110 protein-coding genes (2 of these 110 only partly in view) are annotated in these 115,343 nt (G+C 43.6%); 79 read left to right on the top strand and 31 right to left on the bottom strand.

Annotated features, from left to right (window positions below; genetic code table 11):
• A protein-coding gene (locus tag NH399_RS10395; protein WP_253040003.1) for a slipin family protein crosses the window boundary here: on the top strand, positions 1–168 show its final stretch. Its footprint begins 1,416 nt before the window's first position; only the last 168 of its 1,584 coding nucleotides appear in the window; the start codon falls outside the window, past its left edge; the stop codon is at positions 166–168.
• A 67-nt stretch (positions 169–235) separates the two neighbouring features.
• Here the strand turns inward: NH399_RS10395 and NH399_RS10390 are convergent, their stop codons facing one another.
• Positions 236–505 carry a hypothetical protein gene (locus NH399_RS10390; RefSeq protein WP_253040001.1) on the bottom strand — a complete coding sequence of 90 codons (270 nt, stop codon included), beginning with the start codon at positions 503–505 and terminating at the stop codon, positions 236–238.
• Between the two features lie 26 nt (positions 506–531).
• Positions 532–984, bottom strand: coding sequence for a type III secretion system chaperone (locus NH399_RS10385; protein WP_253039999.1), 453 nt, complete (start codon positions 982–984; stop codon positions 532–534).
• A gap of 680 nt (positions 985–1,664) precedes the next feature.
• Between NH399_RS10385 and NH399_RS10380 the strand changes: the two genes are divergently transcribed.
• Entirely contained in the window at positions 1,665–2,747 is a 1,083-nt protein-coding gene (locus tag NH399_RS10380) for a serine hydrolase (protein ID WP_253039997.1), read from the top strand.
• Here NH399_RS10380 and NH399_RS10375 read toward each other — a convergent pair.
• The 5 genes from NH399_RS10375 to NH399_RS10355 all read right to left on the bottom strand — a co-directional run bounded on the left by NH399_RS10375 (position 2,737) and on the right by NH399_RS10355 (position 14,606).
• Entirely contained in the window at positions 2,737–4,266 is a 1,530-nt protein-coding gene (locus NH399_RS10375; RefSeq protein WP_253039995.1) for a winged helix-turn-helix domain-containing protein, read from the bottom strand. The genes NH399_RS10380 and NH399_RS10375 overlap by 11 nt on opposite strands.
• A gap of 201 nt (positions 4,267–4,467) precedes the next feature.
• Positions 4,468–7,134: a DUF2339 domain-containing protein gene (locus NH399_RS10370; protein ID WP_253039994.1), complete on the bottom strand. Its 2,667-nt coding sequence runs from the start codon at positions 7,132–7,134 to the stop codon at positions 4,468–4,470.
• 109 nt (positions 7,135–7,243) lie between these two features.
• Positions 7,244–7,981: an SGNH/GDSL hydrolase family protein gene (locus NH399_RS10365; RefSeq protein ID WP_253039992.1), complete on the bottom strand. Its 738-nt coding sequence runs from the start codon at positions 7,979–7,981 to the stop codon at positions 7,244–7,246.
• 135 nt (positions 7,982–8,116) lie between these two features.
• Positions 8,117–10,972 (bottom strand): hypothetical protein, encoded by a 2,856-nt coding sequence (locus NH399_RS10360; protein WP_253039990.1) that lies wholly within the window; start codon positions 10,970–10,972, stop codon positions 8,117–8,119.
• A gap of 88 nt (positions 10,973–11,060) precedes the next feature.
• A complete protein-coding gene (locus tag NH399_RS10355) occupies positions 11,061–14,606 on the bottom strand; it encodes a hydantoinase B/oxoprolinase family protein (RefSeq protein ID WP_253039988.1) in 3,546 nt (1,181 codons plus the stop codon).
• Between the two features lie 123 nt (positions 14,607–14,729).
• Between NH399_RS10355 and NH399_RS10350 the strand changes: the two genes are divergently transcribed.
• The 4 genes from NH399_RS10350 to NH399_RS10335 all read left to right on the top strand — a co-directional run bounded on the left by NH399_RS10350 (position 14,730) and on the right by NH399_RS10335 (position 18,252).
• Positions 14,730–16,034, top strand: coding sequence for an amidohydrolase (locus NH399_RS10350; protein WP_253039987.1), 1,305 nt, complete (start codon positions 14,730–14,732; stop codon positions 16,032–16,034).
• A gap of 101 nt (positions 16,035–16,135) precedes the next feature.
• Positions 16,136–16,705, top strand: coding sequence for a TIGR02444 family protein (locus tag NH399_RS10345; protein ID WP_253039985.1), 570 nt, complete (start codon positions 16,136–16,138; stop codon positions 16,703–16,705).
• A 93-nt stretch (positions 16,706–16,798) separates the two neighbouring features.
• Positions 16,799–17,218, top strand: coding sequence for a Zn(2+)-responsive transcriptional regulator (gene zntR / locus NH399_RS10340; protein WP_253039983.1), 420 nt, complete (start codon positions 16,799–16,801; stop codon positions 17,216–17,218).
• Positions 17,209–18,252, top strand: a complete 1,044-nt coding sequence (locus NH399_RS10335) for an SO_0444 family Cu/Zn efflux transporter (RefSeq protein ID WP_253039981.1) — start codon at positions 17,209–17,211, stop codon at positions 18,250–18,252. Before zntR ends, NH399_RS10335 begins: the two co-directional genes overlap by 10 nt.
• 50 nt (positions 18,253–18,302) lie before the next feature.
• Here NH399_RS10335 and NH399_RS10330 read toward each other — a convergent pair whose 3' ends face one another.
• Complete coding sequence (locus tag NH399_RS10330; RefSeq protein ID WP_253039979.1) at positions 18,303–18,875, bottom strand: hypothetical protein; 573 nt, start codon at positions 18,873–18,875, stop codon at positions 18,303–18,305.
• A 246-nt stretch (positions 18,876–19,121) separates the two neighbouring features.
• Between NH399_RS10330 and NH399_RS10325 the strand changes: the two genes are divergently transcribed.
• On the top strand, positions 19,122–19,514 hold the full coding sequence (locus NH399_RS10325; protein ID WP_253039977.1) for a DUF4878 domain-containing protein: 393 nt from the start codon (positions 19,122–19,124) through the stop codon (positions 19,512–19,514).
• A gap of 33 nt (positions 19,515–19,547) precedes the next feature.
• Here NH399_RS10325 and NH399_RS10320 read toward each other — a convergent pair whose 3' ends face one another.
• The gene (locus NH399_RS10320; protein ID WP_253039975.1) at positions 19,548–20,021 is read right to left on the bottom strand and encodes a hypothetical protein; all 474 of its coding nucleotides are present in this window, start codon (positions 20,019–20,021) and stop codon (positions 19,548–19,550) included.
• A 509-nt stretch (positions 20,022–20,530) separates the two neighbouring features.
• Here NH399_RS10320 and typA point away from each other — a divergent pair.
• The 5 genes from typA to NH399_RS10295 all read left to right on the top strand — a co-directional run bounded on the left by typA (position 20,531) and on the right by NH399_RS10295 (position 25,424).
• Positions 20,531–22,357 (top strand): translational GTPase TypA, encoded by a 1,827-nt coding sequence (gene typA / locus NH399_RS10315; RefSeq protein WP_253039973.1) that lies wholly within the window; start codon positions 20,531–20,533, stop codon positions 22,355–22,357.
• A 149-nt stretch (positions 22,358–22,506) separates the two neighbouring features.
• The gene (locus tag NH399_RS10310) at positions 22,507–22,824 is read left to right on the top strand and encodes a hypothetical protein (RefSeq protein ID WP_253039971.1); all 318 of its coding nucleotides are present in this window, start codon (positions 22,507–22,509) and stop codon (positions 22,822–22,824) included.
• A gap of 224 nt (positions 22,825–23,048) precedes the next feature.
• Positions 23,049–24,029 (top strand): prolyl aminopeptidase, encoded by a 981-nt coding sequence (gene pip, locus NH399_RS10305; protein ID WP_253039969.1) that lies wholly within the window; start codon positions 23,049–23,051, stop codon positions 24,027–24,029.
• Positions 24,001–24,438: a D-aminoacyl-tRNA deacylase gene (gene dtd, locus NH399_RS10300; protein WP_253039967.1), complete on the top strand. Its 438-nt coding sequence runs from the start codon at positions 24,001–24,003 to the stop codon at positions 24,436–24,438. The genes pip and dtd overlap by 29 nt, the downstream gene beginning before the upstream one ends.
• A 128-nt stretch (positions 24,439–24,566) precedes the next feature.
• Positions 24,567–25,424, top strand: a complete 858-nt coding sequence (locus NH399_RS10295) for a DUF805 domain-containing protein (protein WP_253039965.1) — start codon at positions 24,567–24,569, stop codon at positions 25,422–25,424.
• A gap of 50 nt (positions 25,425–25,474) precedes the next feature.
• Here the strand turns inward: NH399_RS10295 and NH399_RS10290 are convergent, their stop codons facing one another.
• From NH399_RS10290 to NH399_RS10275, 4 genes are all read right to left on the bottom strand, one after another.
• On the bottom strand, positions 25,475–25,993 hold the full coding sequence (locus tag NH399_RS10290) for an SRPBCC family protein (RefSeq protein WP_253039963.1): 519 nt from the start codon (positions 25,991–25,993) through the stop codon (positions 25,475–25,477).
• On the bottom strand, positions 25,993–27,876 hold the full coding sequence (locus NH399_RS10285; protein WP_253039961.1) for an MFS transporter: 1,884 nt from the start codon (positions 27,874–27,876) through the stop codon (positions 25,993–25,995). The genes NH399_RS10290 and NH399_RS10285 overlap by 1 nt, the downstream gene beginning before the upstream one ends.
• A gap of 30 nt (positions 27,877–27,906) precedes the next feature.
• The gene (locus NH399_RS10280; protein ID WP_253039959.1) at positions 27,907–28,704 is read right to left on the bottom strand and encodes a TatD family hydrolase; all 798 of its coding nucleotides are present in this window, start codon (positions 28,702–28,704) and stop codon (positions 27,907–27,909) included.
• A 188-nt stretch (positions 28,705–28,892) separates the two neighbouring features.
• Positions 28,893–29,885, bottom strand: coding sequence for a hypothetical protein (locus tag NH399_RS10275; RefSeq protein WP_253039957.1), 993 nt, complete (start codon positions 29,883–29,885; stop codon positions 28,893–28,895).
• A gap of 139 nt (positions 29,886–30,024) precedes the next feature.
• Here NH399_RS10275 and rpe point away from each other — a divergent pair, with 139 nt between their 5' ends.
• Genes rpe through NH399_RS10260 form a run of 3 tightly spaced genes read left to right on the top strand, consistent with a single transcriptional unit; the run spans position 30,025 to position 31,993 of the window.
• Complete coding sequence (gene rpe / locus NH399_RS10270; RefSeq protein WP_253039955.1) at positions 30,025–30,705, top strand: ribulose-phosphate 3-epimerase; 681 nt, start codon at positions 30,025–30,027, stop codon at positions 30,703–30,705.
• Between the two features lie 3 nt (positions 30,706–30,708).
• Positions 30,709–31,392: a phosphoglycolate phosphatase gene (locus NH399_RS10265; RefSeq protein ID WP_253039953.1), complete on the top strand. Its 684-nt coding sequence runs from the start codon at positions 30,709–30,711 to the stop codon at positions 31,390–31,392.
• Positions 31,393–31,411: 19 nt separating this feature from the next.
• Complete coding sequence (locus NH399_RS10260) at positions 31,412–31,993, top strand: aminodeoxychorismate/anthranilate synthase component II (protein WP_253039951.1); 582 nt, start codon at positions 31,412–31,414, stop codon at positions 31,991–31,993.
• A gap of 18 nt (positions 31,994–32,011) precedes the next feature.
• Here the strand turns inward: NH399_RS10260 and crp are convergent, their stop codons facing one another.
• Positions 32,012–32,647, bottom strand: a complete 636-nt coding sequence (crp, locus tag NH399_RS10255; RefSeq protein ID WP_253039949.1) for a cAMP-activated global transcriptional regulator CRP — start codon at positions 32,645–32,647, stop codon at positions 32,012–32,014.
• 137 nt (positions 32,648–32,784) lie between these two features.
• Between crp and NH399_RS10250 the strand changes: the two genes are divergently transcribed.
• Both NH399_RS10250 and NH399_RS10245 read left to right on the top strand, forming a co-directional pair.
• The gene (locus NH399_RS10250; RefSeq protein ID WP_253039940.1) at positions 32,785–33,177 is read left to right on the top strand and encodes an OsmC family protein; all 393 of its coding nucleotides are present in this window, start codon (positions 32,785–32,787) and stop codon (positions 33,175–33,177) included.
• Positions 33,178–33,480: 303 nt separating this feature from the next.
• Complete coding sequence (locus NH399_RS10245) at positions 33,481–33,645, top strand: hypothetical protein (protein ID WP_253039938.1); 165 nt, start codon at positions 33,481–33,483, stop codon at positions 33,643–33,645.
• Here NH399_RS10245 and coq7 read toward each other — a convergent pair.
• Positions 33,642–34,283 (bottom strand): 2-polyprenyl-3-methyl-6-methoxy-1,4-benzoquinone monooxygenase, encoded by a 642-nt coding sequence (gene coq7, locus NH399_RS10240; protein WP_253039936.1) that lies wholly within the window; start codon positions 34,281–34,283, stop codon positions 33,642–33,644. The genes NH399_RS10245 and coq7 overlap by 4 nt on opposite strands.
• Before the next feature lie 160 nt (positions 34,284–34,443).
• On the opposite strand from coq7, the gene NH399_RS10235 reads away from it, so the two are divergent.
• From NH399_RS10235 to NH399_RS10140, 20 genes are all read left to right on the top strand, one after another.
• A complete protein-coding gene (locus NH399_RS10235; RefSeq protein ID WP_253039934.1) occupies positions 34,444–35,931 on the top strand; it encodes an AAA family ATPase in 1,488 nt (495 codons plus the stop codon).
• Between the two features lie 19 nt (positions 35,932–35,950).
• Positions 35,951–36,547: a glutathione S-transferase family protein gene (locus NH399_RS10230; RefSeq protein ID WP_253039932.1), complete on the top strand. Its 597-nt coding sequence runs from the start codon at positions 35,951–35,953 to the stop codon at positions 36,545–36,547.
• Between the two features lie 347 nt (positions 36,548–36,894).
• Positions 36,895–37,578: an RDD family protein gene (locus NH399_RS10225; protein ID WP_253039930.1), complete on the top strand. Its 684-nt coding sequence runs from the start codon at positions 36,895–36,897 to the stop codon at positions 37,576–37,578.
• Positions 37,575–38,558, top strand: a complete 984-nt coding sequence (locus NH399_RS10220; RefSeq protein WP_253039929.1) for a stage II sporulation protein M — start codon at positions 37,575–37,577, stop codon at positions 38,556–38,558. The genes NH399_RS10225 and NH399_RS10220 overlap by 4 nt, the downstream gene beginning before the upstream one ends.
• Positions 38,548–40,116 carry a hypothetical protein gene (locus NH399_RS10215; RefSeq protein ID WP_253039927.1) on the top strand — a complete coding sequence of 523 codons (1,569 nt, stop codon included), beginning with the start codon at positions 38,548–38,550 and terminating at the stop codon, positions 40,114–40,116. The genes NH399_RS10220 and NH399_RS10215 overlap by 11 nt, the downstream gene beginning before the upstream one ends.
• The gene (locus tag NH399_RS10210; RefSeq protein ID WP_253039926.1) at positions 40,113–41,258 is read left to right on the top strand and encodes a DUF4350 domain-containing protein; all 1,146 of its coding nucleotides are present in this window, start codon (positions 40,113–40,115) and stop codon (positions 41,256–41,258) included. The genes NH399_RS10215 and NH399_RS10210 overlap by 4 nt, the downstream gene beginning before the upstream one ends.
• A complete protein-coding gene (locus NH399_RS10205; RefSeq protein ID WP_253039924.1) occupies positions 41,255–42,241 on the top strand; it encodes a MoxR family ATPase in 987 nt (328 codons plus the stop codon). The genes NH399_RS10210 and NH399_RS10205 overlap by 4 nt, the downstream gene beginning before the upstream one ends.
• A complete protein-coding gene (locus NH399_RS10200) occupies positions 42,238–43,581 on the top strand; it encodes a DUF58 domain-containing protein (protein WP_253039922.1) in 1,344 nt (447 codons plus the stop codon). The genes NH399_RS10205 and NH399_RS10200 overlap by 4 nt, the downstream gene beginning before the upstream one ends.
• 35 nt (positions 43,582–43,616) lie before the next feature.
• Positions 43,617–44,501 carry a 50S ribosomal protein L11 methyltransferase gene (prmA, locus tag NH399_RS10195; RefSeq protein WP_253039920.1) on the top strand — a complete coding sequence of 295 codons (885 nt, stop codon included), beginning with the start codon at positions 43,617–43,619 and terminating at the stop codon, positions 44,499–44,501.
• Between the two features lie 17 nt (positions 44,502–44,518).
• The gene (locus NH399_RS10190; RefSeq protein WP_253039918.1) at positions 44,519–46,105 is read left to right on the top strand and encodes a DUF3426 domain-containing protein; all 1,587 of its coding nucleotides are present in this window, start codon (positions 44,519–44,521) and stop codon (positions 46,103–46,105) included.
• Between the two features lie 128 nt (positions 46,106–46,233).
• The gene (gene dusB / locus NH399_RS10185) at positions 46,234–47,220 is read left to right on the top strand and encodes a tRNA dihydrouridine synthase DusB (protein ID WP_253039916.1); all 987 of its coding nucleotides are present in this window, start codon (positions 46,234–46,236) and stop codon (positions 47,218–47,220) included.
• Positions 47,221–47,234: 14 nt separating this feature from the next.
• The gene (gene fis / locus NH399_RS10180; protein ID WP_371876073.1) at positions 47,235–47,513 is read left to right on the top strand and encodes a DNA-binding transcriptional regulator Fis; all 279 of its coding nucleotides are present in this window, start codon (positions 47,235–47,237) and stop codon (positions 47,511–47,513) included.
• 84 nt (positions 47,514–47,597) lie between these two features.
• On the top strand, positions 47,598–49,169 hold the full coding sequence (gene purH, locus NH399_RS10175; RefSeq protein ID WP_253039913.1) for a bifunctional phosphoribosylaminoimidazolecarboxamide formyltransferase/IMP cyclohydrolase: 1,572 nt from the start codon (positions 47,598–47,600) through the stop codon (positions 49,167–49,169).
• Positions 49,170–49,307: 138 nt separating this feature from the next.
• On the top strand, positions 49,308–49,865 hold the full coding sequence (locus NH399_RS10170; protein ID WP_253039911.1) for a hypothetical protein: 558 nt from the start codon (positions 49,308–49,310) through the stop codon (positions 49,863–49,865).
• A gap of 305 nt (positions 49,866–50,170) precedes the next feature.
• Entirely contained in the window at positions 50,171–50,725 is a 555-nt protein-coding gene (locus NH399_RS10165) for an outer membrane protein (RefSeq protein WP_253039909.1), read from the top strand.
• 160 nt (positions 50,726–50,885) lie between these two features.
• Positions 50,886–52,166 (top strand): phosphoribosylamine--glycine ligase, encoded by a 1,281-nt coding sequence (purD, locus tag NH399_RS10160; RefSeq protein ID WP_253039907.1) that lies wholly within the window; start codon positions 50,886–50,888, stop codon positions 52,164–52,166.
• Between the two features lie 53 nt (positions 52,167–52,219).
• Complete coding sequence (locus NH399_RS10155; protein ID WP_253039905.1) at positions 52,220–54,532, top strand: YdbH domain-containing protein; 2,313 nt, start codon at positions 52,220–52,222, stop codon at positions 54,530–54,532.
• A gap of 280 nt (positions 54,533–54,812) precedes the next feature.
• Positions 54,813–55,010, top strand: a complete 198-nt coding sequence (locus NH399_RS10150) for a YnbE family lipoprotein (protein WP_253039903.1) — start codon at positions 54,813–54,815, stop codon at positions 55,008–55,010.
• Between the two features lie 11 nt (positions 55,011–55,021).
• Positions 55,022–55,363 (top strand): YdbL family protein, encoded by a 342-nt coding sequence (locus tag NH399_RS10145; RefSeq protein WP_253039901.1) that lies wholly within the window; start codon positions 55,022–55,024, stop codon positions 55,361–55,363.
• A gap of 256 nt (positions 55,364–55,619) precedes the next feature.
• A complete protein-coding gene (locus tag NH399_RS10140) occupies positions 55,620–57,440 on the top strand; it encodes a DUF885 family protein (protein WP_253039899.1) in 1,821 nt (606 codons plus the stop codon).
• 72 nt (positions 57,441–57,512) lie between these two features.
• Here NH399_RS10140 and accC read toward each other — a convergent pair whose 3' ends face one another.
• Genes accC through aroQ form a run of 3 tightly spaced genes read right to left on the bottom strand, consistent with a single transcriptional unit; the run spans position 57,513 to position 59,839 of the window.
• Complete coding sequence (gene accC, locus NH399_RS10135) at positions 57,513–58,862, bottom strand: acetyl-CoA carboxylase biotin carboxylase subunit (RefSeq protein ID WP_253039897.1); 1,350 nt, start codon at positions 58,860–58,862, stop codon at positions 57,513–57,515.
• A 33-nt stretch (positions 58,863–58,895) separates the two neighbouring features.
• The gene (gene accB, locus NH399_RS10130) at positions 58,896–59,351 is read right to left on the bottom strand and encodes an acetyl-CoA carboxylase biotin carboxyl carrier protein (RefSeq protein ID WP_253040075.1); all 456 of its coding nucleotides are present in this window, start codon (positions 59,349–59,351) and stop codon (positions 58,896–58,898) included.
• 44 nt (positions 59,352–59,395) lie between these two features.
• Complete coding sequence (gene aroQ / locus NH399_RS10125; protein WP_253039895.1) at positions 59,396–59,839, bottom strand: type II 3-dehydroquinate dehydratase; 444 nt, start codon at positions 59,837–59,839, stop codon at positions 59,396–59,398.
• Positions 59,840–60,313: 474 nt separating this feature from the next.
• Between aroQ and NH399_RS10120 the strand changes: the two genes are divergently transcribed.
• The 4 genes from NH399_RS10120 (at position 60,314) to NH399_RS10105 (ending at position 64,221) form a co-directional block, all read left to right on the top strand.
• Positions 60,314–60,949 carry a ParA family protein gene (locus NH399_RS10120; protein ID WP_305885093.1) on the top strand — a complete coding sequence of 212 codons (636 nt, stop codon included), beginning with the start codon at positions 60,314–60,316 and terminating at the stop codon, positions 60,947–60,949.
• A 42-nt stretch (positions 60,950–60,991) separates the two neighbouring features.
• Complete coding sequence (locus NH399_RS10115) at positions 60,992–62,092, top strand: M14 family zinc carboxypeptidase (protein WP_253039893.1); 1,101 nt, start codon at positions 60,992–60,994, stop codon at positions 62,090–62,092.
• 2 nt (positions 62,093–62,094) lie between these two features.
• On the top strand, positions 62,095–62,832 hold the full coding sequence (locus NH399_RS10110; RefSeq protein ID WP_253039891.1) for an alpha/beta fold hydrolase: 738 nt from the start codon (positions 62,095–62,097) through the stop codon (positions 62,830–62,832).
• A gap of 393 nt (positions 62,833–63,225) precedes the next feature.
• The gene (locus NH399_RS10105) at positions 63,226–64,221 is read left to right on the top strand and encodes a DMT family transporter (protein ID WP_253039889.1); all 996 of its coding nucleotides are present in this window, start codon (positions 63,226–63,228) and stop codon (positions 64,219–64,221) included.
• A 231-nt stretch (positions 64,222–64,452) separates the two neighbouring features.
• Here the strand turns inward: NH399_RS10105 and dsbD are convergent, their stop codons facing one another.
• The 3 genes from dsbD to NH399_RS10090 all read right to left on the bottom strand — a co-directional run bounded on the left by dsbD (position 64,453) and on the right by NH399_RS10090 (position 68,883).
• The gene (gene dsbD, locus NH399_RS10100; RefSeq protein WP_253039887.1) at positions 64,453–66,360 is read right to left on the bottom strand and encodes a protein-disulfide reductase DsbD; all 1,908 of its coding nucleotides are present in this window, start codon (positions 66,358–66,360) and stop codon (positions 64,453–64,455) included.
• Positions 66,350–66,685, bottom strand: coding sequence for a divalent-cation tolerance protein CutA (gene cutA / locus NH399_RS10095; RefSeq protein ID WP_253039885.1), 336 nt, complete (start codon positions 66,683–66,685; stop codon positions 66,350–66,352). Before cutA ends, dsbD begins: the two co-directional genes overlap by 11 nt.
• A gap of 170 nt (positions 66,686–66,855) precedes the next feature.
• On the bottom strand, positions 66,856–68,883 hold the full coding sequence (locus tag NH399_RS10090; protein ID WP_253039883.1) for a diguanylate cyclase domain-containing protein: 2,028 nt from the start codon (positions 68,881–68,883) through the stop codon (positions 66,856–66,858).
• 500 nt (positions 68,884–69,383) lie between these two features.
• Between NH399_RS10090 and NH399_RS10085 the strand changes: the two genes are divergently transcribed.
• From NH399_RS10085 to NH399_RS10060, 6 genes are all read left to right on the top strand, one after another.
• Positions 69,384–69,860: an FxsA family protein gene (locus NH399_RS10085; RefSeq protein WP_253039873.1), complete on the top strand. Its 477-nt coding sequence runs from the start codon at positions 69,384–69,386 to the stop codon at positions 69,858–69,860.
• Positions 69,861–70,000: 140 nt separating this feature from the next.
• A complete protein-coding gene (groES, locus tag NH399_RS10080) occupies positions 70,001–70,288 on the top strand; it encodes a co-chaperone GroES (protein ID WP_253039871.1) in 288 nt (95 codons plus the stop codon).
• A gap of 86 nt (positions 70,289–70,374) precedes the next feature.
• A complete protein-coding gene (gene groL / locus NH399_RS10075; protein ID WP_253039869.1) occupies positions 70,375–72,027 on the top strand; it encodes a chaperonin GroEL in 1,653 nt (550 codons plus the stop codon).
• Between the two features lie 505 nt (positions 72,028–72,532).
• On the top strand, positions 72,533–73,432 hold the full coding sequence (locus NH399_RS10070; protein ID WP_253039867.1) for an adenylate/guanylate cyclase domain-containing protein: 900 nt from the start codon (positions 72,533–72,535) through the stop codon (positions 73,430–73,432).
• A 118-nt stretch (positions 73,433–73,550) separates the two neighbouring features.
• Entirely contained in the window at positions 73,551–74,105 is a 555-nt protein-coding gene (locus NH399_RS10065; RefSeq protein WP_253039865.1) for a ParA family protein, read from the top strand.
• Between the two features lie 21 nt (positions 74,106–74,126).
• Complete coding sequence (locus NH399_RS10060; RefSeq protein ID WP_253039863.1) at positions 74,127–74,876, top strand: helix-turn-helix transcriptional regulator; 750 nt, start codon at positions 74,127–74,129, stop codon at positions 74,874–74,876.
• A 288-nt stretch (positions 74,877–75,164) separates the two neighbouring features.
• On the opposite strand, the gene NH399_RS10055 is transcribed toward NH399_RS10060, so the two are convergent.
• From NH399_RS10055 to NH399_RS10045, 3 genes are all read right to left on the bottom strand, one after another.
• On the bottom strand, positions 75,165–75,779 hold the full coding sequence (locus NH399_RS10055; protein ID WP_253039861.1) for a hypothetical protein: 615 nt from the start codon (positions 75,777–75,779) through the stop codon (positions 75,165–75,167).
• A 254-nt stretch (positions 75,780–76,033) separates the two neighbouring features.
• On the bottom strand, positions 76,034–77,143 hold the full coding sequence (locus tag NH399_RS10050; RefSeq protein WP_253039859.1) for a DUF3530 family protein: 1,110 nt from the start codon (positions 77,141–77,143) through the stop codon (positions 76,034–76,036).
• Between the two features lie 10 nt (positions 77,144–77,153).
• Positions 77,154–77,597: a YiiD C-terminal domain-containing protein gene (locus NH399_RS10045; protein WP_253039857.1), complete on the bottom strand. Its 444-nt coding sequence runs from the start codon at positions 77,595–77,597 to the stop codon at positions 77,154–77,156.
• A 442-nt stretch (positions 77,598–78,039) separates the two neighbouring features.
• Between NH399_RS10045 and NH399_RS10040 the strand changes: the two genes are divergently transcribed.
• From NH399_RS10040 to NH399_RS10015, 6 genes are all read left to right on the top strand, one after another.
• Entirely contained in the window at positions 78,040–78,612 is a 573-nt protein-coding gene (locus NH399_RS10040) for an RNA polymerase sigma factor (RefSeq protein ID WP_253039856.1), read from the top strand.
• Positions 78,609–79,247, top strand: coding sequence for a hypothetical protein (locus NH399_RS10035; RefSeq protein WP_253039854.1), 639 nt, complete (start codon positions 78,609–78,611; stop codon positions 79,245–79,247). The genes NH399_RS10040 and NH399_RS10035 overlap by 4 nt, the downstream gene beginning before the upstream one ends.
• Before the next feature lie 238 nt (positions 79,248–79,485).
• The gene (gene coxB / locus NH399_RS10030; protein WP_253039852.1) at positions 79,486–80,640 is read left to right on the top strand and encodes a cytochrome c oxidase subunit II; all 1,155 of its coding nucleotides are present in this window, start codon (positions 79,486–79,488) and stop codon (positions 80,638–80,640) included.
• 15 nt (positions 80,641–80,655) lie between these two features.
• Positions 80,656–82,212, top strand: a complete 1,557-nt coding sequence (ctaD, locus tag NH399_RS10025) for a cytochrome c oxidase subunit I (RefSeq protein ID WP_253039850.1) — start codon at positions 80,656–80,658, stop codon at positions 82,210–82,212.
• A 41-nt stretch (positions 82,213–82,253) separates the two neighbouring features.
• Complete coding sequence (locus tag NH399_RS10020) at positions 82,254–82,799, top strand: cytochrome c oxidase assembly protein (protein ID WP_253039848.1); 546 nt, start codon at positions 82,254–82,256, stop codon at positions 82,797–82,799.
• A gap of 26 nt (positions 82,800–82,825) precedes the next feature.
• The gene (locus tag NH399_RS10015) at positions 82,826–83,713 is read left to right on the top strand and encodes a cytochrome c oxidase subunit 3 (protein WP_253039846.1); all 888 of its coding nucleotides are present in this window, start codon (positions 82,826–82,828) and stop codon (positions 83,711–83,713) included.
• Between the two features lie 83 nt (positions 83,714–83,796).
• On the opposite strand, the gene NH399_RS10010 is transcribed toward NH399_RS10015, so the two are convergent.
• The gene (locus NH399_RS10010) at positions 83,797–84,039 is read right to left on the bottom strand and encodes a twin transmembrane helix small protein (protein WP_253039844.1); all 243 of its coding nucleotides are present in this window, start codon (positions 84,037–84,039) and stop codon (positions 83,797–83,799) included.
• Positions 84,040–84,089: 50 nt separating this feature from the next.
• On the opposite strand from NH399_RS10010, the gene NH399_RS10005 reads away from it, so the two are divergent.
• From NH399_RS10005 to NH399_RS09985, 5 genes are read left to right on the top strand one after another with little or no spacing between them, the layout of a single operon-like run.
• Positions 84,090–84,872 carry an SURF1 family protein gene (locus NH399_RS10005; protein WP_253039842.1) on the top strand — a complete coding sequence of 261 codons (783 nt, stop codon included), beginning with the start codon at positions 84,090–84,092 and terminating at the stop codon, positions 84,870–84,872.
• Complete coding sequence (locus NH399_RS10000) at positions 84,859–85,518, top strand: hypothetical protein (RefSeq protein ID WP_253039840.1); 660 nt, start codon at positions 84,859–84,861, stop codon at positions 85,516–85,518. Before NH399_RS10005 ends, NH399_RS10000 begins: the two co-directional genes overlap by 14 nt.
• Complete coding sequence (locus NH399_RS09995; protein WP_253039838.1) at positions 85,519–86,559, top strand: heme A synthase; 1,041 nt, start codon at positions 85,519–85,521, stop codon at positions 86,557–86,559.
• Positions 86,552–87,445 carry a heme o synthase gene (gene cyoE / locus NH399_RS09990; RefSeq protein ID WP_253039836.1) on the top strand — a complete coding sequence of 298 codons (894 nt, stop codon included), beginning with the start codon at positions 86,552–86,554 and terminating at the stop codon, positions 87,443–87,445. Before NH399_RS09995 ends, cyoE begins: the two co-directional genes overlap by 8 nt.
• Before the next feature lie 22 nt (positions 87,446–87,467).
• Positions 87,468–88,115, top strand: a complete 648-nt coding sequence (locus NH399_RS09985) for an SCO family protein (RefSeq protein ID WP_253039825.1) — start codon at positions 87,468–87,470, stop codon at positions 88,113–88,115.
• Between the two features lie 31 nt (positions 88,116–88,146).
• Here NH399_RS09985 and lpxL read toward each other — a convergent pair whose 3' ends face one another.
• Positions 88,147–89,349, bottom strand: a complete 1,203-nt coding sequence (lpxL, locus tag NH399_RS09980) for an LpxL/LpxP family Kdo(2)-lipid IV(A) lauroyl/palmitoleoyl acyltransferase (RefSeq protein WP_253039823.1) — start codon at positions 89,347–89,349, stop codon at positions 88,147–88,149.
• A 183-nt stretch (positions 89,350–89,532) separates the two neighbouring features.
• On the opposite strand from lpxL, the gene hldE reads away from it, so the two are divergent.
• From hldE to mnmH, 5 genes are read left to right on the top strand one after another with little or no spacing between them, the layout of a single operon-like run.
• Positions 89,533–90,954: a bifunctional D-glycero-beta-D-manno-heptose-7-phosphate kinase/D-glycero-beta-D-manno-heptose 1-phosphate adenylyltransferase HldE gene (gene hldE, locus NH399_RS09975; protein ID WP_253039821.1), complete on the top strand. Its 1,422-nt coding sequence runs from the start codon at positions 89,533–89,535 to the stop codon at positions 90,952–90,954.
• Between the two features lie 17 nt (positions 90,955–90,971).
• Positions 90,972–91,352, top strand: coding sequence for a DUF423 domain-containing protein (locus tag NH399_RS09970; RefSeq protein ID WP_253039819.1), 381 nt, complete (start codon positions 90,972–90,974; stop codon positions 91,350–91,352).
• 24 nt (positions 91,353–91,376) lie between these two features.
• On the top strand, positions 91,377–91,565 hold the full coding sequence (locus NH399_RS09965; RefSeq protein ID WP_253039817.1) for a hypothetical protein: 189 nt from the start codon (positions 91,377–91,379) through the stop codon (positions 91,563–91,565).
• A gap of 3 nt (positions 91,566–91,568) precedes the next feature.
• On the top strand, positions 91,569–92,597 hold the full coding sequence (gene selD / locus NH399_RS09960) for a selenide, water dikinase SelD (RefSeq protein WP_253039815.1): 1,029 nt from the start codon (positions 91,569–91,571) through the stop codon (positions 92,595–92,597).
• Positions 92,594–93,694 carry a tRNA 2-selenouridine(34) synthase MnmH gene (gene mnmH, locus NH399_RS09955; RefSeq protein ID WP_253039813.1) on the top strand — a complete coding sequence of 367 codons (1,101 nt, stop codon included), beginning with the start codon at positions 92,594–92,596 and terminating at the stop codon, positions 93,692–93,694. The genes selD and mnmH overlap by 4 nt, the downstream gene beginning before the upstream one ends.
• Position 93,695: 1 nt before the next feature.
• Here the strand turns inward: mnmH and NH399_RS09950 are convergent, their stop codons facing one another.
• Together NH399_RS09950 and NH399_RS09945 are read right to left on the bottom strand one after the other, a co-directional pair.
• Positions 93,696–93,890, bottom strand: a complete 195-nt coding sequence (locus NH399_RS09950; RefSeq protein ID WP_253039811.1) for a hypothetical protein — start codon at positions 93,888–93,890, stop codon at positions 93,696–93,698.
• Between the two features lie 289 nt (positions 93,891–94,179).
• A complete protein-coding gene (locus tag NH399_RS09945; RefSeq protein WP_253039809.1) occupies positions 94,180–94,764 on the bottom strand; it encodes a DoxX family protein in 585 nt (194 codons plus the stop codon).
• A gap of 253 nt (positions 94,765–95,017) precedes the next feature.
• On the opposite strand from NH399_RS09945, the gene NH399_RS09940 reads away from it, so the two are divergent.
• Positions 95,018–95,641 (top strand): sigma-70 family RNA polymerase sigma factor, encoded by a 624-nt coding sequence (locus NH399_RS09940; RefSeq protein ID WP_253039807.1) that lies wholly within the window; start codon positions 95,018–95,020, stop codon positions 95,639–95,641.
• The gene (locus NH399_RS09935) at positions 95,635–95,901 is read left to right on the top strand and encodes a zf-HC2 domain-containing protein (RefSeq protein WP_253039805.1); all 267 of its coding nucleotides are present in this window, start codon (positions 95,635–95,637) and stop codon (positions 95,899–95,901) included. Before NH399_RS09940 ends, NH399_RS09935 begins: the two co-directional genes overlap by 7 nt.
• Positions 95,902–95,914: 13 nt before the next feature.
• Here NH399_RS09935 and NH399_RS09930 read toward each other — a convergent pair whose 3' ends face one another.
• Positions 95,915–96,259, bottom strand: a complete 345-nt coding sequence (locus NH399_RS09930) for an outer membrane protein assembly factor BamE (RefSeq protein WP_253039804.1) — start codon at positions 96,257–96,259, stop codon at positions 95,915–95,917.
• A 109-nt stretch (positions 96,260–96,368) separates the two neighbouring features.
• Here NH399_RS09930 and fur point away from each other — a divergent pair, with 109 nt between their 5' ends.
• Positions 96,369–96,773 carry a ferric iron uptake transcriptional regulator gene (gene fur / locus NH399_RS09925; protein WP_256489449.1) on the top strand — a complete coding sequence of 135 codons (405 nt, stop codon included), beginning with the start codon at positions 96,369–96,371 and terminating at the stop codon, positions 96,771–96,773.
• A gap of 67 nt (positions 96,774–96,840) precedes the next feature.
• Here the strand turns inward: fur and recN are convergent, their stop codons facing one another.
• Entirely contained in the window at positions 96,841–98,499 is a 1,659-nt protein-coding gene (gene recN / locus NH399_RS09920; protein ID WP_253039803.1) for a DNA repair protein RecN, read from the bottom strand.
• A 74-nt stretch (positions 98,500–98,573) separates the two neighbouring features.
• Positions 98,574–99,461, bottom strand: a complete 888-nt coding sequence (locus NH399_RS09915) for an NAD(+) kinase (RefSeq protein ID WP_253039774.1) — start codon at positions 99,459–99,461, stop codon at positions 98,574–98,576.
• A 246-nt stretch (positions 99,462–99,707) separates the two neighbouring features.
• On the opposite strand from NH399_RS09915, the gene hrcA reads away from it, so the two are divergent.
• The 13 genes from hrcA to NH399_RS09850 form a co-directional block, all read left to right on the top strand.
• A complete protein-coding gene (gene hrcA, locus NH399_RS09910) occupies positions 99,708–100,745 on the top strand; it encodes a heat-inducible transcriptional repressor HrcA (RefSeq protein WP_253039772.1) in 1,038 nt (345 codons plus the stop codon).
• 67 nt (positions 100,746–100,812) lie between these two features.
• On the top strand, positions 100,813–101,400 hold the full coding sequence (gene grpE / locus NH399_RS09905; RefSeq protein ID WP_253039770.1) for a nucleotide exchange factor GrpE: 588 nt from the start codon (positions 100,813–100,815) through the stop codon (positions 101,398–101,400).
• A gap of 136 nt (positions 101,401–101,536) precedes the next feature.
• A complete protein-coding gene (gene dnaK / locus NH399_RS09900; RefSeq protein ID WP_253039768.1) occupies positions 101,537–103,492 on the top strand; it encodes a molecular chaperone DnaK in 1,956 nt (651 codons plus the stop codon).
• Between the two features lie 192 nt (positions 103,493–103,684).
• The gene (gene dnaJ, locus NH399_RS09895) at positions 103,685–104,824 is read left to right on the top strand and encodes a molecular chaperone DnaJ (RefSeq protein ID WP_253039757.1); all 1,140 of its coding nucleotides are present in this window, start codon (positions 103,685–103,687) and stop codon (positions 104,822–104,824) included.
• Positions 104,825–104,947: 123 nt separating this feature from the next.
• The gene (locus NH399_RS09890; RefSeq protein WP_253039755.1) at positions 104,948–105,748 is read left to right on the top strand and encodes a bifunctional 2-polyprenyl-6-hydroxyphenol methylase/3-demethylubiquinol 3-O-methyltransferase UbiG; all 801 of its coding nucleotides are present in this window, start codon (positions 104,948–104,950) and stop codon (positions 105,746–105,748) included.
• Positions 105,749–105,846: 98 nt separating this feature from the next.
• Positions 105,847–106,818 (top strand): hypothetical protein, encoded by a 972-nt coding sequence (locus NH399_RS09885; RefSeq protein ID WP_253039753.1) that lies wholly within the window; start codon positions 105,847–105,849, stop codon positions 106,816–106,818.
• A gap of 115 nt (positions 106,819–106,933) precedes the next feature.
• Positions 106,934–107,743, top strand: a complete 810-nt coding sequence (gene dapB, locus NH399_RS09880; protein WP_253039751.1) for a 4-hydroxy-tetrahydrodipicolinate reductase — start codon at positions 106,934–106,936, stop codon at positions 107,741–107,743.
• 675 nt (positions 107,744–108,418) lie between these two features.
• Positions 108,419–109,543, top strand: coding sequence for a glutamine-hydrolyzing carbamoyl-phosphate synthase small subunit (gene carA / locus NH399_RS09875; RefSeq protein WP_253039737.1), 1,125 nt, complete (start codon positions 108,419–108,421; stop codon positions 109,541–109,543).
• A gap of 86 nt (positions 109,544–109,629) precedes the next feature.
• Positions 109,630–112,848 carry a carbamoyl-phosphate synthase large subunit gene (carB, locus tag NH399_RS09870; RefSeq protein ID WP_253039727.1) on the top strand — a complete coding sequence of 1,073 codons (3,219 nt, stop codon included), beginning with the start codon at positions 109,630–109,632 and terminating at the stop codon, positions 112,846–112,848.
• Positions 112,848–113,324 carry a transcription elongation factor GreA gene (gene greA / locus NH399_RS09865; protein WP_253039717.1) on the top strand — a complete coding sequence of 159 codons (477 nt, stop codon included), beginning with the start codon at positions 112,848–112,850 and terminating at the stop codon, positions 113,322–113,324. The genes carB and greA overlap by 1 nt, the downstream gene beginning before the upstream one ends.
• A 53-nt stretch (positions 113,325–113,377) precedes the next feature.
• Positions 113,378–113,980 carry a rhomboid family intramembrane serine protease gene (locus NH399_RS09860; RefSeq protein ID WP_253039715.1) on the top strand — a complete coding sequence of 201 codons (603 nt, stop codon included), beginning with the start codon at positions 113,378–113,380 and terminating at the stop codon, positions 113,978–113,980.
• Positions 113,981–114,075: 95 nt separating this feature from the next.
• On the top strand, positions 114,076–114,867 hold the full coding sequence (locus tag NH399_RS09855) for a GNAT family N-acetyltransferase (RefSeq protein ID WP_253039704.1): 792 nt from the start codon (positions 114,076–114,078) through the stop codon (positions 114,865–114,867).
• Positions 114,867–115,343: the 5' portion of a hypothetical protein gene (locus NH399_RS09850; protein WP_253039702.1), read on the top strand. Its footprint extends 99 nt past the window's final position; only the first 477 of its 576 coding nucleotides appear in the window; it begins with the start codon at positions 114,867–114,869; the stop codon falls past the right edge of the window. The genes NH399_RS09855 and NH399_RS09850 overlap by 1 nt, the downstream gene beginning before the upstream one ends.

The raw sequence follows: 115,343 nt of genomic DNA, 5'->3' as shown, positions 1-115,343 counted from the left end.
TCGTTGCATAACACTGCAAAAGTGATGGAAGGCAATGCCACATTATTGCGGTTAAAAGAGCTAGAGGTGTTAGAGCGAGTCTCTGATCGCATCGATACGCTTACGGTTTACGGTGGCCTCGATGGCGTAATGCGAGAAATGGTGACGCTGCCGGGAGCATCAAAGTAGTAACATAGTAAAAGAACGAAACGTTACGTTTCGTTCTTTTTTTTACTTCGAAATCCACTGGCGAGTTTTAATCATTGCCTAAAGAGCTTTTAGAAGACTTTTTAAGTTCAGTAATAACAATACTTTTCAATTGTTTCATATCGTCAACAATAGGTAAGTCAGTGGTGGAGTTTAATATTTGAATAAAACTCTGCTTGGGGCTTTTAATAGTCATTGGTGAATCAAAATCTTTATTACGATCAGGTTGCCATTCGCTCTCTTGGTTTTTTTCGACCGAGTTGGGGTCTGACGTTGGTAACGTCGAAGGTGTGTTCACTTTGCTGATGTCGATTGGCATGAGGTTCTCCTTAGCTCTTCGGTCTACTAGATCCGAATGCCAAAAGTTGGCTCAGCCAAATCGATGGGTTCTTCGCAATCTTTTTCGATTTGCTCCAACCATCGTTTACTGATCCTTCTAGCATGAGAAATGAGTTCATAGAACTCTTTAACCGTCATACCTTGCAATGGCATCTTGGTACTAAAGGTTACCTGGTTTTCATCAGGCGTTAGTCCAAAGGCACCATGCCCGCTTTCTGTAAACGCAAAGTTCGCATCCAGCAGCTTTCTGTACAAGCTTGGTGATTCTTGCTCTGAATATTCGTTAAGATAAGAAATAACGACAACTTCGTCGGAATCCTCTCGATAACCAACATTCAACTCCATATCACCCATCTCTAATCCAAAGCCTGCATCGGGGCCAAAATCAATACTCGGCAGCTCCATGAGTTGAGTGAACTCATGAGCTAAGGCTTTGAATGCATCTAATTTTGTCATCATTAGGGCCTGTCGATCTTTGGTTGATGGTCCCTGCCATATCCCATTTTTTGTTCGGCAAGGCGGAACGAGCGCCGTGTAGTCATTCTACATAAGCGATGTTCTAACGCAGCAGAGCGAAAAATGGGATTGGCCCTGAGGGTTGTGGCTAAAATGACGTCACTCTTTGTTGCTCGTCGTTTATTTGGAATAACCAAACCACACTCCTTGCGCCGCGATTGATGTCATTTTAGTCACAACAGAGACTGTCAACAAAAGAGCGACAGGCCCTAGAGTTCCTGTATACAAAAGCGGTTCTTTACCTCCGAAGTTTTAGTAACCTCTTAAGGATAGAAGTTGTAAACAATTTAGGAGCTAAAGAAGTCAACCTGCGATTCATATCTACTATATGAGGTTTCTATCTTTTATTTCCACAGTTTTCATAAGAAATATGACTATTTTGAAGAAGAGTTGGCATTATTGGGAAGGTATATCGGAGCTAAAAGAGGAGGGATAAACCCGCATATTGGTAACAAGATGGTTTTGGTTGGAAATTAGGCTGATAAAAGTGATGAAGTTAACTCTATGATATTTAAGCTTTTATTTTTCCTTTAGGATAACTTTATGGGCTCTTCAGGTTCTCTGGTGTGTTTCTGTTTAGTTTTGAGCAAGGTAGTACAACGACAAATAAACAGGAGTATGTGATGTACCTAAGATATGCAATTTTTAGTTCTATTCTATTGATGAGTTTATGGGGCTCGGCCTTGGCTAGTAGCAAAGGCGAGTCCAAAAGTTGGGAGTTGCAACAACTAACGAACAAAGTTAAGCAAGGCGACTTTAAACAAATTACCAGCATTTTGGTTAACCATCAGGGAAGTCTGGTTTATGAGCAGTATTTTAATAAAGGACATATCGACTACATGAATGACCTGCGTTCGGCGACTAAATCTATCAATTCGCTTGCCGTGGGTATTGCTAAAGAAAAGGGCCATATAGACTCGGTATCTCAAACCATGGTTTCTTTCTTTGAAAATGAAAGGCAATGGAAGAATCCTTCTTCAATAAAAAATAAGATAACCATAGAAGACCTGTTAACCATGAGCTCTTTGTTAGAGTGCAATGATGAGAATCAATTTTCTCGAGGTCATGAAGAACGAATGTACATTTTTAATGACTGGGTTCAGTTTGTTCTCGATATTCCCATCAAAGGATTTGTTCCCTGGGAACCTAAGCCAGAGCAAAGTCGATATGGGCGCAGTTTTGCCTACTGTACTGCTGGTTCTTTTATGCTGGGAGCTATCGTTGAACGAGCCACAGGAAAGGGGATGGATGATTTTCTGGAAGAATATCTACATAAACCTATGGGCATTACCAAGGTCAAATGGAACTATTCTCCCCATGGCGTTGCATCTGGTGCAGGGGGTACACGTTACCGCAGTCGAGATTTTATCAAATTCGGCGAGCTCCTAATAAAAGGTGGTCAATGGGAAGGTCAAAAAATTGTTAGCAATAGTTGGATTGAGCAGTCGACAAAGCCTCGTGCAATCCCCAGAGAAGGCTATGAATACGGTTACCAGTGGTGGCGTATGAAGCATCACATTGACGGGCAGGAAGAGTGGAGTATTGCTGCGATGGGTAATGGTGGTAATTATCTGGTTATATTGCCTCAGCGAGAGCTGGTTATCCTGATCACTTCAGAAGCCTACAATACTCGCTATGGCCATAGTCAATCTCGTGAAATCATCAATGACTATGTATTAAAAGCTTTACCTTCTATCAAACGTTAGTATGACTTTGTGATAATTCAAACTTTTCTCTGGCTGTTGAACGCAACTGTCCAATGTGTTTTATCAGTTGATAAAATTCAGGGTGTTGTTTCAAAGGCTGGAGAAAAGGTGACATTAACAGATATTCGTTAGAACGATATCCAGAGGCAACGGCTTGTTGTAAGTATTTAAGTGCTTTGTCAGGCGCCTTTAGAATATGAACACTGATAATGGCTGCTTCGATGTAATTTATCGGCCAGGTATCACCCCATTGTTCTGCCTGCTTCAAGTCATCCAGTTTTGCCTGAGCTGCTGCTCTGGAAAGTGATTGAGAGTGAAGTTGATAAAGTGTGCGAGGATAGCTTTGGTTTGGGTTGATATCTGCTGCTTTCTTTAACCATTCTTCAGCGTCGTTTTGTCCTTTAGTAAGCCACACTATCTCTGAATAGTAGAGGTAAAGAGCATTCCTTTTTATTCCTCTGGTTAAAGCAATATCCAGATGTTTCTGGGCTTCATTTAAGCGCTGATGAGTATAAAGAAAACGTGGTAATGCCTCGTTGACAAAAACATTGTCGGGGAAGCGCTCGAACACGTCTCTATAAATCGCTTCGGCTTCACTGGTATATTGCAGCAGTTCTAACATCTGTGCTTTTTGTAGTAAAAGCATGGCATTGTCAGGTTTCTTTTGTAAGACTTTATTCGTTAAGTTCAGGCTTTCTCCCAAATAGCCTTTTACTCCTAATAAGTGGGCTAATTCAGTCTGTGTCTCTAGGTTATTCGGTTCCAGCCGCAATGACTCTTGGTAGTGTGAGAAGGCTTTTTCCAGATTTCCGAGGCAGTCCCAGGCAAACGCTAAAGAATTTAAAATATCAGGATTATTGGGGTGCTGCTCCAGGTAGTTATCAATTAACTTGAGGGCTTGTTCTGCTTTTGCGTAGGGTTGATTGTAACGACAAACGGATGTACTTAACGCTCGACTTAATCCGATGATGGCTTTTTCATCATTAGGTGAGTTGGCAAGTTGTTTAGAAAACAAATCGATGGCTCTGGTTACATTAGGTAGCTGGCCGATGGATAAATAATAGTAAGCTCGTTGAGTGAGTGATGCTTGTTTGTTTGATGGTGAAGGCTTGAAGATATAGTAACTGGCAACTACAGATAGTATGACGAGAGTAATAACTAGAAAACGTCTGACTGAGCTTTTAATCTTAAGAGGCGCTTTCTCTTCGGTAATGGGAGAAGGCGTTGCGATCAGACGATATCCTCTGCCACGCAATGACTCAATATATTGGGGGGACTTTGCATTATCACCAATAGCTTTTCGTAGCAAAGTGATTCTTTGTATTACAGTTTCGTCACTGACCTGTGAATTCGTCCAGACGTGATCGATTAACTCTTCAATGGTTAAGACTTTGCCTGGGTGTTTAATAAAACAATCCAGTAGCTCAAAGGACAGCTTAGGTAAGATGGTTATTTCACCATTCTTGATAACTGAAAATTGTTCGTAATCAACTTCCAGATCCGAGAGTCGAACGCGCACAGGTAATTCTCGTAAGTCAGTATTAATCGTATTTTACTGTGTACGCCAAAAATTGCTATGAGAATATCCCCGTCGCCTTTTAAGTTGCAGCGCTGCGCGCACTCACCCCAGTCACTTAGTGTATCTAAGCTCAGGGGAGTCGCTTGCTGCCCGCCTACCTGCACCTTGAAATGCTTTGGGTATATATTCGAAAGGCAAGCCCTACTGAGAGGGCTTGTCTTCGTTAACCTCTCCATTGGGTTGCTGTGGCGGAATGGGAACCAGATAACCTATAACCAGTAACAAAAATCCTACACCCATAAACGAAATAATTCGCTCTATGCTTTGCTGTCCTGATAGATCTTTGAGTAGCAGTTTCAGCACCACAATCCCTAGCAGACTTGATCCCACTAACCAAACCTGACGCTGTTGCCAACGTTTTGATAATAGCATGATAACCAGTGCGAGCAGTGTCCAGACTATCGAGAGGCTGGTTTGAACGAGGGCCGATCGATTAAAGGCGTAGAGTGAATAGCTGATATCTGCGTAAAAATGCAGGCTATGTAACAGTAAGCTATTAAGCCAGATAAAGCTGAAGACTCCGGCAATCCAGTAATGGCTTTGTGCAGGTAGCTTAAAATACTCAAGCGACGATTTTTTATACCAACGATAAAGCATATAAACGATAAGCCCTGTGGTTAAATCGATTGGGTTGAATAGGGGAATGTAAGGCAGTGGCAGAGGTTGGCTCGCCGATAGCAAGTTGTATACTAAAAACCAGCTGATCGATCCAATGGCAACAACAAGAGGTATTGTGTAGCGATAAACTTCTTTTGCTTCTTCAAAAAATATCGTTGCTTTCTCAATGGCAATGAATAGGGAGGTCGCAATGACTAACCCTATCATGGCTCCTGTCCAAGGTGATGCTACCTTTAGAGTATGCTCACCCAGCCAATAGGCTTCACTGCTTAAAATCAGCGTGATAAGCAAGTACAACGAAAAGTGATAGTAAGGCGTCGCTGAGTGATGGCGGTTTTTGAGCATCAACCAATAACTGCCTGCCCAGCTTAGAGGAATCAATAGTAGCCCCCAGCCGAATAACAGGTGCTCGTAATCGAGTAAAAAAATCAAATTTGCTAACATGATTAAGGCAGGTGTCGTTAATAAATTGAATGACAGTTCTGACCATTGCCTGAATTGTGCGAGATAATAGTAGAGGGCCGCGGGCAATCCAATAATCACCAGGCTGAAATGATACAGCTCCGGCGTTTCGAGCAATTGTCCTGCTGCAATGAGTGCGGTGATTAACCACCAAACATAAGCGCCTATGAAATATGGCGATATCAGTTGCTTTTGCCAAGATTCGCAATCGTGTCGTTCAAAAATTCTTGCTGTTGTTATCAGTGATAAGCTAACGATTAAAATAGAAAGATAAATTTGCCATTGTTGTACGTGCTCAAACTCGGGCAATAAAAATAAAACCCCACCTAGCTGAACCAGAATCCCAAGAGCGCATTGCCATTGGATTTTCTGGCGTAGTGATAACCAAATTAATCCTGCCCCTTCGATTGTCCACATGGCTGATGTGATTTGACTGTCGAACGCAAAAGGAATAGCCAATGTCAGACAGATTAAACCCAGTGCGCTAAAAGTTTGTGACAACAAAGGTTTTTGAGAGTCGAGTTTAGCGGTTATTTTATTGAGTACAAAGTAAAACACTCCGGCAATGAAGAAGCTTAAGCTGAGAGCGTATTCGTAGCTATCAACAAGCACTGCCTGAATCGATAGACTAATAATGGCATTACCGAAGGTGAGAGTGCCATCCACCAGATTGCCTTTGGTTGGTTGTTGGACCCGGTGATAAAAAATGGCAATGAGATTGAAGAGTACAAAAAAGGTAATTAAAAAGAGTTCTGTTGATAGTAGTAGTGAGGCTTCGTATCGGAATAACCCCCAGGCTGAACCAATAACAAAAGTAAAAATAAAAGCCAGAAGGTTTAAGCTTCGCCACGCTCGAAACAGTGCGGCTGCAAAAACCGTCAAGTTCAGTATCAAGTAGTAACTGAACAGAGCCACATGACTGCCTTCTCCCGTAGAAGTAATAAGAGGAGCAGCGTATCCCCCTAGCATACCCATGATCGCCATAGAGCGAGCATTTTGTTTGACTGCGAGTCCTATGCTGACAAAGCTGAATATCAATAGAAAAGGAAATGCCAGACTTGATGGCAACAGTTGATAAAACTTAAAGGCAGAGAACACGGTTAAATAGATAATGCCAACCCCGCCACCTTGCAGCAATAAGGCATAGTCTCGACGAGAGTGGCGTAGGCGCCAGCCGAAAGCAAATAAGACGATAGCTCCTAGTGCTAAAGCTGATAAGCGCAGTTCGATAGGCAGTAAATCGTGTTGTGCGGCATAGCGGATAATAAACGACGCGCCAATGAACAACAAAATAATGCCCACGCGAACAATAAGATTGCCAGTGGTAAAGTAATTGAAAATAGATTGACCTATTTTGCTGAGTAGCCCCGGTTCTCTTTTGGGCGATGGAGTAGGGGGGGCTGTCGTGGGAGTTGGAGGGCGTTGTTTTTGCTCCTGAGGCTCTGGCATCAATATATCATCGTCAATGGATAGTGTTTCTTCCTCATCGACATCAGTTTGAGGTCGTGGCTCTTCTTGTCTGAGTGGTGATTCTGAAGGGACGTTTGAATGCCGTTTATGAGTAGGCTCAATCAGTGTCGCAAGTTTGCTTTGAAGTGTTTTGATGACTTTGGATTGTTCACTGACTTTGCCCAGAAGGTAGCCAACGGCAGTATAAAGAGCAACAACACTCCCTTCTCCAGTGAGTAAACCCAGTAAAAATCCTGTGGCAGTCAAAAGCCATATCATAAGAAGCATCCATTGAGGTTTCGTATAGGCACTTTACCAGATGATGCTGCATTGTCATCATCTGGTGAGAAAAATAGAAAGGTATAAACTGTTGCGACTTGAGGTGGCTTTATTTGATCGGATTCAGTAATTCATCGGCCAGCTGTTGACTCCATTGCTGGCAAACCATGGGGGATGGATGATAACCATCATGGGCAAAGCTCTCGTCTGATAACAACGTTGGCACCGGAATGTAAATGCAGTTTTGTTGTGAGCAGATGCGTTCGCCAACACTGGCAAGTAAGGAAGCTCTTAGCCCAAGTACGCGATTAAGTGGCTTTGGGATCAAAGGGAATTTATCCATTGGCGGTACACCGCAAAGCGCAATGACTGCATTAGGCGAATGAGTTCTTAGATATTTGAACAAAGTTAACAGGTTTGCTTGCCATCGAGTCGCACTCACCATATTGGTAACATCATTCACGCCAGTGGAGATAAAAATAAAATCGAAAGGTTGCGCTGCAATCTCTGACAGAAGTTGTTCGATGATTTCACCGCTGTCAAAACCGCTGCGGCCAACGAGCTGCCATTCGATGGAGCTTTGAGATTTTTCGCTGAGTGAGGAGGCCAGGCTATAAGCGAGGGTGGTGCCTGTTGACTCGTGACCTACCCCTGCAATAACCGAGTCACCAAGAGCTAAAAAGCGTTGTTTGGGTTGAGACTCGCCAATAACGCCTTCTCTTGGACCTTCGGCCTCCGGAAAGCGTGCAGCAGTATGCTTAAGCCATAGACCTTGCGGGATTACCCAGGGGAAGGATAACCAGAAAGCGAGCGCTTGAAATTTTTCTTTATAAGTAATGGTGTGCATAACATTCGAGCCTTTTGAGGCATATTACTGCGCCCAGCTATTAAAGTCGAATATCTCGTAACGGTGAACTTGGTAGAGGTGACCAACCAAGTTCAACCGTTACTGCTCATGGGGCAATGAGCAACAATAAAATAACTACCATCGATAAAACAGGCTACCCCAAAGTCTTACTTTATCTTCTGTTATATCAGAGCTTATCTGGCTGATACCAAAATCCAGTTGGATATCATTGGCACCTGTTATGCCAATGTCCAGTCGGGTGCTTCTTCGTAGACCTATAATATCCAGTTCTTGCGATTGATCCATTTGATGATTTTGAAAGAACAGGTTTAGCTTGCCTATCATTTCCGGTAGTTCAATCAGATAGCTTTGGTAGTCATTACCTTGTTGTGCATAAAAAGGCAGTGATGGAGCAAACTGAGCATTGGGGTGATACTTGCTCTGCATTAAAGTAGACTCGAATCCGCCAAGAGATAACAATGGAGTACTGGCGTCTACATCCAGTCGTTTGGCCCATTGTCCTCCGACGCGCCAATCGATGCCCCAGTGTTTTCCTCCAAACAGTAACTCTCCATTGGTTCCGCGCCAATCAATGAGCCCCGTTTTGCCCTCTAACCAATCAAGCTTTGCATAGTGATACCATTGTGTGGATTGATGATTGTATTGCCACTGATGTTGCCACCCAAGGCGCCAATAGTCTTCATCTTGTTGATTAGTTTCTCCAGAGAATATGGCGCCAGATAATTGAAATTGACTGTTATTTTGAATAAAGCCTTTGCTAGCGGATAGCAGTACACCTTGACGGTCATAGATGGCATTAAGGGCCTGGTCTTCCTGTTCAAGAGTATTGATTTCATAGTCAAAAACATCAATGGCTAAAGTGATTGGCCAACCACTCCATTGAAGGTGTCCGCCCCAACCTTGTAATGCATTCTCTGTACTCTGACTCAGATTGACTTGCCATTCTAAACGATCCAGCATGTCTTCTGATTTGACACCCAGCTCTATGAGTTCAAATGCAGCCTGGTTAAATGAAGAACCTAAAACGAAGGTGGGTCTTTGTTTTCCTGTACCATAATTTTTAATGTCCGAACGGATTTTTTTACTGGGATCATAACTGGGCAAAACCGTTCGGCTTAATTGTGTTGGTAACTTAGGCTTTGCGGAGAGGGTGACCTGAGTGACTGGCTCCGACGATGTTAAAGCAAGGTGGTAGACATCGGGCCCATCACTGTACTCTTCAAGCAATAACAGCTCATTCTCTTTAAAAGGTGTTGGCCAGGATACTGAGTGTTGGCCGTTAGTCAGTTTTTGCAGTTTATTTTCTTTCAGCGATAGTTGATACACCGACAATTCACCCTGGATTCCCGCAACGTAGAACAGGCTGTTCCCTTTTTTGTCCCATTGTGGATAAGAAAGATATTGATAGTTGCTGGGTGCGGGAAGCGTTCGGCTATTATCGATTTGCCAGGAACCTGAAACTTTTTGAGCAAGCTTGAGTTGCCACAGTTGGTTGGGCTGCTTTTGTAGAAATGCTAGTTGTTGGCCATCTGGCGACACTCTGGGCATATCATAAAAAGTTCCAAAGATCTTGGTTGAAATAAGTGTTGATTGGCCGTTGTTAAGATCGAGTTCTACCAGTTGTGAATAACCATGACGATTGATTTCAGCAACCACGGAATTCTGTTGAGGGAGTAGCGAGAAACGTCGAACATTGGCATGATGGGTTAAACGCTTGATGCCCTGTGTTTTCATATTCCAAGAAAACAAGTCTCGGTGCATATTACCGTCGCTATCTCGTGTGAGCGATCCGTAGATAAGATTTTCGTTATCTATCCATTGAGGATCAAACAATGCCTGAGAGTTTAGCGGTTCAATAGTGAATTCTTTTTTGCGTTTAAACAGGTTCGGCTCTACTGATGGAATGTCTTTGGGATCGGCTTCTAATATTGCTTTTTGCTGCTTCTTGAATAACTCTTTTGCTTTTTTATTTTCATCGGTACTGTAAATATTAATAAAAACTTGGCTTTTTTTATTGCTTTCTACCAGCGCTATTCGCTTTGAGTCAGGACTGATTGTCAGTGCTGAAGCAGAATAGCTATTGTTAAGCCATTCGTTTGTTTGCTTAGGTTGATAGTGAGTGTCTCTGGATAATGTTTCGTGAGTCATCTCTGCGACAAAACGACGATAAAGTTTTTGTACCGAGACAGGATAAAGTCCATTGAATGCTTCTTCGAATGAACGGGATTTTACTGCGCGCCACCGAGTCCAAACATGGTTGAGTTTGTCTTCACCGTACTTTTTTTCTATCCATCGTAAAAAACGTGAGCCGATAAGATAGGCGTAAGCACCTACTCGGTAGGTACCTTCTGTTGCACTTAGCTGCGCATAGTTTGGCATGGCACCTTCTCTGGCAAGCTGGCGCACAAACGCTTCGGCTTTATCTGAATAAATCCTGCCCATGCCTGTCATTTGAGATTCTTTGAGCGTGGCGTATCCTTCGGCTACCCAGCGGTTTCCAGGAATAGTGACGGCATCGTATAGATCCCAGACTTTAGCCGCAGTGCGTCGATAATCATTGCGGCTCTTTTGTGCCAGATGAACTACATGGATATATTCATGCAGCACCAGCAACTGTTGCCAGTTTGGCATATATGAAATCATGGAGTCCGAAGTTGGTGGTGTGGCGTAGAGTCGAATAGTAGGTTTGTGGCTAAGAGGTATGGCTGAGCCATTGGCTAAGTTCAAGGGATCAAAAACCAGAACATCTATTTTTTCGTCAATGGTACGTGATTGATCCGTTTGAACATGTTGTCGAATATCTTCGAGTTGGTAAGCCGTGGTTTCGGCCCATTCTTGATAAGGAGGAGTAAAATAGACTCGAAAGTGCTGTGTTTCTAATGTTTTCCAATCTTGATTGGGTGTTGCCGCCGTGGCAAGCGAACAACATAACAGGCTAAAAGAAATTAGCAGTGAAACAATTTGGGGCATTCCCCTCTCCTCATGGTTATAACATCAACAATGGTGCGCAAGAGGCGCATTGTAGCGACTCAATCATGAATCAAAAATGAATGAGAGTTTATTGAGGTGAACCATAACCGCCACCTCCTGGTGTTTTGATTTCGATACGGTCGTTTTTTTCTACCGATACTTCGCTGGCTGACGCCACAGGCATTTCTTCACCGTTTTGTCGAATAATCTTGTTTTCTCCAGGATGACCAGACCCGCCGCCCATCATGCCAAATGGTTGATGTGTGCGATTATTAGAAAGTATTGATACCGTCATGGGCTCATTAAATCGAATGCGTCTTAGGATGCCATTACCGCCATTAAATTTTCCTTCCCCGCCACTGTTCTTCCGAACAGAAAACTCTTCTAAACAAACTGGGAAACGCTGCTCAAGAATTTCGGGGTCGGTCATGCGAGAATTGGTCATGTGCGTTTGCACGGCATCTGTTCCGTTGTGATTTTTTCCTGCTCCAGAACCACCGGCAATGGTTTCGTAATATTGATATTCCTGGTTGCCAAAGATCAGATTGTTCATAGTGCCTTGTGCTCCAGCTTGCAATCCTAATGCCCCCCAGATCGCATCGGTCAAACATTGCGAGGTTTCAACGTTTCCTGCCACCACAGCTGCTGGATACTCGGGGTTAAGTAGAGAGTTTTCGGGTACCACAAGCTTTAAAGGTTTAAGGCATCCTTCGTTCAAGGGGATGTCATCATCTATCAGGCTTCTTAATACGTACAAAGCCGCTGCTCGAGTAACCGACAAAGGCGCATTAAAATTGTTATCTTGTTGCGGGCTGGTACCCGTAAAGTCCATCGTAATGCTGTCATTTTCAATACGAATGGCAACACGAATTACCGCTCCGCAATCCATTGGATACTGAAAGTGGCCATCTTTTAATTGGCTAATGGCTTGTTTGATCATCTCGGCTGCATTGTCTTGCACGTATGTCATATAAGCAGACACCGTTTGATTGCCGAAGTACTCAACCGCTGATTTTATTTCGTTAATGCCACATTGGTTTGCAGCAATTTGAGCTTTTAAATCTGCCAGTGTTTGCTGGAAGTTTCTTACCGGAAATGGATGTCCTTTTAGCTGTTCTTCCAACGCTCGTTGCTGCAATTTGTGCTGCTTAACTAGATGAAAGTTTTCAATCAGTACACCTTCTTCATCAATGTGTTGACTATGAGCTGGCATGGAACCTGGTGTGGTTCCGCCAATGTCTGCATGATGACCACGAGAGGCAACCCAGTACTGGCATTGATTATCGACAAAGACTGGACTTATGACCGTAATGTCAGGCAAATGGGTGCCGCCATGATAGGGTGAGTTAAGCATCCACACATCTCCTTCATTCACTATTGAGTTGTGTTGGATCACATGACGCACGCTGCTGCTCATGGATCCTAAGTGAACTGGCATGTGAGGTGCATTCGCAATGAGGTTTCCTTGGCCATCAAATAGTGCGCAGGAAAAATCCAGACGCTCTTTGATGTTCACTGAGCGAGCGGTCTGCTTAAGTACCATGCCCATTTGTTCGGCAATGTGCATGAATCGATTGTTGAAAATTTCTAACCTTATGGGATCAAGTGTGGTGTCATTGGCGTCAGGTTTTGCTCGTGCATCCTCGCGGGTGAGTACCCAGTGTCCACCTGGTTTTTTTGTTGCTTGCCATCCGGGTTCTATAACGAGTGTTGTATTAGTATTGTAGCCGACAGCAGGCCCTTTGATTTGACTATGGCTCGGTAAGTTATCTAAAGCGTAAAAAGGCGTATCTACCCACTCATCGGTAAACCAGACTGAGTGAATATTGGGTGGCAAAGTTTCGGCTTGCAGTGTTTCGCTAGTGTCGAGTAATGGTTCTGGAAGAGTGCTTTGTATGTGGATTTGCTCGATAATCAATTTGCCATTGTGATCAACAAAACCAAATCGCTTTTGATGTTGTTGCAAAAAACTTTGCTCGATTTGATTCTGGTCACTCAAAGGCACCATGATTAAAGTATCGCTACCAGAATATTTTAAGCCGAGCTTAATCGTCGTTTGTGTGTTGCTGTGATGCTCGAGTTTGGCTGCATGTTGTTTTAAGACTGGCGTAATGTGTTCGCTGATCGTCCCAAGAGTTTGAGCAGATAAACCTTCGTTTAAGGGCAGTGTGGTTTCTACACCTTTGTACCCACATCCCATGCCGTATGCTGAAAGCAAACTGGATTGCGCATGCAGAAAAATTTGTTTTATGCCCAGCTCATCGGCAACGAGGCAGGCATGTTGTCCTCCTGCACCACCAAACGCATTAATAACAAAGTCAAAAAGCTCAATGCCTTTTTGTGTTGATATGGTGCGAATCGCATTGGCCATATTGTTAATGGCTATCTTCATAAAACCATTCGCTAGCTCATGAGTACTTAAGGTTTGTTGGGTGGCAGAGTTAACTTGTGTGGTCAGTTGTTCGAAAGCTCTGTGTGTTGCTTGCACATCCAGCGGTTGATCTCCTGAAGCACCAAAAACCTGAGGAAAATATTCCGCTCTTATCTTACCGCACAAGACATTAATATCGGTCACGGTCAGATGCCCTTTTTTGCGGTAACAAACGGGACCTGGATGCGCTCCTGCCGACTCTGGACCGACCCTTAAGCGTGCACCGTCGAACCAGAGTTTAGATCCTCCTCCAGCTGCGACAGTGTGAACAGATAACATGGGGGCACGAACATGAACACCGGCGATTTCATTATCTAAAGTTTTGTCGAGCTCATGAGTAAATAATGATACATCTGTTGATGTTCCACCCATATCAAAGCCAACAACTTTATCAAAGCCTGCTTGTTGTGCTGTTCTTGCCATAGCAACAATACCACCAGCGGGTCCTGACAGTATGGCGTTTTTTCCATCAAACTCGCTGGCGGTGGTAAGATCGCCACTGCTTTGCATAAAGAGCAATTGCTTGGCGCTTAATTGCTGCTCCAGCCTTTGGGTATACTGCTTCAAGATAGGAGAGAGGTAAGCATCGACGACAGTGGTTTCTGCTCGAGGCAACAATCGAGGAAGTGGGCTAATTTGATGAGAAAGAGATATTTGCGTAAAGCCCGCTGCTTTTGCCATTTGAGCCAAGGCTAACTCATGGGTTGGATTTTTTACACTATGCATCAAAGTAATAGCAACGGAGTCGTAGCCATCGTTAACATAACGTTTTAACGTGGGTGGCAAATGAGCGTTGTTGAGTGATATTTCGGGCTCACCTTCTGCCGACATTCGCTCTTCAATTTCTATAACGGCGGAATAGAGTGGCTTCGGCTTAATGATGTTCTGGTTGAAAAGATGCGAACGATGTTGACTGCGAATGGTTAAAAGATCACCTAGACCCTGTGTGATGAGCAAAAGTGTCTTGGCACCTTTTCGTTCGAGCAGAGCGTTGGTAGCTACCGTTGTGCCTATGCGAATATCGTCAATGGTATCTTGATGGTTGTGGAGGCGTTGAATGCCTTCAACAATGGCATCTTCATAATGTGCTGGATCTTCTGATAGAAGTTTCAGCGAATGCAGTCTGCTAGCGTGATCGACAGCAATGATATCGGTAAAGGTACCGCCTCGATCTACCCAAAAACGCCATGCTTTTTTGCTCATTATTCTATCGCCTGATCTCGTTTTTATTGCTAAAGAGTCTATGGGCATGATAAACAATGAAAATAAATTCACAAGCAGGGCAACGTCTTTGCTTGGCACTTCCAAACAAAAAAGATAATGATTATGAAAACTTTTTCTCTCTTTGCCCTTTTGGTGGTACTTACCTCATCTGCCGCGGCAGTTGAATCTCGTCCGTCTATTGAAGATGCAGCCGATAAGGTTGAATCCAAAGTTATTCAGTGGCGACGCCATATTCACGAGCATCCTGAATTGTCCAATCGTGAGTTTAAGACGGCAGAATTAGTCGCCAAACATTTAAAAGCTTTGGGGCTTGAAGTGACAACCAAAGTGGCTCATACCGGAGTCGTTGGGATTTTGAAAGGGAAAGGCGATGGACCCGTGGTGGCGTTAAGGGCTGACATGGATGCTTTACCTGTGACCGAAAGAGTGGACTTGCCTTTTGCGTCGAAAGTAAAAACGCAATACAACGATCAAGAAGTGGGGGTCATGCACGCTTGTGGCCATGACACTCATGTCGCCATGTTAATGGGGGTGGCTGAAGTTTTATCTAAGCACCGCGATGCATTTTCGGGAACCATCAAATTTATCTTTCAGCCTGCAGAAGAAGGTGCACCTAAAGGTGAAGAAGGTGGTGCTGAGTTAATGGTTCGTGAAGGAGTGTTGTCTAACCCTGACGTTGATGTGGTGTTTGGGTTGCATATCTCGTCGCGTATGAAAGTCGGTAGTATTGGTTATCGCAAAGGCGGTCTGATGGCCGCGGTAGATAATTTCAAAGTGACGATTCATGGTAAGCAAGTGCATGGCTCAACGCCTTGGAACGGTATCGATCCGATTGTGACGGCTGCGCAAATGATCAACAACATTCAAACCATTGTCAGTCGCCAGCTACCTCTAACTAAAAATGCGGCGGTTATTACCGTTGGTAGTATCCACGGTGGCGTTCGTTCTAACATCATTCCTGAACAGGTCGAAATGCTTGGCACCATTCGTACTCTCGATGAGGGCATGCGTCAGCAGCTGCATAAGAATCTTCGTGATGTGGTTAAACATTCCGCTGCCAGTATGGGAGCTAAGGCGACCCTAGAGCTGCCTTATACCACGGCGTATCCTGTGACTTACAATAATCCAGAACTGGTCACCAAGATGTTGCCATCACTTGAAGCGGTGTTGGGAGCAAGTAATGTCTTGGAGATGAATGCGATTACTGGCGCGGAAGACTTTTCATTTTATGCCGAAAAAGTACCCAGCTTTTTCTTCTTTCTGGGCGGACGTAAAGCCAGTATGAAACCCTCAGAAGCCCCGGCCCATCACACGCCAGACTTCTTTATTGACGAAAGTGGTATGAAAGCCGGAGTGAAGGTGATGTCGCAATTAGCTCTGGATTATTTAGCTATGCACCAAGAGTAGTGGAGCCGCACTTTGTCGATTTTTAAAAAAAGTTTTAACTACGAAGGCCGAAAATTAGATACATTAATGGGTATTGAGATGTTTGTGGGTAGACAGTAAGTATGGATGATGCGACAAAGCATAGCTTTGATAAGCAGGAGTTCTGGCAGTTTAGTTTTGATTTTTATCAAAGTGGGCAGGTGCAAGAGTCGTGTTTGGTGCTTCAAGAAGAGTACGGGTTCAATGTTAATCTGATTCTTTTTATCGTGTGGGTATCGCAAAAGAATCCGCAACTTATCAAGCCAGAGCAGATTGCACTCTTGGTAGAAGCTATAGAAGAGGCCGATGGCTGGGTGTCTGAATTTCGGCAGTACCGTCGTGAGCTATGGCGGCGGATCAGTCAAGCGTCAGAAAACAATGCCCAGGATATTAAGCAGGCCTTACTCGACGCAGAGCTGACTCTGGAGGCCAGAGTGCAACAGGAGTTGATTGACTTCGCCAATCAGCATTTTTCGAGCTGGCCTCATCGCGGGTTTGCCGGAGACCGAATTGAGCTGGACTTTATTGTATCCGAGAATCTGGATACCTATTTTCGTACCCGGTTCCCGGGTAAGCGTTCTTCTTTATGGCAGCTTCAACGTGGTTTAATTGAGCAGCTCATTCAGTTTTTGGCCCAATCACGTCGTCTTTAAGATATTTCTTCGCGATTAACTAATGGTTGACTCTGGAGGTCACTCCAGGGTTTATACTGGACAGTATCAGGTCATTTGGCATGAGTTGTCGTTATGTATCGTATTAAACAAGCGTCGGAATTAAGCGGCTTCAGCATTGATACCCTTAGATTTTATGATAAAGAATCTATTGCTCAGCCCAGTATGCGCAGTGCAAGTGGTTACCGTCTGTACACCGAAGACGATCTGTCTCGATTGCACTTTATTCGTCGAGCCAAAGCTTTGGGATTTTCGTTAAAGTCAGTGCAAGAGCTGTTAGAGCTGCGGCTAAACCGCGAAGCCAGAGTTTGCCAGGATGTCAAAACGGTTGCTGAACAAAAACTACTGGAGGTCAGAGAAAAAATGGCTCAATTACAGCAGTTTGAAAAAGCATTGGCCAGGTTGCATGATAGTTGTTGTGGTGGAGAAGAGTCGGCACGTGATTGCACTATTTTACAGGCATTAGAAAGTGTGGAGGATGAGCCATGTCGTTGAGTCAAAATCTGGTGTCTCTGTTTTTGGAATCGGCGCCCTGGCTGCTGTTGGGCTTTTTTATTGGCGGTTTGATGAAGGCCTTAATTCCCATGGATTGGATGAAGCGGCAATTGGGTGGCCATCGACGTATCAATACGGTTAAGGCTGCCTTGATTGGTGCACCATTGCCACTGTGTTCTTGTGGCGTGGTACCTGCTGCTCTGGGATTACGTCGTGCAGGCGCTTCAAAGAGTTCTACCGTGTCTTTTTTGGTGGCGACGCCTGAGACTGGAGCCGACTCTATTTTTCTCTCTTATGCCTTGCTAGGCCCCTTTATGGCTATCATTCGGCCTATTGCGGCTATATGCAGCGCGATTTCGGCCGGACTGCTGGTGCGTAGAGAAGAAGTGACAGAGCAACACCATTCATCGGCTGAACCTGTGAGCTGTTGTGCGGCTAAAGCACAGAAGGAACAAAAACAGTCGTTACCTGAGCGTGTAAAAGATGGGTTGGCCTATTCTTTTACCTCCATGCTGGCGGATATTGCTGTGTGGTTGATCGTTGGTATTGCGATTGCGGCATTAATCAAAACCTTTGTTCCTATGCAGTGGTTGGCAGAATGGGGAGGGGGGGTTGAAGCCATGCTGATCATGGCGATTATTGGCGTACCTATGTATATCTGTGCGTCGGCCTCGACACCTATTGCCGCCGGCTTTTTGGTGAGCGGTATTTCTCCTGGAGCGGTGTTGGTGTTTATGTTGGCCGGGCCTGCAACCAACATTGGAACTTTGGGAATTATTCGTAAAGAGTTAGGCACTCAATCTCTTATTGCATATTTAGTCGGAGTGCTGGGGATGGCCTTCCTGTTTGGCATACTGACTAACTGGATGGTTGATCAATGGTGGCCTTTGGGGCTTGAGGCACAACACTCTGTGATGCACCATGAGTTTTCTTGGCTGGATAAGTTTTGGGGCGTATTGTTGCTTAGTTTGATTGTGTTTGCTAAAGGCAAAGAGTGGTTTAGCAGTCGAGCTCAGATAAAAGCGACTCACTAGCCGCTTCGATCAATTCTGATGCTCTGCTCTTGCAGAGCGAAAGGCTTTTGTTATCCTCGCGGAATAGGAGGAGGAGGCAGATCTTCTTCTCCTGGCAATGACATGCCTCGTGGTTTAACAAAGCGATCATTTTTTTCGATGGCTTCAAATTTAAAGTCTGTCACGTTAAACAGCATGCCCCAAAAACGCTTATCGCCTCGACAAAGAACAACGGCATCATGTTGAGGGTCTACTTGCAGTTTATGTTCTGTAGGGAAAAAGTTGCCGTAGTAAAACGTCTTTCCTTCTTTTTTAAATCCTATGTATTGACGACCGTATTGTTCCAGCTTTCCTGGAGAAAATGCATCGCTTTGTTTTGAGAGTTTGTTGATCTCTTTGCTTAGCATTTTTTCCAGAGACTCAATTTGTTTGGCAGTTACACGCCAGTAAGACTCGGGTTTGTAGCTACTGCGCATACACTGATCAAGCAATTTCCAACCGTCGTCTTCAGACATTAGGTAGATTTTTTTTGCTACTCGATAGCCAAATTCATAATCTGGATTGGTCATGTCCAAAGCGTGGCCAGACGATTGAAGGAACAGGCCGAGTAGGAGGCCTGGAATAAATACTGTGAGTCTTTTCATTGTGAAAAATGTGCGCCCTTATTATGTACAGACAATCAAATGCTAGTGGCATATTTGTTATACAAGAATGAATTTATAAAACGGAAAATATCCAATAGCAGGGTTAACTGGGTCGCGTTATTGTTCATTTTTCATCGAATTTAGTCAAATATTGACGCTCATGTCACGAAAACGAGGGTTGTAGAGGCAGTTGTTGGCAGCTGTTCTATACTCTGCATTTAGGGGAAACAAAAAAGAAGTGTTTGAATGAGATCATTAATTGTTATTGTTTTTATCGTATTGCTGACCTCTTGCGGTGTTGATCTGTCCAGTCCCGAGGCAGTGGCTGTCGAATATGTGGAGGCTGTGTATACCGCAAATACTAAGCGCTTCAAGATGTTAGTTGAAAAAAAACATTTGGAGTCAACAGAAGACTATCGCCTGTTTGTGACCGGAAAATCAACGGCACGAAGTACAACTCGTGAGTTTCGAGGAGGACTGGACACTATTGACGCGATAAAGACATCGATTACTAAGGATAGAGCAACGGTGAGAGTCAGAGTTGTGTTCAAAAAAGGTAAACAAAAGCGCTTATCGATTCGCATGCATAATGTCGACGGTGACTGGTTTGTGGATCCTATGTCCTGGTCTAGCTGGTAAGTTACCCCAAGGCGTGAAGCCTCGGGGACAAGGTTATTTTTTGTCTTGCTTCAGTTCTTGCTTGTGTTTTTCGTAAATGTTGAGTCGTTCTTCTTCATAATCCCGCTTGGGGGTGCCTTTTTTAACCGTCGATTGAATCTTGTCGTAGGCGGGTGTTGAGTCTTTGATTTCAAGCGCTTTTAGTATGGCGCTCCAGCCTTTGGTTCGGTGGAGCTGAAACTGGCGTTGTACTATATCAATATTGACTTTCTTAACCTTAGCGATAGACAGTGCCAGATAAATATCGCCAGGACTCCATTCGCGTTCTAGATGCAACTCTTCGTATTGCTCTTCTTTAATATCAAAGTTCTTCTTAAGCTTTTTGACATATTTATCTTTATCGCGACGGGCTTCGTGATCAATATTAATTAAATTACGATCCAGCTTTTTGTTTCCTGTCAGATAAGGGTTTGCAAAGGTTGTGATAGAACACAAACCAGCCACAAGCAGCAGAAATAGTTTTTTCATAAGAGAACTCGTTGGTTGTACTTGAATAACCATAGAGTTGAAAAATTTATTGCATGTGTCAAGAAAGTTAGCCAAGCGGGTGCTTTTTTTGTGACGAACACTGACTTAGCGGAAGAAAATCCGCGAGAAAATGTAAGAGAAACGCAGGACTTCGTATTTAACTATCGAGTGACCGAATTAATGAAATGTCATCTTTGCGCTGTATGATCGAGGCAAAGTTATTGGCGAGTTTTCGAAAGCGTTGTTTTGCTTTTTAGATATTAATAATAAAAACAAGAGGTTATATTGGTTTTGAGATGTTTGCCAAAGGCATCTATAAGAATCTTTTGCCAGCAGATTTTTTGTTAGCGAGTTAGTATTGATTTGCTATCTTTAAAATAAACTTAGGAACTTTAAATAGTTCATTCTATAATTGCTCGCTTTTATACCAGAGCCCGCTTTCGGGGCGACTTAGAATATGTACATTTATGTGTACAAGTTCTGTTTTTATATAAGGTCATGCACATAAAATGTCATCAAATATCAGCAACTTAAGAAACATTGCGATCATCGCACACGTTGACCATGGTAAAACTACCCTGGTTGATAAGCTATTACAGCAGTCAGGCACCTTGTCTGAGCGCGCGGCGCCTCAAGAGCGGATCATGGACTCTAATGATCTGGAAAAAGAGCGTGGCATTACCATCTTGGCAAAAAATACGGCAATACGCTGGAATGACTACCGTATCAATATCGTTGATACACCTGGACACGCTGATTTTGGTGGTGAAGTAGAGCGTATTATGTCGATGGTTGACTCAGTATTGCTGCTGGTTGACGCGGTAGACGGCCCTATGCCACAAACTCGCTTTGTAACGCAAAAAGCCTTTGCTCAAGGTCTAAAACCCATTGTTGTGATTAACAAAATTGACCGCCCTGGCGCTCGTCCTGACTGGGTTATGGATCAGGTTTTTGACCTATTTGATCGCTTGGGTGCAACAGACGAGCAATTAGACTTCCCCGTTGTTTATGCTTCTGCATTGAATGGCTATGCTTCTGACGATCAGGACACTCGCGAAGGTGACATGACAGCCTTGTTTCAGGCTATCGTCGATATTGTTGAGCCGCCCAAAGTTGACCTTGATGGTCCGTTCCAGATGCAGGTTTCTCAGCTGGATTATTCTTCTTATGTTGGTGCTATTGCGGTTGGTCGTATTACTCGTGGTACGGTACGTACTAACATGCCTGTTACTATCATCAACGCAGAAGGCAAAACTCGTAACGGTAAAATTGGCCAGGTGCTCGGTTATCTTGGTTTAGAGCGTGACGAAGTTGAAAGCGCGACGGCAGGTGATATTGTTGCGATCACGGGTGTTGAAGCCCCTAAAATTTCTGACACTATTTGTGCTCCAGAGGCGGTGGAAGCTTTGCCTGCGCTGTCTGTTGATGAGCCAACTGTGACCATGACTTTCCAGGTAAATAACTCGCCATTTGCAGGTAAAGACGGTAAATTCCTGACTTCTCGTCAGATCCTTGAGCGTCTGGATCGAGAGCTTATCCACAATGTTGCTTTACGTGTTGAGCAAACTGATGATCCTGATAAGTTTAAGGTATCGGGTCGTGGTGAGCTGCACTTGTCTGTATTGATTGAAAACATGCGTCGTGAAGGATTTGAGTTAGCGGTATCACGTCCTGAAGTTATCATGCGCGAAATTGATGGTGAAATGCAGGAGCCCTACGAAAATCTAACCATTGATATCGAAGAAGATCATCAGGGCTCTGTCATGGAGAAGCTGGGTGAGCGTAAAGCCGAAATGACCAACATGGTACCGGATGGGAAAGGACGTGTTCGTCTGGACTTTATGATTCCTGCCCGTGGCTTGATTGGTTTCCAGACTGAGTTCATGACAGCTACTTCTGGTAGCGGACTTATTTATCACACCTTTGATCATTACGGTCCTGCGGTTCCTGGTGCTTTGGCACAACGCCATAATGGGGTTCTTATCAGTAATGGTGACGGAAAAGCCTTAGGCTATGCGCTGTTTTCTCTTCAGGATCGTGGTCGTTTGTTTATTGACCATGGTGTGGAAGTTTATGAGGGCATGGTTATCGGTATCCACTCACGTGATAACGACCTGACGGTTAACCCGCTAAAAGGTAAGCAGCTAACTAATGTTCGAGCGGCTGGTACCGATGAAAACCTGGTATTAACACCGCCTATCCGCTTTACTCTGGAGCAGGCACTGGAGTTCATCGATGATGATGAGCTGGTTGAAGTGACTCCAAACAACATCCGCGTACGTAAGAAGTTCTTGAAAGAGCACGAGCGTAAGCGTGCGGCACGTTCTAAAGATTAATTTCTAGCCGTCGATAGATATCTCTGGTCTAAACTTTAAGGAACCGATGTCCGTTTTTACGGTCTATCGGTTCTGATCACAAAGTGGTGGCCAGCGACTTAGCTGTGCTGTCGAGGCTTTGTACAGCTAACTCGATAGGGGATGTTGAATTGTCCATTAAAATCATTGCAAGTCTTGTCGTTATTACCTTTCTTACGTCATGTGCAGAAACCAGTGCTCTTGACGTTACCCGTGCTTTATTAGGTTATGTTGAGCCGCCGAAAGCGGAACCCGTATTGGAATCATTAAAAAAGGAATATCGTCGCTGCATGGCCGAGAATCCGGAGCGTCCCTGCGTGCAAATTGCCTACGATAACATTCGTGATGAGCATGAGTTGGATGAGCGTGCACTGCCCAAAGGGTATGTTCGTATTATTCAGGGCGAAGTCGAAAAAGAAAACACAGATGCTAAAGAGTCTGAGCAATAGACTTTTTGCAAAGCAAAAAAAACCCGGCTTTCGCCGGGGTGTGTCAAATTTAAAATTGCAGGTAGGAGATTGACGATATCTACTCTATCGTAACCGCCGATCTATCTCTGTAAGTCATATCCTATTTCAATGTAAGACATTTCCTATTCATGAATAGAGATTTTTTCGCTCTCTTGCCTGACTTCTAGCGCTAGCGTGCTAACATAAAGAAAAAACGGCGGTTTATGATGCAGGTTCTGTACCCAGAAATAAAACCCTATGCCGAGCATTTGCTGGATGTTGGCAATGGGCATCAAATCTATATCGAAGAAAGCGGTTCTCCCAAAGGACTGCCCGTTCTTTATGTGCATGGAGGCCCAGGAACAGGGTCGATTTCTTATCATCGACGTTTTTTTGATCCCGAAAAATTCCGCATTATCCTTTTTGACCAACGTGGGTGTGGTCGTTCTCTTGCCGACAATGAATTAGAAGCCAATACAACCGAACATTTACTGCATGATTTAGAGGCGATAAGAGAGCATCTTGAGGTTGACCGCTGGGTGATATTTGGTGGCGGCTGGGGCGGTACTCTGGCGTTGCTCTATGCGCAAAGCTTTAACATGCGAGTTCATGGGCTGATCATTCATAGTGTTTTTCTGGGGCGTGAGGCCGATGTCGACTGGATCTTTCGTACCGGGATTCCCCGTTTGGTACCTGATTATTGGGAAGAGTTTGTGCAATCTCTTCACTCCAAGGACCATGACAACGTTTTGGAAGTGTTTTCTGATCGGCTGGGAGGGACGGACGAATTAGCACGTATGTCTGCTGCTAAAAGTTGGGCGACCTGGTATGCCAAAAGCAGCTTGCTCCATCATAGCAATGTCTGGATTAAACGCTTCCATGATCCTCATGTGGCGATGACAACGGCCAAAATCCAGGCTCATTACTTCCGCCAAAATTGTTTTCTCGAAGACAACCGGGTTATCGAAAATGCCCACAAGTTATCAGGAATTCCTGGCATCATCGTTCATGGACGTTTTGACCTGCTCTGTCCCCTCGATTCGGCCTGGTTATTGCAACACCACTGGCCTGAAGCCGAACTTCATGTTATAAGAGATGCCTGTCATGCGAACTTGGATCCGGGTATAACCGATGCTCTGGTTCGCGCTTCTAAAGATATGCATTGGATTGTAACGCATGATTGGACTGATTCAGCGAGTGACTGATGCACGAGTTGAAGTGAGTGGACAAATAACAGGACAAATCGAAAAAGGAATTCTGGCACTCATTGGTGTTGAAAAAGGTGATTCTCAAGAGCAAGCTGAGCGACTTATTCAAAAGATGCTGGGGTATCGCATATTTGAAGACGAAGCAGGAAAGATGAATTTGAGCTTGAATAATATTCAAGGCGGATTGCTGCTCGTACCTCAATTTACTCTGCCTGCGGACACTCGCAAGGGTACTCGGCCCAGCTTTAGTAGTGCCGCTGCACCAGAACTAGGTAAAGCCCTTTTTCATCACGCACTGGATTATGCGAAAAATCAGTATGAAAGTGTTGAAGCTGGTGTATTTGGAGCCGATATGAAAGTCTCTTTATGTAACGATGGTCCTGTGACTTTCTGGCTGAAAGTATAGTTTTTAAACGCATAAGAAACTTGTAAATTTAACAAAATTATTTAACAGATATTGAATGCTCTTGATATCAACTTTGTGATAATTAAGAGTGATGACAATATCAAATTGCAAATGAGTTGGAGGGTGTTTTGCAAGCAGCAAAATATAATGTCATTTTGACTGGTGAACTGATTCAAGAACGAGAGGTCGTTGTACCTGCTTTGGCCGCTTTGTTTAAAAAGAGCGAAGAGCAAATCGAGAAGATTCTTGCAAAAGCACCTAAAACTATTAAGAAAGAAGTGGACAAAGCGACCGCTGAAAAATTTGAGCGAGCCATCACTCAACGAGGTGCAGGTGTGCGCCTGGAAGCCATTAACGAAGAGCCTGAGGTTGCTGCGCCAGCTTGGACCTTGGAACCTACTGACGAAGAAGAAGCCGCTACATCGAATGATGGACCAGCGAACTTCCAGGTTGAGGGTGGTGAAGAAAACGAAGGCCAAATGATGGGGCATAGTTTAGAGGTGACTCCTCCGCCTGAAGAGCCTGCAGGTAACGATGTCGAAGAAGACTTTTATGCTGCGCCCGAAAGCGATGTGGTTGATTACAGCACTGTGCAGTATGTCGAGATGTCTCCGAAAGATATTCTATTATCTTTCAACGGACGCATTAATCGTCGCACCTGGTGGATGTACGGTTTTATCTTGCCGATGGTTTTATCTTTCGTCTTTATGTTTTTGTTTTCGTTGGTGGTAGGTACATCTGGCAGTGGCGGTGCTGGTGGCGGCATTGGTGTTATTATCATGGGTATACTAACGCTGGTTCTCATGGTGCTCATGATCTATGTCGGCATTACCGTTAATGTGAAACGTTTGCATGATCAGGACAAATCAGGCTGGTGGTATTTGATTGCGTTTATTCCTCTTGGAGGCCTGGTGATCTTTATTATGAATGGCTTTTTGGCTGGAACAGAAGGTGGCAATCAGTTCGGTTTTCCACAGGCCAGTTAGGTTGACGGGGTGTCGAAGTAGATTCGACACCCTTTTTTATCTACTCTTATTTATTCGTGCTCATTAATAATAACAGCAAGTTTATCGTAATCTTTCTGAGAATGGCTTTGCATCGCTGAGGTCATAAAAACAAACATAGAGCGCCACAAGATATTCTTTCCACTGACTCGATTGTTTACATTAATTTCTGTTTTATTGCCTTGAGCAACGAAATCAATCGCAATATCTACTGTCATCATTTCATTGTCTAGAGTGAAAGCAAAGTGCTTGTTTGGTTCTACCTTAGTGACCACCTCTTTCATCTTCATGACTTCGCCATCTTGCTCTATCGTTACCCACCATTCGCTGCCTTCTGTTAAAGGCTCACCTTTGATGTTTTCAAAGCTCTTGAAGCCCGTTAGCCATTTTTCTGTGTTGTTGCTATCGGTAAAAATTTGATAGGCCTTTTGCGGTGATGCATTGACGGTGATTGAATTCGTATAGGTAACGTCTCCAGAAAACACTCCTATACTTAAAAACAAGAGAACTAGAGCCGTTATTGCCTGGATTATTCTAATTAATATTTTCATTATTCATTCTCTTCTTTGTTCAGTTTTGAGACTTCATCAAACAATCGCTCGGCAGTGACTTCTTCTGCTGCGATCTGTTCGCCTATGTTTAAAGCGACTTTGGAACGAAACCGTCTTGGAATATTGCTCATTGCTGGGCCATCTTTGCGGCTAAAGAAGCTTCCCCACAAACCATCAAGATACATAGGAATGACAGGTACCGGTGTGCGTTGAATGATTTTTTCTATGCCAGGTTTAAAAACATTCATATTGCCATCGTAGGTGATTTTTCCTTCGGGGAAAATGCAGACTACCTCGCCTTTATCCAATACTTCCGCAACTTTATCGAAGGCTTTTTCCATAAGCTCAGGATTCTCTCTTGCTGGTGCAATGGGAATGGCCTTTGCCGTTTTAAAAATAAAGCTTAGGATAGGCGTTTTAAAGATCCTGTGGTCCATGACAAAGCGTATAGGACGACGGCTGCCCGCAGCGAGAATTAAGGCATCCATAAAGCTGACGTGGTTGCACACTAATACACAAGCTCCTTTTTCTGGAATGTTCTCGATGTCTTTTATCTTTAAACGATAAAAGATACTGACAAAGACCCATATTAAGAAGCGCATTAAAAACTCAGGCACCAGAGTAAAGATATACAGGGCAACTAGTGCATTCAGAACTGCGGTGACTAAAATAATTTCTGGAATAGAAAAGCCAAGTGTTATCAGGGTAATGGCCATGATGCCAGACATCACCATAAATAAGGCATTCATAATGTTGTTGCCGGCGATGGTTCGTGAGATATGCAATGGATCACAACGAGTTTGTATGAGTGCATACAGAGGAACGATAAAGAAGCCACCAAAAACACCAATGAGAATGCTATCGATAAACACGCGCCAGTTATGTGCATGTTGGAAAAACTCTATAATGCCAAGGGTTGGGCTGGCGTCGGCTGTGGTGTTAGCAAAATAGAGATCCAGGGTAAATATCGTCAGACCAATGGCCCCGAAAGGAACCAGACCAATCTCTACTTTGCGTCCAGAAAGTCTTTCGCATAGCATGGAACCTAGACCGATACCTAACGAAAACGCGGCCAGTATTAATGTGGCGATTTCTGACTTTCCACCCAGCGTATATTTTGTGTAGTTAGGTATTTGAGCCATGATGGTTGCACCGAAAAACCAGAACCAGGATATGCCCGCAACAGACAGAAACACCACTCTGTTCTTTTTCATAAAAGAAAAGTTTCTGTAGGTTTCCTTAAAGGTATTAAAGTTTATTTTTAGGTCCGGATTTACTGCTGGTGCCTGAGGAATTTTCCGGCTGAACAGATAGCCTGTGACAGCAATAAGAATAACTACTGAAGAAACAACATAAGGGCCAACGTCTGAAACTTCGATAAGAATGCCACCGAGGATCATTCCGAGCAATATGGCCAGAAAAGTGCCCATTTCTACCAGGCCGTTGCCTCCCACTAATTCTTCCTTGCTTAGGTGTTGAGGTAAAATGCCATATTTTATCGGGCCGAATATGGCTGATTGAGTGCCCATTAAAAACAGTACGCCGATCAAAAATGGAGTGCTTTGAAGATAAAATCCGATGGCAGCCAAAGACATTATAGCTATTTCGAGCAGCTTCACTTTTCTGATGATGCCGGACTTTTCATACTTTTCTGCGAGCTGGCCGCATGTCGATGAAAATAAAAAGAAGGGCAGTATAAAAATGATGGCTGCCAGGTTTGTTAAAAGCCCTGATTCTTCTTGACTGTCTCCGGCGACAGCAAAGGTGAAAAATATAAACAGTGCCGTTTTGTAGATATTATCGTTTAATGCGCCCAAAGCCTGGGTAACAAAAAACGGCATAAAACGCTTTTGTTTAAACAACTCAAATTGACTTCCGCTCATTCTTAAATCCTCAGCAGTTTATTGGTCACACTACAGTGGCCAGTTAAAGCAGTCTATGCTGTTCTGTGTTGTGATTGATTGTAATTCTGATGGAGAAACTTGATAGTGGCTGGCTAGCTCTTTGCCTATATGTGGCACTACTGATGGCAGATTTCGTCCATTCTTAGGTTTGGGTTTTAGATTTCTTGGTGTCAGGTAAGGCGCATCGGTCTCAACCATTAAGCGATTAAGTGGAATATCATTGAGAGCATCCAGTAGATCGTGATTTCTTCTTTCGTCACATACCCATCCTGTCACACCGATATAAATATCTAACTCGATATAGCGTTTTACTTGTTCTCGAGTGCCTGTAAAGCAGTGAATAACCAATGTGGTCAATTGTTCTCGATATTTTTGCAGCAGCGAAAGCATGGCATCATGGGCACTTCGTTCATGCAGCAGCAAGGGTTTCTGGTATTTGATGGCCAATTGTATCTGACGCTCAAAGACTTCCAGTTGAACATCCGCAGGAGAAAAGTTGCGGTCAAAATCAAGCCCACACTCACCGACCGTTACAACTTCGGGCGAACGAATGAGTTCTTCCAATGCTACCCATGAGGCCGCTGTCATCTCTTTGGCATCATGCGGGTGGCACCCTGCTGTCGCTTTCAGATGATCGGGATATGCGTTTGCCAATTTGACGGCTTGCCGACTATGCTCCAGATTAGTGCCCGTTACTAGCATGCGTTTAACATCGGCCTCAACCGCCTGATTGATAACCTCTTCACGGTCTTTATCAAAACGTTTGTTGGTAAGATTTACGCAGATATCTGTCCAAGTTGTTTTCATGAAGCAATCCTAACTGATTTCTTTGGGTTGCCAAGTACAGCGCTTCTGGTAGCAATCCATAATACCTGACGTCTTATTGTTGGCGACTCATCATTGAGAGGCTTTTTGCGGATTATATACCCAAAGTATTTCGAAAGGCAGGGGCGGTAAACGAACGCCGACCTCATTTAAAATACGACGGGCATAAGCTAGTTACAGTATAAAGGAATTTCGGTATGGCTATCGGCTTGTTGATCCAGCCGTAGGCTTACGTATTGCTGGTTGCCAAGACGAGCAGGCCAGCTAAAAGCGCCATTGTTGGATTGAGCGTTAAAGCGTATTTCTTTTTGGCTGCTCTTATAATCGGTTGAACGTTCTAGTGCCTTAAGGATGAGTAGTTGTTGCTTATGGTTTTGCTGCTGCTCATCTCGATAGGATAGGCGCAGGTAAAGAGAGTGTGCACAATGGTTTTTAAAACTAAAACGAAGAATTGTATCGGAAGCTTCGACCAGGTTTTGTTTCGGATACCAGTTGCTAATGGCTAATTTATCACCAGGGGAGAGTGACGTTGAGGCTTTTATAGGGGTTGAGCGATTGCTCAACCATTGAGCATCAATGGGATAATTCATGATGGATTCTTCATCATAAGGATATTGCCATACTTGATTGTTGGTTAATCGAGCATTGATTTGGGCGCAATGTTGGCGCAGTTCCGTATCTGACGTAAAAAGAGAGTTTAGCCTTTGTGAGCAGCTCTCTGCCTGTAAACGCAGCCATTGCTCGCCATAAGGCCAGTCTGGATGACGAAACTCATGTTCAAGGCCAAGTGCATGACCGAATTCATGCAAGATAATGCGTTGTCTTTGTTTCATTGTCGTTGAAGGTAGCGCAAGGCTTGCCAGACGCATCGTTGGTTCGTCGCTTGTCAGGGCATCATGACGGCCAAGCTGGGTGCCGTCGTAACCTTTAAAAGAAATCCGGATATGACTGATGGAGGGCTTCTGATGATAGAAACGAAAAGAAATATTGGCGTACTGGCTCCATTCAACAGCATAACGCTCGACTAATGAACGCCAGACTTTATCACCATCCAGAAACCATACGTTGAGTTGACTTCCTGCTGGCCAGCGCTTATCTGGCGCTATCACAGCAGCCTGTGCAAATTGAATGATGAAGAGTGAGAAAATCGTTAAGTAACGCATGGGGATCGGGTTTGTTCTGGGAGAGGTTACTTTGACATATTCTGCTTGCTTTGACCACTTGGCAGAGGTGGAAACATTTTTGAGATAAAGCGGATTTTAAGTACAATATAGGCAGTTTAATTATTTCTGGACCAGATTCATGTCAAATTCTCCTGTTATTGCTCCTTCAATCTTGTCTGCTGATTTTGCTCGTTTGGGTGAAGAAGTGGATAACGTCATTCAGGCTGGCGCTGATTGGGTGCATTTCGACGTAATGGATAATCATTATGTTCCTAACCTGACCATTGGGCCGATGGTGTGTAAAGCGCTGCGAGACTATGGCATCAAGGCTCCTATTGATGTTCATCTGATGGTTGAGCCAGTGGATCGTATTATTCCTGATTTCGCTAAAGCTGGAGCCGACTACATCACGTTTCATCCTGAAGCGTCTAAGCATGTCGATAGAACCATTCAGGTGATTAAAGACCATGGCTGCAAAGCCGGGCTAGTTCTTAATCCTGCCACACCGACCCATTGCCTTGAGTATGTGCTCGAAAAGCTGGATATGGTGTTGCTGATGTCGGTAAACCCTGGCTTTGGTGGGCAATCTTTTATTCCATCAACACTGGATAAATTGCGTCAGGTAAGAGCTTTGATTGATAGCAGTGGCCTTGATATTCGATTGGAAATTGATGGCGGCGTTAAAGTGGATAACATTGCAGAGATTGCAGCGGCCGGTGCCGATACCTTTGTTGCTGGCTCAGCGATATTTAATGCTGAGGATTATGCTGAACGTATCACTCAAATGCGTGAGCAATTAGCGACTCAACAGCGAGCTTAGTGAGTGGAGCATCAACTCTTAATATTTGATCTGGATGGCACTCTGATTGAGAGCCTTCCAGATATCGCTCTGGCAACGGATAAGATGTTGATGGAGTTGGGCTATCAACCTGCTGGAGAGCAGCGGGTTGGCGAGTGGATTGGCAATGGTATGGCAAAACTTATTGAGAGAGCTTTATATTCTCAACTCGAACAAATACCGGAAGCCGATACACTCAAGCTGGCGATTGAAATTTTTCAACGACACTACCACCAATCGCTCGGTGAAGCCTCAAAACTTTATCCTGGAGTACAAGAGCATTTGGAACTGCTTAAGACTAAGTATCGTCTGGCTTTATGTACGAACAAGCCCAAAGTGTTTACTGAGTTGTTATTAAAGCAGTTTAAGTTGGAGCACTTGTTTGAATGGGTGGTTTGTGGCGATTCGTTAGCGCAAAAGAAACCCTCCCCTGAGCCTCTATTATGGATATGCGAACAAGCCGATATTTTGCCCAGTCATTCGCTGATGGTAGGAGATTCTCATAACGACACTAAAGCTGCTCACGCTGCCACTATGTCATGCGTTTGTTTTAGCTACGGCTATAATCACGGACGTCCTATTACCGATGAGTTTGATGGCCCTGTCTTTGATCATTTTGAGCAGCTTCACGATTGGCTACAGCTGAATTCTTCTATAGCTCATACCTAATACAGTTAGAAATTATTCCATGTTATTAATGCTCGATAATTTTGATTCCTTTACGTATAACCTTGTTCAGTATTTTCGTGAGTTGGGCGCTGACTTATGTGTAAAAAGGAACGATATTTCTTTATCGGAAATCAAACGATTAAAGCCGGAGAAAATTGTGGTTTCGCCTGGCCCTTGTTCGCCCAATGAGGCGGGTGTGTCACTTGAAGTGATTCGCCATTACGCTGGTGTGGTGCCGATTTTAGGTGTGTGTTTGGGTCATCAGGCCATTGCTCAAAGCTTTGGAGCAAAGGTTGTGAGAGCTAAGCAGGTAATGCATGGAAAGACATCAGGAATTTATCATAATAATGACGGCGTCTTTAAAGGGCTAGCGCCAGGATTTAAAGCCACACGTTATCATTCATTAACGGTTGATGAGCATACTTTGCCTGATTGTTTTGACATTACTGCATGGACACAAAGTCAAACAGGTCAGCGGGAATATATTATGGGAATACGACACAAACAGATGCCGTTAGAAGGAGTGCAGTTTCATCCAGAAGCTATTTTGACAGAGTTTGGTCATCAACTACTGCAGAACTTTCTGGATGGAACTCAATAGAGGCTCTTTAAGTGAATCTTAACGAGCCCCAAAAATGACCATGGTTTTGCCTTTTACAGAAATGTGTTGTTGTTCTTCAAGTACTTTTAGCACTCGACCAACCATTTCTCTCGAACATCCAACAATACGGCCTAATTCTTGACGAGTAATTTTAATTTGCATGCCATCTGGATGCGTCATTGCATCTGGCTCTTTGCAAAGTTCCAGTAAAGCCCGAGCAACTCGACCAGTAACATCCATAAAGGCTAAATCACCCACCTTGCGGCTGGTGTTTCTCAAACGGATAGCCATCTGTGCTGATAAGCGCATTAGGATGTCGGGATTTTCTTGAACCAGAGTTTGGAACTTGGAATAGCTGATTTCTGCTATTTCACTTTCTACTTTTGCTTTGACCCAGGCACTACGAATGTCCTGACCATCAAACAAACCCATTTCACCAAAAAAGTCACCCGCATTTAAGTAGGCTAAAACTAATTCTCTACCATCATTGTCTTCAATAACAACGGTGACTGATCCTTCCAAAATAAAATAGAGAGATTCAGATTTATCACCTTGGTAGATAATGGTGCTTTTTGATGGATAACGTCGACGATGACAATGAGAAATAAACCATTCCATCGTTGTATCTTTTGCTATAAACCTTGGCAATGACATGTGACTAATGCCTTTTCGTTAAAATAGTATATTGTCTTACATTTTAGAACACTTTAGCATAAAGTAATACGCCTGGTATAGGTGTAAAAAATTCAATAAGTTGTGAGACTTAGATCACTTAAATCAAGAGGTTTTTCGTGCAAGCTAAAGTAATTTGGGAAAGAGATTTAAATTTTCTGGCCGAGTGTGAAAGCGGCCAAACTACTCGCTTAAGTGGTAATGGAGAGCATCTGTCGCCAATGGAAGCTGTTTTATCGGCTGTGGGTGGATGTTCGTCAATTGATGTGGTCATGATTTTGCAAAAATCCCGACAAGAAATCACAGGATGCGAATGTAATTTGGAAGCTAAACGTGCTGAAAATGATCCTAAAGTTTTCACTAATATTCACGCTCATTATGTGATCTCTGGCAAAGATATTTCTGAACATCATGTTAAGAGAGCCTGTGGGCTGTCGTTAGAGAAGTATTGCTCCGTTGCACTGATGTTAACTGGTAATGTTGATATTACTCATTCGTACGAGATTGTTTAAAACCCCACTACGGCTGCTCCCCTATTTCATGTCTAAATGATAGGAGAGTAGCTCCTGCTCTAGATGACATTTTATGTCTTGACATTTTATGTCGGTCACACTAAACTATCTATCATCAAGCTTGATGCCCAGTTAAGAATCTTGGCAACGCGTTATTTTCTGTCTTTAGGAATCACGCAAAGCCGATTTTCACCGATTAGCTCATTGAAAAAAGAGCGAAATAGAATCAGACGCATTCGTACCTGAGCGCTGTATAGTGCGATAGCTATGAATGCTGATACGACAACAAAAGGGAGTCGGATAGTGGCATTTATTATCGTTTTGTTAGCAACATTATTTCTTGCGCCTAAATGGGGAGCTGCTTTGTTAGCTTTATCTGGCGCTGTTGCTCTGGCGCTGAGAGGGCGCAATCCGTGGCTACTCTCTTATCGTCGCGCCTCTGCAAGCATTAAACGACGGATTGTTTAAATATGGTAGACCGTTTTTGTCATGACTTTGGACATCGCTGACATGGCTGCTTTTATTGGCTGCGGCAAGGCGGCACCGCCTGCTTCAAGTGCAGCGGTAGCATGATGGGCTTCGTCTTCTTTCATGACTTCAAGAATCGCACGGGATTTATGATCGTGCTCTGGTAGCTGAGTTAGATGGCTTTCTAGATGTTTAACAACTTGGCGCTCTGTTTCAACGACAAATCCCAGGCTCCACTGATCACCGGCTAAACCTGCTACGGCACCGATGGTGAATGAGCTGGCATACCATAATGGGTTAAGCAGGCTGGTATGAGTGTTAAGTTCTGTTAGTCGGTCTTTGCACCAGTCCAGGTGATCATTTTCCTCTTTTGCAGAGAGCTCCATTTTTGCTCGAGTTTCTTCATTGCGGGCTGTGATGGCCTGTCCTTGATAAAGCGCTTGAGCGCAAACTTCTCCACAATGATTGATGCGCATTAAGCCTGCTACATGGCGTCTTTCTGCGTCATCTAGCTCTTTTTCATTGGTCACCTTGTGGCTGGGGTTAGAGCGAGGAGTTGTCTGGTAGCCGCCTGCCAGAGTCCTTAAGGCATTGTCGGCGCTAGTAAGCAATGTATCGAGCAAATTATAATGTCGCATAATTGATTCGGTTTTGGTTAAACTTAGATTATTATAAATAAAACCCATCCAGATAAACATACCGCTTTTGAAAGCTGCAGGCGTTAACTGCACATCGTTTGTATGGTAGATGAGTTAGATCGACTCAAAGGCGAGCGAAGCAGTCATTGGAAATTAAAGAATGAGTGGAAAGACAGAGTTAAACGACCTTAAATTACTGGTTCAATCAAGTATCCCAATTATTAATATAGAGACTCACGAAGAAAAACGAGCGATTGACCTGTTATCTAACATCGCGTTTTCCTTTAACAAGCCTTTGATGTCCTGGGATGTCGTTGATGGATTGTCGCGTGTTGATGTTAATCAACCATTGCATGCCCTTGAAGATACTCAGACCCCAGAAGATGTTTTACGGCATATCAAGACGGCGCGTAGACCTTCTATTTACGTTTTATGTGACTTTCATCCTTACCTTCAAGAAGCCCCGCAAATTATCCGTCTGATAAAAGAGATTTCACTCGACACAACCAATGGCCATACCTTGGTGTTTATTTCTCATGAGTTATCTTTGCCAGCAGAAATCAGCCGATTTGCATCCCAGTTTAGTATGGCATTACCGAACAAAGAACAGCTGGAGCAGCTTATTCGCAGTGAAGCCAAAATCTGGTCTCGCAAGCACAATAAGCGGGTGCGCACGGACTCGAATACCCTCGCTCGACTGATCAGTAACTTGCAGGGCTTAACTTACGCAGATGCTCGTCAGTTGATTCAAAACATCATTAGCGATGACGGGGCTATCACCGAAGATGAGCTGCCTGCTGTGAATAAGGCAAAGTTCGAGCTGTTAAATATGGATGGTGTGCTGAGTTTCGAATATGAAACGGCCAAGTTTGCTGAAGTTGGAGGCTTAAAAAACTTAAAGCAGTGGCTTAAGCAGCGAGAGGCTATTTTTCATCGCCGTGAAGAGTTTGAGCTCGATCCGCCAAAAGGACTCATGCTTGTTGGGGTGCAGGGTGGTGGTAAAAGTCTTGCGGCGAAAGCGGTTGCTGGTATGTGGGGAGTTGCCTTATTGCGTTTGGATTTTGGTTCACTGTACAACAAGTATCATGGTGAAACCGAAAAGAATTTACGTGAAGCGCTGACCATGGCGGAGCTAATGGCCCCATGTGTACTATGGTTTGATGAAATTGAAAAAGGAATATCAACCGAGAGCAATGATGGTGGCACATCACAAAGAGTTCTCGGTACCCTGTTAACCTGGATGGCGGAGAACGATAAACCCGTTTTTGTTGTTTCAACCGCAAACGATATCTCTAAACTTCCTCCTGAGTTAATGCGCAAAGGGCGACTGGATGAAATCTTCTTTGTTGATTTGCCTGATACTGATGCTCGCATGGAGATCTTTAAAATTCATTTAGAAAAACGAAAAATGAGCGCCAGTGATTTTTCTTTGCCTGCTTTGGCGCAGAAAACCGATGGCTTTACTGGCTCGGAGATCGAGCAGATAGTTGTTTCGGGGCTCTATTCTAGCTATGGCCAAAAAGTCACTTTGAGTGATAGTATTTTGCTACAGGAAATCGATAAAACTCGTCCTCTTTCTGTTGTTATGGCTGAGCAGTTTGCTCAATTGAAGCAATGGGCACAGGGACGTACTGTGATAGCTAACTAAGCACTTAATTGAGATGACAATGAAACTTTTTTATTCGACGGCTTCACCCTATGCCAGAGCTACTCGTATTATGCTGCGAGAAGCCAGCTTGGACTTTTCTAATATCGAGTACTCGAGTCATCCATTTGATAATGAGCCTGACTTTTTGCAAACTAATCCCTTAGGTAAGGTTCCTTGTTTGCTGTTAGAGTCAGGAGAAAGTCTTTATGACAGTGAGGTGATTTGTCAGTATCTTGACTCTGAACATAACGAAGGAAAGTTGTGGGCCCCTGTTAAGGATAACTGGCAGGCTCGAAAGACCTATTCTTTAGTGTCCGGCTTGCTGGATACCTCAGTTGCTCTGCAACAGGAGAAAATGAGAGCTGCAGAAGCTTTGGAGTCTCTTTTTTGGAAAGAGCGTTTTATTGCTGCTCTCGAACGCGGGGCGAAAGAATTATCCAGATTACTTCCACTTTATGGGGAGATGTGGAGCCTGTTGTCTATTAATAGCTTGTGTCTTTTGGATTATTTGAGCTTTAGACATCCTGAGCTTGACTGGAAGCAGCATTCGCCGCTGCTTGAACATTACAAGCTACACTCGATAAGAGACTCGTTTGAACAAACGGCACCTAAATAAAAAAAGCCCAGTTAAAAAACTGGGCAATATAGGGGTCGAAATATTAGTCAGTTCAACTAGTTTGAAAGCTATCAAATCAATTTGGTTTGCCGACGGATTGCTTTATTAAACAACCTGCATCGTTGGCAATCTTGACCTCGTGTCCTAAGCTTTCCATTGCACCTTACTTTGCTTACTCTGAGTGTCCAAGTTGTAATCATTCGAATTGCGAATCGGTTTGCATTTTTGTTTAATCTATCGCCAATGCCTTCCATCGTCCGTAATCTCAGATAATGAATATAGGCTTTTCATTGAATATGCAGTAAACTGCCCGAGTATCTGATGGATGAAGGAACTAAGGAATTAAGATGTTGGATACAAGCCACACGGTAGAGATACCTGAAGGTATTGAATTGAGCTTGCCAGTAGCCAGCCCTCTTGAGCGCATACTGGCTTATATGATTGATGCGGTTGTTCAGCTGGTCATTCTTATTATTATTGGTAATGTTTTTAGCCTATTTGGCAATTTTGGTGCGGGTATTTTTGCCGTTCTTTATTTTTTGCTTAATTGGTTCTATGCCGTTTTTTTTGAAATGTTTAATGATGGAGCAACACCAGGCAAAAAAGCCATGGGTATTCTGGTGGTTAATGACGATGGCACCCCTGTTTCTTGGGCGGCTTCAATCGTGCGTAACTTATTGAGGTTTGCAGATGCCTTTCCGGGTTTTCACCTGTTTGGGGTCACCTGCATGTTCTTGAACTCCAATTTTAAGCGCCTAGGCGACCTGGCGGCTGGAACCATTGTTATTCATCGTAAGAAAGAAGTTCAAGAAGTTGTGATAAAAGAAGTTAAGGCAGAGGCGCCTGATGTGTCACTGCTTTCTGATGAGCAGAGTGCGATACTCCATTTCGGTGAACGTATTGATACACTCAGCAAAGATCGCTGCAATGAGTTAACGGATATTCTAGCGCCCATGTTAAAAGCGGATTCATCAGAAAAGCGTATGAACAAAGTGCTTGCTATTGCCAATTGGCTTAGAGGTCGACGTTGAGACAAGAAGAATTTGAAAAGCAATACGAGCTGTGCTGGAAAAGAAGCGCTCTGATCATTGAGCTATACGATAAACGTTCAAAACAGGGAGCCTTGGACAATAAACTATTGGATGAATTTCCTGCTTTATATCGTAAGCTATGTCATTCCCTGGCCGTCGCCAAAGAGCGTCAATACAGCCCTTTTTTAGTTGAGCGCCTGGATCGATTGGCGTTGCGAGGACATCAAATCCTTTATCAACGTCGCTGGGGACTTGGCAAAAAAGTGTTGAACTTTGTCTTTCATGGTTTTGCTCGAAAAGTTCAAGACAATGCCAGACTCTTTTGGCTGACGAGCTTTATTTTTTATGGTCCGGCACTGATCATGTTTGCTCTCACAATCGTGAGTCCCGAGCTCATTTACAGTTTGCTGCCACCTTCTGAAGTCGCTTCTTTTGAGGCTATGTATGACCCGTCGTCGGGAGCTATCGGACGAGAGAGAGAATCCGATACCGATGTAAGAATGTTCGGACATTACATCCAGAACAATATTGGGATCGCTTTTCGTACCTTTGCGGCAGGGATCTTTTTTACACTAGGTTCTTTATTTTTTTTGATATTCAATGGTGTCTTTTTTGGCGCGATTTCAGCCCACATCACCAATATTGAATATACCTCTACATTTTTCCCTTTTGTTATTGGGCATGGTTCTGTTGAGCTAACTGCCATTGTTATTGCCGGAATGGCCGGTATTAAGCTCGGTTGGGCGCTCGTTGCTCCAGGTAATTTGACCCGTATGGATGCGCTAAAGTTAGCGGCTAAAGATGCGGTTACTTTGATGTATGGCGCTACCCTGTTTTTAATTCTGGCGGCCTTTATTGAAGCTTTCTGGTCGTCAAGTTCAACGCTGGCTATTTCTACAAAATATACCGTAGGCACATTCTTGTGGATTTTTGTGTACGTTTACTTGTTGTTTCCACGGAGAGCTCGTCATGAAGCTTGAGTCAATGACGGCAAAGGTAAGGCCTCGAAGTGGGTGGGAAGCCTTGGCTTTAGGGTTTCGCATGGCTCATCACCATTGGCGCTCGTTATGGGGCATTTGGTTTGCTGTGACTCTTATTCCTGTATTGCTGCCACTTATATTTTTCCCTGAATATGGCTTTTGGATTATTGTTGGTTTTTGGTGGTTAAAACCTTTGTGGGAGAGACCGCTTCTGCATTTTACCAGCCGGGCTTTGTTTGGAGAGTACCCCTCCATTAAAGATACTTTAAAGTCCTTACCTGGTTATTTTTTTGTGCAATGGTTTCCTACTCTTACGTATCGTCGTCTGGGCTTTACGCGATCGATGGATGCTGCGGTTATTCAATTAGAAGGTTTGAGCGGGCAAAGGCGCAGTCGCCGTATTCAAACTCTTCACATGCAGGCATCGGGTGCGGGCTCCTGGCTTACATTGCTGTTATTCTTTCTTCACTTCGTTGTGTATTTTAATCTTGTGTTAATGGTTATCTGGTTTGTTCCAGAGCACTATCTTGAGTGGTTATTGAAACAACTGGGAAATAAGCTAGCGTTAGAGTCTGATGGTATTTTTACTTTGGTACGAGAGCTGATTTGGACTGACACCGTTATGGCCGTTCAGGTTTCTCAGGTGTTGATACATTATTTAGTGATCAGTTTTATATCGCCATTTTATGTGACTGGAGGCTTCGCTTTATATATCAACCAAAGAACCATTCTTGAAGCCTGGGACATTGAGTTAACTTTTAAGCAACTAAGGCAGCGTATTGACGAAAAGGAAAAGAAGCGAAAGAAAAGTGCCTTGATCGCAAGCTGCTGTTTGGCTCTGGTGTTATCGGTTGGGATTGCGCCAGGTGATAGTTTGGCTGAAGAGCCAGAGGTAGAGAAAGTTTCGATCGAACATGAGCAAGCTAAACAAACCATTGAAGAAATTATTGAGAGTGAGGCTTTTAATAAAACGGTGACAAAGAAAAGGCACTTTTTTGACTTTGATGTAGAAGAAGACAAAGAAATTGCTGACCTGTCGGGATTCTCTGGATTCGGCAAGTCATTGGCCTTTATATTTGAAATACTGCTTTGGTGTGGCGCATTTGGTCTTATCGTATGGTTAATTGTGAAGTTCAGTGAAAGTAAGTATCTTTCTTCCAGTTTTAAAAGAGGGAAAAAGAAAAAAGCGAAGCCAGATGTCTTGTTTGGTCTGGAGATTAATGAGGAATCTCTGCCTGACTCTCCAGCCGATGAAGCATGGACACTTTGGCAGCAGGGCGAATGTCGTGCTGCTATGTCATTACTTTATCGTGCTACTTTATTCCAGTTGATCGAGTCTCACCATTGCGAGTTCGAAGATGGTTATACGGAGTTAGAGTGTGTGCGTATCGTAGACTCTGTTGTCGATAAAAACGTAGCTTCGTTTTTTAGTGAACTCACTCAATCATGGCGAGTATTTGCTTATGCTCATCAGCCGCCTGGGAATTCTTTGATGCAAAGTTTGTGTTTGCGTTGGAACGGTATGTTTCTGACGCCTGAACCTCAGGAGGCATCATGATTGATATTAAGTCAAAAAAAGTTCGCATGCCTGTGGTTGCTGTTGCTTTCTTTGTGCTTCTGTTTGGATTATATAAAACGTTTTATTGGCACTATATTCAAATCGAACACGTTGAGCATAATGAAGGTATGAGCCTGGAAGCGATAAAAAATCCTTTCTTGGCTTCGCAGATGTTTCTGGAGAAAGTTCAATTGCCTGCTGAGCTCGTCAGTGATTTTACTTTCCTTGATACTCCGTTGGATAGTTCGCACACCTATTTATTTACTAACTCACGTAAGGCTCTAAGTGAACGCCGACTCGAAAATCTGAAAAAGTTCGCTCAGTCTGGTGGTCATCTTATTGTTGTGGCAACCGAAATATTTGATGATGCTAATGGCGCAAGTGGAGCGCCTATTCTTGATGAGTTAGGCCTGCGCTTATATGAAAACGAAACTTACGATTATGATGCGGTCTCTGAGTTTACGTTTACTGATGCAGAAAAAAATACGGTAGTAGATTTTCACGGTAAGTACTATCTGGTCGACTCAGAAGGTAGTAGCACTTTTATTGGTGGAAGTGATAATGGTAATCATGTTGTCCAATACGAGTATGGTGATGGACTGGTTACCGTTTTAAGCAGTGCACACTTTCTTAAAAACAGGAATGTTCAAAAAAATGATCATGCTATGTTTTTGTGGCAGCTCACTCACCATACAGACAAACTGTGGGTCGTTTACGATACCAACGTGCGTTCTCTTTTTAGTTTGTTTTGGCAGTATGGTTCTTCAATTATCGTCTCTTTCTTCGCTTTTATGATCCTTCTTATTTGGTATAAACAAATAAAAACGGCTCCCGTTTTCGCCCAGTTCAGTAATGTTAGAAGGCAACTTATGCAACATATCGTGTCCTCTGCTGAGTTTAAGTTACGGCACAATGGGCATTATGGTTTGTTGAAGTCTTTACGTGAAGATGTAACGGTTCGTATTAAGAAGCATGTTAGAGATTTTGAGAATTTACCAAGAAACACAAAAATTGAGTGGTTAGAGCATAAGACCGCATTAAATAGACAACAAATCGAGTTGGCCTTATTTGAAGTAGATAACGATATCATCGGGTTTACTGAACAGGTCAAGCTATTGCAACAGATCAGGAATAAAGTATGAGTGAAGAGCAAGTAAATCAACAGCCTTCTAATCACGAGCTGTCACAAGTGATTCAAAATATTCGTCAACAAGTTAATAGTGTGTTGATTGGTCAAGATGACATCGTAGAGCAAACCTTGGTATGCCTGGTTGCTGCTGGACATTTGTTGTTAGAAGGTGTTCCGGGTATTGGTAAAACGCTTCTTGTGCGATCATTAGCGCGTTGCTTTGGTGGTGATTTTTCTCGTATTCAGTTTACACCTGATCTGATGCCAAGTGATGTGACGGGGCATGCTATCTATGATCCTAAGTCAGAAAAATTCCGTATTCGTAAAGGCCCTGTGTTTACCAATTTGTTGCTAGCGGATGAAATCAATCGAGCGCCAGCTAAAACACAGGCTTCGTTGCTGGAGGTCATGCAAGAGCAACAAATTACTATCGAAGGGCACTCGTATTCATCCACTCCTCCTTTCATGGTGATGGCTACGCAAAATCCACTAGAGCAGGAAGGTACTTACCCTTTGCCGGAAGCTGAGCTGGATCGCTTCTTGATGAAAGTGTTTGTCACCTATCCATCGACTGAAGATGAAGTCACTCTGGTTAAAAATGTGACGACGGGAAAAGTGAACAACGATGCATTGCTTGAGGGACTTACACCGCAAGCGAATCCGGAGCATATCTTGGCCTGCCAACGTGCTGCTGCTAATTTAGATGTCGACGATAGCTTATTTGAGTACGCTGTTCGTCTGGCTGCAGCAACTCGAGAGTGGTCAGGTATTCGTATGGGAGCAAGTCCACGGGCCAGTATCGCGTTAATTCGCTGTGCTCGTGCGCTGGCATTTATTCGTGAGCAGCCCTTTGTTTCTCCTGACGAAGTTAAATCTGTAGCAACCGGTGTTTTGCGTCACCGAATTCAGCTTTCTGCTGAAATGGAGATAGAAGGCATTCAGGCGGATGACGTGATTGCAGATATTCTTAGTCATGTGGAAGCCCCACGCAAATGAGGCCATCCCGAAACCTCTTATTGATCGTCTTTGCATGGCTTATGTGGTCGGCGTTAGCCTTAACTCTTGCCGTTGTTGAGAAAGTAATGGAATGGCCTCACTACAGTGACTGGCTATTACAAGGCTGGAGCATTTTTGGCGTGGCCTTGCTATTCATTGCTTTGGCTGACTTTGTTTTGATGTTGCTGCCAACTGCCGTGCATGCGGAGCGTAGTGTTTCACAAAGCATACCTGTTGATGCCAAAGTGAAGGTCAAACTTAAAGTTGTTAATAGAGAAAAGTATCCGATCCGGGTTTTTGTTAACGATGCTTATCCAGAGCATTGTGACACTGAGGGGGTGCCTGAAAATCAGGTGATTGCAGGCGGTGAGCATTTAGAATTTTCTTATCGGTTACGGGCGTTACGACGTGGAGATGCACACTTTGGTCGTGTCCGTTTGCTGTTGTACTCTCGATTACGATTGTGGCAGCGCCTGCAACGGTCGGGCGAAGAAGAAGTCGTTAAGGTTTACCCTAATTTTGCCACGATACATCATTTTATTCTCTTATCCGCTGATCAGCAGACGGTTCAAATGGGGATCCGTCAGATGCAGCGCCGAGGTGAGGGAATGGACTTTCATCAATTGCGAGAATATCGAATTGGTGACTCTCTTAGACAAATAGACTGGCGCGCGACGTCGCGCTTGCACAAGCTGATTTCGAAAGAATATCAGGAAGAGAAAGATCAAAATGTTGTTTTTTTACTGGACTGTGGACGACGCATGCGTACTCGTGATGGTCAACTCAGTCATTTTGATCATTCGTTAAATGCCATGTTGCTACTGGCCTACATTGCATTAAAGCAGGGTGATGCCGTTGGTATGATGAGCTTTGGTGGACAAGAACGCTGGCTGCCACCCAAAAAAGGAACACAGCATATTAATACCATGCTCAATCAGGCTTATGATCTGCATCCTCATCTGAATGCCTCGGATTTTATTGCCGTTGCGACAGAGCTGAATCGAAAAATCCGTAAGCGCTCCTTAGTGGTACTGGTTTCTAACTTTAGGGATGAAGACATTACTGAGTTACAGCCAGCCATCCGTATGTTGAATAAGCACCATCTGGTACTGCTGGCAAATCTGAGAGAACAGGTGCTGGACGATGTGATGGAGCAGCCGGTTGAGAGTTTGGATGATGCTATTCGTTATGCTGAAACGGTGGATTACTTAAAGCAGCGCAGTCAGCTACGTGAACACTTCTACCGGGAAGGCGTTATTTCGGTTGATTCGGTACCACGCCAATTAGCATCTCACATAGTTAATAGCTATTTTGAAATTAAACGAAGCGGCAAACTCTGATATGCTTGGGCCTTTATGATTATGTAAACGTTATTATGCCTTGGTTACAATTAAGACTGCGTACGACTCAGCCCGATGTTGAAGCAGTGACAGACTACCTTTCGGAGCTAGGGTCGCTCTCTGTGACCTTTGAAGATGCAGAAGATAACCCTATTCTTGAACCTGCACCTGGCGAAACTCCTCTCTGGAATCAACTGAAGGTGACAGCACTATTTGATGCTGAAGTCGACACTAATGAAATCTTGACCGCCATTGCGTCGCACTCTCTTGCTCAGGCGATTGTTTCTCCTCATTTTGAAGCGCTCGAAGATAAAGACTGGGAACGCGCCTGGATGGATAATTTTCATCCGATGCAGTTTGGCGAAAAGGTATGGATTGTACCGAGCTGGAAAGCGGCTCCAGAGCCGAATGCCGTTAACATTATGCTTGATCCCGGTTTGGCATTTGGAACTGGGACACATCCAACCACTTCGTTATGCTTAAAGTGGATGGATAGCTATTCGTTTACCAATAAAACCGTGCTCGATTATGGATGCGGATCTGGTATATTGGCGATTACTGCTGCGAAGCTTGGGGCAAAATCAACCAGTGCTATTGATATTGATCCACAGGCTATCATAGCAACCAAAGACAATATGGCTCGTAACGATTTGCCCGCTGATGCGATTGACGTGGGAATGCCAGATATTGTTAATGAACAAACTTTTGACGTGGTTGTGGCTAACATTCTTGCCGGTCCATTGGCAGAGTTGTCAGAAAGCATTTCTGCACTCGTTAAGTCAGAGGGACAGCTGGTGTTGTCTGGACTGTTAGCTGAGCAAGCCGAAGAAGTATCGAAGGTTTATTCAAAATGGTTTAATATGCAGCCTCCAGTCCAACAGGAAGACTGGGTGCGATTAGAAGGCGTAAAAAAACAATAAAGAAGGGCTCAACGCCGATGTCGGAATACGTTTATACTCGCTGTAAGCACTGCCAGACTGTGTTTAGAGTGACTCAAAAACAGCTTCAGCTGGCTGACGGAAAAGTCCGCTGTGGTGCATGTCTTTCGGTTTTTAAAGCAACCGATTCTCTTGTGCGTCCAAAACAAAAGAAAGCAACTCCACCTCCCACTCCTACAGAAGTACAGTCTTCTGAGAGTACCGATTCTATTGAGCGTCTTATTGATACTTCTCCAGCATTGGAGCCATCCGTTAATGAAGGAGGGCTGCTCACCGCATCTCCAGAAGCGGAGCTGGATATTATGTATTCTCAAGGGACCCAAGAGGCTCACTTTCCTATTGAAAGCTATGGCAAGACTTCGGCGGAAGAAACCAGTGAAGAAGTTGATGAGAGCGCAGATCATGCTATTCATCAAAGTGAGCCTATGCCGGAACCAGAAATGGGTGAAGTAGAATCGATAGAGCAATCTGTTGAGGATATGAGTTTATCTTCGCTGGATGAAGGAGAGCCTGAGTTAGAACCTTCATTGGAAGATATTGAGCGCTTTGTAGAAGACGATAATGCGACTTTTGAGCAACTTGATGAGGGTGTTCAAGAGGAAGTGGCTAGTGAAGACAGTGAGCCAGACAATTTCGCTGATCAGGAACTGGAACTTGAAGGGATAGACGATAGTTTCTCTCTGGCGGATACCGAAGAGACAGTAAGTCCTGTTTCTGATGATGTGAGCTCACTAGAAAATCAGCATGTCGCTGAGCTGCCTAATATATTAGAACCCGAAATGGAAGATGAGGCGGTAGCAGAAGTAGAACGAATGCTGCAAATGGATGCAGAAAGTGGCGTCCCTTATGCGTCATCAACATTGTCTGATTCTTATGAAGAGCCTCAGGATGAATCTGACCAAGTTCGGCACGCCGATGGCACCTATGAGTTAGAGCAAGAAACTTTTTCTGAGCAGGAACTGGTTGAAGATGCACCTCTGCAAAATGAATTTGTCTATGAAGAGGAATCCGTTCAGGCAGACGATCCTTCCGACCCTTCAATGGGGATGCTATCGGATAATTTGCGCAATGAGTCACTCGATCCGGATCCTCTTGATGAATTTGATGAAATGATCGAAGGACGTAGCCATAAACTAAAGTGGGCTATCTTAACGGTTTTGATACTTGGTGGCTTAGGTTTTGGCGGATTTCACCTGTGGACAGAGCGTCAGACGCTGGCTTGGGACGATACCTGGGGAGGTACTGTTCATTCCATGTGCTCATTACTTCCCTGTGAATTAAAACCCAGACGGGATGTCGATAAAATTGAGCTGGTTCAGCGCAGTATTCAACCAGGGCGAGACAATCCCGACATGCTGGAGTTTGATTTGATTCTGCGTAATAACGCCGTCTTCGAACAACCCTTTCCAGTGGTGGAGGTAAAATTTACCGACACCAATGGCAAGGTTATAACACGTGAACAATTCACACCCGACGATTACTTATCCGAAGCCATCGCTATGCCTTCCGGTAAGAAAGCCCATATCTTGATAAAAACGCAAAATCCTCATCCTGGAGTGTTGGGATACGAATTTAAATTTCATTAAGCGTCTGTTTTCATTAAAAACATCAAAAAGAAGTCGAAATCTAATAAAATTTTCGTTTTCAAAGTTTGGCAAAAAGTGTATGATTTGGCGCTTTCTTAACCAGTCCTGGCAGGGTAGTCCGAAGTATTATGAAGATAGGTCCGTACCAACTGGAAAATCAGTTAGTTCTGGCACCTATGGCGGGCGTGACTGATCGTCCTTTCCGTCAGCTTTGTAAAGAGTTGGGAGCAGGCACCGCCGTTTCCGAAATGGTGGCTTCTAATCCAAAACTCCGACATACCCGAAAAAGTCAGCTGCGTTCTGATCATCGTGGTGAGACCGGTTTGCGTTCTGTTCAAATTGCTGGAGCTGATCCGGCAATGATGGCTGAAGCCGCTCGCTACAATGTGCAACAGGGTGCTCAGATTGTTGATATCAATATGGGGTGCCCGGCAAAGAAAGTTTGTAATAAGGCCGCTGGTTCTGCTTTGATGAGAGAACCTAAGCTGGTTGAACAGATATTATTCGCCGTTACTGATTCTGTGTCAGTGCCCGTTACGCTAAAAATTCGTACCGGGTGGGATTCTGACAATAAAAATGGATTAGAGATCGCACAAATAGCAGAACGGGCAGGCATTCAAGCACTGGCTATTCATGGTCGTACCCGAGCATGTGGTTATGGCGGTGAAGCAGAGTATGACGTTATTCGCGACATCAAGCAGAATGTGTCTATTCCTATCATTGCTAATGGCGACATCACCAGCCCAGAAAAAGCACGTTATGTGCTGGATTATACGGGTGTGGATGCGATTATGATTGGGCGTGCAGCACAAGGACGTCCGTGGATTTTTCGAGAAATCGAGCATTTCCTTCGTACCGGACAACGGTTGGATGAACCAAAACTTGATGAGGTAGAAGACATTATGTTGCGGCATATTAGTCAACTGCACTCATTTTATGGGGCGCATCAGGGGACACGCATAGCAAGAAAGCATGTTTCCTGGTACCTGAAGGAGCAGCTCGATAGTTCTGATTTTCGTCGTGCGTTTAACCGCATCGAAGAGGCTGACGAACAATTATCGGCTGCGAAGCAGTACTTTCAACAACAAAGAGCAAAACAGGCAAAAGCAGCATGAGCATTTTAGAAACAATGGAAACCATAGCGACTCAGGAGAATGTTGAACTGTCACCAGTATCTCAACAGCCTACCCTGCGCGAAAGCGTGAACACTGCCATCCAGAACTATTTCTCGCAGTTGGATGGACAGCAGCCTTCTGAATTATATGACATGGTTTTAGCTGAAGTTGAAGCACCATTGCTAGAGCGTGTTATGGAATATACTCGCGGCAATCAAACCAAAGCAGCCATTATTCTTGGGCTAAACCGTGGCACACTTCGCAAGAAGTTGAAAATCTACGGCCTTAACTAAGCTATTCTTTATATCCGGCAAGATTTCTTTTCTTGCCGGCATCATCTATTCTTTTCCTACATCGATTAACCAAGAGGTTTTTCCATGCAAACATTGCGACCTGTCCGTCGTGCGCTGATCAGTGTCTCGGACAAAACAGGTATTATTGAATTTGCACAACAGTTAGCCGCTTTAAACGTTGAGATTCTATCAACTGGTGGAACAGCAAAGTTGCTGGCTGAACATGATATCGACGTAACTGAAGTATCATCATATACAGGCTTCCCTGAGATGATGGACGGACGAATCAAAACACTACATCCAAAAATCCACGGCGCGCTTTTAGGTCGTCGAGGTACTGATAACGAAGTAATGGATGAGCACGGTATCATTGGGATTGATTTACTCGTTGTTAATTTGTATCCCTTCGAACAAACCGTTGCTCGCGATGATTGCACCTTACCTCTGGCAATTGAAAACATCGATATCGGTGGCCCAACCATGTTGCGTGCTGCCGCAAAAAATCACAATGATGTAACCGTAGTCGTTGATCATAATGATTACGCGGATGTGATTTCTGCACTGAAAGAGCACAAAGGCACTGATTACGATTTGCGCTATAAATTAGCGGTTAAAACTTTTGGTCATACTGCAAAATATGATGGTGCTATTTCTAATTACTTAAGTGCTCGTTTAGAGAATAAAGAAGAAGCCAATACTTTCTCAGATACTTACTCTGTTCAATATCAAAAAGTTCAAGATATGCGTTACGGTGAAAATCCGCATCAGCGAGCTGCTTTTTATGTTGAAGAAAGTGCAACTGAAGCATCGGTATCAACAGCAAAGCAACTTCAAGGCAAAGAGTTGTCGTTCAATAATGTTGCTGATACTGACGCTGCATTAGAGTGTGTTAAAAGTTTTGACCAACCAGCTTGCGTTATTGTTAAGCATGCAAACCCTTGTGGTGTTGCTGTTGGAGCGGGTTTGTTAGAAGCCTATGAGCGCGCTTACCAAACCGATCCTACATCAGCTTTTGGTGGCATCATTGCTTTTAACCGAGAACTGGACGAAACAACAGCCAAAGCAATTATTGAGCGCCAGTTTGTCGAAGTAATTATCGCTCCGTCTATTTCTGCTGCTGCTGCCAAGGTTGTTAGCGAAAAGAAAAATGTGCGTTTATTAGAGTGTGGGCAGTGGGCACAACCTGCCGAAGCATTTGATTACAAACGTGTGAACGGCGGTTTGTTAGTTCAAGACAGAGATCTTGGATTAATTACTGAGCAAGATTTAAAAATTGTCACTAAGCGAGTGCCAACGGAAGAAGAAATGCGCGATCTTTTATTCTGTTGGAAAGTCGCAAAGTTTGTTAAGTCTAATGCGATTGTTTATGCGCGTGAAGAGCAAACAATCGGCGTTGGTGCTGGTCAAATGAGCCGAGTGTACTCTGCGAAAATTGCAGGAATTAAAGCCGCTGATGAGAACCTGGAAGTAAAAGGTTCTGTTATGGCCTCCGATGCTTTCTTCCCGTTTCGTGATGGTATTGATGCGGCAGCAGAAGCAGGCGTTAAAGCTGTTATTCAACCTGGTGGGTCTATGCGCGACGAAGAAGTTATTGCCGCTGCAGATGAACATAATTTAGCCATGGTCTTCACAGGAATGCGACACTTCCGTCATTAAGGTTTCATTCATTTTTTCCTTGATAGTATGTACGCAGAACGTAACAAATCTTGTTGATGTTCTGTGTACATCAATAAACTTATCATTTTCTGTCTGTAAACAGGATGAGTTTTAAACTAAACATGAAGGAAAAAACACATGAAAAAATTATTCGCGTTATCTGCAATCGCACTTCTTTCTACTGGCGCTGCTTTAGCTGAGCAACCTTCTTATGATTTCGTTGAATTCGGTTATGCAGAATTGGATGAAGCCGATGGATTTGTATTAAGAGGAAATGCAGAAATCAATGATCACTTTTATTTTAATGGTGGCTATCAAATCCTAAGTCAAGATAGCAACGATCTTGATGAAGTAAAAATCGGTATTGGTTTTAAAATGCCTGTAACATCTAATACTTCATTCTTCGCTCATGTTGATTACCTTGACTGGGAATTCGACAATAATGCCGGTAGCGCTTCTGGTGACGGTTTTGAAATTGGCGCAGGTGTTCGTTCTAACGTTCGTGCTGGTACAGAGCTGTTTGCTGAGTTATCTCGTAAAGATGGTGATATCGAGTCAGTTGATTTAGAAGAAACCTATCTTACTTTAGGGTTACGTCAGAGCTTTAACAAAAACTTCGGTGGCTTTGCTGAATACTTTGTTGGTGAAGGTGATGACAACGATGGTTTCCGCCTCGGTATCCAATACAGTTTCTAAGGTTAAACCTTTGTGGTAGTAAGAAAGGACTCATTTGAGTCCTTTTTTTGTATCTCATTAACCTTTTTTAATTCTCTTTGCAATAGCATTAATTCCCAATATTTACTGGTGAAATAAATATAATCTAATGCCCCGGTGTTTTTCGAAAATCTATCTGACTGTTTGAGTCATCTGGTAGGTCTTAGAACGGATGACCACCGTAACAATTATTATTGCCCCAAGGCGGCATAATTCAGGAGAATTAACTGAAGTCGTTCGACATGGAGCGATGGCAGTTCACTTTATAGGTAAACAAGGGCTAATTCATGAAAAAGATAATAACAGCATCTGTTGTTGCATTACTTTCCAGTGGCGCAGTATTCGCCGAAAATCCAACGTTTGATTTTGTAGAAGCGGGTTATGTTGATTTTGATCAGTTGGATGGTTTCTCTATCCGCGCTAATGCTAGCATCTCTGATAACTTCTTCGTAAACCTGGGCCATGAAGATATCAGCGGCAGCGAAGCAGGCGTAAAAGAAGAGTTGGATTCGACCGTAGTTGGTCTGGGAATCATGGGGCCTATTTCTGATGCAACTTCTATCTTCATGCACATGGACTATGTTGCCTTTGATACAGATAACACTAGCCAAAATGGTTGGGGCTTAGGCGCAGGTATCCGTTCAAACGTTGCCGAAAATATCGAGCTTTACGGTGAAGTTTTCTACAAAGATCTGGATGCCAACCACGAGAATGTTGAGCTGACTGGTGGTGTTCGTTTTAAAGCTTCCGAGCAGTTAGGCGCTTACGTTGAGTGGACTCGTCTGGATCAGGACGATGATGACTCTGACGGCTTCCGCGTTGGTGTTCAGTACAAGTTCTAAGATATATCTTATGTTAAGAAGCTAACAAAGGGTTAGCTTCTTACTTTTTTACTATTTTTCTCTCTTCTTGCCTATAAATGCTGCTAATCGGCTTTATACTCTTTTCTGATCAAGATAAAATTTACCCATTAACATCTGATTGTCTGGAGATCTTCCCTAAATGAACCTTCTCGTTATTGGTGGCGGTGGCCGCGAGCATGCCTTGGCCTGGAAAGCGGCTCAATCTTCTAAAGTAACTAAAGTATTTGTTGCACCTGGTAATGCTGGGACGGAGCTGGAGCCCAAATTGGAGAACGTCAATATTGGCGTGGAAGATATTGACGCTCTTTTGACCTTTGCCAAAGAAAATAGTGTCGAATTAACCATCGTTGGTCCTGAAGCACCTCTTGTTATTGGAGTGGTTGATGCTTTTCAGCAGGCTGGCATGAATATCTTTGGACCAACGAAAGGTGCAGCCCAACTAGAGGGCTCTAAAGCGTTTACTAAAGACTTTTTAGCTCGCCATGACATTCCAACGGCGGCTTATGGCAATTTCACTGACATTGAGCAGGCGAAAAACTATGTTCGAGAGCAGGGAACTCCTATCGTTATCAAAGCAGACGGATTGGCTGCAGGTAAAGGCGTTATTATTGCAGAGACCGAAGAGCAGGCATTTGCAGCTATTGACGACATGCTAGCTGGAAACAAGTTTGGCGATGCGGGTCACCGAGTGGTTATTGAAGAATTTCTGGTCGGCGAAGAAGCCAGCTTTATTGTGATGGTTGATGGAAAAAATGTATTGCCCCTAGCGACATCACAGGACCATAAAGCCCGTGACAATGGTGATACTGGGCCTAATACAGGCGGTATGGGGGCTTATTCTCCTGCTCCTGTTGTGACGCAGGAAATCCATGATCGCATTATGGAACAGGTTATCTGGCCTACGGTAAAAGGTATGGATTCAGAGGGGCATCCCTACACTGGCTTTTTGTACGCTGGTGTCATGATCGATCAGCAAGGCAACATTAAAGTACTAGAGTACAACTGTCGCTTTGGTGATCCTGAAACTCAACCTATTATGATGCGTCTAGAATCTGATTTAGTTGAACTGTGTCAGGCTTCGCTTGCGCAAAAGCTGAATGAAGTAGAGGCCAAATGGGACCCTCGACCTTCACTTGGCGTGGTTATGGCGGCTGGAGGCTATCCTGAGAGCTATAACAAAGGTGATGCGATTTCTGGGTTGGATGCCGAAGAAAATGACTCGAAAGTGTTCCATGCAGGTACCAAGGTTGCCGATGGGCAGGTGGTTACTGCTGGTGGCCGTGTACTTTGTGTTGTCGCCTTAGGTGACTCGGTTACTGAGGCACAGAAAAAAGCCTATGCCCGATTGAACAAAGTTAATTGGGACAATGTCTACTTTAGAACTGACATTGGTCATCGAGCCATTGCTCGCGAGCAATAAACATTAAGGCCACTGATATCAGTGGCCTTTTTTTTGTCCGGAGAGTAACAAGATTGTTTTATAAATGGGCTGTTAGAGTTTTTCTACTATGTCTACTGCTGTGCTCTATTGCTTACCTGTCTTTCCCTGTCTGGGCGAATAGTCTCGTCACTTACTTTTTGCCTAAAGAAGTCTCCTTAGTTAAAGCCAGCTGGAATTTTCCTGGTGTATCGTCAATAAAGGCGAATGATATTGTGCTTCGGATCACGACAGATTCCATGATCGTTGAGGCATCCTTAGAATCATTGACTCTTGATGGACACCGCCGAGAACTTGAACTAAAAAAGTTACAGGCCGATGTTCAGTCCGTTAAATCGAACTCACCGTCTAAGCCTCCTGCGTTACCTTCTCTGGATTTTATGCAGCAGCTGCCACAGTGGTCTATCAATGCTGATGCTATTGATGTGAATTACTCTGGCAGTTTGCCTTCGAAATTGCAGCTCGCTGAACTGAAATTGGAAACCGCTCAAAATCGTTTGATGCTTTCTACCGACTGGAAGGTTGAACAGGAGCAAGGAAAACTTATTCTTGACGCTGCGACGACAAAAAGTCACTTACAGGTGAGTCAGCGTGACGAAATCGTTGCAGAAGTCCAGGTTACCCACTCTTCTACCAGTTCCTGGCTAGCAGAATATCGGTTGACTCTGGACTCGTTGCCCTGGCAGCGATTTGCTCCTCCTGCGCTGTCTATTGGTTCAATGAAAGGGAATTTAAATGGCAAGTTAAACATTAACCAGCAGTTTGATGTTTCTAGCAACCATGAGCTCAAGGCGCTTAATTTAAAAGAGGTGCGTTGGCGTGGTGATTTTGACGTACAGCTAGAGGCTTTGACATTGTCTTCAACTTTTGGGATTCAACGACAAGGCGCTGACTGGACCGTGACAGGGCTAGAGGACGCCGTTGTTAAAGCGCTGGGCGGTAGGTCTTTGCTCCCTCAGCAGGATATTCATTTTCAATTCGAAACACTCACTGTGGCGAATACGCAGCCTTTACAGCTGATAGTTAACCGTTTTCAGCAAGATAACTGGCCCGACTATGCAGTGAAAGCTGAAGTTGAGCAGGGGAGTGTTAAACGCGGGCCGCAACAGGCGCAATTTCAGCAATGGAACGGGATATTCTCTAATCTAGACGCCTGTTCTAAGTGTGTAGTTTTTGAGCAGTCTTTACGGCAGTTGGAGCATCCTCAGGCAGTAGTAGATACTTTGACAGCCAAAGGGCGCTATCAGTTGTCTGAGTCGTTACTTGAGGCGGATATTGTGGCACTTAACGCACAGAGACGTGCTGGCATGGGAGAGCTACAGCCTGTTAACTTCAATGGCAATCTTCGTTCGAATACTCAGCGTCTTGACGTGGATGGCATGCTTACCAGCGCTTTATTTGAACCTGCTCCGATTCAGTTTTGGTATGTCTTTGAGAGCCAAAAAAGTTTACTCACCCTGCCAAAAATGGAAAGCAAGATAGATGCATTAAGGCCGGTGGTTGCCCCGTTCTTGGCCGATTTTGATGCGCTCAATATTATTTCGGGTAATATTTTTTCCAAGTTAGATTATCAATTGCAAAATCAAAATGCTAAAGGAGAAGTGAAGGCTAACTCCTTCGCTATGTCTTATGAGCAACTGGGAGCAGAAGGGATTGAACTGGATGCCACTTTTTCTATGCAACAAGAAAATCTAAAGGCATCTGGGCACGGCAAAGTCGCATCACTCAGTTTGCCTATGGAATCTAACTTAAGTGATACCTCTTTTGATTTTAATTTATTAAGCAAAGATAGCGGCAGTGTTAAGAATTTTTCCAGTCACTGGTTTGATAGCCATATTTCGTTTGCAGAGATGAAATTCGATTCCCCACAATCGATTCAACGAACTCTGGTTCAAATAAAACGTATGGACTTGATCCATTTGTTTAACATGATCAATGTAGAAGGTCTCAGTGGGCGTGGACTGATTGATTTAGAGATCCCTGTGGGTGTGGAGCAAGGCAAAGGTTATGTGGCTGATGGTGTGTTCGAGGCGCAGGGAAAAGGCGCGATTGCTTACGTTAATCCTGCTGCTAAGGCTTTAGGGCAACAAAATATTGCTTTTCAAGCACTGGAGAATTTTGAATACGAACACTTTTCGGGGACTATCAATTATAGTACCGAGGGTGACTATGTGATTGAAATTAAACTTGTTGGAAGAAATCCCCAAGTGATGGATGGATACCCCATTAGTTTTAATTTGAACATTAATGGCCAGCTACCCGCCTTGTTTAAGTCAGTATTTCTAACGGGAGATATGAGCGAAAACATCATGGAGCAAATCAAGCACTCTTCAAATAGCCAAAACTGAACAGACCTGTCTAAAATAGTATTAGGAAGTGTCTGGTATTTGCTACACTATACCCTTCGTCTTTCGAGATGCAGCGGTGTTGGCTGCGCGCACTCACCCCAATCACTTAGTTCATCTAAGCTCAGGGGGGCGTTTGCTGGCCGCCTACCTGCACCTTGAAATACTTTGGGTATATTAAGACAGCACCTCAAAACAAAAGCTATGGCAACGGAGTTTGAGTTCAGCCGAAGTTCAGTCTGGCGTTGTAGACTAAGAGAAAATGAATTAAAGGAGAGAGTGTGTGAAGTATAACGATATTCCAAGTTCTTTGGCTGTGATACCGCTCGCTCTGGTATTAGCAGCTTGTAATCCAACGGTGCGCGTAGAGGCACCAGACAAGCCCATTGAGATTAATTTAACGGTTAACATTAAGCATGAGATTAAAGTAAAGGTCGAAAAAGAGGCCGAAGAAATGTTAGCTGACGAAGAGCTTTTTTAGAGGATTAAGTTATGGATATACGAAAGCTTATTAAAAACGCGGTGTTCCTGTTATTAATTGTATTTATCAGTATTCAGGCAACCTGGGCTGCTGATTTAAAATCGGCTAAAGCACAAGGCTACATTGGTGAAAAACCCGATGGCTATATTGGCTTGGTAAAAAGTGACGCACCGAGTGATGTCGTAGCGCTAGTGAAGTCTACGAATCAGAAGCGCAAAGCCAAGTATCAAGGCATTGCCGCTAAACAGAAAATATCCATTGGCGAAGTGGGTAAGATTGTTGGCAAAAAGTTTATCAGTAAAACAGCGTCTGGTAATTACGTCATGCAGAATGGCCGCTGGGTCAAAAAATAACACAAGGTCGCTATCTGCGGCCTTTTTTCTCTTATTCTGCGGTTCATAAATTTTGTAATACTCTTTTTCTTTTCTATCTCATCTTCTCGCAGTACATTGTTACCCATCTATACCTGTCGCCTTTCAAGGTGCAGTGGTGTTGGCTGCGCGCACTCACCCCAATCACTTAGTCTATCTAAGCTCAGGGGACTCGCTTACTGGCCGCCTACCTGCACCTTGAAATTCTTTGGGTATATAAACTAGATTGGGTACTCTAATGATAAAAAAAATAATCCTGTGGTCCTTGCTGGCTCTCATATTACTTGTGGTTGGTGGTATCTGGCATACATTGAACTTTAAGCCAGTGACGATTGAGTTGTTTTATAACCGCATTGTCTACGAGATGGTAAAAGACAGTCCAGAGACTCTATCCAGTTTGAGAGTGTTGGAGAGTGTGGGTATAAAAGGTCATCAAGACAAGCTAGACAATGCCAGCCCAGAGAAAACAGCAGAGTTGTTTGAGCAAATAAAGGAATACAAAGCCATACTGTCGAGTTATTCAGAAGAGGGGATGACAGAAGATGAGAAGCTATCCAAAGATATTTTGATGTACCTGCTTGATATCGGTGTCGAAGCGGAGGCATTTCAACTTCACACCTATCCTCTCAATCAGCTATTTGGCGCCCAATCTAATTTTCCTTCATTTATGGATGCACAGCATCAAGTAGAAGAACTTCGTGACGCAGAAGATTATGTAAAGCGAATGGCTGCGGTTAAAACCAAGTTTTCACAGATTTTGGCAGGACTAAAGCTGCGGGAACAGGCACAAATCATTCCACCTCGTTTTGTTATAGAACGAGTGCTTACTGAGATGAAAGATTTTATAAAACAGCCAGCGACAGAGAATATTTTATATACGTCGTTAAAAAAGAAAATGGAAGCCATCGATAAGGGACAAGAGCTAACACTGGAGGAGAGGTCTGTTCTTGCAAGTGCAGCAGAAACCATTGAGCAAGATGTTTACCCGGCTTATCAATTGTTTATTGACTACTTCGGCTCACTGGCCGATAAAGCCAGTGACGACGATGGGTTCTGGAAGCTGCCGCAGGGAGATAAAGCCTATCAATTAGCCTTAAAGCTATTTACGACAACGGATTACAGCCCGGACTATATCCACAATCTGGGATTGTCGGAGGTGGCCAGAATCCAACAAGAAATACTGGCTATTCTTGCTGCTGAAGGCCGCGATGTGAGCGGTGGATTTACTAAAGCTATGGCTGATTTGTCTGCAGAGTCAAGGTTTTACTATCCCGATACTCAAGAAGGGCGCGAGCAGATCCTTAAGGATTATCAATCGATGATTGACGAAATCAGTGCGGGTTTAGACGGTGCTTTTAGAGTTAGGCCTGAAGCCCCTGTTGAAGTATTGCGGATACCTGAATTTAAAGAGAAAACGGCTCCGGGTGCTTACTATCAGAGAGCATCAATTGATGGCCAGCGCCCAGGACGCTTTTATGCCAATCTTTACGACATCAAAGCAACCCCCAAATACGGTATGAGAACCTTGGCCTATCATGAAGCAACGCCTGGGCATCATTTTCAGCAGTCGATTCAACAGGAATTACAGGGTGTTCCTATTTTCAGAAAGTTTGCCCCTTTTACAGCTTACTCCGAGGGATGGGCCCTTTATGCCGAGCGATTGGCCTGGGAATTAGGTTTCCAAGAAAATCCTTACGACAATATTGGACGCTTGCAGGCAGAGTTGTTCCGTTCTGTACGCTTAGTGGTGGATACCGGGATTCATGCTAAGCGTTGGACTCGTGAACAGGCGATAGACTATATGCTCAATAATACTGGAATGGCCAAGAGCGATGTGGTGTCAGAGATTGAGCGCTATATTGTTATGCCGGGGCAGGCTACGTCTTATAAAGTTGGAATGATCAAAATATTGGAGTTACGAGAGAAAGCGAAACAAGCACTTGGTGAACAATTTGATTTACGCGACTTTCATGATCAAGTATTAAAAAATGGAGCAGTTCCGTTAGATATATTAGAACGAATTATTGATCGTTATATTGAGGCAAAACGTAAAGAGTGACGATTAAACGGAAAGGAATATAAAAAGCAACACTCACCTATGATTTAGTGAGTGTTGCTTAAAGGCATTTATCTATTCTTTTGGCTTAAGCAAATTGTTTTCTAAATAGTGAATATTAGTGCCGCCTTTATGGAAGTTATCGTCTGCAATAATTTTTTGTTGCAGAGGGATATTGGTTTTGATGCCATCAATAACCAGTTCTTCCAAAGCCATTTGCATTCGCGCCATGGCGACTTCACGAGTCTCACCATAAGTAATCAATTTTCCGATCATTGAGTCGTAGAATGGTGGAACTTTGTAGCTTGCGTAAATATGAGAGTCCCAACGAACACCTGGGCCACCTGGAGCATGATAAGTGGTAATGGTTCCCGGTGATGGGATAAACGAGTTTGGATCTTCTGCATTGATACGGCATTCAATCGAGTGGCCTTTAAGCTTGATATCATCCTGCTTAAAAGACAAAGGCTGGCCTTCGGCAACGCGAAGCTGCTCTTTGATAATATCAACGCCTGTGACAAGCTCTGTTACAGGATGCTCAACCTGAACGCGCGTATTCATCTCGATGAAATAGAATTCACCTTTCTCATATAAGAACTCAAAAGTACCAGCGCCTCGATAACCAAGCTCTTTACAAGCTTGTACACAACGCTCGCCGATAAAGCGGCGCATTTCGTCGGTAATGCCTGGAGCGGGAGCTTCCTCGATAACTTTTTGGTGACGACGCTGCATAGAGCAATCGCGCTCGCCAAGATAAATGGCATTGCCGTGGTTATCGGCGAGGACTTGAATCTCGACATGGCGTGGTGTTTCTAAAAACTTTTCCATGTAAACCATGTCATTACCAAAAGCGGCTTTGGCTTCGGCTTTAGTCAATGCGATAGACTCTAACAAATCTTCTTCTTTGCGCACGACTCGCATACCACGACCGCCACCACCACCAGATGCTTTAATGATGATAGGGTAAGCAATGCGCTTGGCAATCGCTAAGTTTTCTTTTTCGTTGTCACCTAGTGGACCATCAGAACCTGGTACACAAGGTACGCCTGCTTTTTTCATCGCTGAAATAGCAGATACTTTGTCACCCATCAGGCGAATGGTATCGGCCTTGGGTCCAATAAAGGTATAACCAGAACGTTCTACTTGTTCTGCAAAGTCAGCATTCTCAGCCAAAAATCCGTAGCCGGGATGAATAGCCACTGCATCAGTGACTTCGGCAGCCGAAATAATAGCTGGGATATTAAGGTAGCTCTCCAGTGGAGATGGAGGGCCAATACAAACAGACTCGTCGGCTAGTTTTACATGCATTAAATTTTCATCAGCCGTTGAATGTACAGCAACCGTTTTAATGCCAAGCTCGCGACAGGCCCGCAATATTCTAAGCGCGATTTCTCCGCGATTAGCGATAACTACTTTCTCTAACATGAGACACCCATTACACGTTTAATTTGGGATCAATTATTCGATGATAAATAGCGGCTCATCGAACTCGACTGCTTCTGCATCTTCTACCAGAATAGCCTTCACCACACCGGAAACTTCTGACTCAATGTGATTCATCATTTTCATGGCTTCAACGATACAAAGTGTGTCGCCTTTATTGACCTGATCGCCAATTTCTACAAATGGCTTAGCACCTGGTGAAGGAGCACGGTAGAAGGTACCGACCATGGGTGACTTGGCTGCGGTACCTGAAGGTGTGTTGTCAACAACTTCTGCCTCTGCTGCTGCAGGAGCGGGTGCTTGTGGAGCACTGGCTGGCGCAACAGCAATAGGCTGAGGCGCTACCACTGGAGCAACGGATGACGTCGCTCGGCTAATACGTACTGACTCTTCACCTTCTTTGATCTCGATTTCAGCGACGCCAGACTCTTCTAACAATTCAATTAATTTTTTTACTTTACGAATATCCATGCCTAAAACCTTAAACAAGTTAATACACTCTTAATGAGTGCGTTTTAGAGACTATTAATTTTTTCTGCTGCACTGAGTGCTGCAAATTCATAACCTTTAGCGCCAAAACCTGCTATAACAGCTTCGGCGATATCGGAGAAATAGGAGGTATGACGGAATGCTTCTCGGCGATGAGGGTTGGTGAGGTGTACCTCAATAAAAGGAATATCGGTCGCCAAGATGGCATCACGGATGGCAACACTGGTATGGGTAAATGCCGCCGGATTAAAAATGATAAACCGAATATCTTCCTGCTTTGCCGAATGGATACGCTCTATAAGTTCATGTTCTGCATTACTTTGAAAATGAGCTAAATCTATTTGGTGCTGTGCCAACACCGACTTAACGTTCTCAACAATGTCTTCTAATGTAGTATGGCCATACTTCTCTGGCTCTCGAGTGCCGAGTAGATTTAAATTTGGGCCATTTAGAAGTAAAAGTTGAGGCATCTTCGTCAATCTTGCAAAAACTGGAACTTGTTCATTTAATATAGATGCAATATGTGCATTCCATAACCTGTTGGAGCTTATTCTGCACGATGCAGGCTGTCTTTGTCCAGTCAATAACAGTGAATTAACAAATAATCTGCACGTTTGTGGAAGATGTCGACATTTTATCGACTTATCTGGTCAGAGGAGTTGGCGCTTTTTAGCGTTTTGGGTACATTAATGAGCGGTTTATCCAGTGTTTAATGGGCCAGAAAAGCCATTTTTTAAAGAGTTGGTTAATATAAGCTTGTTGTTGTCAAGATAGATGCTTTTGGCCGCATTTTTAAGGAATTTCAGTTGATTATGCATCTATTTGCTTAATTAGGTAGGCTGCTATACTTGATAGCGTTGATGTTGGCACCTTAGTTTTGCTTTGAGTCTGTTGAATCGAGAGGGTGCAGTCAATCTTAAAAATAAGGACTAATCAATTCTGTCATGATCTCTCGGATATTAATTGCGAATACCAAAGGTGGTTGTGGAAAAACAACACTGTCAGTCAACCTTGCCGCCTGGTTTGCCCTGCAACAACGAGAAACCTTGTTGATCGACTGTGATCGTCAATTGTCTGCGTCAGATTGGTTAAGGATCCGTCCTGCTTCGTTACCTTGTGTTAATGGGCAAAAGTCTGCATTGACGAGCATTCAATATCCACCAGAGCAAGATGTGGTTGTCATTGATGCGCCTGCGGGGTGCAGTAGCGAAGAGTTGTTAAGTTTAGCTGATGCTATTGATGTGATTATTGTTCCCGTATTGCCTTCTGCTATTGATGTAAGAGCGGCATTTCGGTTTTTTATGGACATCACCAAGGCAGGTGTGACTGATGATAAAAAACTTCGGCTAGGCTTTGTGGCGAACCGTGTAAAAAGTCGAACTAAAAGCTATCGCTCTTTAGAAACTTTTTTATCAAACCTTAATATGCCTTTTATTTCTCAAATCAGAGATACGCAAAACTACAATCAAGTTATGGAAAATGGAAAAAGCATCTTCGAAATGCCATTAAGTCGGGTAAAGAAAGACATTAATCAATGGGAGTCGCTTATTTCATGGGTTCTGCATGGAAAAAGCGAATAAAACACGCCATCTTTAAAGAGAGTTGAGTAATAAAGGTGTTGTATGTCGAATCCTGTAACCATTCAGTTCAATGCGCAAACACTCATTGATAGTTTTGTTGAAAATAGAAGTGAAGAACAAAGAAAGCGCTTAAAAAAACACTTGCCTGAGTTAGTTGAGCTTGAACGTGTGATTTTAAACTCTACCGCTCAGATTAAACTCAGTGTTCTCAGTAGCTATGAATGGGATGAAATAGAGCTGCCTCAATATTGTTTGCAACTGGGTGAGTTTCAATCTGATCAACCACGGCTGCTTATTGTTGGAGGTGTTCATGGATTAGAGCGCATTGGTTCTCGTGTGATCATTGCGCTGCTCGAAACCTGGTTACATCGCATGGAATGGGATGTTTCAATGCAAGAATGCTTAAAGAAAATTGCGGTGACTTTTGTCCCTATTGTGAATCTGGTGGGGATGTACAAAAACCAACGCTCAAATGGCAATGGTGTTGATCTGATGCGCAATGGCCCTATTGAAGCGGAAGGTAAGGTTCCTTTTTTAGCTGGAGGTCATCGATATACTCGATGGTTACCTTGGTATCGAGGTTATGCCGATGAAATGGAAAAAGAAAACCGAGCCCTTGAAGGTATCATTAAACAACTTACTATCGACTCACCATTATTGATTTCTTTAGACTGCCACTCTGGGTTTGGCTTTCGTGACCGTTTATGGTTTCCTTATGCTTATCGCCGACGACCACTCAGCGGGATTGCACCTTTTATGGCGTTAAAACTATTATGGGATAAGTGCTACCCCAACCACCGTTATCTTTTTGAACCGCAATCTAGCAGTTATTTAACTCATGGTGACTTCTGGGATCATTGCTATAAGCGCTTTGGTCGACAAAAGGACGGTGTGCGTTTTTTGCCTCTCACATTAGAGATGGGCTCATGGAACTGGGTAAAGAAAAATCCTTTGCAAGGGTTTTCACTAGAAGGGATGTTCAATCCTATGGTCCAACATCGAGAACGCCGAGTCTTACGTCATCATTTTCCCTTTCTTGACTTTTTGCTTGATGCCACATTGAGCTATGAAAACTGGCTACCCGATACTTCGCTCTATGATTCCTATTATCAAATGGCGAGAAGTCTCTGGTATAGGAGTTAGTTGTGAGGTTTATCTTGATTCGTGGGTTAGGAAGAGACCAAGAACACTGGACCCCTCTACTAAAGTTGATGAAAAAGGCATTTCCTCAGGCTTTAATTGAGACTCCTGATTTACCTGGTGCTGGTATTTTATTTCAAGGAAGTAGCCCTCTTACGGTTGATGACTATGTGCCTTTACTCAAAGAGCAGTTATCGTCATCGAGGGAGCCTGCAATTATTGTTGGACTTTCTCTGGGAGGGATGATTGCGTTGCAATGGGGGGCAGCCTTTCGAGAGGATGCGAAAAGTGTTGTGGTCATTAATACCAGCTCGAGGCTTAATTTTTTTTGGCAACGGTTAAAGTTTTACAAAGCACTTCGCTACCCTGGTGTGTTAGCGCGCTTTAATCCAGCTATCAAAGAGCGGGCGATTTATCATCTCACTTGCAATCAGCGCCCTGTTGAAGAAGAAGTCATTAAACAATGGATTAACATTCAAACACTCAGGCCTGTCAGAACAGAGAACCAAATTCGACAAATAATAGCTGCTGCTCGTTTTAAGCTTCCGGCTGCTACTTCTTTACCTCCTGTTCATATTCTTTACTCTCAGGCAGACCATCTTGTTGCACCTAGTTGCAGCCGAAAGTTAAAAGAGTTCTTGAGCCTTGAGTCTTGTTTTGTGCATTCATGGGCGGGACATGACCTGCCTCAAGACGATCCTCAATGGGTGGTTGAGTGTCTAAAACGGATAACCAATGCTTGAAAAACAAACATTTATACCCGTCGCCTTTCAAGGTGCAGCGGTGTTGGCTGCGCCTTGAAATACTTTGGGTATAGATATTATGAATGCTAATCGAAGCCATGGTTATGCACCTATTCTATGGGGGTATAAGATCTCAATTTCGCAAAGTTCATACATGATCACGCCTAATTTACTGATAAACAGGTATTTAATAACTTAGTTTCATATTCAAATAGTGCTCAAAATAGCCTTAATAGCAGCTAGAAAGGACTTTGTGATAGCATAAATATACATAAAAAAAACTAATGTGAAACTTTACAATATTTCGTTTTCCAATATTGCTGTGAGTCGCTAATATAGCGCCCTCGTAAATGACCTGATTGTTTTCTAATCTATTTCGTGGGTGTCAAAAAGATGTTGGCAAATACTTCACTACAGCGTCTGGCTCTGCCAGCTTTATTAGTAGCCATTATTATCTGGGCTAGCTCATTTGTTGTAATGAAAATCGCGGTTGCTGAATTTGGCCCTATACTCACCGTGTTTTTGCGCATGATATTAGCTAGCGCGGTATTGTTCTTTTTTATTCCTGTCTTTAAAAAAGAGCCCTACCAAGCCGGTGATTGGAAATGGTTTTTAGGATTGGCCTTATGTGAGCCGTGTCTTTACTTTGTTTTTGAAGGACTAGCGCTGACTTACACCACTGCATCAGAAGCAGGAATGATTACTGCGTTACAACCCCTGATGGTGGCTATTGCGGCTTTTTATTTTCTTAATGAAAAAGTACATCGCCGACTATTTATCGGCAGCGCAATTGCCGTTGTTGGTGCAGGTCTTTTATCTTTTAACGGTCAGGCGACTGAAACATCTCCGAATCCTTTGTTAGGTAACTTCCTTGAGGTGTGTGCCATCGCTTTTGCTGCTGCTTATAGCATCATCGCCCGCCGCCTGGCTAACCGTTACTCAGCACTATTTTTAACGGGCATTCAAACATTTGTTGGTAGTGTTTTCTTTTTGCCGCTCGTTGCGTTTGCTGGTGAACCTGTTCCCGCATCGATTACATGGGATGGTGCTTTCGCAATATTATTCCTCGCATGGGGCGTTAATATCATCGCATTTACTTGCTATAACTTCGCGTTGAGTAAGATGGAAGCGAGCCAGGCTGGAGCATGGTTAAACCTACTCCCTTTAGCGTGTTTATTCTTCGGTTGGTTGCTATTAAATGAAACTTTAACGCAAGTGCAGTATTTTGGTGCTTTAATTATTATTGTAGGTGTGGTTGTCAGCCAGAAAAAACCTCGACAAAAGACCGTCTTTATCGAGCAAGAGTTGGTAACCGAACATTCTGAACGAGATCATTCTCTAGTTTGTGAAAAGTCTTCATCTAATCTCCCTGGTTTAGTTGAACGTTAATCACAGTGCCCTGCATTTGCGGGGCTTTTTTTTATCTTTTAGTTTATTGCCTGATCTTTGCTACAAGTTATTCAGTAAATGTGTACAACAAAGAGTTTTCTTAATCGACCATCTTTGTTGTGCTATATAAGTTTTACTTTAAACAGAAACAAATAATCTTGCCGCCAAATCATTTGTATGGCGCAATAAAAAAGCCGCTATAAGCGGCTTTTTACTAGGGTTTACGCTCTATTAGTCTTCGCCAATCGCAGCGTCAATTCGTAAAAGAAAGGTCTCTGCATCTTCAAAACCTTCGGCGCGTAGCCCTGATAATTCTTTGCCATTTTTATCAAAGAAGAGTATCGATGGTAGGCCAAAAATTTTGAATCGGCTCATTAACTCCAGATCCAGTTTATCACCCTTGGTGACGTCGGCCTGAAGTAGAATGGTATTTTCCAGGGCTTTTTGTACTCGTGGATCAGGGAAGGTTAACTCGGCAAACTCATAACAGGCCGTGCAATATTCTGCAAAGAAATCGAGCATAACGGTTTTGTTTTCGGCTTTCGCCTGAGCTATGTATTTATCCAGATCAGCACTGGATTTTATTAACGTGAATCCAGCGTGATCAACATAGTCTTTTTTGGTCTTTGCAGGCTCATCGGGTGTCGACTCAGTAATAACATGAGGCTGCTTGAAGCTGGCAATGGGTTTTAATGGGTTGGTATTACCCATTGCTGCGCCAACCAGAATAAGCGTACCGTAAATGAGCAGTACTACGCCTAAACCTTTCCAAAGGTGAGGCCAGCCTTGTTCTACCTGACGTAAGGCACCCATGTAAACCGCTACTACAATAATTAGGATGGCCCACAACAGCATTTCGATCGTGTCTGGAATCAGGTGTTTGCTAACGTAAAGGGCTACCATCAACATAATGACACCAAAAGCAGCCTTCACAGCATCCATCCAACCGCCAGCACGAGGCAGCAGTTTGCTGCCGCCGACACCTACGATAATCAGCGGGATCCCCATGCCGAGTGCCAAGCCATATAGATAAACACCACCAGTGATTGAGTCGCCAGTTTGTGCGATCCAGGTAAGAACGGCAATCAACGGGATAGTAACGCAAGGAGAAACAACCACACCGGATAAAGCACCCATGATGGCAACACCAAGGTAAGTTCCGCCTTGTTGGTTCTGGCTAACGTTATTTAACTTGTTTTGTACACTGGCTGGCATCTGAATTTCGAAAAAGCCAAACATACCAATGGCGAGAATACAAAATACCGCGGCAGCGAAAATAACAAAAGGCGCAGATTGGAAGAAGCTGGTTGCACCTGCCCCCAGCGCTGCTACAAACATGCCCAAGATGGTGTAAGGAATCGCCATGGCTTGTGTATACGTAACCGAAAGGGCTAGTGCTTTGGATGTTGAAATGTTTTCGCCCTGGCCAACAATAATGCTAGAAATAATGGGCATCATTGGAAATACACAAGGAGTAAAGGCTAAACCTACACCCAGAACGATCATTAAAACAAAGCCATAAATGAGTGATGAATCGTTTAAGGTTCCAATGATTTGATCTTTTTCGGATACAAAAGGCTTATCGGCACTTTGAGGTTGAGCGGCTGTTGATTCTGTATCTGTTGATTCTTGTGCGGGTTCACTGCTGCCAAATAAACGAGTGGCTTCGTCATCATCCAGTAAAGTGGCTGTTTGTGTCGAAGGATCGACAGAAAAAATGCGGGTGGTTGGAGGGTAGCATAATCCCGCGTCTGCGCAGCCCTGGTACTCTAAAGTTAATTTAAAAGGAGTTTGGGTGACATCGCTGTAGGCTAAGCTAATTTCTAGCAGTTTTTCATAAATTTCTACATCGCCGAAGTACTCATCAGTTTTGGGTTTGCCTTCTGGTACAAAAGCCATTCCTAAAGTAGCGTGCTCGATTTTATAGGCTAAGCGGTGTTTATAAAGATAATAAGCGGGGGCGACTTTCCAGCTGGCTATCAATTCTTTTTCAAAAACGTTTACCGACAATTGAAAAGCTTCGTCAACTTGCAGAAATTCATCTTCTTGCCCAAATAATGCTTTGAGATCGACTTTTTCTTCAGCAAAACCTGTAATGCTGACAAAGAGTAGTAGCAGAGGTATCAATTTATTTTTCATCGTTTAAAGTAGTCTTTAACCAGTTTAAGTAATCGTTACTGCCCGCCTTGATATCCAAGGCAAGCAACTCAGGTACGTCATAAGGATGATGAGTGTTCATCCACTGTTCCAGTGTCTCAAGCTTGCTACTGATTGTTTTGATAATCAGTTGTTGCTCGGTGTCTTTTTGCAATGCGCCGTCCCAATGATAGTAGGAGGTGATTGCTGGCAGTAAGCTGACACAAGCCGCTAATTTTGACTCAATCAGAGCTTGAGCAAGTGTTTGAGCCTGATCGGCATTCGACACTGTTGTTAAAAGGACGACTGCGTCGGTGTTATGTTGCATAGGTTATCCCGAGAAAGGTAAAAAAGAACGGCTATGCGTCGTGTAAAGAGTACAGCCTATCTGAAATGGAGTCATTTAGGGAATGATAGCTCTATGAAAACCGTCGAAACAACCCTCAAGACTCCAGCTATGCTGCTTATATTCTACTTTACTTGCCTAATGAAAAACGGCTAACCAGTCTGATTTTCGTAAGCCCAGATAATCTGATTGCCACCGCTAGTCTGAGCTTTATTGAGTGCTGCCTGTGAGCGTTTAACCAGATGAAGGATATTATAATCCGCTCCTGCTTTCGAAAGACCGACAGAAATACTAGTAGAAATCTGTTGTCCTTCAAAAGAGACAGGAGAATGGCTGAAGCTTTGCCGTAAGTAAGTAGTTACTGCTTCTGCATCTTTTTCGGTACAAGGATTAAGCGCAATGCCGATGGTATCCTCGTCAAACAGGCCAATGATATCGGTTTTGCGCAACCGCTGACGTAACAAACGTGCCAGTTGTTGCATGGCGCGTTCACCAAAAACGTAGCCATATTCTTTGTTGAGCTCATTAAGATTGTCTATCTGGATAAATGCCAAAATCATCATTGCGTTTTGGCGCATCGCCCGTTCTGCTTCAATGGATAACTGTTCTTTGAACATGGCAGAAGAGATCAGCCCGGTTTGAATGTCTTTAGCAAAATAAGGTCGTAAGCTACGTGAACGACGGGCATAAAGTTCGGTCATAAAGAGCAATTGCTCTTTTTTAACTGGTTTGGCTATAAAAGCATTACCACCACAAATTAGAGCTGCTTGCTGCTTCTCAACATTCTCTTCGGCCGAAAGAAATAGAATCGGTGTGGTTGCGTATTTATCTATCTGGCGCAGCACCTGAGTGAGCTCAATACCTGAGCAACCGGGCATTTGCATGTCCATTAGAATAACTTCGGGATCAAAGTTACTTAATGCATTCAAAATTTCCATTGGTTCGATCACAATGCAAGCTTCAAAGCCTGCGCCGCTCAAAACTTTGTCGTTGTACTTTGCCTGCGCTTTTGAATCTTCCATTACCAGCACGCGATAAGGAGATGGATCTTCGTTTTGTTCCAAAGTATCCAGATATTCCATCAATTTAACGGCATCTACGGGATCTGAGAAAAATAAGGTGGAGCCCAGGCGGATCCCTTTAAGTCTGTTCTCGATGGTGTCGTGTTCTGCAAAGACAATAAAATGACTGAGTTGATTGAGTGGGGCTTCTATTTCGTCGGGCAGTGATTCTAGGTGCGCAATCACCACATGGCTTGAACTGGATTTTGATAACTCGATGGCTTCGCTGACATTGTGTTGGGTTTCTAGCGGGTAGCCAAAGTCTGTTAGCTGCTTTTTCATGGTGCTAAACATGCCGTCAGCGATACACCAGTAAATCGTGATTTCGCTGGCGCCTTCTAATAAAGCAATGGGGGCTGCTTCAGCGCTAGAAGTGGCACTGGGATGAAATTGATAAAGCTCTTCTGGCGTCGGTGTTACTTCTTCTACCTGAGGGAGAGGGGCTTCGGTGGTTGTAGGGAGCTCCTCAGTGGTGTTTGCCTCAATAACAGGAATTGCGGCATCAAGTTCTGCAATATCAAATTCCGGTTGTTCTATTTCTGGCGTTGCATTCTGCTCTGAGTCGGGCAAGTCGGCTGGTGGTTCGACGACAGTCTCCTGAGCCACTTCTTCCACTTCTTCGATAACCACAGGCTCTTCTGCTGCTAATTCAGTGGGGGATTCTTCTGCTTGGGGGGCTTCCTGAGGTTGGTCAAGAGCTGGAGATTCTGTTGGCGCAGTCTCGGCTGCTTGAGTTTGTTGCTCTTCTCTCGCTTCTCTGACCGTTTGATCGGTTCCGGTATTGATTTGGCCAAGTTGCAATCTTTCTGCATGGCTTTCCAGACGCTGAATAAAACGCTTTAGCAGAGGGACCTGAGAGCGTAGAGCCTCGGAGTCCAACTTAAGTTGAGATTGGATATGAGCTAGTAACTTGGCTGTGGAGTCGACGCCATACTCTTCGCAGGTTTCTCGCGTACGACTGATTTGACTCAGCATTGCTTTTAATCGGACGGCATCAATATCTTTTGCCGTAACCTCGTCAAGCAGGCGCGCAAACTGCTTAAGTTTGACCGGAATTCTACGGCAAACAATCTTCTTGAAGCTGGGGTCGAGTGAATTATCGGCAATACTATTCATCATTCAGGGCAAATCCATACAGTTTGTATTTATTGTCATTACCTGGCCTGATCAGGTGAGTTCAGATATTCCCAAGTTTTAGTCTTAAAGCTTGTGAAACTTGCAGAGCTGCTCCTGCTTTTGGCACTGGGTGTCAATTGGGAGCCAAAGCCCAGTAGGAAAATCTTCCTAATCTAAAGCGCTATTGATATTTCCAGAACTGACCATATCTCAGAGATAACTGATATATTGCAGTTCATTAGCCAGAATTAATTTCTGCAGCTGTTATACAGGTTAGTGTTTCTGTGCTTTCGTTACCAGTTATTTTTGCTGAAACCGATCACAGAAACTGTTAAAAACTGTTTTTAATTCAAAAACTTCCTACCTGATTGCGGATATAAATTTTTCTATTCCCCTTTGGCGGTAAGAGCGATAAATGACATACGATATGAATGATAATGAAGGCTTGGTGACGTTCGTATACCTTGCCTGTTTGCAAGACCCTGTGATGAAGGAGCTCGATAATGCCCTTTAAGTTTGCCTGGTTATGGATCGTGATTCCATTTACCGAACTTATGATCTTATTAAAAGTGGGAGAGATGATAGGGTTTTGGGGGACTGTAGGCCTGATTTTACTCACGGCTTTTATTGGCGTTCAGTTGTTTAGAAGTCAGGGCTTACAAACCTGGCACCGATTGCAATCTAAGCTCAATGCTGGCGAAATGCCCAGTACTGAGTTAACAGAAGGCTTACTCATCCTGATGGCTGGTGTCATGATGATCACGCCTGGGTTGTTAACCGATGCTCTAGGATTTCTTTGCTTAATACCTGTGACGCGTAAGCTATTGGTAGCCAGTATTGGCCAAAAGGTAGTTGGCCAAGTGGTTGCTGGTCACAGTAGACCCGTCGAACCTGGCTCTCATAGCTCTCATAGCTCTCATAGCCCTCAGTCCTTTGGCGGTGGTCGAACCATCGAAGGTGACTATCAAAAGGACGAATAATCCTCAATTTTGACTAAATTTTATAATTTTTTAGCACTCTCGCCCTTGAGTGCTAAAATTTTATCCCCATATATGCATGCATTCATACAGGTGATGAAAAAAGCACCGTTAGCTTAATCAATTTAATTGGAGATAATTCAATGAGCATTCGTCCTTTACACGATCGTGTCATTGTTCGTCGTTTAGAAGATGAGACAACATCTGCAGGTGGCATTGTGATTCCTGATAATGCCAAAGAAAAGCCTAGCCGCGGTGAAGTTATCGCCGTTGGTAATGGTAAGCCTCTTGATAACGGCGAAGTTCGCGCGTTGGACGTAAAAGTAGGTGATAAAGTGTTGTTTGGTAAGTATTCTGGCACCGAAGTAAAAGTCGAAGGTGAAGAGTTACTTGTAATGCGCGAAGACGACATCATGGCGGTTGTAGAGTAAGCTCCGCAGCGTTTTTCGTATCAGACAGTTTGAATAACTGCACTGTAGTCAAATTTTAAAAAGATCAAATTTAGAGGAATCTTGAAATGGCAGCTAAAGAAGTTCGTTTCGGAGATGATGCTCGTACAAAAATGGTAGCGGGCGTAAACATTTTAGCAAATGCAGTAAAAACGACTTTAGGACCTAAAGGTCGTAACGTTGTTTTAGATAAAGCTTTTGGCGCTCCTACTGTTACTAAAGACGGTGTGTCTGTTGCAAAAGAAATCGAATTAGATGACAAATTCGAAAACATGGGCGCACAGATGGTTAAAGAAGTTGCTTCGCAAACTTCTGACATCGCTGGTGACGGTACTACTACGGCAACTGTATTAGCTCAAGCTATCTTGAATGAAGGTTTGAAATCTGTTGCAGCGGGCATGAACCCAATGGACCTTAAGCGTGGTATCGACAAAGCGGTACGCGTAGCTGTTGGTGCATTAAAAGATCTGTCTGTTCCTTGTGAAGATGACAAAGCGATTGCTCAGGTAGGTACTATCTCTGCAAACTCTGATACTGACATTGGTAACATCATTGCTGAAGCTATGACTAAAGTTGGTAAAGAAGGTGTTATCACTGTAGAAGAAGGCAGTGGTTTAGACAATGAGCTTGACGTTGTTGAAGGTATGCAGTTTGACCGTGGTTACCTGTCTCCTTACTTCATCAACAACCAAGACAGCATGTCTGCTGAGTTAGACAGCCCTTTCATCTTATTGTTTGACAAGAAAATTTCAAACATCCGTGACATGCTGCCTATCTTAGAAAACGTTGCTAAAGCGGGTAAGCCTCTCTTAATTATTGCTGAAGATGTTGAAGGCGAAGCCTTAGCTACTTTGGTTGTTAATAACATGCGTGGCATTGTTAAAGTTGCAGCGGTAAAAGCGCCTGGTTTCGGTGACCGTCGTAAAGCTATGTTGGAAGACATCGCTATCTTGACTGGTGGTACGGTTATTTCTGAAGAAGTTGGTTTGTCTTTAGAAGGTGCTTCTCTTGATGATTTGGGTACTGCTAAGAAAGTATCTATCACTAAAGAAGAGACTGTGATCGTTGATGGTGCTGGTGATGGCGCTAACATCGAAGCTCGCGTTGCTCAAATTCGTCGTCAAATCGAAGACACGTCTTCTGATTACGACCGTGAAAAATTACAAGAGCGTGTTGCTAAATTAGCTGGCGGTGTTGCGGTTATCAAAGTAGGTGCTGCTACCGAAGTTGAAATGAAAGAAAAGAAAGCTCGTGTTGAAGATGCGTTGCATGCTACTCGCGCTGCTGTTGAAGAAGGTGTTGTACCTGGTGGTGGTGTTGCGTTAATTCGTGCAGCTACTGCGGTAGAAAACCTAACTGGTGACAATGACGACCAGACGGCTGGTGTTCATATCGCGTTACGTGCTATGAAAGCGCCTCTGCGTCAAATCACAACCAATGCGGGTGAAGAAGCCTCTGTTATCCTTGATCGTGTAGCAAATAGCGAAGGTAACCATGGTTATAACGCTGCTACTGGTGAGTATGGCGATATGTTAGAGATGGGTATTCTTGATCCAACTAAAGTGACTCGCTCTGCATTACAGCATGCTGCGTCAGTTGCTGGTCTTATGATCACAACCGAAGCAATGGTTGCTGAAATGCCTAAAGAAGAAGCTGCTGCTCCTGATATGGGTGGCATGGGCGGAATGGGTGGTATGGGAGGCATGGGCGGCATGATGTAATTGCTGCTTGTCTTTCGACATTGCATTCTAAAAAAGCCTCGCTCTGCGGGGCTTTTTTGTTTTTAAATGGCGGCCTTTTTGGCTTGTTGTCAGATAATTCTCGTTTGCTGGCTTCTTTTGCACAGTTTTCCTTATTTGTTTTGTCAGCGCCTGTTTCGTTACTTAAAGGCTAGCCAATAGCTTTTCAATTAAGTCAATCGTACAAAAAGAGTCGCCTGTCACAATGTGGCTCATCTGTTGTTTTGGGCTTATTTTTATTGGCTATAAGAGTGAAATAACTATGTGATTTATAGGGCTGTTACTACCAGGGGGTTCTTGTTTTTTATAGCTAAAATGAATAGACTTTGAAGAGACCTCAATGTGCCTGAGTGATATCCATATTAACAAATAGTGTTTCTCAAAATACTGCTGCCAGATGGTCTTTCGGTGGCTTATTATTTGTTAATTTGCTACATTCATCAGCATTCTTCCTGATTTATAACTAAAAGAGACTTAATCCAAACGCATGTTTTTTTCGAGAGACAAAAAACGAGCCATTCTATTTGCTGATGTTGCAGGCAGTTCTGCTCTATATAAAGCAGAAGGCGATGTAAAAGCAAAAGGATTAATAGATCAAATTATCTGGGAGATGAAAAAGCAAACAGAGCTTTGTTCAGGAAAAGTGATAAAGACCATCGGAGATGAGGTGATGGCGTGTTTTGATCATTGTGATGATGCCTGTCGCGCGGCGATGGCCATTCAAAATGCTTCAGAGTCTTTTTCTGGTCATAGCACTATCGCAGTTCGCATTGGGATTGGTTATGGCAAGACTTTGAAGGATGCCGATGATTTATTCGGTGAGTCCGTCAATGATGCTGCCTTTGTTACGCAGATAGCAAAAGGCTCCCAAATTGTCTTAACAGAAAGTGTTTATCAACACTTATCGACTGAGCTTAAGTCTTATGCGCGAGAATTCGATAAGGTTACTATCAAGGGCAGTCGAGATCGCTCTACTATATATCGTCTTTTTTGGAAAACACCCAGCGCTGGATTTTCCGAAACTCAGGTTATTTCGGTTCACTCAGTGAATCAGCATCTTGATTCTGAGCAACTGAAACTTATCTATCAAGGCCAATCCTTTATTATCACCCCAGAACAAACCCCGTTTATCATTGGGCGCAGCGAAAAGCATGTGACTTTGCTTATCGATAATGAACTGATTTCTCGGGACCATTGCCATATAGAGTTTGTTCGTGGCAAGTTCGTATTATTAGACCATAGTACGAATGGAACCTATATCAAACCTGATGAAAGCCAGGAAATTTACCTGCGTCGTGAAGCTTTGCCTTTGATGGGAAAAGGTTCTATTTCTTTGGGGATCAGCTACCAGAATAACAGTGCCGATTTGCTATTATTTGAAGTTTGATAAGCAATATGTAAATAGCCAGTTCTGTACTTCAAGGCTATATCGGTACTATGGTGTTTAAAAGGGAATGGTATAGCTAGGACTCATTGGAAAATACTAAGTATTGAGCATATAAACTATGAAAAAAATAGCATTTTGGTCACCTAAGGGTGGCGTTGGAAAAACGACATTAGCCATTAATGTTGCTGCTGCTGCCTACCATAACCGAAAAAAAGTAGTGCTATGTGATATGGACCCCCAGCATTCTGCTGCGGATATCTTCAATGACAAAAAGCTTCCTTTTTCTGTCTTTAAAGGTGTGCCTGATGTAATGCCTCATGCTGATATCATGATCTATGACTTCCCTCCACGTGTTGATATTGATATTGAAGGGGATGTTGTTGTGGTTCCAATGAGGGCTTGTATTATTGATATGCGCGCCGTTAATAAGGCGTTACGTCATGTCCATAACAAGCGCCTGGTAAAGTGTGTGAATGCCGTTGATGTTCGCCGCCATGACGAACGTATGATGGCTATGAAGCTTCATTCTGACGGAGCCAGATTGATTAAGGATCGCAGTATATATTCTCGTTCTATTGCTCAAGGAGGTTCAGTGTTTGAAAGCCAACTATATGGAGCAAAAGACGCCAGAAGAGAGATTAATATGCTGTATGCAGCCATTCTTGCCGCCTGAATCTGAGAAGTTTATTTTGCAATGAGCGATATTCCTAAACTTGTACGTCAACTAAAACTGTTACTGCGTCAAAATGAGCTCACCTATCAAGATGTGGCTCAGCAGCTGTCATTAAGTGAAGCCAGTGTTAAACGCCTGTTCGCCCAACAGCATTTTACCCTCGAGCGATTGGAGCAAATATGTAATCTTGTCGGCGTAACTTTTTATGAGCTGGTTACTGAGGCGGAACGCTCGCGCGAAAAAGTGGGTGAGTTGTCGTTGGAGCAAGAGCAGCAGATTGTCTCTGATATTCGCTGTTTGTTGATTACTTATTTGGTACTCAACCGATGGACCTTCGATGAGATTTTAGATAATTATACGTTTTCGGAACATGAGCTCATCCAGCTCCTTGCGCAGCTGGACCGAATGAAAATTATCGAGTTATTGCCTCGTAATGCCATTCGATTGCGAACTGCGCCTGATTTCCGATGGATCGAAGGCGGGCCAATAGAGACTTTTGTTCTTAAGAGAGTTAAAGATGAGTTCCTTAACGCTCCTTTTAACCAAGAAGAAGATACTATGAGGCTCGTCTCTGGCTTACTATCAAGTAGTACCTATCATCAAATGCAGCAAAAGTTGGCGAAGCTGGAAGAAGAGATTCATTTATTATTGCAAAAGGATGCCAAATTACCTGCCAGCCAGCGCCGCGGATTTAGTTTGTTGTTTGCCAGTCGATACTGGGATTTGGAAGAATTTGCTCGTTTTAAGAAGCCCTGCTCAGGCAGAGAGTAGTCATCGATACTTGTTTGGCAGTTTATACTAGCCTTTTATGAGGATATTTCGCCGCTGCTTTTTAAAGTGCAGGGGTTTTGGTTGCTCTCGCTTATATCTATCTCTTAATAAGCTTAGTCCCAGGAGTTTGTTTGCTGCGTATCTGCAATTTTGAGTATTTTGAAGTGTTGGCCATCGTAAGTCGTTGCAATGAATTCTCACTAAGGGACTATAGAGCACCATGCTAGAGTTAATATGACAGGCATTAAAAAAGGGAGTGAAAACTCCCTTTTTTAATCGCTATAAAGATTAAGCCGCAGCTTTCTTCTTACGACGAGCTTTGCGCTTCTTGGGCTTCTCAGCCGCTTTTACTAATTTAGCTTCAAGCTTTGATAGTTGAGCATCTTGCTTAGCTTTGAATTTCTCAACCGCAGCAGCTGCTTTAGCTTGAGCTTTAGATACCTTAGCGGCAACATTCTGAATCGCTTTTACTTTAGCTGTTGCGCCACGAGCATCTTCTTTCGTAGATTTTACTAGTGCTCGATGAGCTTTCACTGCTGCAGCCGCTTTTTTCTTGGCTTCAGTCGCTTTTGCTACTGCTTTTTTTGCTGCAGCTGTTTTACGCTTCTTTGCAGCATCGCGTTTCGCTTTGAGCGCTTTATCTGCATCAGCGGCTTTCTTGGCCAAAAGCTTCATTTTGCCTTCAGCTTTGTCAGCTGCTGCATTGGCTTTCGCTTGTGCTTTTTCAGCAGTTGCTAAAGCTTTTGCAGTTGAACCAGTAGCTACTACTGGTTTTGCCTTTGCTTTAGAAGCTGCTTTTTTGCGAGTCGCTTTTTTACGAGTTGCTTTCTTGGCTGTTGCCTTTTTTGCTTGAGTTTTTGCAGCGCTGCTGCCTGTCTTTTTCTTTAGAGCACCTTTAGCCATTTTTTTCCTCCAGTAAATGAGTGAACGAGCTCAACACAAAGTTTATAGCCTACGTACTTTAATTTCAAAAAAAATCAACAAAATAACCTCAAAAAATTCAAAAAAATGCTATTTTTTTTTATTTCGAGGATTAAAAGCTTTAATTTTATTGAGGCAAACAAAAAAAATGCGTTAAAAAACTAAAAGCGCGCCCTACGGTAGTAAAAATAAAATCAGTGAAAATACATCCTTAGCAATCCCATTTTCCATAATAATTATTCCTTAGATCTTGTTTTTAACCATCCATGAAGTTGATTGATTAAGAAGTTTAGCTCTGAATCGGTATGGGTTTCTTTTGCTAAGGTTCGAATTCTACGATTGGCTTTTTCGCGCCGCTTTTCAATATTGCGCCATCTTTCTAAATGTTCTGATGTGGGTAAAGGCATAATAAGAAAGTGAGGTTTTATTGCGTTGGCTAGCTCTTTCTCTTGTTCTTTATCCAAAGATGATATGTTTGGCCAAAAAAATACGATGCCCTGGCTGCTGTTTTCATACTTTTTAAGGGCTTTGAGTATTAATTCGCTATTTTTGCCTTTTACTAATATAAAGAGTGCTGTGTTATCGAGGTTATTTAGATAGTTAATGGTCGTAGAAAAAAAGCGGCTATAAGTTTCTTCTCGTTTAGCCGTTAAGTCTGGTATCGCTGGCGTTGTTGATGGAGTCGTTTCTGTTGTTGATGACTCTACTTTCGTTGATGGGTCTATTTCGGTTGATGACTCTGCTTCTTTTGTCGGTTCCGGCTGTTTTTCTTCTGGTGAATTGGATGGTGACTCTGAATTTTGCTCTTTTTCACCATCATTTGGAGAAGTGGAGGCTGATTCGTTGGCTTTTTCTGGTTGCGAGTTCTCTTGAGCAGACTTTTTCTTTACCGCAGAAGGCAAAAGATAGTTTCTTATTTCGGGTAAGTATAAATGATAAATATCCCAACCTTTTACTGACAGTGAGTTGTCTATGAGTAGAGAAAAGTTAGATAGCATCGGTTTTTCATTGATATCTGGGATAATAAGTAGTTTGCCGTAAGCTTCGCTATGAGTATTTTCTGTTTTAACAATGAAAAATGGCTTTTCGTTTTCATCTATCCAGAGCACTTTATTAGAAGAGTAATAAGAAGCATCTCTTTCAATAACATTTATTCTTGGCTCTTCAGGTATTACTGCCTTACGGGGAGCATTTTGTTGCTCGGAATTCTCTTTTTCGGCATTTACTTTGCTTTCCTGTTCTTTGGCTTCATCTTTTTTAGATTCTTTAGGCGCTTCTTGTGCAGTAAGCGCCACACTCAAAAAGAGGGTGCTAGATAATAATAGGTGTCGTTTTAGTTTATCCATAGACGATGAATTACTGAGGCTTTATATAAAAAGTAGCATGTAAATGAGCTAATAAAGTCTCGTTGTTGTAAAACTGGATACTTAAAGGATGTCTGGCTGGTTTTTTTTGAGTAAAAAGAGGAAGCCAGATAGTTTCTGGTGCTTTCTCAGCAAACTCACAAGTCGCAACTATATCGCCTGCAATCGGTCTTTTGTATTGTATATCGGCTTTGCTTGCTACAACCGTAGCATTGATATTGATGGCTCTAAGGTAAGAAGAGAGTAAAGTCCAGCCAGCGACAATGCCAACAGTATAGATACTGCCAGCAAAAGCAGTTTGATGAACATTGATATTGTTGGCTAGAGGCGCGCTGACTTTTATATTTTGTGCAGAAAGCTCAGCGACGTTGATTCCTATAGCCTTCGTTATTGGAATTTCTTGATGCAGTCTTTCGGTCCAAGCCTGACTATCCATTTGCTGACCCCTTTTATATTGATGGCTCGTTAATAATATCGAAAGCGATCTTAGCGTAATGCACTGTTAAGAAGAAGGTAGTAGTGCATATATCGCGTGCTTTTATGGAGGGTAGAAGAAGCTCAAATAGATGGAAGACGCAAGTTGACTATCATCCAGATGAGCTAATATGTTGCTGCTGTTCCGGTGAGTAATATATACCCGTCGCCTTTCAAGATGCAGCGGTGTTGGCTGTGCGCACTCATCCCAATCACTTAGTGTATCTAAGCTCAGGGGATTCGTTTGCTGGCCGCCTACCTGCACCTTGAAATACTTTGGGTATAGATAATAAAAAGTAGGTGTTAGATAAAGAAGACGGCGGTTAGTGATGAGTTCTATAATATGTCATTCAGAATTAGAAAATAGGGTGTGCTCAAAGCCGTTGGCACGGCAAGAAGTAGTTATGAGTAATCAAAGAGAAGTATCTGATGAAGAATTAATGGAACAGTATCGTCAGGGAGTCGCTGCGGCTTTTGATCAACTTTACCGCCGCCATAAAGGTGGTCTGTATCGTTATTTTTTACGTCAGTGTCACAGTAATGATATTGCAGAAGAACTTTATCAGGATGTTTGGCTAAAGCTGGTTAATGCCCGTGAGCACTATGAGGTTAATGCGAAGTTTACGACCTATCTATATCGTATTGCTCATAATCGACTGGTGGATTATTACCGTCACCTATCATCAGCTCAACATAAACAAAAAGCGGATGGGGATCACCAAGAGCTTATTGACCAGGCAGAAGCTCCCATAGCCAATGTTGCTATGAGTGGTAAAGACGATATTGGAAAACAAATTAAAAACGCGGTTGCTGCATTGCCATTTGAGCAAAGAGAAGTATTTTTGATGCAACAAGAGGGCCATCTTTCATTGGCCGATATTGCTCAAATTACTGAAAGCAGTCGTGAGACAGTAAAAAGCAGACTGAGATATGCAATGCAAAAGTTGAGAACTCAGTTAGGAGAGTTAAAGGCATGACAGAAAATAATTCCTCTTCATTTGATGATGAGTTTATTGCAGAGCAGTACAAAAAATATTCGGTCGAAACGCCTGATTCGTCGGTTGATCGAGTAATTTATGCTGCGTCGCACCGAGAGTTAAAAAAAGAGTCCATTAAAATTACCCAACTACCTCGCAAGCAAAGTTTTTGGGATCGTTTACGTTTGCCTGTCGCTATGAGTGCTGCTTTTGTTATGACATTTACATTAGCTCATGTCATTTGGCCTATCGTTCAATTTGAAAATGAGATTATGGGCACTGCAGCATTCGACTCTGATATGCATCATAATCAAGCGGAGGCAAAAAGTATTTCCGAATTGGCTTCCGATACAGTTAAGTTAGCATCAGAAATAGCGGATGTCGGTATATTAAAGGCACAGAGGCAAGTTAAAAGCGAAGAGGCGGGCACTGTTCCAGCTTCAGAAAAACTGGCGATCGTTGATTCATCTCAGGCTCAGCAAAAAATTATTAAAAGCGCAAAGGTATGGTCTGAAGAAATCATCGCTCTGGCTGAACAAGGGAATTTTGAAGAAGTGCAAAAGCAGCTTGAAGCTTTTGAAAAAGAATATCCTGATTATCCCATTAAAGATTTATTACAGTCCTACATTCAATAAAAATATTTCTTATCTCTTTGAGCAGGTTTTTTTCGAGCCTGCTCTGCTTTATAATCCTTGCGGTTAATCCTGAAGAGTATATTCATAAAATAAATAATAACTCGGAAGGCAATTTTTTGTTGAGGGTTATAAAGCTTTTCCAAAGCCAACACGCAATAAAAAATTAAAAACCATAAAAAAGAAAATAAATATAGGTTAGTGAAAACTAACCGGGGTTGTTGATGGAGAAGAGCACACCATGTCATTGCTAAGAAAAGTAAGGTCAGGTGTTGTGTTGTTAGCGGTGCTGTTAAGCTCCAGTCTAATGGCCAATCCTGAGTATTCCATTTATAACTTGCGACCTGGAGTGACAGAGACCAGTCAGGAAGTATTCGACCTACACATGTTGGTTGTTTACATCATGACGGTTGTCACTATTCTTGTTTTCGGCGCAATGCTGTATTCAATTATCCGGTTTCGCAAGTCAAAACATCCTGTTCCAGCCAAATTTCACCATAGCACTAAGCTAGAAATTATCTGGACAGTGATTCCCGCCATTATCCTAATATATCTTGCCGTTCCTGCTGGTAAGCTATTGCTCAAAGTCGAAGATACTTCTTATTCCGATATGACCATTAAGGTCACTGGATCGCAGTGGAAGTGGCATTATGACTATATGGATAATGATGTCAGTTTCTATTCCTCTTTATCAACACCCAGAGAGCAGTTTGAAGACTACTCCAGGACTGGTACTGAAAAAGGCGAAAACTACTTACTAGAAGTTGATAATGAAGTAGTACTACCTATTGGCAAAAAAGTACGTATTTTGCTAACTGCGGATGATGTTATTCATTCTTGGTGGATGCCTGACTTTGCTGTGAAGATGGATGCTATCCCTGGCCTTATTAACGAGACATGGACCAAAATCGACAAGCCCGGCGTGTATCGCGGTGTATGTGCCGAGCTATGTGGTAAAGACCACGGGTACATGCCTATTGTGGTTCGTGCTGTAAGCCAAGATGATTTTGATAAATGGGTTGGACAAAAACATGCCGAGAAGGCTGAAGCCGATCGCTTAGCTGCCGAAGCGGCAGCAAAAAGCTGGAGCATGGAAGATCTGATGGCTGACGGTGAAAAAGTCTACATGGAAAAATGTGCTGTGTGTCACCAGGCTAATGGTGAAGGTCTTGCGACATTCCCTGCATTAAAAGGCAGTAAAGTGACAACCGTTGACTCGCCTGACGACCATGCTCGACAAGTTATCTTCGGTAAAAATGCAATGCCTCCATTTGGCGATATGCTAACAGATGCAGAAATCGCGGCCGTTGTTACTTATACCCGTAATCAATGGGGTAACAATACAGGGCAACTGGTTCAGCCTGGTCGTATTAAAGAACTTAAAGCCGGTAAATAATAGGAGGCGGAAATAATGGGTAGTCATAAGCCAACCGGCATTTCACGCTGGTTATTTACTACAAACCACAAAGATATTGGAACCATGTACTTATGGTTCTCCTTTATCATGTTCTTAACGGGTGGTGCTTTTGCTCTGGGTATTCGTTTGGAGTTGTTCCAACCGGGCCTACAGTTCTGGGATCCAAATACGTTTAACTCATTGACCACAATGCATGGTCTTATCATGGTATTTGGTGCCGTTATGCCAGCTTTCGTAGGCTTGGCTAACTGGCTTATCCCCATGCAGATTGGGGCGCCAGATATGGCATTGCCAAGAATGAATAACTGGAGCTTCTGGATTTTGCCATTTGCTTTCGGTTTATTGTTAAGTTCATTCTTCTTGCCCGGCGGTGCGCCAAACTTCGGTTGGACTTTCTATGCACCACTGAGTACTAAGTTTGGACCTCCAAGCACCGACTTCTTTATCTTCGGTGTTCACTTGATGGGGATCTCTTCTATCATGGGGGCCATTAACGTCATCGTGACCGTATTTAATATGCGGGCACCCGGCATGACGTTAATGAAAATGCCAATGTTTGTATGGACATGGGTGATTACCGCGTTCCTGTTAATTATGGTGATGCCTGTACTAGCGGGCGCTGTCACCATGATGTTAACGGATCGTCACTTTGGTACGTCATTCTTTGATGCCGCAGGTGGTGGTGATCCTGTTATGTTCCAGCATATTTTCTGGTTCTTCGGTCATCCAGAAGTGTATATTATGATTCTGCCTGCCTTTGGTATCGCGTCTCATATTATTCCTACCTTTAGCCGCAAACCCTTGTTTGGTTATTCTTCGATGGTTTATGCAACGGCTTCCATCGCCTTCTTGTCGTTTATCGTATGGGCGCACCACATGTTTACGGTGGGTATGCCAGTGGTGGGTGAACTCTACTTTATGATAGCCACCATGATCATCGCGGTGCCGACAGGGGTGAAGATATTCAACTGGGTGGCCACCATGTGGCAAGGCTCTTTGACCTTCGAAACACCCATGTTATTTGCTTTGGCCTTTGTCATATTGTTTACACTCGGCGGTGTATCTGGCGTTATGCTGGCGATGACACCGGTTGATAAACAGTATCACGATACCTATTTCGTAGTTGCTCACTTCCATTATGTACTCTTCCCTGGTGCTATCTTTGGAACCATTGCAGCCGTTTATTACTGGCTACCGAAATGGGTGGGTAATATGTACAACGAAACATTAGGTAAAGTACATTTCTGGCTCTCAATCATTTTCGTTAACTTAACATTCTTCCCTATGCACTTCTCTGGCTTGGCCGGAATGCAACGTCGTGTACCGGATTACAATATGATGTTTGAAGACTTCAACCGTATGTCCAGTATTGGTGCTCTAGGGTTAGGTCTCACTCAGTTATTGTTCTTCTATATTGTTGTTCAATGTGTACGTGGTGGAACGGGTAAAGCAACAGGTGAAGTTTGGGAAGGTGCAGAAGGTCTTGAGTTTACGCACTTGCCTTCGCCTGCTCCTTATCATTCGTTTGATGAAGCACCTGAAGTTAAGTAACTAATCGGTGAGAGCTTTTAAGCTCTCACCAGGATGAATGAATGAGTAACGAAAAAGATCAAAAGATCGTTTTTAAATTGATTGGTTTAACGGTGCTGATGAGTGTCTTCACATTCGCTATGGTGCCTTTGTATGACTTATTTTGTGAGATTACGGGTATCAACGGCAAAATTGTTGATCAAGCGCTGTATCAAGAAAGCGAAATTGATAAAGAGCGCGAGATCACGGTTGAGTTTGTTACCAGTATCAAGCGAGGTATGCCATGGGAGTTTAATACTCAAACCAAGAAAGTTGTTGTTCATCCTGGCGAATTAAATGAGGTGATGTTTTTTGCGCGTAATAAGTCTGGCTACGCTATTACAGGTCAGGCTATTCCGAGTGTTACACCAGGAAAAGCGTCGTTGTATCTGAATAAAACGGAATGTTTTTGTTTCGATCAACAGACTCTTAAGGCGGGAGAAACCATTGATATGCCAATGAGATTCTATCTTGATCCCGACATTCCTGATGACATTCATACCATTACGATGTACTACGCACTGTTTAACGCATCACCTGATAATGACTCTTCGGTTGCTCAAAAGTAGTAACCGAGTCTGAGGGAGAATGAATCATGACAGAAAAAACTGAAAAGTATTATGTCCCCGAACAGAGCAAGCTGCCATTTATAGGTTCTGTCGGTTTATTTTTAACGGTATTTGGTGCTGGAAATTATATTCAGGACTCTACCGATTTGGTAAACAACCCTAATAGCTGGGGATTCTATGTAATGCTTGCTGGCATTGCAGTACTTGTATACATGTTGAGTACCTGGTGGAGTGCAACCATCAGAGAATCTATGGGGGGGTTATACAGCAATCAAATGGATCGTTCATTCCGCTATGGAATGCTCTGGTTTATTACCTCCGAAGTCATGTTCTTTGCAGCATTTTTTGGAGCTCTTTTCTATATTCGAGTGTTTGTGGTGCCATGGTTAGGCGGTGATGGAAACAATGCCATGACCCATGCCATCCTTTATCCTGAGTTTTTAGCTCAATGGCCTTTGACGACAACACCATCGGGAGAAACCACGCAAGCAATGGGTGCATGGGGACTGCCAGCTATCAACACGGCAATCCTTTTAACCAGTTCTTGGACACTCACCATAGCGCATCATGCGTTAATTGATAAAAATCGCCCAACTCTGATTTTGTTTACGAGTATTACTGCAGTTCTTGGAATTATCTTCATGGGATTGCAAATGTGGGAGTATCAACACGCTTATGAAGAGCTTGGTTTAACGTTAGGTTCGGGGATCTATGGTAGTACCTTCTTTATGCTGACCGGTTTCCACGGTTTGCATGTAACCATCGGTACTATTTATTTGATCATTTTATCTATTCGTTGCGCTAAAGGACATTTCACTCCTGAGAATCACTTTGCATATGAAGCTGGTGCTTGGTATTGGCACTTTGTTGATGTTGTTTGGTTATTCCTATTTGTGTTTGTTTATGCAATTTAAAGCGAAACTATAAAAAAGCGGGCTTAGCCCGCTTTTTTTCGCCCGAAAATATTATCGTTTACTGTTCAGGGTTTAAGAAGTATTTATTTATTTTGTTGTGTGGTTTGTTGATTATCAATTTGAGGCAGTGTGTGAAATCTTACAATGCCAAAATAATTAAGTGCTATCAGCAATACAAAAAGTAATGTAGACAGTCCAATGCGCCAGCTGAGCGCTCTGACATTTTTCTTGTTACTGCTGTCGCCTTTAATAAGGTGAAGTAATGCATTAAACAGGCTAAATAAAATAGCCGCCATAATGACAAAAATAATTATCTTTCCCAGCATCGTAAATCCAGTAATATAAGAATAAGTACCTGTATTATACGAATTCGGAAATGAGAAAACATCCTATAAAAAAGCTTTACCAGATTTCTCTCGGTAAAAAATTTCAGTTTCGAATACATTTGGGCTTAATGCTTCTTTTTGTCGTATTAGAAGTGGTGTTATTAAAGCTCGGAACTTGGCAGCTTAACCGTGCTGAAGAAAAAGAATCTTTACTCAATGCGCAAATACAAAGTACGGCAAAAAAAAGTATTTCTTTAAACTCTGATACTTTGTCTCATGTTAAAGACTATCAATCGGTCTTATTTCGTGGAACGCTATTAAAGAATTTTAATGTTTATATTGCTAACGAGCCACATAAGGGGCAAGATGGTTATCACATTTTTAGTGCCTTGGAACTTGACGGTAGTAAGCACATTATTTGGGTGAATCGTGGATGGGTAAGAGCTTTACCTGATAGACGTGTATTACCCGATGTTGAGCTTCCTCCAATGAGTTGGAGTGGTGAAGGCGAAGTGTATTTCTTTAAGGGAAAACCAATTCTTTATGAGAATGCACTAACAAAAATATCTGATAATCAATGGCTTATTCAAGGGCGTGATTTTGATTTGTTGAAATCTGTTATTCAGGAGAGACAAAGCTTAATTTTACCTTATATAATCCGGTTAGCACCGAAAGAAAAGTTCGGATTTGTTCGTGATTGGCAAGTAGTTGCCATGCCTCCAGAAAAGCATATTGCTTATGCTATTCAATGGTTTGGGCTGGCAATAACTTTGTGCATCATTTTTGTTTTTTTAAGTATAAGAAAGGCGGAGTCAAGCAGTGGACTTCAATGAACTTCCAGAAGAAAATAAAACGTCTAACGTTACCAAAAATCGTATCACTCTCATTATGCTGGCACTGGTGTTTGTAGCACCCGTAGCTTCTGCGTATCTTGCGTATTACTCCGGGTGGTTTACTGGCAGCAATCTAAATAAAGGTACGCTTGTTAAGCAGTACTGGCATTTTGATGACCTTAATCTCAAAGGTGAGCTTGTTGATAACTGGGGTAGTTCAGAGTTCAAAAATAAATGGATGTGGCTGCTGGTAATTGATGACAAGGAGTGCAATGAACTGTGTCAGGTTAACTGGTTTATGTTGCAGCAAACTCGACTGGGTCTGGGGAAACGTCAAGACAAAGCTAACTGGTTGATGGTTCTCAATAAAGACGCACAACAGCTCCCCGGTGAGTGGGCTGATATTCCATTCGTTAAGGCTTCGAGTGTGCAAGGTGCGGTTACCGTCAAAGACAAAAATGATGAGCTCAAAGGATTTAATCGTTCACCCATGGCGATGGGGGCTATCTATTTGATGGATCCTGTTGGCAACATTTTTATGCGCTACGATTTGGTTCAATCTAAAGAGGATGCCCCCAAAAGAAGTAAGGAGTTGCATGCTGATTTAGGACGGCTTATGAGAACCCTTGATGTGGGGGCCAAATAAATGAGCAAAGCAATTTCTATGCAAAAAAAATTGGCACTCATAGCCTTACCATTTGTTGCTGTGGTTATTGCCTTAGGTGCTTTTACCCGTTTAGCGGATGCAGGGTTAGGCTGCCCCGATTGGCCTGGTTGTTATGGCTTTTTGCATATACCTACTCAGCAACAGGATATCCAGCAGGCAAATATGGCCTTTCCAGATCAACCTTATGAATTTGATAAGGCTTGGCCAGAAATGGTACATCGTTATTTTGCCGGTACCTTAGGTCTGTTAATCCTGGGCTTGTTTTTACTGAGTTGGAAAATCCGTCAGGTTCAATCAACACCTTTTAAGTTAGCCTCTGTTTTATTAGTGCTTATTGTATTTCAGGCAGCATTAGGTGCTTGGACAGTGACTGAAAAGCTTCACCCCTTGATTGTTATGGGGCATCTGTTAGGTGGCTTTACTACATTCTCATTGCTAACCATCTTTGCGGTGCGAGTGTTTCGTCCCGCTAACGATATAACGAATAATGACATTAGCTCTTTTAAAAAGTTAACCAGTATTGCGATTGCTGTTTTGTTCATGCAAATAGCACTAGGTGGCTGGACCAGTGCCAACTATGCGGCTTTGGTTTGTACTGACCTGCCAATTTGTCAGGGAGACTGGACTGCTCGAACCGATTTTGCCAATGGTTTTAAATTGTGGGGTCACGAAGCAGAGACCTATCAGTACGGTGTGTTGTCACTGGAGTCTATGACCGCAATTCATGTGAGTCATCGTATTGGCGCTATCGTTACGTCTTTGGTTATATTGTTATTAATTGTCAGCTTGATGAAGAAGGCCGAGTCATCCATTAGCCGTAAGATGGTTCCTTTGTTTTCGTCATTGCTGGTAATTCAGGTGGCTCTGGGCGTAAGCAATGTCGTGTTTCATTTGCCGTTGTCGATTGCTGTTGCACACAACGGTGTTGCTGCGTTGTTGTTAGTATCTCTTGTAGCTTATCGAACCATCATCTGGCAACACGAACGTCAGTTTGAACAACAGGGAGTGGCTCATGGATAGTGTCATTGAACGCCAAGCAGGTTGGCAGGATTATCTGGAACTGTGTAAGCCTAAAGTTGTTGCGCTTATATTGTTAACCGTTGTTGTAGGTATGTTTTTATCGGTGCCGGGCATGGTGCCGATTGATATTTTAATCATTGGAACGCTGGGCATCGGCATGGCGTCGGGAGCTGCGGCAGTCGTTAACCATGTGGTCGATGCGCAAATTGACCAAAAGATGGCGCGCACCTTGAACAGACCCGTTGCTAAAGGTGTTGTTGAGCCTGTTAAAGCGCTTATTTTTGCAGGCGTCCTTGCGGTCTTATCTATGGTTATGCTGACGGTCTGGGTTAATTCGCTTACTGCTATCCTCACTTTCTTCGGTTTAGTCGGGTATGCATTTGTGTACACCATGTACCTTAAGCGAGCGACGCCACAAAATATTGTTATTGGTGGTTTGTCTGGCGCTATTCCACCGTTACTAGGTTGGACTGCTGTGACCGGTCACACAGGTGTGATTCATCCTAATGCTTATTTGCTGGTGTTGATTATTTTTGTTTGGACTCCGCCTCATTTTTGGGCGTTGGCTATTCATCGTCGTGATGATTACGCTAAGGCGGATATTCCTATGTTGCCTGTAACCCATGGTATTGAGTTCACAAAAACGAATATTATTTTCTATACCATATTATTGATTATGGCCACGACACTGCCTTATTTAACCGGCATGTTTGGACTCATTTATTTAATGGGCTCTTTAACTCTTGGTGGTATTTTTCTTTATTATGCGGCCTTGTTGAAGTGGGGCAAGCAAAAGAATATGGCAATGAAGACCTTTGGTTATTCTGTTGTTTATTTGATGGTGTTGTTTGTTGTGATGCTGGTTGATCACTACTTTTACATTTAGGTCTGACTGAACTTAAAATATTATGAATTATTTAAAACAAACTTTAGTTATTGTTCTTATCACAGCGGTTGTTACTTTATCGGGCGTCGCTGGTTACCAGTACTTCTCGGGTGGGGCCAGTGCCGAGCCTAAGGATGCGATGGTTTTTCCTAAGAAAAATCAAGTGAACTCATTTGCTTTGGCAAAGGGTGATAACACATTCACTGATAATGACCTAAAGGGAAAGTGGAGTTTTCTTTTCTTCGGTTATACTTACTGTCCTGATGTATGCCCTGTGACCATGGCGGTTATGCGTGATGTATACGCTAAGCTTGAGCCAGAAGTTCAGCAACAGGTACAGGTGGTATTGGTGTCTGTTGATCCAGAGCGAGATTCGCCACAGCACTTACAAAAATATGCGCAAGGGTTCCATCCTGAATTTATTGGTGTGACAGCCGAACACACGATGCTAGAGCCTTTTGCAAAACAGTTTGGTGCGATTTATTTTAAAAACGGTGATGATCCTCAAGATTACCTGGTTGATCACACTGCTAAGATCTTTCTGGTTGATCCTGATGGTAAACGCCATGCTATTTTTGACAAGTCTTTAGATGAAGGCGGTGCTTATCGTTTTAATGAACAACAGATGGCACTTGATTTCATGGCCATTCGTTCTGCGCATTTACGTTAGTCTGCAAAGGAGTCGATAAAAGTCGGCTCCTTTATCTTGTTATTTCCAAATACACCAAATCACAGTTGTACTCAAAACATCGCCTTACGCGTCCCTGATAGCGGTAGTGGTTTTCGTTAATAGTCTCGTTGTTTAGTTGTTGAATCAGCTTTTTATAAGGCGGATTCAACCAGTGCTTGAAGCCTTTGTCACGATAGCTAACATAAATAATGTGTTCGTCGGATTCTATTCGAACGACTTGATCGTTATCGTATTCAACATGATTCGCTGCTTCGAGTAGCCATTTTAGTCGCTCCGGAGTAATCGGATGATTTTTCTTACGTGCCGGATAAAGTGACCATTGATCTTCATCTGGACGAGTTTTAAAACGCCGGTGAACCCATAGATAATCTTTAGGGTGCTGAGATAAATAACTTTCGAGAAACTGATTGATGGTGCGGGCATCGGCCTCTACATCGTCCCCTTTTATATCTAATGGCGGGTGCAGGATGAGCTCGAGAACTTTACCATTGTTTTTTCGACGATGGGTAAAAGGAATGACTGGGGCCTGAGTGAGTTTTACAAAACGGCTGGTCGCCGTGATGGTTGCCGTTGGTATATCAAAGAAAGGCACAAAAACACTTTGTTCGCGGCCATAGTCTTGATCGGCAGCATACCAAACCATGCCATTATTCTTTATCCAACGGATCATGTCTCTGGTGTGCGTTCTGGGAATAGAATGGACATAGTTCGCTCGACCACTGACCATCTTCTTTTCGATCAGCGGGTTTTCATTTTGTCGATAGAGAGCTGCTAACTCCAGGTACTGCCCCAGTGCCGATCCGCCAATTTCAAGGCTGGTCAGGTGAAATCCTAATATTAAGCCACCTTTGCCTTTTTCTTTGGCTTGTTGATAGTGTTCCATGCCCTGGAGTTTTACGTACTTTTTTAAATTGCGCTGTGGTCCAAACCATAGCATGGCGGTTTCTAACAGACCGATAGAAGTGGATAGAATGTTTTCTTTAACCCACTGCTCTCGTTCTTCCGCGCTGAGTGTTGGAAAACATAACTCCAAGTTTGTCCGTGCGATTTGAGTGCGTCGTTTTATTAGACGATACATAAGGTGGCCAAGAGCTCGCCCCAGTCGGTAGATAACGGGGTAGGGGAGATAGGCGATGAGTTTGACCAGTGCAAAGCCAAGATAATTTGGCCAAAATCTGGGCGCTAATAAATTGTGTTGTTGTGTATCCGACATAAATTGCAAAAGACACCCTGAGCAAACGGGGTCATGGCTCCTTTGGATAGGCCCTTTGTCTTGCAAAGTGCGGCGCTGTTTGCTGCATTTTGAAATACTTGGGGATAGGATCTTTACTCTCTCGTTGGCTGGCCTATGTTATCATAAAGCTAATTTGATAATAGGCTTAAGATTGTGGGCTTTATGAAGATACATTTTCCTGATTTTAGTGAAGGCAAAGTACTGGTTGTAGGGGATTTAATGCTGGACCGTTACTGGCATGGCGGGACCTCTCGTATTTCTCCTGAAGCACCGGTTCCGGTGGTTAAAATCAGCCATAACGAAGAGCGCCCTGGTGGGGCTGGCAACGTTGCTTTAAACCTGGCCACTCTGGGATGTCAGGTATCGCTGTTGGGGATTACCGGACAGGATGAAGCTGGACAGGCGCTAAGTTCAAAGCTGACTGCTGCCAATGTTGATTGCCAGTTTATTGCGGTAGAAGAAACTCCCACTATTACGAAGCTACGTATTATCAGCCGCCAGCAGCAGTTGATCCGCCTGGATTTTGAAGAGCCCTTCATCGAACAGGGACAAAATCGCTTGAAGCAAGCCTTTGCGAAGATTTATTCCGACTATGATGCCATTGTGCTTTCTGATTATGCAAAAGGAACACTGGCAGAAGTGGAAGCCCTGATCGAAATGGCCCGTGAGCAACAAATTCCGGTGATTGTTGATCCTAAAGGCAGTGACTTCGCTCGTTATAAAGGCGCTTTTTTAATGACGCCGAATCTTGCCGAATTTGAACAAATCGTGGGTCATTGCGCTGATGAGAGCATTCTTGTGGAGCGTGGTCAGGCATTAATGTCTGAGCTGGAGCTAGGCGCACTTTTGATTACTCGAGGCGAGCAGGGGATGACGCTTATTCGCCCTGGTGCTACTGAGCTTCATTTACCCGCACAAGCTCACGAAGTCTACGATGTCACTGGTGCTGGCGATACCGTCATTGCAACTTTGTCTGGTGCTGTTGCCGCTGGAGACGACCTACCGTCGGCAGTGGCTCTGGCCAACATTGCTGCAGGAGTTGTGGTTGGCAAACTGGGTACTGCTTCTATTAGCAGCCTTGAGTTACGTCGCAAAGTAGCTGGTGATGACAGTCTAGGCCGTGGTGTATTAACCGAAGACCAGTTGCAGTTTGTTGTACAGGAAGCGCGCGAAGAAAACCAGAAAGTGGTTATGACTAACGGCTGCTTCGATATTTTGCATGCTGGGCATGTTGCCTATTTGCAAGAAGCCCGAGCCTTAGGCGATAAGTTAATCGTGGCTGTCAACGATGATGCTTCTGTAGCGCGTCTCAAAGGCGATGGTCGTCCAGTAAACCCGGTAGAACGTCGCATGGCTGTGTTGGCGGCCTTGGGATGTGTAGACTGGGTTGTGCGTTTTGGCGAAGATACGCCAGAACGTCTGATTAGCGAAATTTTGCCTCACATCCTGGTGAAAGGTGGGGATTATAAAGTTGAAGAAATTGCTGGTGGGCGTCAGGTTATGGAAGCCGGTGGAGACGTTAAAATTCTTAAGTTTGTTGACGGTGTTTCGACGACAAAAATCATTGAAGACTTAAAAAAATAATAAAGTGGTGCTGCTTCATGCAATGGTTTAATGCGCAAATATGCCTGCTTGCAGGTTCTTTCTTTGGATTAGTTTCGGTTGCACTAGGCGCCTTTGCTGCTCATGGACTTAAAGCTAAGTTGGCAGACTACGGCAAAGATATTTGGGCCACGGCCACAGAGTATCAAATGTATCATGCTTTAGCATTGATCTTGGTCGCTGTCTTGATCAAGCAAGGTGAACATACTCTGTATAGTTGGGCTGGTTTTCTGTTTACTATCGGGATCCTCGTTTTTTCTGGCAGTTTATATGTATTGGCTCTAACCCAGATTAAATGGCTGGGCGCTATCACGCCAATAGGCGGAACGGCCATGCTCGGCGGATGGATTTGTTTGATATTAGCTGCAGTTCGTAGTTAGTAGTGGATAAACAGGAGGCCTGAGATGAGTAAGTTTTTGGGATGGGGTGCTATCCTGCTTGGCATTTTTTGTTTAGTCAGTCCTTTTTTGGTTGATGATTTTCTGGGTCATTATTCTGCTCTAACTGGACTGATTCTTATATTGGTTGGTACATCCGTATTACGCGTTCGTAAAGATCAGCTTGCCAAAAAAACATCTAAGCCTAAGGAATAATCCATGAGCTCAGTTAAGCTAACCGAATACAGTCATGGCGCTGGCTGTGGTTGTAAAATCTCTCCCTCGGTTTTAGAAACCATTGTTCAGTCTAATTTGGAATTACCGTCTTTTCCATCTTTGGTGATTGGCAATGACAGTAAAGACGACGCTGCGGTTGTTGATCTGGGAGATGGCACTGGTGTGATATCTACAACGGATTTTTTCATGCCGATTGTCGATGACCCTTATGATTTTGGTCGAGTCTCTGCGACCAATGCAATCAGTGATATTTATGCAATGGGTGGTCAACCTTTAATGGCCATTGCTATTTTAGGCTGGCCGGTAAATACCTTGTCGGCTGATATTGCACAGCAGGTTGTAGAAGGCGGACGTGCCGTCTGTGCAGAGGCAAATATTCCGCTTGCCGGTGGACACAGTATCGATGCCCCTGAGCCAATATTTGGTCTCGCGGTGACAGGGCGAGTTAAGTTGGAATATTTGAAAGCCAACAACAGTGCTCAAGAAGGCGACTTGTTGTATCTGTCAAAACCGTTGGGGGTTGGCATACTGACAACTGCACAAAAGAAAAAGATTCTTCAAGCTGAGCATTCCACATTAGCACTAGAGTCTATGACACGTTTAAACGACTTGGGTGCTAAGATTGCGCACTTACCTTATGTTCATGGAATGACGGATGTTACCGGGTTTGGTTTGGCGGGCCATCTTGTAGAAATGGCCGAAGGCAGTAAGCTCTCGGCACAGATAGATTTTACAAAGTTACCATTGATTCAGGAAGCCGAGCAGTATCGTCTTAAAGGGGCAGTCCCTGGCGGTACCTTGCGAAACTTCGACAGCTATGGGCATAAGCTCAGTTCATTAAGTGAAGAGCAAAAGCAATGGTTGTGTGATCCTCAAACCAGCGGTGGATTATTGATGTCTGTAGACCCGTCCTATCAGGACGAGTTTGAAGCGCTAATGGCGCAACAAGGCTACGCATTGTCAGCTTTTGGAAAAATGATCCAAACGCAAGAATACAGTGTCATGCTATGAAGTGGGTTCGGCGAGAAGAGTTTGCGAATCTCTTTATCCAAGATATTAAAATGATGGATGCGCGCGCACCAACCGAGTTCGCGCAAGGCGCTTTTCCCTGTTCAAGTAACTTACCTTTGATGACTGATGAAGAGCGTCACAAAGTGGGTAAGTGCTATAAACATTATGGACAGGAAGCGGCGATTAAACTGGGACATAAATTAGTTTCTGGTACGCTACGAAAGCAACGCATTGATTCTTGGAAACACTATGTTAAGCAAAACCCTGCCGCTATTTTATATTGCTTTCGTGGTGGACTTCGTTCGCAAACCATCTGGCAATGGTTAAACGAAGAAGGTATCGATATTCCTGTGGTTGAAGGCGGCTATAAAGCCTTACGTCAGTTTCTCTTAACAGAGTTAGAGCGGCTGATTTCTAAGATGGAATTTATTGTTGTATCGGGTTTAACGGGAGTTGGTAAAACAGAGTGGCTAAAACAACAACCAGGTTGCCTTGATTTAGAAGGACTGGCTAATCATCGAGGCTCCAGTTTCGGTGGCTTTTTAACGCCTCAGCCGACACAGATTGAATTTGAAAATCTAGTCGCCGTCGAGCTGTTAAAGCTTGAGCATAAAGGCATCAATAAAGTGCTGGTTGAAGACGAAGGGCGAATGGTTGGCAGTCGCTCGTTACCCGATGCGTTAATCAAAGTGATGGCTGATGCTCAGTGTATTGTGCTAGCCGATGACGATGAGCCTAGGTTAGAGCGAGCCTTTTATGAATATGTTGAACGCATGATTAAGAGTTTTCGTTCACGCTATAAAGAACAAGAAGCCATCGAACACTTTGCTGATTACCTACGACAAAGTGTATACGCCATTCGCAAACGTTTGGGTGGTGTTCGTTATCAAGAAGTGACTGAGCTGGTTGAGCAAGCTATTCAGGAGCAAAAAAACAGTGGGAACTTAGCCATGCATAAAGAATGGATTCGTATTGTTTTATTTGATTACTACGATCCTATGTATCGTTATCAATTAAATAAAAAGAAAGACCAGATTCTTATAGAAGCTGGTCATGATAAATTATCGAATTGGGTTAAACAGCTGCAACAGAACTAATTCAGTTATGCTTTTTGCGTGGTGGGTTTACCCAGATAACAGTAACCCGTGAATGTGAACGCCATTTAGCATCTTCTACGGCTTTTATCTTGTCTTTATCGACCTGAAAGCTGGAGTTTGTTGCTTGTTGGTGGGACGCGCATCCGCTCATAGCTAAAAGTGCTATTAAGGATAGAAACATAAATAATTTAGACATAAGGGCCCCCTTTTTATCGACGGTTCCTCTCTTTTTATAGTCTATTTAGTAACCTATCGACAACTTATTCAATAATATTTAAAGCTTAAATAAGCGGAAGTAATAAAAGGGGTTTTTATACCCGTCGCCTTTCAAGGTGCAGTGGTGTTGGCTGCGCGCACTCACCCCAATCACTTAGTCTATCTAAGCTCAGGGGGGGCGCTTGCTGGCCGCCTACCTGCACCTTGAAATACTTTGGGTATATAAGAAAAGAGGTGCGGAGTCGCACCTCTTGAGAGTGTTAAGGCCCTTATTCGGAATCTTTGTCGCCGAGCATGGCTTGAACATAGTAGTCAGCGCTAAAGAATCGACCGCCGCCAGTGAAGACAAGAACCATCAACATAATGAGATAGGTAATGGCAAACTCGATACCGTTGTTTAAGATCACAAAGCTACCTTTTCCTGTCAGCCAGTCGTAGTTGCCGTGTTCTTGTAAAATGGAGCGAGCGGCATCCAGTCTGCTGCCTACTTCAGGATCCGAGGATTGCGCGATAGCATACCAACCGTTATCCCAGTGAACAGAAAAAGCAGCAACAATCATGGTGATGATTAAAGGAATCGAGATGAGTCGAGTCGCTAAACCAAACAGCAGCAAAAAGGCTCCTAAAAACTCGGTGTAAGCAGCCAGGTAGGCCATTAACGTTGGAAGTGGGAAGCCCAGGTGCTCACCAAACCAGTAAGCGGTACTTTCTATGTCGGCTAACTTATTTGACCCTGCCATATAGAATGGAAAGAAAAGATAAACCCTTAACGCCAGAGGACCCAGGCCATCGGCAAAACTGATTTTGCTAAATAAATTGTTGTATGTTCGATTTAAAGTACCAACCAAGTTCATTACGTTCTCCACAAAGATAATCTATATCCAAAGATGCACAGAGGGTTATTTTGTTGCAAATCAATTGCAAGTATAGGTTTTTTACCCTGGTCTGCATGATTCATAAGGTAAAACGACTTGATTCCCATCGAGCATGTCATTTTGTGATAAAAAAGTGAACTTTTATTGTGGCAAAACAGCCATTTATCGAGCTGTTGGCTCTGTATTTCGCTAGAAGAATAGAATAAAATCAGACTCATATTGATAACTTTAAGTGAGTTTTACTTTGACCAAAGCGCTTCCTGATGATTCTGAGCTGGTTGCCAGGCTCTTAAAGAAAGATTCCGCAGCTTTTAATGATGTCGTAACTGCATGGTATTCTCCCATGTATTATGTCGCGTCTTCGATTGCGGGTGATGCTATTGCTGACGAAGTGGTACAAGAAGCCTGGTTTTCGGTGTTAAGGGCGTTGCCTAAATTTGAAGGACGTTCTAGCCTAAAAAGCTGGGTGATGAGAATTGTTACCAATGAAGCGAAAACCCGCCGCCGCAAAGAATCTCGCAGTACATCGTTGGAACAAATCGAAGACGGTTGGGCAACCGATCCTCGATTTACGGCTAACGAACACTGGAATACGCCCACCGGTTATTGGAGTGGTGACTCGCCTGATGCGCTCATGCAGGCAGAAGAGTTACAAAACTGCATCGAAAAAAATATTCAAAAGCTTCCTGATAACCAACGCTCTGTGCTCATGATGCGAGAAAGTGGTGCTTATTCTTTGGACGATATTTGTAACATTTTAAATGTCACCTCATCCAATGTTAGAGTTTTGTTACATCGTGCACGAGACAAAGTGCTTCAGGTCATTGACCGATTTGAGAGAGAGGGTACATGCTAGGGTTGCCAAGTTGTAAGCAGGTCGTAAAACAAAGCAGTGACTTGCTGGACGGTGAGTTAACGGCGTTTGAGCGCTTTAAGCTGAAAATACATCTGTTTATGTGTAAACACTGTCGTAACTATGTTAAGCAAATGCGTTTAACGTCAGAAACGGTTAATCACTGGATGAAAGGCCGCAAAATGCCTGCCGAGGTTAGGCAGCGCATATTAGATGAGTTTGAGAATGGCGTCTGTCACAACGCCAAAAAAGATGAGCACTGATTGAGTTCAGTGCTTAGCTATTAGGGACTTCTGCAAAGGCTGCTGGAATATCAAAGTCGCCGACCATATCAACTAACAGGTTGTCTTTGAATGTAAGCGTCATGGACTTTTTTGTGACTTTTTGAGTTTTTCCGCTCTTGAATGAATGAACGTAGTACCAGGTGTCCTGATCAAAGGTGTCACGGATAACAGGGCGGCCCAAAACAAACATGATCTGCTCTTTGGTCATTCCCTTACGGATTTTATCAACATCTTTCTGTTCGACGATATTACCTTGTCTAATATCCATACGGTAGATGGAGCAGCCTGTTGAAATACTCATCAATAAGATGGATGCAATGATTACAATACTTCGCATATTTAACTCTTTCTTTGTCTTTAGCACTTGGGTTTCGACCAATTATTTGAGTATTATATCCTTAAAATCGAATGAAAAAATCATTAGTTGCAGTATTTAGGAGATAACGTTGGAAAATCAACAACTTAAGAAAGCTGGCCTCAAGGTAACATTGCCTCGAGTTAAGATTTTGCAGATTCTCGAGTCGGCCGAAAATCGCCACATGAGTGCTGAAGACGTTTATAAGGCGCTGATGGATGCCAACGAAGAGGTTGGATTAGCCACCGTATATCGTGTTTTGACTCAATTCGAACAAGCCAGTCTGGTAACCCGCCATAACTTTGAAGGCGGACATTCCGTATTTGAGTTAGAGCGCGGTGAGCATCATGACCACATGGTGTGTGTGAAAACAGGCAAAGTCGTCGAATTTTATAATGAGCAGATTGAACAGTTGCAAAAAGAAATTGCGACAGAGCATGGCTATCGTCTTGTTGAGCACAGCTTGGTGCTTTATGTGGAGCCACTAGAAGACTAATTCTATAGGCATCTGTACAAAAAAGGCGCTAACCATAACGGAAGCGCCTTTTTTGTAGTCGATTAATTTAGCTGCTCAATAGTTCTTGAGCATGCTGCAATGTACTTTCGGTAATTTCTTGTCCGCCAACCATTCTGGCAATTTCATCGATACGATCTGGTTCGGAGAGTCGCTGCATCTGGGTTTCGGTTTTGTCTTTGTATTTGGATTTCACGGCTTTTAGTTGATGATTACCACGAGCAGCAACCTGAGGTTGGTGAGTGACACAAATCACCTGAGTATGCTGCGACAGTGTTGCCAGCATGCGACCAACGATATCGGCCGTTTGCCCACCAATACCCACATCGACTTCATCAAAAATTAAACAGGGAGTAACCTGTTTTTGTGCGGTGATCATCTGAATCGCCAGGCTAATACGGGATAGCTCACCGCCCGATGCCACTTTGGCCAGAGAGCGCAGTGGTTGCCCTGGGTTTGCCGATACTTCAAATTCTATCTGTTCGCTACCCAGAGCCGAATAGGCCTCGTTTCTAGCCTCTAGTTTCACGCTAAACTGACCACCATCCATCCCCAGCTTTTGCATGTGAGCGGTGACATCCTTGGCCAGTTGCTTCACGACTTTTTGTCGATGCTTGGTGAGTTTTGATGCGGCACTTTCGTAGTCTTCAATCAGTTGAGTCTGTTTCTGTTCTAACTCGAGAGTGTTTGCCTGAGTATCCTGTAATGACTCCAGTTCGGTACGAATGTTCTCTTCGACTTCTGGTAGCTGATGTAATTCGACTCGATGTTTGCGCGCCAGATCGTGTAAATGACTGAGTTGTTCGTCCAGTTCATTGAGGCGTTCGGGGCTAACTTCCAGAGAATCCTGATAATGGCGTAGTTCATCAACGGATTCTTGCAGATAGGTCGTTGCTGATTGCAATAATTCGGTGACGCCATTGAGAGATGGGTCTTTGCGAGAAAGCTGACTGAGTTGTTCTAAGTGGTAATTGAGCTGGTTGTAAGCTCCGGATTCATCTTCATAGAGCTGACTTAATGCGTGCTGGCTTTGTTCAGCCAGTTGCTGAGCATTGGCCACTCGACTGTGTTCCTGCTCCAGCTGTTCAATGCTGTTTGGGCCTAGCTGCAAAGTTTCCAGCTCTTCTAATTGATACGATAGCAGTTCGGCGCGTTCCAGCCGTTGCGACATATCATTCTTGATCGACTCAAGTTGTTGGCTGACTTTGCGGTATTCGTTGGCTATCTGGCACACACTCTGACGATGCTTTTGATTTGGTAGTAATTCATCAATCAGTGATAACTGCTGATGGGGACGCACCAAAGACTGGTGTGCATGTTGGCCATGAATATCAACCAGACAATCACCCAGTTCTTTAAGCATGGCAAGGGTAACGGAGCGACCGTTAATAAAGCAGCGGGAACGTCCTTCCCGTTGGATCACACGTCGTAGTAGGCATTCGTCGGACTCGTCCAGCTCTTGCTCTTTAAGCCATTGATGGGCTGTACTATCAGACTCGATGTGAAAGCCTGCGGTCACATCGGTTTTGTCGCAGCCATGGCGAATAACATGGTGATCGGCTCGCTCACCGATAGCAAGGCTTAAGGCGTCAACCACAATGGATTTACCGGCACCTGTTTCGCCAGTGATAGTCGTCATGCCCTGGTCCAGGTCCAGTTGAAGTTCTTCAATAAGAGCAAAATTTCGAATATGTAATGATGCCAGCATGACGATAATCTGTTATTTATTTTCTTGTTGGACGATGAGTATACACTGCTACTTGAGCAAGTAGTAGTGGTTGTTTAGAGTTTTTGCCCCCATCCCAGCTTGGTTCGCAGTACTTCATAGTAGTCATGACTTTCTGGGTGAAGTATCTTAAGTGGCAGTGGGTGCTTTTTAATTCCTATAATGTCTCCCGGTGCCAATCCTATGTTCACCTGTCCGTCACAGCTGACCATGGGGTAGTGCTGGTTGTTACTGGAGATGGCAATTTCGATATGGCTGTTAGCATCGATAACAATGGGACGGCTCGAAAGTGTATGTGGAAACATAGGTACCAAAACCATGGCATCGATTTTGGGAGAGATAATAGGACCGCCACCGGAAAGCGCATAAGCGGTAGAACCTGTTGGAGTCGAAACAATAAGACCGTCTGAGCGTTGGCTGTAAACAAATTGATTATCAATAAATAGCTCAAACTCTAACATGCGAGCTATTTCGCCTGGGTAAAGTACCAGTTCATTGACAGCATCGCTGCGACCGATACGCTCTTGATTACGGTAGACTTCGGTGTGCAGGATAAAGCGGTTTTCTTGATTGTATTGGCCGCGTAATACTTCGGAGATGCGTTCGCGCACTTCTGTTGGGCGAACATCAGTAAGAAATCCAAGGTGCCCACGATTGATGCCGACCAGCGGTACTTCGTGTTGTACCAGATAACGGCCCGCATTGAGCATACTACCATCGCCGCCGACTACAACCACCAAATCAACCAGTTTGCCCATCTCTTTACGGCTGGTGGGTTGTGTATGTTTTGAATGAAGACTTTCTGGCAAGGAATCTTGTAGCCAGATATCACACCCTTCTTCGACAAGATGATCATGAAGGATTTTTATCGTTTCTGCAGCTTCCTGGCTGCGTGGCTTCCCCATGATGCCGACTTTTTGAAACTGTATGGATTTCGATGGCATTAAAATATGCGCCTTTTTTCAATAATGCTTTAATAACTCTAACCGCTAACCTATTGTAATATCAAGAAAGTTGATATCCAATGAGTCTAAGTGCGGCTTGACGAGAAGTGTCCCGACCAGCTATTTACGGAAAGGACATAATACTCTGTGCGTATGGAAGTTGATCGCATAAACTACCATTATCATGTCACTATAAGATAGTGAATAATAAAGCTATAGGCTATTTGACTCTATAAAGGAAGTGTTATGGCAACTGAGCTAAGCCCAAGAGCTCAACAGTTGATGAAAGTATTGGTCGAGAATTATTTGCGTAATGGGGTACCCATCGGGTCAAAAACTTTGGCGCAGATTTCTGAGTTGTCCGTTAGCTCGGCAACCATACGAAACATTATGGGGGAGTTGGAGCATTCTGGATTTGTGCAATCACCTCATACCTCAGCAGGGCGTGTTCCTACGGCACAGGGATATCGACTGTTTGTTGATAACTTACTGACGGTAAAACAGCTAGAAGAAACGACGATTCAACAGTTGCAGACAGAGTTATCGCCTCAAAAGCCTGCCATCGAGTTGATATCCAGCACCTCTCATTTACTATCAGAGCTGACTCACATGGCTGGATTGGTGCGCGTTCCCAATCGTCAAGTCAATCGCATTCGCCAAATTGAGTTTATGCCGCTGACCGAAACCAACATTCTGGCGATTTTGGTGTTGGATGAGCAGGATGTGCAGAATCGAGTGATTAAGGTTGAGCAACCGATTAGCCGTGAAGAGCTATTGCGAGCGTCGGCCTTTGTTAATGAGCATCTGGCAGGCAAGGAATTGTCACATGCTCGAGATGAGCTACTGGGTAAAATGCGTAGCGAAAAAGCACAGTTAGATAGTCTGATGCAAACCGCTATCAAACTAGCCGAGCAAAGTTTACAGCACGAAAATGACGATAAGGGCTACCACCTTTCTGGCGATAGTAATTTGCTCAACTTCGCTGTAGATGGCGAGTTAGGCGACCTCAAGGCGATTTTTGATGCCTTCCGCCAAAAGCAGGAAATTCTGAACTTATTGGACAAAGTAATAAAAGCGGATGGTGTGCAGATCTTCATTGGTGAGGAAAGCGAGACCGATGGATTCCAAGGATGCAGCATCGTGACAGCCCCCTATCAAATTGAAGATGCCCCTGTTGGCGTGCTGGCCGTTGTGGGCCCAACGCGTATGCGTTACGACAAAGTGGTGCCAATTGTTGATATCACCGCAAAATTACTGTCTTCTGCCTTGAATCATTCTGACTAGTCCCCATATAGCTCCCATCTAAAGAAGTCTTCGTCATTTACTGACTAAATAAATGGGGTAACTATTGATGTCAGAAGAGCAAAATCCTACCGTTGAAGAGATGGAACAAGATTCTGCAGCTGCAGAATCTGCATCAGCAGAGGGATCCTCTGATAACCTAAGCGAATTAGAGCAACTACAGCAGAAGCTGGAAGCTGCCGAGGCCAAAGCGGCTGAACAGCTGGATCTGGCTGTGCGTGCCAAAGCCGAAATGGAAAATATCCGACGCCGTGCTGAGCGTGATGTGCAGAGCGCCCATAAGTTTGCCTTAGAAGGATTTGTTGATTCTTTGATTCCTGCCTTAGACAGTATGGAACAGGGATTGGCCCATGAAGCAACCAATGATGAAAGCAAAGCCATGAAAGAAGGCCTTGAACTGACACTTAAGATGTTGCTGGACGCGTTAGCCAAAAAGCAGGTTGAACAGCTGAACCCAATGGGTGAGGTATTTAATCCAGAGTTTCATGAGGCTATGTCAATGCAGGAAAGTCCTGACCATGAACCCAATACGGTGATGGCGGTTTTCCAGAAAGGTTATACCTTGAATGGTCGTTTGATTCGCCCTGCTCGTGTTGTGGTTAATAAATCGAAACCGACCGTTAATACGAAAGCTTAAAAAACGCATTTAGATAGGGGCTGTTGCTTGAATTGTACGAAAAAGCCCCAAAATATGAACTAACAGATTTTTTGCACCGGCCATAAAGAAGGGCGGGCAACAACCAGATTAAATTAGATTATTTCGGAGATGTATCATGGGTAAAATTATTGGTATCGACTTGGGGACAACAAACTCTTGTGTTGCTGTACTAGAAGGCAAAGATTCTCGCGTTATCGAGAACTCTGAAGGTACTCGCACCACACCATCAATCGTTGCGTTTACTGACGACGGTGAAGTGTTAGTTGGTCAGTCTGCAAAACGTCAGGCAGTGACAAACCCAGACAACACATTATTTGCGGTTAAGCGTCTTATTGGCCGTCGTTTCGAAGATGATGTTGTACAGAAAGATATCAAAATGGTGCCTTACTCAATCGTTAAAGCCGACAATGGCGACGCTTGGGTAGAAGCAAAAGGCGAGAAAAAAGCGCCACCTCAGATTTCTGCTGAAGTTTTAAAGAAGATGAAAAAGACGGCAGAAGACTTCTTAGGTGAGAGCATCACCGAAGCGGTTATTACTGTACCTGCTTACTTTAATGATTCACAGCGTCAGGCAACAAAAGATGCTGGTCGTATTGCGGGATTAGAAGTTAAACGTATTATCAATGAGCCAACAGCAGCTGCGTTAGCTTACGGTATGGATAAAGCCAAAGGCGATCGTACTATCGCTGTTTATGACCTGGGTGGCGGTACTTTCGATATCTCTATCATTGAGATTGCAGAAGTCGAAGGCGAGCACACTTTCGAAGTATTATCGACTAACGGTGACACTTTCCTGGGTGGTGAAGATTTTGACTTGCGTGTTATCGAGTACTTGGCAGATGAGTTCAAGAAAGAATCTGGTATCGACTTACATAACGATGCATTAGCACTACAGCGTTTAAAAGAAGCGGCAGAAAAAGCAAAGATCGAATTGTCTTCAAGTCAGCAGACAGATGTAAACCTTCCTTACATCACGGCTGACGCTACTGGTCCTAAGCACCTTAATATTAAACTGACTCGTGCCAAGCTTGAGTCTTTGGTTGATGAGTTAGTTGAGCGTACTCTTGAGCCACTAAAAACTGCACTAAAAGATGCCGGTCTTAATGTTTCAGACATTGATGACGTTATCTTGGTTGGTGGTCAGACTCGTATGCCTAAAGTTCAAGAAGTGGTTACTGAGTTCTTTGGCAAAGAGCCTCGTAAAGATGTAAACCCTGACGAAGCGGTTGCAATGGGTGCTTCTATCCAGGGTGCGGTACTTGCAGGTGATGTAAAAGACGTTCTTCTGTTAGACGTAACGCCTCTATCTTTAGGTATCGAAACTATGGGTGGTGTTATGACTCCTCTTATCGAGAAGAATACAACCATCCCAACAAAAGCATCTCAGGTTTTCTCAACAGCTGATGACAACCAGACTGCGGTAACTGTTCATGTATTACAGGGTGAGCGTAAACAAGCGTCTATGAATAAATCTCTGGGTCGTTTCGACTTGGCAGATATTCCTCCTGCGCCACGTGGTGTTCCGCAGATTGAAGTCTCTTTTGATATTGATGCGAACGGTATCATGCATGTATCAGCAAAAGATAAAGCAACTGGTAAAGAGCAATCTATCCAGATCAAAGCGTCTTCTGGTTTGTCTGAAGATGAAATCGAAGCAATGGTAAAAGACGCTGAGGCACATGCTGAAGAAGATAAGAAGTTCCAGGAAATGATCGACGTTCGCAACAAAGCGGATGGTTTGATTCATGCTACTCGTAAGAGCTTGCAAGACGAAAGCGTTGAAGTTGAAGCCGGCGAAAAAGAAGCTATTGAAGCTGCGATTGCTGAGTTAGAAGAAGCTCTTAAAGGCGATAACAAAGAAGAGATCGAAGCAAAAACCGAAGCGCTTTCTCAAGCATCTGCAAAAATGGCTGAGCGTTTGTATCAAAAAGCTCAAGCTGATGCACAGGCAGGTGCGGGTGCTGCTGGAGCTGAAGCCGGAGCTGGTGCTGAGCAAAGCAGCGACGCTGGCAACGCAGATGACAATGTTGTTGATGCTGAGTTCGAAGAAGTTAACGACAATAAGAAATAAGAATGCATTACACTAAAGTCAAAACTTTAGGTTCTTAATTTCAAAAGTAGCGCACGCGGGTTTCATGCCCGCGTTGCGCGTTAAAAAGAAAGTAACTTTGCGAATGATTATTATGAGGTCTTGATGACTCTGGTAAGTATTCGGATGGTTACCTGATATTGCTGAAACTGTTTATGTACAGGTTAACGTTGTATGTCAAAACGTGATTATTACGAGATTCTGGGTGTATCTAAGGGTGCTGACGAGGCTGAGTTAAAAAAAGCGTATCGACGCTTGGCGATGAAGTACCACCCTGATCGCAATCCAGACTCAAAAGAAGCTGAAGACAAATTTAAAGAAGCAAAAGAAGCTTTTGATATTTTGTCTGATCCGCAAAAACGTCAAGCTTATGATCAGTTTGGTCACGCTGGTGTTGATCCCAGCCAAGGTGGTTTTGGTGGTGGTGGAGCAGGCGGTGCCAGCTTCAGTGATATCTTTGGCGATGTCTTCGGTGACATTTTTGGTGGTGCCAGAGGTGGCGGTGGTGGCCACCGTGCTCGTCGTGGTGCTGACTTACGTTACAACCTGGAGTTATCTCTGGAAGAAGCGGTTCATGGTACGCAAGCCAAAATTCATGTTCCAACCTATGTAAACTGTGAAACCTGTGATGGTAGTGGCGCCAAAAAAGGCAGCAAACCCGTTACTTGTGATATGTGTGGTGGTGCTGGCCAGGTTCGCATGCAACAGGGCTTTTTCTCTATCCAGCAAACCTGTCCACAATGTCATGGTCAGGGAACCACAATTAAAGATCCTTGCTCTCCTTGTCATGGCCAGGGGCGTATCAAGAAAGAAAAAACTTTACAGGTAAAAGTACCTGCTGGTGTTGATACGGGGGATCGCATTCGTTTATCCGGTGAAGGTGAAGCCGGTGGTCCAGGAACAGTTCCTGGTGATTTGTACGTCCAAATCCATGTGAAAAACCATCCTATCTTTCAACGTGATGGCGATGATCTTTACTGCGAAGTGCCTATCAGTTTTTCGACTGCATGTTTAGGTGGTGAGTTGGAAGTTCCAACACTGGATGGACGAGTCAAACTAAAAGTACCCGTTGAAACTCAGTCTGGTAAATTATTCCGACTACGCGGCAAAGGTGTAACACCCATGCGTGGTGGTGCTGCTGGTGACTTGTATTGCAAAGTCGCTGTTGAGACTCCAGTGAGCTTGAACAAACAACAAAAAGAGTTGTTACGCCAGTTCGAAAACTCATTAAAAGATGGCAACAGTCGACACAGCCCCAAAGCCAAAAGCTGGTTTGAGGGAGTCAAAGACTTCTGGGAAGGCATGACAAAATAAAAAAGGCGCGTTAAGCGCCTTTTTTTTGGCTTTTCATTATTAGCAAATTCATATAATGTTCAGCCTGCAATCGCTAGATTGTTATTTATAAGTAAAGGAAAGATAAAAAGAATAGTGAGGTTTATGATGGAATTTATTGAAGCAAATCGAAAGCTTTGGAATGAGCGGGTTGATACCCATGTGAACTCCGAGTTTTATGATAATGACACTTTTTTGGCTGGGCGTAGCTCACTCAATGATATAGAGCTGGCATTGCTTGGCGATGTGAAAGGTAAAAGAGTACTACACCTACAATGCCATTTTGGTCAGGACTCATTATCTCTGGCACGTATGGGCGCCAAAGTGACGGGCGTTGATTTATCTGATAAAGCGATATTGAAAGCGCAAGAATTGAATGAAAAGCTGGGCTTAGATGCTGAGTTTATCTGCTCTGATGTGATGAAAGCCGACGAAGTACTGGCACAAGAATATGATCTGGTATTTACCTCTTACGGGACTATTGGCTGGTTACCGGAGCTGAATACCTGGGCAAAAGTCATCGATCATTGTTTAAAACCTGGTGGGAAATTCTTGATCGTCGATTTTCATCCAGTGTTATGGATGTTTGATGCAAACTTCAAATTCTTTGAACACAGTTATTTTAATGCGGGTGTGATCCAAGAAGAATCTGTAGATAGCTATGTTGAAAACAGTGAGTTGGAAGAGTCGATGGAAGAGTATGGCTGGAATCACAGTCTGGAAGAACTCTTTCAGTCATTATTATCTCGAAACTTGATGATTTCACATTTTAAAGAGTATGACTATTCGCCTTATAACTGCTTTAACCGCACGGTTAAAATGGATAAAGGCTATCAAATAGAAGGGTTAGAAGGTAAGTTGCCTATGGTGTATGCCTTAGGTGCAGAAAAACCAAAATCTTTGTGATAACGTAAACCAAACTCAAATGTATGTGACTTGCTTCAAGCTTTTTTTTTGGCAGCCACATACAATGAGCGATTACGTTGAAGGAGAGGGAATCTGGAATGAAAAAACTAATTTTGTGTACTGCGGTTTCTGTATGTTGTTCTTTGGTGAGCGCATCAGATATGAAAAAGTCTGCGTTGGATATGATTATTCAAGAAGCACAGACATCTCCTGAGTTTTCTGAGGCGATGCGATGCTTAGGTATCTCAGAGAGCAAAGCTCGCAAGATGTACGAGAAAAAAGCACAAAGCTGTTACGGCAAAACCAAGCAGCTGCCAATGCCTCAGTTTATGGATGCTATTGGCCAGTGTATGGAGTCTTTCCCTAAAGAATTAGGTGTCAGCCAAAGTGCTTTAGATCGTTGTGCACCTCAAGGTGATGCCTCTGAAGCCGCTTATGCTCAGAGCCAGATGCAGATGGAAAAGCTTGAACGCGAACTCGACCGATTGTACGCGAACGAAAATCCTTCTCCTAAACAGCAAAAGCGCATTGACGAAATCATTGGGCAGCTAGAAGCTTTAGCGAGCCAGCAAATGGGAATGGATGACGCTGCTTTTGCCAATATGGATCAAATGGCGGCGCGTGGCATGGCTCCCGATCCCGGTGCGGCAGAAGACATTCAACGTGCGCTGTCTATGAGCAAAAAAATGAGTCAATCAACTGTTGGGCAAATCACACTGCCTATTTATAAAAACAGTGAGATTCTGGTTCACATGACAGAAGATATGTTGGCAAGTTCGGGTATGCGAGAAATCGGTGCCAACCTTCCCGCTGCAACCTTTGCTTCGCCAGACTCGATTAAATCGATTTTGTCTTATTATCAAAAGAAACTGCCGAGCTTTAAAGTAAAGAAAATTGCGAGCGATGAGTATCTTTTGATGGAGTCTATGCCAAAAGACTTTAGTATGACGACTCACATGGATAAATACTTTTCGACGCCACACGTTTTGATTAAAAACGCAGTGAATGACCCTACTGGCATGGTTCCCGCTAATGCCAAAGCCATTATTGAAATTGCCTACCGCAAATAAGTTCGCTATTGATACAAAAGGGTTTTCCCTTTTGTATCAATCACCCTTTGCTATAACAAGCCCGTGATTTACTTTGCTACAATAGGATCATTGTTATCCTCACTTTGAGTAAGTTATGGTTCGTATTGGAATTAATGCCTGTACTGGACGTATGGGACAAGAGCTATTAGTCGCGGTTAGTCGTAGTGAACATGTGGAGTTAAAAGCCGCTCTACTTCGCCCTGGTCATGCCTGGACGGGTGAACAGCTACACAGTCAGTTTCCTCATATAAAGAGTTCATTAGTATTCGCCGATGATTTGCGTCAGGTTGCAGATGATATTGATGTGCTCATCGATTTCAGTTTACCTGACTTTTCCATCCAGACTGCAGAGCTGTGCCATCAGCTGAATCTTCCCGTGGTGATTGGAACAACCGGATTTAATTATGAGCAAAAAAAGCGTATCGAAACGCTGAGCTCAGAGAGTGCAGTATTGATGGCGCCCAATATGAGTGTTGGGGTTAATCTTAGCCTCAAAATTCTTGAACTGGTTGCTCAAGTTATTGGGGATGAATCTGATGTTGAGGTCATGGAAGCCCACCACCGTTACAAAAAAGACTCGCCTTCAGGAACCGCCCTACGTATGGGAGAAGCCATTGCCAAAGGGATGGATAAAGTATTCAGTGAAGTAGCTGCCTTCGATCGCTGCGGTAAAGATGCTGTGCGCAAGCCGGGTTCCATTGGCTTTTCGGCTGTCCGTGCAGGGAATATAGTTGGAGAACATACCGCATTATTTGCCATGGCAGGAGAAGAGATCGAGATTACCCACAAAGCGCGTAGTCGCCAAACTTTCGCCGAAGGTGCTATTAAAGCGGCTTGTTGGTTGGTTGAACAGCCTCCCGGCAGCTACGACATGATGGACGTGCTAGGATTGAAAGGCGCGTGATTTGCTCGATTGCCGATACGCCATGTAAGCCATGTCTCAAAGGTCGTAAAGAGATTCGATCAAATGAATGTCTTATTCTGGCGCAATAATTACATAACCATTTGATAAATAACAGTGTTTTGTGATTGAGATAAGTTTGAGCGAAGATAAATCCTATTGTTTTGGATGCTGAGATCGCTATTATTATTACCAGGCGGCACGGATAACCGCTCAGGAAGCGCAGGGAATTGCGTACCACATGGAGGTTGCAGGGAGCATTGCACGTCGAGGGACGATGTAAGATAGAATATGGCGGTTTTCAGGGAGAAGGCCGCCTTTTCTTCTTTATGAGCACTTTAAGTCAGTTTGGACTGCCTCAGACGCATCATTTTTGGTAAGAAAGTCTATTTTCCTTTATCCAAAATCACCATTTAAACCAATCCGTTCTATCATTAATGGGCGTGAAAGGGTTTGAGTTAGCCGTTAAGAGCACTAATTCTTTAAAATCTGTCATCATTTATTAACAAATACTGCTGACCAAATGGACAGAATCAGATCAGATCGCGTAAAATACTGCTGCTTTAGCATTTGCCGATTCTGGCGCAAAGCAGAATTTCATTTAATCTTATTTCGAAAGGCGGAAACCATCATGGATTTCCGCTTTTTGTGTATCTGGAGTCAAAACTGGAGGTCCCATTGAGTCAGCCCGCCATTCTCGTATTAGAAGACGGTACCGTGTTTAAAGGATCAGCCATTGGCGCTGAAGGACTGGCTGTTGGTGAAGTGGTGTTTAATACATCGATCACAGGATACCAGGAGATCCTGACTGATCCATCTTACGCGCAGCAGATAGTTACTCTTACTTATCCCCATATTGGAAATACTGGTATTAATGAAGAAGATCAGGAATCCAATAATATTTGGGCGAAAGGTCTGGTTATTCGTGATTTACCTTTGTTGGCCAGCAACTGGCGCAGTACCCAATCTTTATCGGATTATCTAAAATCAAAGAATATTCTTGGTATTGCGGATATTGATACTCGTAAGCTAACGCGAATTTTACGAGACAAGGGCGCTCAAGCAGGTGCCATTATGGTTGGTGACATTGATGAAGCCAAAGCGTTGGAAGCAGCAAAAAGCTTCCCTGGTCTGAAAGGCATGGATTTGGCCAAAGAAGTGACCGCTGAAAGTTCATTCCCGTGGACTGGCAGTACATGGGATTTGGCCAAAGGCTATGGCGAGCTGGGTGAAAAACGCTTTAAAGTCGTCGCCTATGATTTTGGTGCCAAGAGCAATATTTTACGTATGTTGGTTGAACGTGGTTGTGACTTAACGGTTGTGCCTGCCAAAACCCCTGCGTCAGAAGTCATGGCTATGAATCCTGACGGTGTGTTCTTGTCAAACGGCCCTGGCGATCCCGAACCTTGTGATTATGCGATTGCTGCTATCAAAGAGTTTCTGGATGCTAACATCCCAACCTTTGGAATTTGTCTTGGACATCAGTTGTTGGCATTAGCCAGTGGCGCCCAAACGGTGAAGATGAAATTTGGTCATCATGGTGCTAACCATCCAGTAAAAGATCTAAAGCAAAATGTTGTCATGATCACGTCACAGAATCATGGTTTTGCTGTTGATGAAAATTCCTTACCTGACTGCCTAGAGGCAACTCATGTTTCTTTATTTGACGGCAGTTTACAAGGCATCCATCGAACTGATAAGCCTGCTTTCGGTTTCCAGGGGCATCCAGAGGCGAGTCCTGGACCTCATGATGCCGCTGCACTATTCGATCATTTCATCGAATTGATGGCTGCAAATAAGTAACTAGGTAAATGGCTCTTTCGAGTTCGAAGGAGCCGATTAAGAATTTCGTTGAGTACCCACTCAAATTAAAAAGAGCAAACGACACAATGCCAAAACGAACTGATATTAAAAGCGTTTTAATTCTAGGAGCCGGTCCTATTATTATTGGACAGGCCTGTGAGTTTGACTACTCTGGCGCGCAAGCGTGTAAAGCATTAAAAGAAGAAGGATATCGAGTTATTCTTGTGAACTCGAATCCTGCAACCATCATGACTGACCCAGAAATGGCCGACGTGACTTACATTGAGCCGTTGCACTGGGAAGTAGTTGCAAAAATCATTGAAAAAGAAAAACCCGATGTGTTGTTGCCGACCATGGGTGGGCAAACGGCATTGAATTGTGCGCTGGACCTTGCGTCTCGTGGTGTACTAGAAATTCATAACGTCGAAATGATTGGCGCAAAACGAGAAGCGATTGATAAAGCAGAAGATCGTGACTTGTTTGCCAAGGCCATGCGCAAAATTGGTTTAGACATGCCTCGCTCGGGCATTGCTCACACCATGGAAGAAGCGCATGAAGTACAAAGCCATGTTGGCTTCCCTTGTATTATTCGTCCCTCATTTACCATGGGCGGAACCGGTGGTGGTATCGCCTACAACCGTGAAGAGTTTGAAGAAATCTGTACTCGTGGTTTGGATTTGTCCCCGACTAATGAGCTATTGATTGACGAATCACTTATTGGTTGGAAAGAATACGAAATGGAAGTTGTGCGTGATAAAGACGACAACTGCATCATCGTTTGTTCGATTGAAAATCTCGATCCTATGGGTGTCCATACTGGTGACTCTATCACCGTTGCCCCTGCACAAACATTAACGGACAAAGAATATCAGATCATGCGTAATGCATCGATGACGGTATTACGTGAGATTGGTGTTGAGACAGGTGGTTCAAACGTTCAGTTTGCGGTAAATCCGGAAGATGGCCGTTTGGTGGTTATCGAGATGAATCCTCGAGTATCGCGTTCCTCAGCATTGGCTTCAAAAGCAACGGGTTTCCCTATTGCTAAAATTGCAGCAAAATTGGCGATTGGCTACACTCTGGATGAATTGCAAAACGATATCACCAGCGGTAAGACGCCAGCGTCATTCGAGCCTAGCATCGATTACGTTGTGACTAAGATCCCTCGTTTTAACTTCGAAAAATTCCCTAACACTGATGCAACGCTTACCACTCAGATGAAGTCGGTGGGTGAAGTAATGGCGATTGGCCGAACGCTGCAGGAGTCTATGCAAAAAGCACTGCGTGGACTGGAAGTAGGCAAAAGTGGTTTTGACCCATTATTAGAAGATGATGACAACTGGCAAGAAACCTTACGTAATAAGCTGATTGTTCCTGGCGCTGAGCGAATCTGGTATTTGGCTGATGCATTCCGTAAAGGTATGTCTGTTGAAGATGTATTCCAGTTAACTAAAGTTGATCCTTGGTTCCTGGTTCAAATTGAAGAGTTGGTTAAACTCGAAGAAGAGTTTGCCAAGTTGTCTTTCTCTGACATCGATCGTGACACTATGCTTCGCTACAAACGTAAAGGTTTCTCGGATGAGCGTCTGGCAACCTTGATCGACCGTAGCGAAACTGAAGTACGCAAATTACGTAACGAACTGAATCTTCATCCTGTTTATAAGCGTGTTGATACCTGTGCAGCAGAGTTTTCGACCAGTACTGCTTATATGTACTCCACTTATGAAGAAGAGTGTGAGTCTGATCCCTCTGACCGAGAAAAAGTCATGGTGTTAGGCGGTGGCCCTAACCGTATTGGTCAAGGTATCGAGTTTGATTACTGCTGTGTTCACGCTGCGTTGGCGATGCGTGAAGATGGTTACGAAACCATTATGGTTAACTGTAATCCAGAAACGGTTTCTACTGATTACGATACATCGGATCGTCTGTACTTTGAGTCAGTCACTTTAGAAGATGTATTAGAAATCATTCATAACGAAAAGCCAAAAGGCGTTATCGTTCAATATGGTGGTCAAACGCCATTGAAACTGGCTCGTGCTCTGGAAGCTGAAGGCGTACAAATTATTGGTACGTCTCCAGATGCTATTGATCGTTCAGAAGATCGTGAGCGCTTCCAACGTTCGTTAGAGAAATTAGGCTTACGTCAGCCTCCTAATCGTACTGTTCGTAACCTGGAAGAAGGAGTACGTCAGGCTGATGAGATTGGCTACCCATTGGTTGTTCGCCCATCTTACGTATTAGGTGGTCGTGCGATGGAAATCGTATACAGCGAAGATGACTTGCGTCGTTATATGAATGAAGCTGTGAGTGTTTCTAATGAATCGCCAGTATTGTTGGATCGATTCCTGGATGACGCTATCGAAGTCGATGTGGATTGTATCTACGACGGCGAAAACTGTTTGATCGGTGGCATCATGGAACACATTGAGCAGGCAGGAGTTCACTCTGGTGATTCGGCTTGTTCATTACCTCCTTACTCCTTAAGTGACGAGATTCAAAATGAATTGCGCAAGCAAGTGGAAGTGATGGCAAAAGAGTTGGGTGTTCGTGGTTTGATGAACACACAGTTTGCTATTCAAGGCGACAATATTTTTGTTCTCGAAGTGAATCCTCGTGCCTCAAGAACGGTTCCTTTTGTTTCTAAAGCTACTGGCCAACCTTTGGCGAAAATTGCCGCGCGAGTCATGGCGGGTACTTCTCTGGCAGAGCAGGGTGAGTTAGAAGAAGTTGTTCCAGAGTTCTACTCTGTAAAAGAGCCTGTGTTCCCGTTCAATAAATTCCCGGGTTCTGATCCTATTCTTGGACCAGAGATGAAGTCGACTGGTGAAGCCATGGGTGTAGGTGATAGCTTTGGTGAAGCTTTCTATAAAGCTCAGTTAGGCGGATCTTCTGCAGCACCTATTGGCGGTAAAGCTATTATCAGTGTTCGTGATGCTGATAAAGAAAAGTTACCAGAAGTTGGACGCGCATTGATTGATTGTGGTTTCGAGTTGATTGCAACGGCTGGAACAGCAAGAGCGTTGGTATCGGCTGGCGTTCCTTGTCAGCGAGTGAACAAAGTTTACGAAGGTCGTCCGCACTTGGTGGATATGATCAAGAATGATGAAATCGATTATATCGTTAACACGACAGAAGGCAGTCAGGCTATTGCAGACTCCTTTATGATCCGTCGTTCTGCTCTACAACACAAAGTGGCTTATACAACAACACTTGCAGGCGCGAAAGCGACAACTCAGGCGATCAAACAGCAAACTCGTAATGTTGTTGTGTCTGTTCAGGAATTACATAAAAGGATTGATAAGTAATGAATCGAGTACCTATGACAGTTGAGGGCGCCGAAGCTCTCAAAGTTGAATTAACCGAACTAAAGCAAGATGCACGGCCAAAAGTGATTGAGGCCATCGCAGAAGCTCGTGAGCACGGTGATTTAAAAGAGAATGCCGAATATCATGCAGCTCGTGAGCAACAAGGCTTTATTGAAGGACGTATTCAAGAAATTGAAGGTAAACTTGGAAACGCTCAGATAATCGATGTAAAAAGTATGCCTAACAATGGCAAAGTTGTGTTTGGCTCGACAGTCACCATTGTTAACATTGATACTGATGAAGAAGTCACTTATCAAGTTGTGGGCGAAGACGAAGCTGACTTAAAGTTGAACAAGATATCAGTAACTTCACCGATTGCCAGAGCTCTCATTGGTAAAAACGAAGGTGATGAAGTTTCTGTGAATGCACCGGGTGGTGTTGTTGAATATGAAATCGAAAAGGTTGAGTATATTTAACTCGCACTACATGAATTAAAAAAGGGCTATATAGCCCTTTTTTAATATTAATTATGGATAACGATTTTTTACAGCGGATCTTTCGAGCCTTAATATCACACCCTGTGGTCTGGAGTGTTATTTTTCTTAACATTGCAGCCTTTGTTGGCATTCATTTATTGGGTGTTGATTTTGCCTTGTTAAAAATGCCCGCAGACAGCGATTTATTATTGTTGCCTTTTTACTGGTGGAAAATGATAACGCCTGCGTTTTTACATTTTACCTTTGCCCACCTGGCGGTGAATTTATATTTCTGGTGGGATTTTGGCAGCGCAATAGAAAGCTATCACCGTTGGCGCATGTTGGTGATTTTTTTGATCGCTGCTATGTTGACCAGCTTATTTCAGTACTGGTTTGGTGGACCTAAGTTCGGTGGGTTATCCGGCGTGGTTTTTTGGCTTTTAGGATATTTGATGATTCATAGCTACTGGAGCTCTGAAGCCCGATTTCATTTGCGCAAATTCGAGATGCTCCTTTTGCTTGGATATATGCTGGTCAGTTTTACTGGTTGGCTGGGGCCATCTTCCCATGCTGCACATCTCGGCGGACTGCTAGGTGGAGGCATGATGGCGGTGCTTGAATTAACCATCTCAAAATGGAGAAATTCGTCAAAGTAACGTCATTGAATTAGCCACTGATAAATGATAGTGTGCTGAAAAATAAATCAGCGCATCGCTCTATGGGGTGGCTGTATAAAGAATGGATATGAAGCATGATTGAGTTTAGGGAAATGGCAGAAACGGATGTTTCGACTGTGATTGAGCTCATCGATTCTCATGATGAGGATGATGCAGAAGAAGCTCAAGCCACTTATGAAGAAAGCCTTGAACATCACTATGTTTTAACCTTGGATCAGCAGGTGATTGGTGTTACGGGATTTAAACCGATTCCTCATAGTAATAAATCCTGTTGGTTGTCATGGACTTATGTCCATAAACGACATTGTGGTAATGGCTATGGTCGCAAGTTGCTGCAAAAACTTCTTCAAGTATTGAATGAGCTTGAAGCACGCAAAATATTTGTGAAGACCAGCGACTATTGTGATCCTGAAGATGGCCCCATTTATGCTGCGGCATTACACCTTTATCAATCCATCGGATTCGAAATAGAAGTCGAGTTAGCTGATTTCTACGATGAAGGTGAAAAAATGATCATTTTGGGCTATAACTTGCAGTCTGATGTGGTTGCTAGCGATGTCGAAGAAGTCGCGGCTCCGATTCGGTTTAATGATATTTTTGAAATTGCCGAAACCACAGGTAGTTATTGCTTTGGCTGGGAAATGAAAGGGCGAAAACATTTTGACGCAGAAGATTTAGAAATTGGCATCAACGCGGTCAAAGATAAAGGCGGTCGTTGTGTGTTTTTGACCTTCCCATCCAATTTGCCAGAAATTCATAAGCCTATGCAGGAAGCAGGGTTTCAATACTTTGGTCAGTTAGCTGACTATTATGACGTAGGGATTCATGAATTACATTTTGGTTATCAATTAACGGGAAATACATAATGAAAAAGTTCAATACATTGGCTATAGCCTCATCGATTGCTGCAACACTTTTTTTAGTTGGGTGTACACAAAGCGTTGAGCGCCCCGATCTTGATCGTGTTCTGGATGTGACTTCTGATACTTTGTATTCATTCGAAAACAGCGCAGCGAACACTAAAGACGACAAGGCTGTTGACGCTTTTGTAAAAGAATTAGCTTCAAATATGAACAAAGCAAACCCGAAGGTCTATGCTGATCCTGTTGGTATTATGACAAAAGAAGATGGGGCATTTGTTGGTTTCCAAGATCCAAATCAGAACATGGTTAAAGATTCTGGTGAAGAAGACTTGTTCACTGTAGAAATCGACAGTGAGAAGAATCGCCTAATGGCAACAGATGCGACTGGCGCGATGCGTGATCATAGCTTTAGTGGTGCGGGCCTACTTGCTGGTTTTATCTTGGGTAGCATGCTAAGTCGCCAACGTGCTGCTGGTGTT

Source organism: Pleionea sp. CnH1-48 (assembly GCF_024124665.1).
Lineage (GTDB): Bacteria > Pseudomonadota > Gammaproteobacteria > Enterobacterales > Kangiellaceae > JAMXSB01.
This window is presented reverse-complemented; position numbering and strand designations above follow the sequence as displayed.

Excerpts from the sequence above, each read along its gene's own strand:
- NH399_RS10390 (WP_253040001.1), bottom strand. The coding sequence starts at position 505 with ATGCCAATCGACATCAGCAAAGTGAACACACCTTCGACGTTACCAACG.
- NH399_RS10385 (WP_253039999.1), bottom strand. The coding sequence starts at position 984 with ATGATGACAAAATTAGATGCATTCAAAGCCTTAGCTCATGAGTTCACT.
- NH399_RS10380 (WP_253039997.1), top strand. The coding sequence starts at position 1,665 with ATGTACCTAAGATATGCAATTTTTAGTTCTATTCTATTGATGAGTTTA.
- NH399_RS10370 (WP_253039994.1), bottom strand. The coding sequence starts at position 7,134 with ATGATATGGCTTTTGACTGCCACAGGATTTTTACTGGGTTTACTCACT.
- NH399_RS10365 (WP_253039992.1), bottom strand. The coding sequence starts at position 7,981 with ATGCACACCATTACTTATAAAGAAAAATTTCAAGCGCTCGCTTTCTGG.
- NH399_RS10360 (WP_253039990.1), bottom strand. The coding sequence starts at position 10,972 with ATGCCCCAAATTGTTTCACTGCTAATTTCTTTTAGCCTGTTATGTTGT.
- NH399_RS10355 (WP_253039988.1), bottom strand. The coding sequence starts at position 14,606 with ATGAGCAAAAAAGCATGGCGTTTTTGGGTAGATCGAGGCGGTACCTTT.
- NH399_RS10350 (WP_253039987.1), top strand. The coding sequence starts at position 14,730 with ATGAAAACTTTTTCTCTCTTTGCCCTTTTGGTGGTACTTACCTCATCT.
- NH399_RS10345 (WP_253039985.1), top strand. The coding sequence starts at position 16,136 with ATGGATGATGCGACAAAGCATAGCTTTGATAAGCAGGAGTTCTGGCAG.
- zntR (WP_253039983.1), top strand. The coding sequence starts at position 16,799 with ATGTATCGTATTAAACAAGCGTCGGAATTAAGCGGCTTCAGCATTGAT.
- NH399_RS10335 (WP_253039981.1), top strand. The coding sequence starts at position 17,209 with ATGTCGTTGAGTCAAAATCTGGTGTCTCTGTTTTTGGAATCGGCGCCC.
- NH399_RS10330 (WP_253039979.1), bottom strand. The coding sequence starts at position 18,875 with ATGAAAAGACTCACAGTATTTATTCCAGGCCTCCTACTCGGCCTGTTC.
- NH399_RS10325 (WP_253039977.1), top strand. The coding sequence starts at position 19,122 with ATGAGATCATTAATTGTTATTGTTTTTATCGTATTGCTGACCTCTTGC.
- NH399_RS10320 (WP_253039975.1), bottom strand. The coding sequence starts at position 20,021 with ATGAAAAAACTATTTCTGCTGCTTGTGGCTGGTTTGTGTTCTATCACA.
- typA (WP_253039973.1), top strand. The coding sequence starts at position 20,531 with ATGTCATCAAATATCAGCAACTTAAGAAACATTGCGATCATCGCACAC.
- pip (WP_253039969.1), top strand. The coding sequence starts at position 23,049 with ATGATGCAGGTTCTGTACCCAGAAATAAAACCCTATGCCGAGCATTTG.
- dtd (WP_253039967.1), top strand. The coding sequence starts at position 24,001 with ATGATTGGACTGATTCAGCGAGTGACTGATGCACGAGTTGAAGTGAGT.
- NH399_RS10290 (WP_253039963.1), bottom strand. The coding sequence starts at position 25,993 with ATGAAAATATTAATTAGAATAATCCAGGCAATAACGGCTCTAGTTCTC.
- NH399_RS10285 (WP_253039961.1), bottom strand. The coding sequence starts at position 27,876 with ATGAGCGGAAGTCAATTTGAGTTGTTTAAACAAAAGCGTTTTATGCCG.
- NH399_RS10280 (WP_253039959.1), bottom strand. The coding sequence starts at position 28,704 with ATGAAAACAACTTGGACAGATATCTGCGTAAATCTTACCAACAAACGT.
- NH399_RS10275 (WP_253039957.1), bottom strand. The coding sequence starts at position 29,885 with ATGCGTTACTTAACGATTTTCTCACTCTTCATCATTCAATTTGCACAG.
- rpe (WP_253039955.1), top strand. The coding sequence starts at position 30,025 with ATGTCAAATTCTCCTGTTATTGCTCCTTCAATCTTGTCTGCTGATTTT.
- NH399_RS10260 (WP_253039951.1), top strand. The coding sequence starts at position 31,412 with ATGTTATTAATGCTCGATAATTTTGATTCCTTTACGTATAACCTTGTT.
- crp (WP_253039949.1), bottom strand. The coding sequence starts at position 32,647 with ATGTCATTGCCAAGGTTTATAGCAAAAGATACAACGATGGAATGGTTT.
- coq7 (WP_253039936.1), bottom strand. The coding sequence starts at position 34,283 with ATGCGACATTATAATTTGCTCGATACATTGCTTACTAGCGCCGACAAT.
- NH399_RS10235 (WP_253039934.1), top strand. The coding sequence starts at position 34,444 with ATGAGTGGAAAGACAGAGTTAAACGACCTTAAATTACTGGTTCAATCA.
- NH399_RS10230 (WP_253039932.1), top strand. The coding sequence starts at position 35,951 with ATGAAACTTTTTTATTCGACGGCTTCACCCTATGCCAGAGCTACTCGT.
- NH399_RS10225 (WP_253039930.1), top strand. The coding sequence starts at position 36,895 with ATGTTGGATACAAGCCACACGGTAGAGATACCTGAAGGTATTGAATTG.
- NH399_RS10215 (WP_253039927.1), top strand. The coding sequence starts at position 38,548 with ATGAAGCTTGAGTCAATGACGGCAAAGGTAAGGCCTCGAAGTGGGTGG.
- NH399_RS10210 (WP_253039926.1), top strand. The coding sequence starts at position 40,113 with ATGATTGATATTAAGTCAAAAAAAGTTCGCATGCCTGTGGTTGCTGTT.
- NH399_RS10205 (WP_253039924.1), top strand. The coding sequence starts at position 41,255 with ATGAGTGAAGAGCAAGTAAATCAACAGCCTTCTAATCACGAGCTGTCA.
- NH399_RS10200 (WP_253039922.1), top strand. The coding sequence starts at position 42,238 with ATGAGGCCATCCCGAAACCTCTTATTGATCGTCTTTGCATGGCTTATG.
- prmA (WP_253039920.1), top strand. The coding sequence starts at position 43,617 with ATGCCTTGGTTACAATTAAGACTGCGTACGACTCAGCCCGATGTTGAA.
- NH399_RS10190 (WP_253039918.1), top strand. The coding sequence starts at position 44,519 with ATGTCGGAATACGTTTATACTCGCTGTAAGCACTGCCAGACTGTGTTT.
- dusB (WP_253039916.1), top strand. The coding sequence starts at position 46,234 with ATGAAGATAGGTCCGTACCAACTGGAAAATCAGTTAGTTCTGGCACCT.
- fis (WP_371876073.1), top strand. The coding sequence starts at position 47,235 with ATGGAAACCATAGCGACTCAGGAGAATGTTGAACTGTCACCAGTATCT.
- purH (WP_253039913.1), top strand. The coding sequence starts at position 47,598 with ATGCAAACATTGCGACCTGTCCGTCGTGCGCTGATCAGTGTCTCGGAC.
- NH399_RS10170 (WP_253039911.1), top strand. The coding sequence starts at position 49,308 with ATGAAAAAATTATTCGCGTTATCTGCAATCGCACTTCTTTCTACTGGC.
- NH399_RS10165 (WP_253039909.1), top strand. The coding sequence starts at position 50,171 with ATGAAAAAGATAATAACAGCATCTGTTGTTGCATTACTTTCCAGTGGC.
- purD (WP_253039907.1), top strand. The coding sequence starts at position 50,886 with ATGAACCTTCTCGTTATTGGTGGCGGTGGCCGCGAGCATGCCTTGGCC.
- NH399_RS10145 (WP_253039901.1), top strand. The coding sequence starts at position 55,022 with ATGGATATACGAAAGCTTATTAAAAACGCGGTGTTCCTGTTATTAATT.
- NH399_RS10140 (WP_253039899.1), top strand. The coding sequence starts at position 55,620 with ATGATAAAAAAAATAATCCTGTGGTCCTTGCTGGCTCTCATATTACTT.
- accC (WP_253039897.1), bottom strand. The coding sequence starts at position 58,862 with ATGTTAGAGAAAGTAGTTATCGCTAATCGCGGAGAAATCGCGCTTAGA.
- accB (WP_253040075.1), bottom strand. The coding sequence starts at position 59,351 with ATGGATATTCGTAAAGTAAAAAAATTAATTGAATTGTTAGAAGAGTCT.
- aroQ (WP_253039895.1), bottom strand. The coding sequence starts at position 59,839 with ATGCCTCAACTTTTACTTCTAAATGGCCCAAATTTAAATCTACTCGGC.
- NH399_RS10120 (WP_305885093.1), top strand. The coding sequence starts at position 60,314 with ATGATCTCTCGGATATTAATTGCGAATACCAAAGGTGGTTGTGGAAAA.
- NH399_RS10115 (WP_253039893.1), top strand. The coding sequence starts at position 60,992 with ATGTCGAATCCTGTAACCATTCAGTTCAATGCGCAAACACTCATTGAT.
- NH399_RS10105 (WP_253039889.1), top strand. The coding sequence starts at position 63,226 with ATGTTGGCAAATACTTCACTACAGCGTCTGGCTCTGCCAGCTTTATTA.
- dsbD (WP_253039887.1), bottom strand. The coding sequence starts at position 66,360 with ATGAAAAATAAATTGATACCTCTGCTACTACTCTTTGTCAGCATTACA.
- cutA (WP_253039885.1), bottom strand. The coding sequence starts at position 66,685 with ATGCAACATAACACCGACGCAGTCGTCCTTTTAACAACAGTGTCGAAT.
- NH399_RS10090 (WP_253039883.1), bottom strand. The coding sequence starts at position 68,883 with ATGATGAATAGTATTGCCGATAATTCACTCGACCCCAGCTTCAAGAAG.
- NH399_RS10085 (WP_253039873.1), top strand. The coding sequence starts at position 69,384 with ATGCCCTTTAAGTTTGCCTGGTTATGGATCGTGATTCCATTTACCGAA.
- groES (WP_253039871.1), top strand. The coding sequence starts at position 70,001 with ATGAGCATTCGTCCTTTACACGATCGTGTCATTGTTCGTCGTTTAGAA.
- groL (WP_253039869.1), top strand. The coding sequence starts at position 70,375 with ATGGCAGCTAAAGAAGTTCGTTTCGGAGATGATGCTCGTACAAAAATG.
- NH399_RS10070 (WP_253039867.1), top strand. The coding sequence starts at position 72,533 with ATGTTTTTTTCGAGAGACAAAAAACGAGCCATTCTATTTGCTGATGTT.
- NH399_RS10065 (WP_253039865.1), top strand. The coding sequence starts at position 73,551 with ATGAAAAAAATAGCATTTTGGTCACCTAAGGGTGGCGTTGGAAAAACG.
- NH399_RS10060 (WP_253039863.1), top strand. The coding sequence starts at position 74,127 with ATGAGCGATATTCCTAAACTTGTACGTCAACTAAAACTGTTACTGCGT.
- NH399_RS10055 (WP_253039861.1), bottom strand. The coding sequence starts at position 75,779 with ATGGCTAAAGGTGCTCTAAAGAAAAAGACAGGCAGCAGCGCTGCAAAA.
- NH399_RS10050 (WP_253039859.1), bottom strand. The coding sequence starts at position 77,143 with ATGGATAAACTAAAACGACACCTATTATTATCTAGCACCCTCTTTTTG.
- NH399_RS10045 (WP_253039857.1), bottom strand. The coding sequence starts at position 77,597 with ATGGATAGTCAGGCTTGGACCGAAAGACTGCATCAAGAAATTCCAATA.
- NH399_RS10040 (WP_253039856.1), top strand. The coding sequence starts at position 78,040 with ATGAGTAATCAAAGAGAAGTATCTGATGAAGAATTAATGGAACAGTAT.
- NH399_RS10035 (WP_253039854.1), top strand. The coding sequence starts at position 78,609 with ATGACAGAAAATAATTCCTCTTCATTTGATGATGAGTTTATTGCAGAG.
- coxB (WP_253039852.1), top strand. The coding sequence starts at position 79,486 with ATGTCATTGCTAAGAAAAGTAAGGTCAGGTGTTGTGTTGTTAGCGGTG.
- ctaD (WP_253039850.1), top strand. The coding sequence starts at position 80,656 with ATGGGTAGTCATAAGCCAACCGGCATTTCACGCTGGTTATTTACTACA.
- NH399_RS10020 (WP_253039848.1), top strand. The coding sequence starts at position 82,254 with ATGAGTAACGAAAAAGATCAAAAGATCGTTTTTAAATTGATTGGTTTA.
- NH399_RS10015 (WP_253039846.1), top strand. The coding sequence starts at position 82,826 with ATGACAGAAAAAACTGAAAAGTATTATGTCCCCGAACAGAGCAAGCTG.
- NH399_RS10010 (WP_253039844.1), bottom strand. The coding sequence starts at position 84,039 with ATGCTGGGAAAGATAATTATTTTTGTCATTATGGCGGCTATTTTATTT.
- NH399_RS10005 (WP_253039842.1), top strand. The coding sequence starts at position 84,090 with ATGAGAAAACATCCTATAAAAAAGCTTTACCAGATTTCTCTCGGTAAA.
- NH399_RS09995 (WP_253039838.1), top strand. The coding sequence starts at position 85,519 with ATGAGCAAAGCAATTTCTATGCAAAAAAAATTGGCACTCATAGCCTTA.
- cyoE (WP_253039836.1), top strand. The coding sequence starts at position 86,552 with ATGGATAGTGTCATTGAACGCCAAGCAGGTTGGCAGGATTATCTGGAA.
- NH399_RS09985 (WP_253039825.1), top strand. The coding sequence starts at position 87,468 with ATGAATTATTTAAAACAAACTTTAGTTATTGTTCTTATCACAGCGGTT.
- lpxL (WP_253039823.1), bottom strand. The coding sequence starts at position 89,349 with ATGTCGGATACACAACAACACAATTTATTAGCGCCCAGATTTTGGCCA.
- hldE (WP_253039821.1), top strand. The coding sequence starts at position 89,533 with ATGAAGATACATTTTCCTGATTTTAGTGAAGGCAAAGTACTGGTTGTA.
- NH399_RS09970 (WP_253039819.1), top strand. The coding sequence starts at position 90,972 with ATGCAATGGTTTAATGCGCAAATATGCCTGCTTGCAGGTTCTTTCTTT.
- NH399_RS09965 (WP_253039817.1), top strand. The coding sequence starts at position 91,377 with ATGAGTAAGTTTTTGGGATGGGGTGCTATCCTGCTTGGCATTTTTTGT.
- selD (WP_253039815.1), top strand. The coding sequence starts at position 91,569 with ATGAGCTCAGTTAAGCTAACCGAATACAGTCATGGCGCTGGCTGTGGT.
- mnmH (WP_253039813.1), top strand. The coding sequence starts at position 92,594 with ATGAAGTGGGTTCGGCGAGAAGAGTTTGCGAATCTCTTTATCCAAGAT.
- NH399_RS09950 (WP_253039811.1), bottom strand. The coding sequence starts at position 93,890 with ATGTCTAAATTATTTATGTTTCTATCCTTAATAGCACTTTTAGCTATG.
- NH399_RS09945 (WP_253039809.1), bottom strand. The coding sequence starts at position 94,764 with ATGAACTTGGTTGGTACTTTAAATCGAACATACAACAATTTATTTAGC.
- NH399_RS09935 (WP_253039805.1), top strand. The coding sequence starts at position 95,635 with ATGCTAGGGTTGCCAAGTTGTAAGCAGGTCGTAAAACAAAGCAGTGAC.
- NH399_RS09930 (WP_253039804.1), bottom strand. The coding sequence starts at position 96,259 with ATGCGAAGTATTGTAATCATTGCATCCATCTTATTGATGAGTATTTCA.
- recN (WP_253039803.1), bottom strand. The coding sequence starts at position 98,499 with ATGCTGGCATCATTACATATTCGAAATTTTGCTCTTATTGAAGAACTT.
- NH399_RS09915 (WP_253039774.1), bottom strand. The coding sequence starts at position 99,461 with ATGCCATCGAAATCCATACAGTTTCAAAAAGTCGGCATCATGGGGAAG.
- hrcA (WP_253039772.1), top strand. The coding sequence starts at position 99,708 with ATGGCAACTGAGCTAAGCCCAAGAGCTCAACAGTTGATGAAAGTATTG.
- grpE (WP_253039770.1), top strand. The coding sequence starts at position 100,813 with ATGTCAGAAGAGCAAAATCCTACCGTTGAAGAGATGGAACAAGATTCT.
- dnaK (WP_253039768.1), top strand. The coding sequence starts at position 101,537 with ATGGGTAAAATTATTGGTATCGACTTGGGGACAACAAACTCTTGTGTT.
- dnaJ (WP_253039757.1), top strand. The coding sequence starts at position 103,685 with ATGTCAAAACGTGATTATTACGAGATTCTGGGTGTATCTAAGGGTGCT.
- NH399_RS09890 (WP_253039755.1), top strand. The coding sequence starts at position 104,948 with ATGATGGAATTTATTGAAGCAAATCGAAAGCTTTGGAATGAGCGGGTT.
- NH399_RS09885 (WP_253039753.1), top strand. The coding sequence starts at position 105,847 with ATGAAAAAACTAATTTTGTGTACTGCGGTTTCTGTATGTTGTTCTTTG.
- dapB (WP_253039751.1), top strand. The coding sequence starts at position 106,934 with ATGGTTCGTATTGGAATTAATGCCTGTACTGGACGTATGGGACAAGAG.
- carB (WP_253039727.1), top strand. The coding sequence starts at position 109,630 with ATGCCAAAACGAACTGATATTAAAAGCGTTTTAATTCTAGGAGCCGGT.
- greA (WP_253039717.1), top strand. The coding sequence starts at position 112,848 with ATGAATCGAGTACCTATGACAGTTGAGGGCGCCGAAGCTCTCAAAGTT.
- NH399_RS09860 (WP_253039715.1), top strand. The coding sequence starts at position 113,378 with ATGGATAACGATTTTTTACAGCGGATCTTTCGAGCCTTAATATCACAC.
- NH399_RS09855 (WP_253039704.1), top strand. The coding sequence starts at position 114,076 with ATGATTGAGTTTAGGGAAATGGCAGAAACGGATGTTTCGACTGTGATT.